114 protein-coding genes (2 of these 114 running past the window's edge) are annotated in these 115,343 nt (G+C 45.0%); 56 read left to right on the top strand and 58 right to left on the bottom strand.

The window, feature by feature from the left end:
* Positions 1-15, bottom strand: partial view of a 2,4'-dihydroxyacetophenone dioxygenase family protein gene (locus R7Z78_RS07840; protein WP_104976255.1) — the 5' portion only. 498 nt of this gene lie to the left of the window's left edge; only the first 15 of its 513 coding nucleotides appear in the window; its start codon is at positions 13-15; the stop codon falls past the left edge of the window.
* Positions 16-55: 40 nt separating this feature from the next.
* The gene (locus tag R7Z78_RS07835; protein WP_115386514.1) at positions 56-817 is read right to left on the bottom strand and encodes an SDR family NAD(P)-dependent oxidoreductase; all 762 of its coding nucleotides are present in this window, start codon (positions 815-817) and stop codon (positions 56-58) included.
* Between the two features lie 131 nt (positions 818-948).
* Here R7Z78_RS07835 and R7Z78_RS07830 point away from each other — a divergent pair, with 131 nt between their 5' ends.
* Complete coding sequence (locus R7Z78_RS07830) at positions 949-1,971, top strand: helix-turn-helix domain-containing protein (protein ID WP_169644393.1); 1,023 nt, start codon at positions 949-951, stop codon at positions 1,969-1,971.
* Between the two features lie 20 nt (positions 1,972-1,991).
* Here the strand turns inward: R7Z78_RS07830 and R7Z78_RS07825 are convergent, their stop codons facing one another.
* A complete protein-coding gene (locus R7Z78_RS07825) occupies positions 1,992-3,425 on the bottom strand; it encodes a PLP-dependent aminotransferase family protein (protein ID WP_169644391.1) in 1,434 nt (477 codons plus the stop codon).
* 271 nt (positions 3,426-3,696) lie between these two features.
* On the opposite strand from R7Z78_RS07825, the gene doeA reads away from it, so the two are divergent.
* From doeA to R7Z78_RS07795, 6 genes are all read left to right on the top strand, one after another.
* The gene (gene doeA / locus R7Z78_RS07820; protein WP_005373780.1) at positions 3,697-4,884 is read left to right on the top strand and encodes an ectoine hydrolase DoeA; all 1,188 of its coding nucleotides are present in this window, start codon (positions 3,697-3,699) and stop codon (positions 4,882-4,884) included.
* 54 nt (positions 4,885-4,938) lie between these two features.
* Positions 4,939-5,946, top strand: a complete 1,008-nt coding sequence (gene doeB / locus R7Z78_RS07815; protein WP_005373782.1) for a N(2)-acetyl-L-2,4-diaminobutanoate deacetylase DoeB — start codon at positions 4,939-4,941, stop codon at positions 5,944-5,946.
* Between the two features lie 124 nt (positions 5,947-6,070).
* The gene (locus R7Z78_RS07810; protein ID WP_005373784.1) at positions 6,071-6,550 is read left to right on the top strand and encodes an Lrp/AsnC family transcriptional regulator; all 480 of its coding nucleotides are present in this window, start codon (positions 6,071-6,073) and stop codon (positions 6,548-6,550) included.
* A gap of 154 nt (positions 6,551-6,704) precedes the next feature.
* Positions 6,705-8,225, top strand: coding sequence for an NAD-dependent succinate-semialdehyde dehydrogenase (locus R7Z78_RS07805; protein ID WP_104976256.1), 1,521 nt, complete (start codon positions 6,705-6,707; stop codon positions 8,223-8,225).
* A 41-nt stretch (positions 8,226-8,266) separates the two neighbouring features.
* A complete protein-coding gene (locus tag R7Z78_RS07800) occupies positions 8,267-9,670 on the top strand; it encodes an aspartate aminotransferase family protein (RefSeq protein WP_104976257.1) in 1,404 nt (467 codons plus the stop codon).
* 172 nt (positions 9,671-9,842) lie between these two features.
* On the top strand, positions 9,843-10,364 hold the full coding sequence (locus R7Z78_RS07795) for a DUF2058 domain-containing protein (protein WP_053307193.1): 522 nt from the start codon (positions 9,843-9,845) through the stop codon (positions 10,362-10,364).
* A 92-nt stretch (positions 10,365-10,456) separates the two neighbouring features.
* On the opposite strand, the gene R7Z78_RS07790 is transcribed toward R7Z78_RS07795, so the two are convergent.
* The 3 genes from R7Z78_RS07790 to R7Z78_RS07780 all read right to left on the bottom strand — a co-directional run bounded on the left by R7Z78_RS07790 (position 10,457) and on the right by R7Z78_RS07780 (position 12,430).
* Positions 10,457-11,071 (bottom strand): LysE family translocator, encoded by a 615-nt coding sequence (locus R7Z78_RS07790; RefSeq protein ID WP_104976258.1) that lies wholly within the window; start codon positions 11,069-11,071, stop codon positions 10,457-10,459.
* A 77-nt stretch (positions 11,072-11,148) separates the two neighbouring features.
* The gene (locus R7Z78_RS07785; protein WP_104976259.1) at positions 11,149-11,541 is read right to left on the bottom strand and encodes a ribosome recycling factor family protein; all 393 of its coding nucleotides are present in this window, start codon (positions 11,539-11,541) and stop codon (positions 11,149-11,151) included.
* A 19-nt stretch (positions 11,542-11,560) separates the two neighbouring features.
* Positions 11,561-12,430, bottom strand: coding sequence for a LysR family transcriptional regulator (locus tag R7Z78_RS07780; protein ID WP_005373812.1), 870 nt, complete (start codon positions 12,428-12,430; stop codon positions 11,561-11,563).
* Between the two features lie 105 nt (positions 12,431-12,535).
* On the opposite strand from R7Z78_RS07780, the gene R7Z78_RS07775 reads away from it, so the two are divergent.
* Both R7Z78_RS07775 and ansB read left to right on the top strand, forming a co-directional pair.
* Positions 12,536-13,792 carry an adenylosuccinate synthase gene (locus R7Z78_RS07775; protein ID WP_005373814.1) on the top strand — a complete coding sequence of 419 codons (1,257 nt, stop codon included), beginning with the start codon at positions 12,536-12,538 and terminating at the stop codon, positions 13,790-13,792.
* Between the two features lie 370 nt (positions 13,793-14,162).
* Complete coding sequence (gene ansB, locus R7Z78_RS07770) at positions 14,163-15,227, top strand: L-asparaginase 2 (RefSeq protein WP_104976260.1); 1,065 nt, start codon at positions 14,163-14,165, stop codon at positions 15,225-15,227.
* Positions 15,228-15,303: 76 nt separating this feature from the next.
* Here ansB and R7Z78_RS07765 read toward each other — a convergent pair whose 3' ends face one another.
* Positions 15,304-16,140 carry a pyruvate, water dikinase regulatory protein gene (locus R7Z78_RS07765; protein WP_005373820.1) on the bottom strand — a complete coding sequence of 279 codons (837 nt, stop codon included), beginning with the start codon at positions 16,138-16,140 and terminating at the stop codon, positions 15,304-15,306.
* Positions 16,141-16,391: 251 nt separating this feature from the next.
* Here R7Z78_RS07765 and ppsA point away from each other — a divergent pair, with 251 nt between their 5' ends.
* From ppsA to tyrS, 4 genes are all read left to right on the top strand, one after another.
* Positions 16,392-18,764: a phosphoenolpyruvate synthase gene (gene ppsA / locus R7Z78_RS07760; protein WP_005373822.1), complete on the top strand. Its 2,373-nt coding sequence runs from the start codon at positions 16,392-16,394 to the stop codon at positions 18,762-18,764.
* A 170-nt stretch (positions 18,765-18,934) separates the two neighbouring features.
* Entirely contained in the window at positions 18,935-19,714 is a 780-nt protein-coding gene (locus R7Z78_RS07755) for a hypothetical protein (protein WP_104976261.1), read from the top strand.
* 193 nt (positions 19,715-19,907) lie between these two features.
* The gene (locus R7Z78_RS07750) at positions 19,908-20,714 is read left to right on the top strand and encodes a response regulator transcription factor (RefSeq protein ID WP_021707696.1); all 807 of its coding nucleotides are present in this window, start codon (positions 19,908-19,910) and stop codon (positions 20,712-20,714) included.
* Positions 20,715-20,796: 82 nt separating this feature from the next.
* On the top strand, positions 20,797-22,056 hold the full coding sequence (tyrS, locus tag R7Z78_RS07745; protein ID WP_053304596.1) for a tyrosine--tRNA ligase: 1,260 nt from the start codon (positions 20,797-20,799) through the stop codon (positions 22,054-22,056).
* 107 nt (positions 22,057-22,163) lie between these two features.
* Here tyrS and R7Z78_RS07740 read toward each other — a convergent pair whose 3' ends face one another.
* Positions 22,164-23,198, bottom strand: a complete 1,035-nt coding sequence (locus R7Z78_RS07740; RefSeq protein WP_104976262.1) for an ABC transporter substrate-binding protein — start codon at positions 23,196-23,198, stop codon at positions 22,164-22,166.
* 137 nt (positions 23,199-23,335) lie between these two features.
* On the bottom strand, positions 23,336-23,701 hold the full coding sequence (locus tag R7Z78_RS07735; protein ID WP_104976263.1) for a DUF6559 family protein: 366 nt from the start codon (positions 23,699-23,701) through the stop codon (positions 23,336-23,338).
* Between the two features lie 166 nt (positions 23,702-23,867).
* On the opposite strand from R7Z78_RS07735, the gene R7Z78_RS07730 reads away from it, so the two are divergent.
* Positions 23,868-24,122, top strand: coding sequence for a hypothetical protein (locus R7Z78_RS07730; RefSeq protein WP_104976264.1), 255 nt, complete (start codon positions 23,868-23,870; stop codon positions 24,120-24,122).
* Between the two features lie 101 nt (positions 24,123-24,223).
* On the opposite strand, the gene R7Z78_RS07725 is transcribed toward R7Z78_RS07730, so the two are convergent.
* Complete coding sequence (locus R7Z78_RS07725) at positions 24,224-26,632, bottom strand: beta-mannosidase (protein ID WP_104976265.1); 2,409 nt, start codon at positions 26,630-26,632, stop codon at positions 24,224-24,226.
* Positions 26,633-26,935: 303 nt separating this feature from the next.
* Between R7Z78_RS07725 and R7Z78_RS07720 the strand changes: the two genes are divergently transcribed.
* Positions 26,936-28,522, top strand: coding sequence for a BCCT family transporter (locus tag R7Z78_RS07720; RefSeq protein WP_005373846.1), 1,587 nt, complete (start codon positions 26,936-26,938; stop codon positions 28,520-28,522).
* 62 nt (positions 28,523-28,584) lie between these two features.
* Here R7Z78_RS07720 and R7Z78_RS07715 read toward each other — a convergent pair whose 3' ends face one another.
* The gene (locus R7Z78_RS07715) at positions 28,585-29,313 is read right to left on the bottom strand and encodes a UTRA domain-containing protein (protein WP_104976266.1); all 729 of its coding nucleotides are present in this window, start codon (positions 29,311-29,313) and stop codon (positions 28,585-28,587) included.
* A gap of 210 nt (positions 29,314-29,523) precedes the next feature.
* Between R7Z78_RS07715 and R7Z78_RS07710 the strand changes: the two genes are divergently transcribed.
* From R7Z78_RS07710 to R7Z78_RS07670, 9 genes are all read left to right on the top strand, one after another.
* Positions 29,524-30,591 (top strand): ABC transporter substrate-binding protein, encoded by a 1,068-nt coding sequence (locus tag R7Z78_RS07710; protein WP_104976267.1) that lies wholly within the window; start codon positions 29,524-29,526, stop codon positions 30,589-30,591.
* 12 nt (positions 30,592-30,603) lie between these two features.
* Positions 30,604-31,428 carry an alkaline phosphatase family protein gene (locus tag R7Z78_RS07705; protein WP_104976268.1) on the top strand — a complete coding sequence of 275 codons (825 nt, stop codon included), beginning with the start codon at positions 30,604-30,606 and terminating at the stop codon, positions 31,426-31,428.
* Positions 31,425-32,315 carry an ABC transporter permease gene (locus R7Z78_RS07700; RefSeq protein ID WP_104976269.1) on the top strand — a complete coding sequence of 297 codons (891 nt, stop codon included), beginning with the start codon at positions 31,425-31,427 and terminating at the stop codon, positions 32,313-32,315. Before R7Z78_RS07705 ends, R7Z78_RS07700 begins: the two co-directional genes overlap by 4 nt.
* A 2-nt stretch (positions 32,316-32,317) precedes the next feature.
* The gene (locus R7Z78_RS07695) at positions 32,318-33,106 is read left to right on the top strand and encodes an ABC transporter permease (RefSeq protein WP_104976270.1); all 789 of its coding nucleotides are present in this window, start codon (positions 32,318-32,320) and stop codon (positions 33,104-33,106) included.
* Complete coding sequence (locus tag R7Z78_RS07690; protein WP_005373862.1) at positions 33,103-34,122, top strand: ABC transporter ATP-binding protein; 1,020 nt, start codon at positions 33,103-33,105, stop codon at positions 34,120-34,122. The genes R7Z78_RS07695 and R7Z78_RS07690 overlap by 4 nt, the downstream gene beginning before the upstream one ends.
* Before the next feature lie 2 nt (positions 34,123-34,124).
* On the top strand, positions 34,125-34,784 hold the full coding sequence (locus R7Z78_RS07685) for an HAD family hydrolase (RefSeq protein ID WP_104976271.1): 660 nt from the start codon (positions 34,125-34,127) through the stop codon (positions 34,782-34,784).
* Between the two features lie 192 nt (positions 34,785-34,976).
* Positions 34,977-35,633, top strand: a complete 657-nt coding sequence (locus R7Z78_RS07680) for a TetR/AcrR family transcriptional regulator (RefSeq protein ID WP_025767986.1) — start codon at positions 34,977-34,979, stop codon at positions 35,631-35,633.
* A complete protein-coding gene (locus R7Z78_RS07675) occupies positions 35,620-36,948 on the top strand; it encodes an efflux RND transporter periplasmic adaptor subunit (RefSeq protein WP_025767987.1) in 1,329 nt (442 codons plus the stop codon). Before R7Z78_RS07680 ends, R7Z78_RS07675 begins: the two co-directional genes overlap by 14 nt.
* Positions 36,945-40,046 (top strand): efflux RND transporter permease subunit, encoded by a 3,102-nt coding sequence (locus tag R7Z78_RS07670; protein ID WP_104976272.1) that lies wholly within the window; start codon positions 36,945-36,947, stop codon positions 40,044-40,046. The genes R7Z78_RS07675 and R7Z78_RS07670 overlap by 4 nt, the downstream gene beginning before the upstream one ends.
* Before the next feature lie 510 nt (positions 40,047-40,556).
* On the opposite strand, the gene R7Z78_RS07665 is transcribed toward R7Z78_RS07670, so the two are convergent.
* From R7Z78_RS07665 to R7Z78_RS07645, 5 genes are all read right to left on the bottom strand, one after another.
* Entirely contained in the window at positions 40,557-41,396 is an 840-nt protein-coding gene (locus tag R7Z78_RS07665) for a DNAase (RefSeq protein WP_104976273.1), read from the bottom strand.
* Positions 41,397-41,566: 170 nt separating this feature from the next.
* Positions 41,567-42,415, bottom strand: coding sequence for a DNAase (locus R7Z78_RS07660; protein WP_104976274.1), 849 nt, complete (start codon positions 42,413-42,415; stop codon positions 41,567-41,569).
* A 395-nt stretch (positions 42,416-42,810) separates the two neighbouring features.
* Positions 42,811-43,077, bottom strand: a complete 267-nt coding sequence (locus R7Z78_RS07655; protein ID WP_005373876.1) for a hypothetical protein — start codon at positions 43,075-43,077, stop codon at positions 42,811-42,813.
* A 324-nt stretch (positions 43,078-43,401) separates the two neighbouring features.
* Entirely contained in the window at positions 43,402-46,560 is a 3,159-nt protein-coding gene (locus R7Z78_RS07650) for an efflux RND transporter permease subunit (protein ID WP_104976276.1), read from the bottom strand.
* 13 nt (positions 46,561-46,573) lie between these two features.
* Positions 46,574-47,731, bottom strand: a complete 1,158-nt coding sequence (locus R7Z78_RS07645) for an efflux RND transporter periplasmic adaptor subunit (protein ID WP_025767993.1) — start codon at positions 47,729-47,731, stop codon at positions 46,574-46,576.
* A 518-nt stretch (positions 47,732-48,249) separates the two neighbouring features.
* Here R7Z78_RS07645 and R7Z78_RS07640 point away from each other — a divergent pair.
* On the top strand, positions 48,250-49,767 hold the full coding sequence (locus tag R7Z78_RS07640) for a phospholipase D family protein (RefSeq protein WP_104976277.1): 1,518 nt from the start codon (positions 48,250-48,252) through the stop codon (positions 49,765-49,767).
* A gap of 90 nt (positions 49,768-49,857) precedes the next feature.
* A complete protein-coding gene (locus R7Z78_RS07635) occupies positions 49,858-50,445 on the top strand; it encodes a class I SAM-dependent methyltransferase (RefSeq protein ID WP_017819795.1) in 588 nt (195 codons plus the stop codon).
* Positions 50,446-50,499: 54 nt separating this feature from the next.
* Here R7Z78_RS07635 and R7Z78_RS07630 read toward each other — a convergent pair whose 3' ends face one another.
* Positions 50,500-50,970, bottom strand: coding sequence for an ASCH domain-containing protein (locus R7Z78_RS07630; RefSeq protein WP_005373887.1), 471 nt, complete (start codon positions 50,968-50,970; stop codon positions 50,500-50,502).
* A gap of 200 nt (positions 50,971-51,170) precedes the next feature.
* Between R7Z78_RS07630 and R7Z78_RS07625 the strand changes: the two genes are divergently transcribed.
* The gene (locus tag R7Z78_RS07625) at positions 51,171-52,016 is read left to right on the top strand and encodes a tetratricopeptide repeat protein (RefSeq protein ID WP_005373890.1); all 846 of its coding nucleotides are present in this window, start codon (positions 51,171-51,173) and stop codon (positions 52,014-52,016) included.
* A 13-nt stretch (positions 52,017-52,029) separates the two neighbouring features.
* On the top strand, positions 52,030-52,425 hold the full coding sequence (locus R7Z78_RS07620; RefSeq protein ID WP_005373896.1) for a DUF2391 family protein: 396 nt from the start codon (positions 52,030-52,032) through the stop codon (positions 52,423-52,425).
* A gap of 9 nt (positions 52,426-52,434) precedes the next feature.
* Here the strand turns inward: R7Z78_RS07620 and soxR are convergent, their stop codons facing one another.
* A complete protein-coding gene (soxR, locus tag R7Z78_RS07615; protein ID WP_047102776.1) occupies positions 52,435-52,869 on the bottom strand; it encodes a redox-sensitive transcriptional activator SoxR in 435 nt (144 codons plus the stop codon).
* Between the two features lie 201 nt (positions 52,870-53,070).
* On the opposite strand from soxR, the gene R7Z78_RS07610 reads away from it, so the two are divergent.
* The 5 genes from R7Z78_RS07610 to fusA all read left to right on the top strand — a co-directional run bounded on the left by R7Z78_RS07610 (position 53,071) and on the right by fusA (position 59,781).
* A complete protein-coding gene (locus tag R7Z78_RS07610; protein ID WP_017635140.1) occupies positions 53,071-54,279 on the top strand; it encodes an MFS transporter in 1,209 nt (402 codons plus the stop codon).
* A gap of 153 nt (positions 54,280-54,432) precedes the next feature.
* Positions 54,433-55,314 (top strand): LysR family transcriptional regulator, encoded by an 882-nt coding sequence (locus R7Z78_RS07605; protein WP_047102778.1) that lies wholly within the window; start codon positions 54,433-54,435, stop codon positions 55,312-55,314.
* A gap of 101 nt (positions 55,315-55,415) precedes the next feature.
* Entirely contained in the window at positions 55,416-56,420 is a 1,005-nt protein-coding gene (gene dgcN, locus R7Z78_RS07600; RefSeq protein ID WP_065275615.1) for an N-acetyltransferase DgcN, read from the top strand.
* Positions 56,421-56,470: 50 nt separating this feature from the next.
* The gene (dgcA, locus tag R7Z78_RS07595) at positions 56,471-57,463 is read left to right on the top strand and encodes an N-acetyl-D-Glu racemase DgcA (protein ID WP_104976278.1); all 993 of its coding nucleotides are present in this window, start codon (positions 56,471-56,473) and stop codon (positions 57,461-57,463) included.
* A gap of 293 nt (positions 57,464-57,756) precedes the next feature.
* Positions 57,757-59,781, top strand: a complete 2,025-nt coding sequence (gene fusA / locus R7Z78_RS07590; RefSeq protein ID WP_104976279.1) for an elongation factor G — start codon at positions 57,757-57,759, stop codon at positions 59,779-59,781.
* Positions 59,782-59,856: 75 nt separating this feature from the next.
* On the opposite strand, the gene R7Z78_RS07585 is transcribed toward fusA, so the two are convergent.
* Positions 59,857-60,051, bottom strand: coding sequence for a hypothetical protein (locus tag R7Z78_RS07585; protein WP_005373920.1), 195 nt, complete (start codon positions 60,049-60,051; stop codon positions 59,857-59,859).
* A gap of 187 nt (positions 60,052-60,238) precedes the next feature.
* Between R7Z78_RS07585 and R7Z78_RS07580 the strand changes: the two genes are divergently transcribed.
* Positions 60,239-61,051 carry a phosphotransferase gene (locus R7Z78_RS07580; protein ID WP_169644389.1) on the top strand — a complete coding sequence of 271 codons (813 nt, stop codon included), beginning with the start codon at positions 60,239-60,241 and terminating at the stop codon, positions 61,049-61,051.
* Here R7Z78_RS07580 and nqrM read toward each other — a convergent pair.
* The 3 genes from nqrM to R7Z78_RS07565 are packed head-to-tail and all read right to left on the bottom strand — an operon-like array spanning position 61,029 to position 62,027.
* On the bottom strand, positions 61,029-61,238 hold the full coding sequence (nqrM, locus tag R7Z78_RS07575) for a (Na+)-NQR maturation NqrM (protein ID WP_025768002.1): 210 nt from the start codon (positions 61,236-61,238) through the stop codon (positions 61,029-61,031). The genes R7Z78_RS07580 and nqrM overlap by 23 nt on opposite strands.
* A 1-nt stretch (position 61,239) precedes the next feature.
* Positions 61,240-61,740, bottom strand: a complete 501-nt coding sequence (locus tag R7Z78_RS07570) for a NifB/NifX family molybdenum-iron cluster-binding protein (RefSeq protein WP_025577643.1) — start codon at positions 61,738-61,740, stop codon at positions 61,240-61,242.
* Positions 61,737-62,027, bottom strand: a complete 291-nt coding sequence (locus R7Z78_RS07565) for a DUF134 domain-containing protein (RefSeq protein WP_005373924.1) — start codon at positions 62,025-62,027, stop codon at positions 61,737-61,739. Before R7Z78_RS07565 ends, R7Z78_RS07570 begins: the two co-directional genes overlap by 4 nt.
* A gap of 500 nt (positions 62,028-62,527) precedes the next feature.
* Between R7Z78_RS07565 and R7Z78_RS07560 the strand changes: the two genes are divergently transcribed.
* From R7Z78_RS07560 to ompV, 4 genes are all read left to right on the top strand, one after another.
* Positions 62,528-63,427 (top strand): ABC transporter permease, encoded by a 900-nt coding sequence (locus R7Z78_RS07560; RefSeq protein ID WP_005373926.1) that lies wholly within the window; start codon positions 62,528-62,530, stop codon positions 63,425-63,427.
* The gene (locus R7Z78_RS07555; RefSeq protein WP_025768003.1) at positions 63,420-64,649 is read left to right on the top strand and encodes a quaternary amine ABC transporter ATP-binding protein; all 1,230 of its coding nucleotides are present in this window, start codon (positions 63,420-63,422) and stop codon (positions 64,647-64,649) included. The genes R7Z78_RS07560 and R7Z78_RS07555 overlap by 8 nt, the downstream gene beginning before the upstream one ends.
* 267 nt (positions 64,650-64,916) lie before the next feature.
* On the top strand, positions 64,917-65,450 hold the full coding sequence (locus R7Z78_RS07550) for a copper resistance protein NlpE (RefSeq protein WP_005373930.1): 534 nt from the start codon (positions 64,917-64,919) through the stop codon (positions 65,448-65,450).
* Positions 65,451-65,671: 221 nt separating this feature from the next.
* Positions 65,672-66,448, top strand: a complete 777-nt coding sequence (gene ompV, locus R7Z78_RS07545; protein ID WP_017635134.1) for an outer membrane protein OmpV — start codon at positions 65,672-65,674, stop codon at positions 66,446-66,448.
* A 75-nt stretch (positions 66,449-66,523) separates the two neighbouring features.
* On the opposite strand, the gene R7Z78_RS07540 is transcribed toward ompV, so the two are convergent.
* From R7Z78_RS07540 to R7Z78_RS07530, 3 genes are all read right to left on the bottom strand, one after another.
* Complete coding sequence (locus tag R7Z78_RS07540; protein WP_169644387.1) at positions 66,524-68,191, bottom strand: ABC transporter substrate-binding protein; 1,668 nt, start codon at positions 68,189-68,191, stop codon at positions 66,524-66,526.
* Positions 68,192-68,351: 160 nt separating this feature from the next.
* Positions 68,352-68,966 carry an outer membrane beta-barrel protein gene (locus tag R7Z78_RS07535; protein ID WP_005373936.1) on the bottom strand — a complete coding sequence of 205 codons (615 nt, stop codon included), beginning with the start codon at positions 68,964-68,966 and terminating at the stop codon, positions 68,352-68,354.
* A gap of 180 nt (positions 68,967-69,146) precedes the next feature.
* Positions 69,147-70,031, bottom strand: coding sequence for a LysR family transcriptional regulator (locus R7Z78_RS07530; RefSeq protein WP_005387224.1), 885 nt, complete (start codon positions 70,029-70,031; stop codon positions 69,147-69,149).
* A 93-nt stretch (positions 70,032-70,124) separates the two neighbouring features.
* Between R7Z78_RS07530 and R7Z78_RS07525 the strand changes: the two genes are divergently transcribed.
* The gene (locus R7Z78_RS07525) at positions 70,125-71,006 is read left to right on the top strand and encodes a DMT family transporter (protein ID WP_005373940.1); all 882 of its coding nucleotides are present in this window, start codon (positions 70,125-70,127) and stop codon (positions 71,004-71,006) included.
* A gap of 63 nt (positions 71,007-71,069) precedes the next feature.
* On the opposite strand, the gene R7Z78_RS07520 is transcribed toward R7Z78_RS07525, so the two are convergent.
* From R7Z78_RS07520 to pncB, 4 genes are all read right to left on the bottom strand, one after another.
* On the bottom strand, positions 71,070-71,849 hold the full coding sequence (locus tag R7Z78_RS07520) for a methyltransferase domain-containing protein (protein ID WP_054730619.1): 780 nt from the start codon (positions 71,847-71,849) through the stop codon (positions 71,070-71,072).
* A gap of 170 nt (positions 71,850-72,019) precedes the next feature.
* Positions 72,020-72,538: a glycine zipper 2TM domain-containing protein gene (locus R7Z78_RS07515; RefSeq protein ID WP_005373945.1), complete on the bottom strand. Its 519-nt coding sequence runs from the start codon at positions 72,536-72,538 to the stop codon at positions 72,020-72,022.
* A 214-nt stretch (positions 72,539-72,752) separates the two neighbouring features.
* Positions 72,753-73,112 (bottom strand): hypothetical protein, encoded by a 360-nt coding sequence (locus tag R7Z78_RS07510; RefSeq protein ID WP_005373947.1) that lies wholly within the window; start codon positions 73,110-73,112, stop codon positions 72,753-72,755.
* A gap of 320 nt (positions 73,113-73,432) precedes the next feature.
* Positions 73,433-74,743, bottom strand: coding sequence for a nicotinate phosphoribosyltransferase (gene pncB / locus R7Z78_RS07505; RefSeq protein ID WP_104976600.1), 1,311 nt, complete (start codon positions 74,741-74,743; stop codon positions 73,433-73,435).
* 298 nt (positions 74,744-75,041) lie between these two features.
* On the opposite strand from pncB, the gene R7Z78_RS07500 reads away from it, so the two are divergent.
* From R7Z78_RS07500 to R7Z78_RS07485, 4 genes are all read left to right on the top strand, one after another.
* Entirely contained in the window at positions 75,042-75,767 is a 726-nt protein-coding gene (locus R7Z78_RS07500; RefSeq protein ID WP_005373953.1) for an NUDIX domain-containing protein, read from the top strand.
* A gap of 32 nt (positions 75,768-75,799) precedes the next feature.
* A complete protein-coding gene (locus R7Z78_RS07495) occupies positions 75,800-76,453 on the top strand; it encodes an isochorismatase family protein (RefSeq protein WP_005389657.1) in 654 nt (217 codons plus the stop codon).
* A 29-nt stretch (positions 76,454-76,482) separates the two neighbouring features.
* Positions 76,483-76,839: a VOC family protein gene (locus R7Z78_RS07490; protein WP_042523322.1), complete on the top strand. Its 357-nt coding sequence runs from the start codon at positions 76,483-76,485 to the stop codon at positions 76,837-76,839.
* Between the two features lie 154 nt (positions 76,840-76,993).
* Complete coding sequence (locus R7Z78_RS07485) at positions 76,994-77,887, top strand: DMT family transporter (protein WP_005373960.1); 894 nt, start codon at positions 76,994-76,996, stop codon at positions 77,885-77,887.
* Here R7Z78_RS07485 and R7Z78_RS07480 read toward each other — a convergent pair whose 3' ends face one another.
* Positions 77,888-78,628, bottom strand: coding sequence for a DNA-binding transcriptional regulator YciT (locus R7Z78_RS07480; RefSeq protein ID WP_169644385.1), 741 nt, complete (start codon positions 78,626-78,628; stop codon positions 77,888-77,890).
* Positions 78,629-78,845: 217 nt separating this feature from the next.
* Between R7Z78_RS07480 and R7Z78_RS07475 the strand changes: the two genes are divergently transcribed.
* Entirely contained in the window at positions 78,846-79,325 is a 480-nt protein-coding gene (locus R7Z78_RS07475) for a peptide-methionine (S)-S-oxide reductase (RefSeq protein WP_054701515.1), read from the top strand.
* Between the two features lie 38 nt (positions 79,326-79,363).
* On the opposite strand, the gene R7Z78_RS07470 is transcribed toward R7Z78_RS07475, so the two are convergent.
* The 4 genes from R7Z78_RS07470 to R7Z78_RS07455 form a co-directional block, all read right to left on the bottom strand.
* Positions 79,364-80,419, bottom strand: coding sequence for an NAD(P)H-dependent flavin oxidoreductase (locus R7Z78_RS07470; protein WP_104976283.1), 1,056 nt, complete (start codon positions 80,417-80,419; stop codon positions 79,364-79,366).
* A 187-nt stretch (positions 80,420-80,606) separates the two neighbouring features.
* The gene (gene eat, locus R7Z78_RS07465) at positions 80,607-82,010 is read right to left on the bottom strand and encodes an ethanolamine permease (protein ID WP_104976284.1); all 1,404 of its coding nucleotides are present in this window, start codon (positions 82,008-82,010) and stop codon (positions 80,607-80,609) included.
* Between the two features lie 11 nt (positions 82,011-82,021).
* The gene (gene eutC, locus R7Z78_RS07460; RefSeq protein ID WP_104976285.1) at positions 82,022-82,906 is read right to left on the bottom strand and encodes an ethanolamine ammonia-lyase subunit EutC; all 885 of its coding nucleotides are present in this window, start codon (positions 82,904-82,906) and stop codon (positions 82,022-82,024) included.
* Positions 82,899-84,311, bottom strand: a complete 1,413-nt coding sequence (locus R7Z78_RS07455) for an ethanolamine ammonia-lyase subunit EutB (protein ID WP_025768012.1) — start codon at positions 84,309-84,311, stop codon at positions 82,899-82,901. The genes eutC and R7Z78_RS07455 overlap by 8 nt, the downstream gene beginning before the upstream one ends.
* Positions 84,312-84,495: 184 nt before the next feature.
* On the opposite strand from R7Z78_RS07455, the gene R7Z78_RS07450 reads away from it, so the two are divergent.
* Entirely contained in the window at positions 84,496-85,446 is a 951-nt protein-coding gene (locus tag R7Z78_RS07450) for a helix-turn-helix domain-containing protein (protein ID WP_104976286.1), read from the top strand.
* A gap of 44 nt (positions 85,447-85,490) precedes the next feature.
* Here the strand turns inward: R7Z78_RS07450 and R7Z78_RS07445 are convergent, their stop codons facing one another.
* Positions 85,491-86,018, bottom strand: coding sequence for a TetR/AcrR family transcriptional regulator (locus tag R7Z78_RS07445; protein ID WP_005373975.1), 528 nt, complete (start codon positions 86,016-86,018; stop codon positions 85,491-85,493).
* A 122-nt stretch (positions 86,019-86,140) separates the two neighbouring features.
* Between R7Z78_RS07445 and R7Z78_RS07440 the strand changes: the two genes are divergently transcribed.
* A complete protein-coding gene (locus R7Z78_RS07440; protein ID WP_017635120.1) occupies positions 86,141-86,362 on the top strand; it encodes a hypothetical protein in 222 nt (73 codons plus the stop codon).
* Positions 86,363-86,460: 98 nt separating this feature from the next.
* On the opposite strand, the gene R7Z78_RS07435 is transcribed toward R7Z78_RS07440, so the two are convergent.
* Positions 86,461-86,832: a VOC family protein gene (locus R7Z78_RS07435; RefSeq protein WP_005373979.1), complete on the bottom strand. Its 372-nt coding sequence runs from the start codon at positions 86,830-86,832 to the stop codon at positions 86,461-86,463.
* A 59-nt stretch (positions 86,833-86,891) separates the two neighbouring features.
* On the bottom strand, positions 86,892-87,782 hold the full coding sequence (locus tag R7Z78_RS07430) for a LysR family transcriptional regulator (protein ID WP_104976287.1): 891 nt from the start codon (positions 87,780-87,782) through the stop codon (positions 86,892-86,894).
* Positions 87,783-87,891: 109 nt separating this feature from the next.
* Between R7Z78_RS07430 and R7Z78_RS07425 the strand changes: the two genes are divergently transcribed.
* Positions 87,892-88,503 carry a LysE family translocator gene (locus tag R7Z78_RS07425; protein ID WP_104976288.1) on the top strand — a complete coding sequence of 204 codons (612 nt, stop codon included), beginning with the start codon at positions 87,892-87,894 and terminating at the stop codon, positions 88,501-88,503.
* Between the two features lie 130 nt (positions 88,504-88,633).
* On the opposite strand, the gene R7Z78_RS07420 is transcribed toward R7Z78_RS07425, so the two are convergent.
* The 3 genes from R7Z78_RS07420 to R7Z78_RS07410 form a co-directional block, all read right to left on the bottom strand.
* Positions 88,634-88,843 carry a hypothetical protein gene (locus R7Z78_RS07420; protein WP_005373984.1) on the bottom strand — a complete coding sequence of 70 codons (210 nt, stop codon included), beginning with the start codon at positions 88,841-88,843 and terminating at the stop codon, positions 88,634-88,636.
* A 105-nt stretch (positions 88,844-88,948) separates the two neighbouring features.
* Positions 88,949-90,547 (bottom strand): chaperonin GroEL, encoded by a 1,599-nt coding sequence (gene groL / locus R7Z78_RS07415; protein WP_005388702.1) that lies wholly within the window; start codon positions 90,545-90,547, stop codon positions 88,949-88,951.
* Between the two features lie 33 nt (positions 90,548-90,580).
* Entirely contained in the window at positions 90,581-90,871 is a 291-nt protein-coding gene (locus R7Z78_RS07410; RefSeq protein WP_005373989.1) for a co-chaperone GroES, read from the bottom strand.
* 267 nt (positions 90,872-91,138) lie between these two features.
* Here R7Z78_RS07410 and R7Z78_RS07405 point away from each other — a divergent pair, with 267 nt between their 5' ends.
* Complete coding sequence (locus R7Z78_RS07405) at positions 91,139-91,489, top strand: rhodanese-like domain-containing protein (RefSeq protein WP_054728660.1); 351 nt, start codon at positions 91,139-91,141, stop codon at positions 91,487-91,489.
* A gap of 93 nt (positions 91,490-91,582) precedes the next feature.
* On the opposite strand, the gene R7Z78_RS07400 is transcribed toward R7Z78_RS07405, so the two are convergent.
* The 4 genes from R7Z78_RS07400 to R7Z78_RS07385 all read right to left on the bottom strand — a co-directional run bounded on the left by R7Z78_RS07400 (position 91,583) and on the right by R7Z78_RS07385 (position 95,749).
* Positions 91,583-91,981, bottom strand: a complete 399-nt coding sequence (locus R7Z78_RS07400; RefSeq protein WP_005388696.1) for a GFA family protein — start codon at positions 91,979-91,981, stop codon at positions 91,583-91,585.
* Between the two features lie 252 nt (positions 91,982-92,233).
* Entirely contained in the window at positions 92,234-92,497 is a 264-nt protein-coding gene (locus tag R7Z78_RS07395) for a DUF3012 domain-containing protein (RefSeq protein ID WP_104976289.1), read from the bottom strand.
* A gap of 194 nt (positions 92,498-92,691) precedes the next feature.
* Complete coding sequence (gene fni / locus R7Z78_RS07390; RefSeq protein WP_005388695.1) at positions 92,692-93,711, bottom strand: type 2 isopentenyl-diphosphate Delta-isomerase; 1,020 nt, start codon at positions 93,709-93,711, stop codon at positions 92,692-92,694.
* 238 nt (positions 93,712-93,949) lie between these two features.
* Positions 93,950-95,749, bottom strand: a complete 1,800-nt coding sequence (locus tag R7Z78_RS07385; protein WP_104976290.1) for a cation:proton antiporter — start codon at positions 95,747-95,749, stop codon at positions 93,950-93,952.
* 440 nt (positions 95,750-96,189) lie between these two features.
* On the opposite strand from R7Z78_RS07385, the gene R7Z78_RS07380 reads away from it, so the two are divergent.
* On the top strand, positions 96,190-98,853 hold the full coding sequence (locus R7Z78_RS07380; protein WP_392392182.1) for a DUF2339 domain-containing protein: 2,664 nt from the start codon (positions 96,190-96,192) through the stop codon (positions 98,851-98,853).
* Between the two features lie 88 nt (positions 98,854-98,941).
* On the opposite strand, the gene R7Z78_RS07375 is transcribed toward R7Z78_RS07380, so the two are convergent.
* From R7Z78_RS07375 to flgB, 12 genes are read right to left on the bottom strand one after another with little or no spacing between them, the layout of a single operon-like run.
* The gene (locus tag R7Z78_RS07375; protein WP_005373996.1) at positions 98,942-99,982 is read right to left on the bottom strand and encodes a flagellin; all 1,041 of its coding nucleotides are present in this window, start codon (positions 99,980-99,982) and stop codon (positions 98,942-98,944) included.
* Positions 99,983-100,000: 18 nt separating this feature from the next.
* Positions 100,001-100,900, bottom strand: coding sequence for a flagellar hook-associated protein FlgL (gene flgL / locus R7Z78_RS07370; RefSeq protein WP_005373998.1), 900 nt, complete (start codon positions 100,898-100,900; stop codon positions 100,001-100,003).
* A 13-nt stretch (positions 100,901-100,913) separates the two neighbouring features.
* On the bottom strand, positions 100,914-102,287 hold the full coding sequence (gene flgK, locus R7Z78_RS07365) for a flagellar hook-associated protein FlgK (RefSeq protein WP_005374000.1): 1,374 nt from the start codon (positions 102,285-102,287) through the stop codon (positions 100,914-100,916).
* The gene (locus R7Z78_RS07360) at positions 102,288-102,836 is read right to left on the bottom strand and encodes a rod-binding protein (protein ID WP_005384422.1); all 549 of its coding nucleotides are present in this window, start codon (positions 102,834-102,836) and stop codon (positions 102,288-102,290) included. It lies immediately after the preceding gene.
* 10 nt (positions 102,837-102,846) lie between these two features.
* Positions 102,847-103,983, bottom strand: coding sequence for a flagellar basal body P-ring protein FlgI (locus R7Z78_RS07355; RefSeq protein ID WP_086026720.1), 1,137 nt, complete (start codon positions 103,981-103,983; stop codon positions 102,847-102,849).
* Complete coding sequence (gene flgH, locus R7Z78_RS07350) at positions 103,968-104,639, bottom strand: flagellar basal body L-ring protein FlgH (RefSeq protein ID WP_104976292.1); 672 nt, start codon at positions 104,637-104,639, stop codon at positions 103,968-103,970. Before flgH ends, R7Z78_RS07355 begins: the two co-directional genes overlap by 16 nt.
* 32 nt (positions 104,640-104,671) lie before the next feature.
* A complete protein-coding gene (flgG, locus tag R7Z78_RS07345; protein ID WP_005374008.1) occupies positions 104,672-105,457 on the bottom strand; it encodes a flagellar basal-body rod protein FlgG in 786 nt (261 codons plus the stop codon).
* 24 nt (positions 105,458-105,481) lie between these two features.
* Positions 105,482-106,213 (bottom strand): flagellar basal-body rod protein FlgF, encoded by a 732-nt coding sequence (gene flgF, locus R7Z78_RS07340; protein WP_005374009.1) that lies wholly within the window; start codon positions 106,211-106,213, stop codon positions 105,482-105,484.
* Between the two features lie 12 nt (positions 106,214-106,225).
* Positions 106,226-107,422, bottom strand: a complete 1,197-nt coding sequence (gene flgE / locus R7Z78_RS07335) for a flagellar hook protein FlgE (RefSeq protein ID WP_017635110.1) — start codon at positions 107,420-107,422, stop codon at positions 106,226-106,228.
* Positions 107,423-107,449: 27 nt separating this feature from the next.
* A complete protein-coding gene (gene flgD / locus R7Z78_RS07330; RefSeq protein WP_005384410.1) occupies positions 107,450-108,133 on the bottom strand; it encodes a flagellar hook assembly protein FlgD in 684 nt (227 codons plus the stop codon).
* Positions 108,133-108,567 (bottom strand): flagellar basal body rod protein FlgC, encoded by a 435-nt coding sequence (gene flgC / locus R7Z78_RS07325; protein ID WP_005374012.1) that lies wholly within the window; start codon positions 108,565-108,567, stop codon positions 108,133-108,135. The genes flgD and flgC overlap by 1 nt, the downstream gene beginning before the upstream one ends.
* Before the next feature lie 2 nt (positions 108,568-108,569).
* Complete coding sequence (gene flgB, locus R7Z78_RS07320; RefSeq protein ID WP_005374013.1) at positions 108,570-108,932, bottom strand: flagellar basal body rod protein FlgB; 363 nt, start codon at positions 108,930-108,932, stop codon at positions 108,570-108,572.
* 77 nt (positions 108,933-109,009) lie between these two features.
* Here flgB and flgA point away from each other — a divergent pair, with 77 nt between their 5' ends.
* The 4 genes from flgA to R7Z78_RS07300 all read left to right on the top strand — a co-directional run bounded on the left by flgA (position 109,010) and on the right by R7Z78_RS07300 (position 111,410).
* A complete protein-coding gene (gene flgA / locus R7Z78_RS07315; protein ID WP_005384406.1) occupies positions 109,010-109,807 on the top strand; it encodes a flagellar basal body P-ring formation chaperone FlgA in 798 nt (265 codons plus the stop codon).
* 136 nt (positions 109,808-109,943) lie between these two features.
* The gene (gene flgM, locus R7Z78_RS07310) at positions 109,944-110,225 is read left to right on the top strand and encodes a flagellar biosynthesis anti-sigma factor FlgM (RefSeq protein WP_005374016.1); all 282 of its coding nucleotides are present in this window, start codon (positions 109,944-109,946) and stop codon (positions 110,223-110,225) included.
* 20 nt (positions 110,226-110,245) lie between these two features.
* The gene (gene flgN / locus R7Z78_RS07305) at positions 110,246-110,683 is read left to right on the top strand and encodes a flagellar export chaperone FlgN (protein WP_005374018.1); all 438 of its coding nucleotides are present in this window, start codon (positions 110,246-110,248) and stop codon (positions 110,681-110,683) included.
* Positions 110,664-111,410, top strand: a complete 747-nt coding sequence (locus R7Z78_RS07300) for a lytic transglycosylase domain-containing protein (protein WP_042523341.1) — start codon at positions 110,664-110,666, stop codon at positions 111,408-111,410. The genes flgN and R7Z78_RS07300 overlap by 20 nt, the downstream gene beginning before the upstream one ends.
* Positions 111,411-111,845: 435 nt before the next feature.
* Here the strand turns inward: R7Z78_RS07300 and R7Z78_RS07295 are convergent, their stop codons facing one another.
* A complete protein-coding gene (locus tag R7Z78_RS07295) occupies positions 111,846-112,364 on the bottom strand; it encodes an NUDIX hydrolase (RefSeq protein WP_005374021.1) in 519 nt (172 codons plus the stop codon).
* Between the two features lie 277 nt (positions 112,365-112,641).
* Between R7Z78_RS07295 and R7Z78_RS07290 the strand changes: the two genes are divergently transcribed.
* Together R7Z78_RS07290 and R7Z78_RS07285 are read left to right on the top strand one after the other, a co-directional pair.
* Positions 112,642-112,908: a DUF333 domain-containing protein gene (locus R7Z78_RS07290; protein ID WP_005374023.1), complete on the top strand. Its 267-nt coding sequence runs from the start codon at positions 112,642-112,644 to the stop codon at positions 112,906-112,908.
* A 249-nt stretch (positions 112,909-113,157) separates the two neighbouring features.
* The gene (locus tag R7Z78_RS07285) at positions 113,158-113,814 is read left to right on the top strand and encodes a hypothetical protein (protein ID WP_005374025.1); all 657 of its coding nucleotides are present in this window, start codon (positions 113,158-113,160) and stop codon (positions 113,812-113,814) included.
* On the opposite strand, the gene R7Z78_RS07280 is transcribed toward R7Z78_RS07285, so the two are convergent.
* A complete protein-coding gene (locus R7Z78_RS07280; RefSeq protein ID WP_005374027.1) occupies positions 113,804-114,646 on the bottom strand; it encodes a YdcF family protein in 843 nt (280 codons plus the stop codon). The two genes, R7Z78_RS07285 and R7Z78_RS07280, sit on opposite strands and share 11 nt — an antisense overlap.
* A 131-nt stretch (positions 114,647-114,777) precedes the next feature.
* Here R7Z78_RS07280 and R7Z78_RS07275 point away from each other — a divergent pair, with 131 nt between their 5' ends.
* A protein-coding gene (locus R7Z78_RS07275) for an L-serine ammonia-lyase (RefSeq protein ID WP_005374028.1) crosses the window boundary here: on the top strand, positions 114,778-115,343 show its start. It continues 805 nt past the right edge of the window; only the first 566 of its 1,371 coding nucleotides appear in the window; it begins with the start codon at positions 114,778-114,780; the stop codon falls past the right edge of the window.

Genomic DNA, 115,343 nt, shown 5'->3' with positions numbered 1-115,343 from the left:
TTCTGGTAATGACATAACTTACATCCTCGCTATTGCTGTAATGTGGCGTACTCGCCTATCCCATAAGTGGGTACTTAAAATTCTCGAAACCGTCAGATGCGCAGATGGTACAACCGTTGATACAGTTGGCTTTCTCGCTGACCAGAAACGCCACCACATCAGCAATCTCTTCTGGTTGTGTGAAGTTTTGACGCATCTGTTCTTTGCGGATGTGGTCCCACAGGCCAATCTCTTCGTATTGCCTTAACATCGGAGTATCAACGCGTCCCGGAGCGACAGCGCAAACACGAATACCCAATGGTGCGAGTTCTAATGCGGCGCATTTGGTCATCATATCGACTGCGGCTTTACTGACGTTGTAGGTAAAGGTCATCTCAGACGCCATTCGTGCGTAAACAGAAGAAGTATTGAGGATCACGCCCGGCGTGCCTTGCGCTTGGAATTGTCTTCCAGAGGCAAGAATGCCGTAGTAAACGCCATTTTGGTTGACCTTAGAGATCGGCTCAAAATCGGCAATTGGGTCGTGGTCAAGCAGAGGTTTCGGTGCACCGATGCCCGCGTTGTTAACCATGATGTCAAGCGAGCCAAACTGTTCAACCGCGTACTTCACCATAGCTTCAACTTGTTGGTAATCGGTGACGTCCGCGACAAAGGTTCCCAACTGCTTTGGGTCAAAACTTGTGTACATTTGCAGTGATTGTTCTGAAATATCGACAGCAAGCACTTTGGCTCCTTGCTCTCTCAGCTTTGCAATGATGGCTTGGCCAATTCCACCAGCTGCCCCAGTCACAATGGCCGTTTTATTGATAAGTTCCATACACCTTCTCATCCATGCGTTGTTGTTATCAAAATGTAACCTAGATCAACTCACTGACACTCACTTGACCTTTTGCGAAGTAAATTTGATACATTTCGATTTACAACCTGTTAACATTTAAAAATCGAGACATGCATATCGTACGCAGTGGCGCTGCCGATAAATTTGATAGCTTGGTTTCCGAACTGGGGCAGAATCCGGTTGAGATTATGGCTGCCGTCGGGCTGTCTGCGGCGCAGTTTCGCAATCCCGATACGTATCTCGCCTACCCTAGGCTGGCTGAATTGCTGGAGGAAGCGGCTGCTCGTTGTCAGCAACCGCTGTTTGGCGTGTTGCTCGCCGAGCGTCAAAACCTACAGAGCTTGGGAGACTTGCCAATGCTGGTTTCCCGGGCGCAAACGGTCGGTGAAGCCTTGGCGCGGGTGAATGATTTTCTCTATCTGCATTCGTCAGGGGTCACTCTCAACATGACGCCACAAGATGATTGGGTACGGTTGTCGCTCAATATTGATGTGCACAGCGAACGAGGTATCGCACAGCTGATGCAGCTCAGTGTGTCGCATCTGGCGATGTTTATTGCCAGTCTGCTTGATATTGAAGCAAGTCACTTCTCTTTACACCTCACCCAACACGCGAGCTTCGAGACAGAGCAGAGCGAATTTGCCCAGCAGAGCAAACTGCGTTTCGGCGATAAGTTTGACGGTATCCTACTTAAAGCGACTCTGCTTAACGCTAGGAACCACCAAGATGAAGACGCACTAGAGCGCCATTTTCAACAGCACCTCAAAGAGCTGCAAACCCGTTACCCCAACAATCTCAGTGACCAAGCAGCAAACATGATTGGCCGTCTGCTCTCAACCGGAGAATGCAGCGTTGAGCGCGTTGCAAGAGCATTGGACCTGCATCCGAGAATGCTGCAAAACAAGCTGAAACAACAGGGCACAAATTATCGGCAGCTTTTACAACAAGTGCGTCAGGATTTCGCCGAACAGCGATTGCATGAGAATACTCAGAGTATTACCGATATCGCGTTGCAACTGGGCTATGCAGAAACTGCGGTCTTCAGCCGCCACTTTCGCCGTTGGACGGGGAAATCGCCGAGACAATGGCGACAAGAAAAAACTCAGTTACAAACGTTTAAGCCCATCAGTTAAAAGCATAAATAACCTATCGTTCAAACCAAAAAGTGTGAGGTGGGAGGGTTGGTATCGAGAATTTCAGCAATCACAGATAACCCGTGTTTGATGTAGCCTCGGTTTGTTTCTGCTCCCAAGCTGATTCGCACGTAAGGCATTGGTTGATTAGTATCGAGAACAAACGGTTTATATCCCGTGATCTGCACCCCTGAACGCTTTGCCGAAGCAACCAGGTCATCGCTATTCCACTGCTCGGGTAGTCTCAACCAAATGTGCTGTCCATTCGGGTGCGAGCTATAAACATGCCCTTCTAAAGCGGCTTTTGCTATTCGCTGTCGCTTGGCAAACTCATTGACTTGAAAGCGAATAAGTCGATTTAACATACCGTTCTCGATCCACAAATGAGCAACTTCAAATGGTAATGGAGTCGCAGACCAACTCGTTGCGGCTAAACGACCAATCGCGTGCTGCAAAAAATGACGTGGGACCGTCAGATAGCCAGTGCGCATGCCTGGCGCTACAACTTTGGTTAAACTGGTTACATAGAAAGCTTGTTCGGGTAACAATGTGGCAAGGGGTGGGACACGGTTAGGTTCTAGTGCTCCATACACGTCATCTTCAATGACATAGATGTCGTATTGCTGCGCAATATTCGCTATCGCCTCTCGGCGTGCAAGATCCATATGCGCACTAGTCGGGTTAGCCATGCTAGGTGTGCAACACAATACCTTGATTGGTTTGTGTTTACATGCCCATTCAAATGCATCCGGCGTTATACCAAACTCATCCATTTCAAGTGGTTGCAACTTAAATCCAAGCATTCTCGAGCGAGAGATCAAGCCATGATCAACCAAGTGACCACAAGCAACTAAATCACCGTGTTCAACAACTGTGCTTAAAGCCAACGTTAAACCATGGCATGCACCATTTGTGAGTAATATCTGATCGGCACCCACATCCAGCCCTTGGCTACTTAGAAATCGTGCTCCTGACTCAATATGATGAGGCTGACCTGTTACCGGCTTTGCTTTACTGATCAAACCACGATTGTTTGTTTGCCCAGCAATCTCCATTAACGCCTGATTAAAAAGCGTAATGTGGCGATCGGTCACCACCGGATGTGCAATCGACATATCAATTTCATCCGGCGTTTCTTTCATCTCTTGTGTCAGCATGAACTCCGTGTCCGTACTTTCATCCACAAAACCTGATTTGACAAAAGTACCATTCCCAACCCAAGACTCGATCGCCCCTTTTTTCTCTGCATAACCATATGCATGGCTCACCGTTTGTACGCTGACGCCAACTTGTTCTGCAAACTCACGATGTGTGGGTAATCGAGTCCCCGGTTTTAGATAACCACTGCGGACACATTCGACAAGATAGTTACCAATGGAGATGTATTTAGCGGTGCCTGGCCGAATGATCGGGTTCAAAGAAATTGTCATGACACAATATTTTAATTGATTCATTTTTAATGCTCATTGTAACTTCCATTTAACAAATGGCGAACTTTAACTCACAAAACGAGGTGAAATGCACAAAAATAAACCACAATTGTAATGATTGACATGAAATGTATGGGTTAAACAAACATGTTAAACAGCATCGTTTAATCCAAATACAACCCCAGAGGTAAATTGCAATCATTTTTAACGCAGATCTGGCTAGCTGGTAGAAGGTAGAAATACCTCAGCGTCTCCGAAGGCCCATAAGGCGTCGGATTTCTAACAAGGAGAAAATATGAGAGGCGTTGCTTTGCATTTTACACTGGATGAGTTCCAGGATCGGTTAACGAAAGTTCGGCAATCGATGGAAGAAAGAGAATTGGATGTCCTTATCATTCATGACCCTTCTAACATGGCGTGGCTGACAGGCTATGATGGGTGGTCTTTTTACGTGCCACAATGTGTCGTTGTTGGTCCATCTGATGAACCCGTTTGGTTTGGACGCTGCCAAGATGCCAACGGAGCATACAGGACTGCGTATATGTCGGCAGAAAACATCACCTACTATCCAGACCATTATGTAATGAATCCGCCGTTACACCCGATGGATTTCCTGGTCGAAGCCGTACTGGCTCCGCGCCTTTGGGATCGTGGTCGCATCGGCGTAGAAAAAGATAACTATTACTTTAGCGCCACCGCTTACGAATCACTCACTACGCACCTACCGAATGCTCAACTTCTCGATGCAACTGGACTAGTCAACTGGTGCCGCGCCGTTAAATCCGATCAAGAACTGGCGTACATGTACCGTGCCGCTCGCATTGTTGAAAATATGCACCGTGTCGCGTTCGACATGATTGAACCAGGATTACCGAAACACCACCTTGTTGCCGAGATTAACCGCCAAGCCGTGCTCGGGCATGAAGACCACTTTGGCGATTACACCGCGATTGTGCCGCTTTTGCCATCAGGTTCTGATGCTTCCGCACCTCACCTGACTTGGGATGACAGACCCTTCAAGAAAGGCGAAGGGACGTTTTTTGAAATCGCAGGGGCGCACCGCCGTTACCATTGCCCACTCTCACGCACTATTTTTCTTGGCGAGCCTGACGACAAGTTTAAACGAGCCGACGAAGCCCTAACTCTAGGACTTGAAGCGGGCTTGAAAGTGGCAAAGCCCGGAAATACCTGCGCCGACATCGCCAATGCACTAAACCAGGTTCTCGATAAAGCGGGATTCTCACGCGAAGGCGCCCGTTGTGGCTATCCAATAGGTTTGAGCTACCCGCCAGATTGGGGGGAACGAACCATGAGTTTGCGAGACACCGATAAAACCATCTTGAGAGAAGGTATGACATTCCATTTTATGCCGGGGCTGTGGTTCAAAGATTGGGGGTTAGAAACAACGGAAAGTATCGTCATTACCCATGATGGAGCAAAAACGCTGTGTGACTTTCCACGCCACTTATTTGTTAAACACTAATTTTTCAAACCTTAAGCTCTGTTGAGCCAGGTCTGAGAACTAAAAGGACTTGATATGCAAAAAAGCTCGATCACAGCCACCATAGACTTTGACCGAGAAGGTGTACAGCACGGCTTCTTAACGCTGCCCTATTCACATGACGACTCCGCTTGGGGCAGTATTATGATACCTATCACCGTGATCAAAAATGGTCACGGACCAACCGCACTGCTTACTGGCGGTAATCACGGAGACGAATACGAAGGCATCACCAGCCTGCTAAAATTGACGAACTCGCTTCAGGCAGATCAAATCCAAGGTCGTGTCATTATTGTACCCATGATGAACTTACCTGCGGTACAAAATGCCTCACGTACGTCGTTTATCGATAAAGGGAATTTAAATCGCAGCTTTCCCGGCAACCCCATAGGCACAGTGACCGAGAAAATTGCGGATTATTTTACTCGTTACCTAGTTCCTAAGTGCGATTTTGCGTTAGACATTCACTCAGGTGGTAAAACGTTAGATATCGTGCCGTTCGCCGCTGCCCATCGTCTCGACAATCTCGATCAAGAAGAAGCCTGCATATTAGGTGCAAAACTGTTTGGCGCACCTTACACCATGATCTTGCTCGAAATGGACGCCACCAGCCTGTATGACACTGCCGTGGAGTCTCAGGGAAAAATCTTTGTTACCACCGAACTAAGAGGAGGCGGAACCAGCACTCCAGAAACCATCGCTTATTCCGACCGTGGCATTCGCAACTTCTTGCGCTTCTCAGGCAACTTGCCCGGTGACTACGAACAACCAACCCAACCAACTAAGTTATTAGATATGCCTGATGCAAGTTGTTATGTGCAAAGCCAACACCACGGCATCACAGAATACTTATTTGATCTTGGTGATACCGTCAAAAAGGGCGATGTATTAGTGAGAATCTTCTCGACCGAGCGCACAGGTACCGCCCCCGTTGAGTACAAGTCACAGCGCAATGGTATTTTCGCGGCGCGTCGTTTTCCTGCTATGGTGAATATCGGTGACACTATCGCAGTTATAGCCGAAGACTGCGGCGAGATAGGCTGATTGAAAAACCAACTAAAGAAATCAAAACAAATGGCATACCAGAAGCAAACTGGAAAGCAACTTATAACAGCGACCAGTCATCAGCCTTTCATGAAATGATTAGTATTCTACAGGGAGACTCATTATGCGCCTCGATCGCTACGACGTAAAAATTCTACAAATACTTCATGATAATGGTCGTATCACCAAATCTCACCTTGCCGAGGCCATCAACCTATCCGTGAGCCCTTGTTGGGAGCGTGTCAAAAAACTGGAAGAAGCAGGCATCATTGAAGGCTACGGAGCAAAAGTAAATACCGATATTTTGTTCAAACGAACGTCAGTTATGGTTGAAGTTACGCTCAAAGAACACAACGCCCAAGCGTTCAAACGCTTCGAGCAACTGGTACAACATTCACCAGAAGTCACTGATTGCTATGCCACGGGCGGTGGTGTCGATTACATCCTTAAAATTCAGTCAGAAGATATCGACCAATATCAGCGGCTTATCGACAACTGGTTAGACTCAGATGTGGGCATTGAGCGCTACTTTACTTACATTGTGACAAAAACAATCAAACGTGATGCGGGCACATTCGAAGTAAACCAAAACGCTTTGTTATAAAGGGAAAATGCGCATCAGACGTGAACAGAAAAAACACCATATTTAACGGCACTAAAAAGAAAGTTCTGACGTTTTAAACCTCGGTATCAGAAATTATTTCGGTCACTTCTCCATTACAGTTTCATTATGGACAACGATGCTGGGAGAAGGACTCATGACAGCACTGCACAGCTTACACGCTGAAGAATTAAAAGCCTCGCACGACATGATGGCGATAATGAAAGACGTACGTTTGGTGAGAGGTTTAGCGTACGTGAATGGCAAATGGGTAAGCGGTGATCAATTTCATCCGGTGGATAATCCAGCAGATGGCACGGTCATCGGTTACATCACTAAGCTATCTCAGCAACAACTCTATCAAGCGATTGATGAAGCCGACCAAGCCTTTCGTCAATGGCGAAAAATGCAAGCAGAAGAACGCGCTGAAATTCTCATGCGTTGGTACGACCTGATTCTAGAATCAAAGCAAGATCTTGCTCATTTGATGGTAATGGAGCAAGGAAAAACACTAGGTGATGCTGTAGGTGAGATTGACTACGGCGCATCCTTTGTTCGTTGGTTTGCCGAAGAAGCACGCCGCTGTTATGGCGAAACCATCCCAAGTCATATTCCGAATGCGCAGCTATCAACGGTGCGCGAGCCAATTGGTGTCGCAGCACTGATTACGCCATGGAACTTTCCTAATGCCATGATCACACGCAAAGCCGCAGCCGCACTAGCAATAGGCTGTCCGGTGCTCATTAAGCCCGCCAGTGAAACGCCTTTTTCTGCGTTAGCGTTGGCAGAGTTAGCAGACCGAGCTGGCTTTCCACCTGGTGTATTTAACGTGATCACTGGCGATGCGGTGATGGTGTCACAAACCTTGTGTCACTCCGATAAAGTCAAAGCGCTCTCGTTCACAGGCTCAACTCGAGTAGGCAAACTGTTGCTACGCGACGCGGCACAAACCGTGAAGAAGTGCAGTATGGAGCTAGGTGGTAACGCCCCTTTCATCGTGCTGCCAGATATGGATGTCGAGCAAGCAGCCAAAGCCGCCGTGGATGCGAAGTTTCAAACCGCAGGACAAGACTGCTTGGCCGCAAACCGTATTTTCGTCCCTGACGATAAGTACGAAGCGTTTTTGGAAGCGTTTGCCAAGGAAATGAGCCACATCGTTTTAGGCAATGGCTTAGACGAAAAAACCACCATGGGACCGCTTATTAATCGCACTGCGGTGGATAAAGCGCATGATTTGGTGCGTGACGCGCTCGACAAAGGCGCGCGATTGGTAGCGGGATACCACCAGCCCGTACCAGGCGAAAACTTCTTCGCGCCGACATTGCTAGCCGATGTAACCCCTGAAATGGCGGTGTATCGCGAAGAGAATTTTTGTCCTGTGGCAGGCGTATTACCTTACCAAGACTTAGATACCGTGATTGAAATGAGCAACGACACTGAGTATGGCTTAGCTGCTTATGTTTATGGCCACGATATTCACCAAATTTGGCGCTGCATGCGTGGTTTGGAATTTGGCATGGTGAGCGTGAACTCCGTCAAGATGACTGGACACCCTATCCCATTCGGCGGTGTGAAACAGTCTGGACTTGGACGAGAAGGCAGTCGCCACGGCTTTGAAGAATACAGTGAAATCAAATACTGCTGCTTAGGCGCTTTACCAACCGTCAGTGGCAGTTAAGGCACGAAATATGGATATCCAATTATTCGAGGAGAAGGATCATGAGTAACAAAACCCAACAACTTTTAGAGATCGATCGTCAGAGAGTATTTCATGCCTCAACCCACCTGAAGCAGTATGCGGCCGGGGAGCTTCCGGGAAGAATTATCTCGAGCGGAAGCGGAATACGCATCACCGATTCAGAAGGCATCGAGCTGATAGACGGCTTTGCCGGGTTGTATTGTGTGAACATTGGCTATGGCAGGACTGAAATGGCCGATGCGATTTATGAGCAAGCCAAAGAACTGGCGTACTACCACACGTACGTCGGTCATACGAACGAAGCGCTCGTGACACTGTCAGATCGCATCATCAAAATGGCGCCTGAAGGCATGAGCAAAGTTTACTACGGCATGTCAGGCAGCGACGCGAACGAAACTCAACTTAAGTTGGTGTGGTATTACAACAATGCTCGTGGTCTACCAGAGAAGAAAAAAATCATTTCGCGTGAACGCGGCTACCATGGTTCAAGTATCGCGTCCGGTTCAATGACAGGTTTACCGTTGTTCCACGCCCATTTTGATTTACCACTTGAGCGTATCAAACACACCATCGCGCCATATTATTATCGCCGTGAAGACGAAAGTATGTCTGAGCTTGAATTCTCTCAATATTGCGCAGATCAACTCGAAGCGATGATCTTGGAAGAAGGCCCAGAAACGGTAGCAGCAATGATTGCAGAACCAGTGCTCGGTACTGGCGGTATTGTGCCACCACCAGCAGGGTACTGGCAGGCGATTCGCAAAGTACTCGACAAATACGATGTACTCTTGATTGCGGATGAAGTGGTGTGTGGCTTTGGTCGCCTCGGCTCCGATTTTGGCTCACTGCACTACGACATGAAACCAGATCTCATCACGGTAGCGAAAGGGTTAACCTCAGCGTATCAACCGCTGTCTGGCGTGATCGTCGGTGAACGAGTTTGGAGTGTGCTAGAAAACGGCACCGACCAATGGGGCGCTATCGGACACGGTTATACCTACTCTGGTCACCCAATGGGAGCGGCAGCCGCGAACTGCAACCTCGATATCATTGAACGTGAAGGCCTGGTGCAAAACGCAGCCGAAGTCGGCGCTTACTTGCAGCAACGTATGGCAGAGACGTTTAACGATCATCCATTAGTCGGTGATACTCGTGGCGTTGGCTTGTTGCATGCGTTGGAGTTTTCTTCAGACAAGCTTCGCCGAGCACACTTTGATCCAAACTTGAAAGTAGGCCCGCAAATCGCGGCGGCCTGTTTAGAGCAAGGCTTAATCGCTCGCGCCATGCCACATGGTGACATCCTCGGATTTGCTCCACCGCTTATCGCGAACCGTAACGATATAGACACCATTGTCGACAAAGCGCATCAAGCGGTAAACAAAGTGATGGATAACCTCGTCACATCTAAACAGTGGCAGCCATAACCCACCTAGATTTCAGTAATGCTCGCGGGCTTTGGAGAAGGCCCGCTTTGCACTTTCCATTAAAGAGACAACAAGCCAACCAAACATTTTAGACCCATAGAAAGCACTATTATTTACTACAAGTGGCAATAGTGGGTAAAATGCCCAAAATTGCGCACTAACTGGATGAAACATGGCAAAACTTACCCTTCAAGAACAAATGCTGAAAGCTGGCTTAGTTAATGAAAAGAAACTAAAGAAAGCGAAGAAAGGCTCAAAAAAATCACGCGTTCAAGCACGCGAAGTAAAAGCGGCGGTTGAAGAGAATAAACGCCAACAGTTAGAGCGTGATAAACAATTGAGCGAGCAACAAAATGCTGAGCGATTAAATAAAGAGATCAAAGCGCAGATCAATCAATTGATTGAGATGAACAAGATCGACTTAAAAGATGGCGACATCAAATACAACTTCACTCACGGTACGCTAGTGAAATCACTTTATGTAGATTCACTTATCCGCGAGCAGTTGATCAAAGGTATTTTGGCAATCGCAATTGTTGGTGAAAGCTATGTTGTCATTCCACGTGGAGTAGCGAATAAAATTGCTCAACGTGATGAGTCCGTCATCATCGAACAGAAAGAAGCAGAATCTGACATTCCAGCAGAAGACGATCCATACGCAGATTTCGTCGTGCCTGACGATTTGATGTGGTAACAATAAATAATCGATGCATCAACTAAAAGAGCCGCTGATGTAACATCAGCGGCTCTTTTTATAGAAAAATAATCTACGGAGATGATGTGTTGTTATTGCTTACTTAGTAGCAAATTCGCACCTGATGTGGCTAAAAACAACGAACATCCGCGATTGAAACGTTTCGCCATTTTGGGGTTTGAAAACCAGTGTCTCAAGTACAAACCAAAGATGGCATAGATTGAAATGGCGACCATTTCTAATATCAAAAACGTGGAGCCAAGGGCAAAAAACTGCTCTTGAACGTTGGCATTGGCATCAACAAATTGCGGCAAGAATGCAGTAAAAATAAGAATCGCTTTCGGGTTGCCAGCAGCGAGCGTAAATTCTTGTTTCGCCAGTCCTGCGTAGTTGCGCGAATTGTCCAAGTCAGAGATCGGGCTGGACTCTGAGCGCCAAAGGTTGAACGCAATCCATAGTAGATACAGCGCCCCTACCAACTTTATTGCCAAAAATAGCATTTCTGACGTATACAAAATCACAGCCAGACCTGATGCAGACAACGCAATCATCGCTGAAAAAGCAGCAATTCTGCCTAAACTGGCCGTAAACGCGGCCCTAAAGCCGTAACAACGCGCATTATTCATTGCCAATAAATTGTTTGGGCCTGGAGCCATATTTAGAGCAAAGCAAGCAGGAATAAAAAGGAGAAGCTGCCAAATATCCATAATAAAATGGTCTTAGTGAGTGATTTTGATCGGTACCCTAACATCTGTTAATAAAGTGAGTAAACCACAAACCGATCTTAAAGCAACTCAGCATCAAATCGTGCCGTGCGAGCTTGAACTAACGTGCAGTTCGTTTCAGCCATCAGCTCCGCTAAGGTGATGTTTGGGTTTTGTCTCACCAAACGTACCAACTTCACGTCCAAAGGTTCCAATTTGTCTTGGTGAGCAAGTAGAGCTTGTTCGATTTTGTTGATCGCAAATCGCATCGTCTCTGCTTCTTCGTTTTTGAGATACTCTAAAAACGCTTTTACATCCAAAGCCTCGCCTGAGATTTGCCAGTGACGAGATCGTCTAATTCGCTTAAGATCGCACTGTTTTTCTGCTGCGAGTGTTTTCGCTCGCCTGGCATGGTCGCCCCCAATACGGTGAATCAAGGATGGGAGCGAAATCGTAATCTTCGTCTCTTTCATGGCCTTTTCTTTCATCGTCTTAGCCCTCAACCACCGACACATTCTCGCCAACCCAAGCCAACAACTGTTTTGCCGCTTTAGATAACACCTGATTTTGACGCACGATGTAGCCGAAATCAGTGTTTGGAAAACTTGGCAAAGGCGTAACTTCTCGAGAAAGCTTTAATCTCGGATCGAGCGAAAAATCCGGCACAATAGCAGTCCCAAACCCCGCTTCCGCCCAGTCGATTTGTGCTTCCACACTGCCCACTTCCATCACGCGATGCTTAGGCAGATTTAGCTCAGGTAAAGACGCATCAATCAGCTCTCGGGTTCGAGTATCGTGCCCTAGCAGAATCAGCGTCTGGCTCTCTTTTCGATTGTCCTGCCACTCAAAAATGTTATCGCCAAACGCACACCAGTGAATCTGCGTGAGAGGCGTAAAATGCAGCGGTTGACTCTCTTTTTGTGCGATAACAAAGCCGATATCGGCACGCGCACTTTTCACCAAATCCACCGCTTGAGAAGATGTGGTATTGAACAATGCCAAGTCGATCCCCGGATATTCACTTTTGAATTGCTGAAATGGTTTGATAAGCAGTAAACGTGAAACAATATCGCTCGCCGCAATAGAAAGCGTCCCCTGCGTAAGATCGTTGATGGCATTGAGATCCGACTGACAAATTTGCAGCTCATTGAGCATCCGCTGCGCCGTAGCTAACAAACGCTTCCCCGCTTGCGTCAACTGCACAGGATTTCGCTCAATCAATTTCGTGCGCGTGGCTTGCTCCAGCTGCTTGATATGCAAACTTACGTTCGGCTGTGTCATGTGGAGTTCCGTCGCTGTTTTACCAAAGTGTTTTACCTCTGCAAGAGTTACGAAGGTTCGCAGCCAGTTCAAATCTAACATTGCCAATTCCGATATGAGATTCTTATCAAGTTAATGAGTATAATTAATTTCTCTTATTAAGGCGAACACCTTAAGATTTTTGCATCTGTTTTTGGAGATTAAATTATGTCGTCTATCGTTGTTGTGGGTGCAAACTGGGGTGATGAAGGCAAAGGCCGCATCGTTGACTTTTTGGCAGAGCAAGCTTCTGCGAGCATTCGTTTCCAAGGTGGTAACAACGCGGGTCACACCGTGGTTAACGATCTAGGTACGTTTAAGCTGCACCAGCTACCAAGTGGCGTATTCAACCCAGACTGTTTGGCAGTGTTAGGTCCGGGTATGGTTATCAGCCCTGCGTTGCTGTCTCAGGAGATTGCGGAAGTTGAAGAAGCAGGCGTAAAAGTGAATATGTGCATCTCAGATCGCGCAACACTGTGTCTACCTCTACACGCACTAGAAGATACGCTAGAAGAACAACGTTTAGGCGACAAAGCATACGGTTCAACTCGTCAAGGTATTGCACCTGCTTACGGTGACCGCGTAATGAAGAAAGGCATCCTAGTTGGTTGGTTGAAGCAACCAGAAGTATTGGTTGAACGCCTTCAATTCATGATGGATTGGAAACTGCCGCAACTGCGTGCACTTTACCCGACGTTCGAGTTTGAACAAACCGCTGAAGAACTGGCGAACTGGCTGCTAGAAGTCTCTGCACCTTGGCGCGATTCAATTTGCAACGTAACGCTTCCTCTAAAAGAACTACAAGCGAAAGACAAAACTCTATTGTTCGAAGCGCAGCTTGGCGCGGGTCGTGACCTTGTTTACGGTGAGTACCCTTGGACAACATCTTCTAACGTTGTATCAATGTACGCGGGTATCGGTAGTGGCCTTCCGGCACTTCGTCCTGAACGCGTTATTGCGGTTGCAAAAGCCTTCAGCTCATCAGTGGGTACTGGTACGTTGATCACTGCAATGGAAGAGCAAGACGCTTTCCGCGAACTTGCTGGCGAGTTCGGTGCAACTACGGGTCGTCCACGCGACATGGGCTACTTCGACGCAGTCGCTACGAAGAATGGCGTTGAACTGCAAGCCGCAACTGAAATTGCACTAACGAAAGTAGACTGTTTGACTGGCCTTAACGATCTGAAAATCTGTGTTGGCTACGAAGGCGACCACAGCGAAAACCCAATCTGGCCTCAAACTGCCTCTCTTGCGCCAATCTACGAGAAGATGGAAAGCTGGAGCGAGGACATCACAGGTTGTCGTAAGTTTGAAGAGCTTCCAGTAGCAGCACAGAAATACGTTCTACGCATTGAGGAACTCATGGGCGTACCAGTAAAAATGGTGTCTGTGGGTCCTGGTCGTGAACAAATGATTATGCGATAAGATGTGAATTAACACATCATTGGCAAGCGGCTTTTATCTGTTCCGGGGTAAAGCCGCTTTTTTTTACACTGTAAACTTTGGAAAATTACACGGCTAAATTCATATTTAGTAACCTCATCACGAGACTCCTACCGCCTTTATTTATAAATCAATAAATTATAGGGCTTAACACGTTGTGCACGTTACTAGCACATCTCACTTGTTAAAGAAGCACGTCAATTAGGTTAACTGGTTGATTTGATATTCTTTAAGTGATTAGTTGATCACGATCTTCATCTGCAATTTGTTGAACTAGTACTCAAAAAATCTAACCCGCTGTTTTTAGGATAGATGAGTTCCCCAACATCCAACCTAACAGCAGGTGATTCCCATGACGAAAAATCTTTTCCGCCTCAGTACGATAACTCTCGGTTTATGCATCAGTTCGTTCTCTTTTGCGCAATCCGATCTTCCGAACATTAAAATTCTTGCCACTGGCGGCACCATAGCAGGCGCAGGTCAATCTGCAACAGAGTCAAACTACACAGCAGGTAAAGTCGGCGTTGAATCATTGATTTCTGCGGTGCCGAGTATGACCAAGATTGCCGATATTTCTGGAGAGCAAGTGGTCAGTATCGGTTCACAAGATATGAATGATGAAGTGTGGCTAAAATTATCGAAAAGAGTTAATGAGCTACTCGCTCAAGATGATGTTGACGGCATCGTCATTACTCATGGTACGGATACGTTAGAGGAAACCGCTTACTTCCTTGATCTGACCGTCAAGAGCAAAAAGCCTGTCGTGATCGTTGGTGCAATGCGTCCTTCCACCGCAATGAGTGCTGATGGACCAGTCAACTTATACAATGCAGTCGTAACAGCCACCGATGAAGATTCAGAAGGACGTGGCGTGCTAGTCGCAATGAATGACACGATTTTCGATGCGCGAGATGTGACAAAAACCAATACAACCTCCGTCAGCACTTTCCAGTCACCCAACTTTGGTGCTATCGGCTACATTCATAATAGCGATGCCAAATATCAACGAAGCCCAGAGCGTAAACATACGACAGAAACCCCATTCGATGTATCAAAGCTTACTAAGTTGCCTAAGGTCGGTATTGTTTATAACTATGCAAATGCCTCCAATTTGCCAGTGAAAGCCTTTGTGGATGCGAAGTTTGACGGCATCGTAAGTGCTGGTGTCGGTAATGGTAACTTGTACCACACTGTGTTTGATGAGCTAGAGAAAGCGAGTAAAGATGGCGTTGTTGTTGTAAGAAGCTCCCGAACGCCTAGCGGCTCAACCACTTTGGATGCTGAAATTGATGACGAAAAATACGGCTTTGTTGCCGCTGGTACATTGAACCCACAAAAAGCACGTATCTTACTGATGCTGTCACTGACTCAGACCAAAAACTATCAAGACATCCAAAAGATGTTCCAATACTATTAATTCTGTCTAAGGTTCATTCGATAGAGGAGGTACACACCTTACCTCCTCTTACACATAGCGACATGAGCGTCTCTTGTTAGCCAAACAAGCGACGCTTCATTCCTGCTTTTTCCAGAATACGCGTAGTAATTTCCTCAACAGACAGAGAGGACGTATTGATATATGGGATCGCCTCTCTTCTAAACAACGCCTCAACAGTGTCTAGCTCCAGCTTGCACTGCTCTGTGCTAGCGTAATCACTTCCAGACAAACGATTTTCACGGATTTCAGTCAAGCGCTCGGGATCGATAGTCAGCCCAAACAACTTATGACGATGGATCTCAAACTCAGGCAACAAACGCATCATCTTCACATCTTCCGCAATGAACGGATAGTTCACAACACGTAAACCAAATTGCATCGCCATGTACAAGCTAGTCGGCGTTTTTCCGCTGCGCGATACTCCCAGCAGGATAATATCGGCTTGTTCCAACCCTTTTAGCGTGATGCCATCATCATGCGCCAATGTGTATTCAATAGCCGCAATACGGTCAAAATAGGTGTCGGAATCTTTCCCCACACTGCGAGAACGCTGCAACTTAGGCTTTGGTGCCATCTGAATGTCGTCTTGCACTTTCTGCACAATACTCTCCAAAACATCGTAACTGTATGCCGGCGCTTCAAGCAGCATTTCACGTACTTCTGGAACGACAATTGAGAAAAAGACCAGAGGTTTGACGCCATTGCGCTGGTAGGAAGTTTCAATTTCTTTGACTACGTCAGTAGCTTTGTCCTGGCTTTCTACAAACGGAAAGGTTTTTTCGTTAGGAATGAACGGAAATTGACCGAGAACAACATGCCCTAATGTCTCACATGTTATCGCCGTACCGTCAGAAACATAGAATACATCACGACTTTGGTTATTTATTTGCATTTCTGTTTAATTTTTCAAAATCTTTTGAGTAGGATGGTACACATAATATTAATAAATCAGTTTGGCTTTCAGTTAGGTTCACCACAGCTTTAAAAATTCTTTTGAATTTTTTTCAGCCAGAACGTAATCGTTTGCCTTTGATATCAATCTAAATGAAGCAATGTATGGTCAACGTGTAATAACAGCCAACATGCGATTGTTTAGATCGATTTAAGTCCCCCTACTAAGCTGCAATGTTTCTGGAGAAAGACATGCAAAAGAACACCCTCTGGTTCAATGGCCTATCCATGGATGATGTCGACAAAGTCGGCGGTAAGAATGCTTCACTTGGCGAAATGGTTTCTAACCTAGCAAACGCAGGCGTTTCTGTACCAAATGGTTTTGCGACAACCTCATACGCGTTTAACCAATTCCTTGACCACGAAGGTTTGGATGAGCGTATTCACCAATTACTCGATGAACTAGACGTTGAAGATGTAGAAGCTCTGCGTAAGACAGGTGCAAACATTCGTCAATGGGTATTAGAGGCCCCTTTCCCTGCGGACCTTGAACAAGAAATTCGTGAAAACTACCAAGAACTGATCGAAGGCAATCCTGAGCTTTCAGTCGCAGTTCGTTCATCTGCTACGGCAGAAGACCTACCTGATGCTTCTTTTGCTGGTCAGCAAGAAACGTTTTTGAACGTGAAAGGCATCGACGCAGTACTAGAAGCAACTAAGCACGTTTACGCTTCTCTATTTAACGACCGTGCGATTTCTTACCGCGTTCACCAAGGGTTCGACCACCGTGGCATCTCGCTATCTGCGGGTATCCAACGTATGGTGCGTTCAGATAAAGCCTCGTCGGGTGTTATGTTTACACTAGACACTGAATCGGGTTTCGACCAAGTTGTCTTCATCACCTCTTCATGGGGTCTAGGCGAGATGGTCGTTCAAGGTGCAGTAAACCCTGACGAGTTCTACGTTCACAAGCCAATGCTTGAAGCAGGCGAACACCCAATCGTTAAGAAAACATTTGGTTCTAAGTTGATCAAAATGATCTACTCAGATAACCAAGAAATCGGCAAACAAGTTGATATCGTTGATACTTCTGATGAAGAGCGCAACACGTTCTCATTGAACGACGACGAGATCAAAGAGCTCGCAAAACAAGCAATGATCATCGAAAAGCACTATCAGCGTCCAATGGACATTGAATGGGCAAAAGATGGCATTGATGGCAAGCTGTACATTGTTCAAGCGCGTCCTGAAACCGTATGTTCACAAACGGAACAAAACGTGATTGAGCGCTACGAGCTACAAAACAAAGCGGATGTTTTGGTTGAAGGTCGTGCAATCGGTCAGCGCATCGGTAAAGGCGTGGTTCGCTTGGTTGACTCTCTGGACCAAATGTCTTTAGTCCAAGAAGGTGACGTGCTAGTTACAGACATGACTGACCCAGATTGGGAACCAGTGATGAAAAAAGCATCTGCAATCGTAACCAACCGTGGTGGCCGTACTTGCCACGCTGCCATCATCGCTCGTGAGCTTGGTATTCCTGCAATCGTTGGCTGTGGCGATGCGACAAGCAAGTTAACCGATGGCGCAACCGTGACCGTATCTTGTTCAGAAGGTGAAACGGGCTACGTTTACCAAGGTGAACTTGAGTTTGACGTAAAACGCTCTTCTGTTGATGAACTGCCACTGCTACCAACAAAAGTGATGATGAACGTGGGTAACCCTGATCGCGCGTTTGACTTCGCACAAATTCCAAATGAAGGTGTTGGTCTTGCTCGTCTTGAATTCATCATCAATAAGATGATTGGTATCCACCCGAAAGCATTACTTAACTTTGATGCACAAAGCGATGAGCTAAAAGCAGAAATCACTCAGCGTATTCGTGGTTACAAAGATCCTATCGATTTCTACGTAAGCAAGCTGACAGAAGGTATCGCAACCATTGCTGCGGCATTTTGGCCGAAACGCGTTATTGTTCGTATGTCTGACTTTAAGTCTAACGAATACAGCAACTTGGTTGGCGGTAAAGCATACGAACCGCATGAAGAAAACCCAATGCTTGGCTTCCGTGGCGCGTCTCGTTACATTTCTCCAGTGTTTGAAGACTGCTTCGAGCTAGAAACTCAAGCAATCAAACGCGTTCGTAACGAAATGGGTCTGAAAAACGTTGAAATCATGATCCCATTTGTTCGTACACCAAGCGAAGCAGCATCAGTGATTGATTTGCTAGCGAAGTTTGATCTGCGCCGTGGCGATCAGGGTCTTAAAGTCATCATGATGTGCGAACTGCCATCCAACGCGGTCCTTGCCGATGAGTTCTTAAAGTACTTTGATGGCTTCTCGATTGGCTCAAACGACATGACTCAGCTAACGCTTGGACTTGATCGTGACTCTGGCGATGTTGCACATCTATTTGATGAGCGTAACCCAGCGGTTAAGGTGATGCTTCAGATGGCGATTGATGCAGCAACAAAAGCAGGCAAATACGTTGGTATTTGTGGTCAAGGCCCATCAGACCACGACGACTTAGCGGAATGGCTAATGGATCAAGGTATTAGCTCTGTATCACTAAACCCAGATACGGTTATCGATACTTGGTTAAAACTCGGTAAAGTTAGCAGCAAGTAACACACGATAAACTCTAGCCCTCACACACCCCTTGTGAGGGCTTTGTTATTCACACGTCATTTCACAATCAGTTCGTGATTCCTCTCTCAAGTTCGTCATTTAGTCAATTTCATTATCAAAGTCTGATGACCTAAAATGAATGGTATATCGATAACTCCAGAGAGAATTTGATGAAAAAGCCTATCGCACTCCTTACTACATTTATGCTCCTGGCATCCCCTGCTTATGCCGATTGGGATGAAATTTCCAATAAAATGTCTGAGCTTGGCGACGCAGTTTCTGATACTGCACAAGATGCTTGGGACGATACCAAAGCGTTTTCAAAACAAGCGTGGCAAGATTTCACGAACTGGTCCGAGGAAGCGATCAATACCGCAGGCGAATGGACAGAAGCCAGCATCGAGAAGAGCAAAGAATGGATAGATGCTGCCGACAAAAAAATTGATGAGCTGATGGAAGGCGATACGCCAGAAGAAGCTCGCCAAGCCGTGGACTTAATGGCAGATAGCGCTTTGCTCAAGTTATTTAATGAAAAGCCGGAGGCAAAAGCTATTTACGACAACGCGTACGGCTACGCGGTCTTTGATTCTCGTAAATTATCTTTGCTGTTTCACACCAACTCAGGGTCAGGAGTCGCAGTGAATAAGGAAACAGAAGAACGCACTTATATGAATATGTTTGGTTTGGGCGTTGCACTTGGGGCTGGCGGCAAATTTTACCAACAAGTGGTTCTGTTTGAGAGCAAAGAAGACTTTGATACGTTCGTCAACGAAGGATGGGAGGCCACAAGTGAAGCCTCTGCTGTTGCGGGCGAAGATTCAGAGCAACTTTCAAAACAATTTAACAGCGGCGTCGCCGTCTATCAGTTGAACGCTAAAGGTTTGCTCATCGATGCTAACGTGTCTGGTTCTAAATATTGGGTTAACGAAGAGCTCACTAACTCGCAGTAATGCATAGCAACTAATCGCTTAAATAAAACCGTTGTTATGCACCCTTATCAATAAGTTAACGGGGATATGATTCCTCAAAACTGAGCACTTACGCAACTTTCTCTATGGAAGTCACCAGAAGATGGCGACTTCCCTTTCTCGTTGGATTGCTTTTGGTTATGCTTGCGCAAAACCACCTGCAATTCGGTATCCCATGCCTGACAATAACTTTAATAATCTGCTAGCAGAAGCAATTTCTGCTCTTAACACGCCTAACTTTACTCCTAAACTTATGCGTGTCATTCGCACTCTTTTTCATTTTGATTGCGCAGTTATTTTAGGTTACCGAGAAGGTAAACATCCTATTTATCTCTACGACTCAATTGAGAACGAGCGAGAGTTACTTTTTCAACGCTACCTTACTGACTCATTTCAAAATGACCCTTTTTTTCTCAAACTAAACGAGACAAAGCAACAAGGCGTATTTACGCTCAAAGACGTGGCGCGTAAAGGCGTTGACTTCACCTCATACTGCGAGCAGTTCTATCATCAAACAGGGTGGAAAGACGAGCTTAGCATGCTAGTCGAAGTTGAATCTGGCCGTTGGGTCATGCTGTACTTCGGATATATGACTGATGGAAAATACTTTTCTCAGCAACAAATCAATAAGCTAAAGCCCTATTTCCCGATAATTCAGTCGCTTTGTCAGCAGCATTGGAAACAAACGGAATTTACCTTTTCTGAGCCTGTTTTTGCACAGAGTGCTTATTCTGGCAGTATGCGATTAGCCATTGAGCAAGCTTTAGCAACGTTTGGCGTAGAATCACTCACCCGTCGCGAACAAGAGGTGGCTTCGCTTCTCGCTCAAGGGTTTGACACCAAAGAAATTGCCGCGCGGTTACACTTAGTTCAAGGCACGGTCAAAAATCATCGAAAGCGAATTTACTCGCAATTAAATGTGTCTTCATTGAGTGAGTTATTCCAGCTTTTCCTCAATCACCTCATTCTCCATTCAAGATAAAAAACCGTCCCTTAAGGGATATATCGAGAATAGGTGTCGCGTTTTAGTCTGAATGTAACAACCACTAAGACAGACAAAAAGAATGACGACACCATTACTGCAAGATTTACAAGATCGTGGCTTGATTGCACAAGCCAGCGATTTGGAAGAAATTCAGACACTTCTCTCACAGCCACAAACCGTTTACTGCGGCTTCGATCCTACAGCTGGCAGTTTGCATATCGGCCACCTCGTGCCTTTGATTATGCTTAAGCGCTTTCAAGATGCCGGACACCAAGCTGTTGCCTTGATTGGCGGTGCAACGGGCATGATTGGCGACCCAAGCTTTAAAGCAACTGAGCGCAGTCTGAACTCAGAGGAAATCGTCTCAGGCTGGGTTAACGATCTTTCTAATCAAATTCAGCAGTTGATGAACCACCAACTGACCAAGCCGATGATCATGGTGAACAACGCTGACTGGATGAAAGCGATCAATGTGATAGACTTCTTCCGCGATGTGGGTAAGCACTTCTCGATCAATACTATGGTCAACCGAGAATCGGTAAAACAACGCCTGCAACGACCTGACCAAGGTATCTCCTTCACCGAATTTAGCTACGCCTTACTGCAATCGTACGATTTTGCCGAGCTAAACCGTCGATACGGTTGCCGTTTGCAAATCGGTGGCAATGACCAATGGGGAAACATCGTCAGCGGGATCGATTTAACTCGCCGTCAAAATGGTGAGCAAGTATTTGGCTTAACTCTGCCGCTGATCACCAAATCCGATGGTACCAAATTTGGCAAAACCGAAGGCGGTGCAGTATGGCTAGATCCTAGCAAAACCTCTCCTTACGCGTTCTACCAGTTCTGGCTTGGCGCAGAAGACGCCGACGTTTACCACTTCTTGCGTTACTACACATTCTTGAGCTGCGAAGAAATTGCCAGCATTGAAGCGCAAGACCAAGCAAGCCAAGGTAAGCCACAAGCACAACGTATTCTCGCTGAAGAAATGACGCGATTTGTTCATGGCGAAGAAGGCCTAGCCAGTGCCGAGCGTATCACTCAAGCTTTATTCAGCGGTAATGTGCAACAACTGAGTTTGGGTGAATTAAAACAGTTGGAGTTGGATGGTTTACCAAGCATTGAGAGCACACAACAAGATTTGGTTGAGCTGTTGATTGAGTCGGGCTTAGCAAGTTCGAAGCGTGTTGCACGCGAACACATCAGCAACAACGCCATCAGTGTAAACGGTGAAAAAGTGGCGGCTGATAACCCGAGTTTAAGCTTCCCACTGTTTGATCAATATTGGTTACTGCAACGCGGTAAAAAGCACTTCTGCCTCGTAAAGCGTGCCGCGTAGCAACACTCGCAGTACAAAACCTATAAAAAAATTCCCCTCACCACTTTCGTGATGAGGGGAATCCAAATTTGAACGATTTTAAGCCTAACAATAGGCAAAGACGTTGCTTATTGCGTTCTTAAACGTTGCCAGTACTTTTCGTAAATCGCTAACGTTTCTGCGCCAACATCATTAATAAACTCGCCTTTTTTCAAGTCTTCTGATGAAGGGAAAATAGTACGGTTGTTTTTCAACTCTTCTGGCAATTTGTCACGCCCAGCGTTCGTTGCCGACGCATAACCCAAACTGGTCACGATTTCCGCTTGGTTCTCTGATTGGTACATGAAGTTAATAAATTTATGCGCCAATGCTTTGTTTTTACTGCCAGACGGAATAGTGAAGTTGTCCATCCACAATACCGCGCCCTCTTCCGGCATCACGAACTTCAGCTCAGGCATTTCAACCTGTCCTTGGAATGCGTTGCCGTTCCATTGCATGCCGACCGATGTTTCACCGGACACGTAAGGGACTTGCGGCGCATCTGAGTTGTACAGTAATACGTTGTTTTTCAGCGCGACTAGAGAATCAAAAGCCTGCTCGATTTCAGCTTCGTCTTTTGTATTCACGCTATGGCCATTTTTCTTCAGCGCCATACCGAACACGTCGCGGACGTCATCAATCAACATGACTTGTTGTTCGTATTGAGACTTCCATAAGTCTGCCCATTTGGTCACTGGTTGCTCAACCATGGATTCGTTGTAGCTGATCCCGGTAATGCCCCAAATATAAGGCAGCGAGTAATCATTTTTAGGATCGTGCGCTTGGCCAAGTAAACCGTCCATTGTGTCTTGCATGTTTGGCACTTGAGCGTGATCTATTTTCGAAAGCAGCCCTTCTCGCCCCATTTTTTCAATGAAGTACGCAGAAGCAAAAACCACATCGTAACCAGAACCTTTTAGCAATTTTAGCTTGGTATACATTGATTCATTATTCTCAAAGGTCGAATAATTAATCGTAACGCCTTCTTGTTTTTCAAACGCTTTTAACGATGATTCCGGCAAATAGCCACCCCATGCATAAACGTTCAACGTTTTGCTATCTGCATGAGCAAACATGCTGAGCACAAGAGCACTCAGCCCCAATCCTTTGATGATTAATTTCATGGTATGCAATCCAACCAGTCCAGCGACGCGCTGGGATTCGGGTGCATAATTAGGTAATTGTTACCCAATTGAAAGAAAATTTAATTAATCTTTAACAGCAAAAATATTTATCGAATTTATAAAATTAACGCATGTTTTTAATAGCGACTGTGCATACCAAAATGATGAGACATTCCATCTTCCATTCGACCGCCTTTCCAGCCACCAGAGCCGAGTAAATTAAGCACATCTTGAGCGGTATAATCGGCACCAGAAAAGAAATCATGCGCCACGTCTGAGCGTATTGCTTGCAATTCTGGTTGGTTTTCCAAATCAAGATCTTGCGGATCCGCATACAACGCCAACGCAATTTTTTGTTGGCACGCGCTTAAGCTTAACTCGCTGGTGCTCGTCTTTACCTGACCAACCGAAAAGTACTCACGACTGCCGTATCCCACTATCAATCTGGTACTCATTAGCTTAATCACTTTCTTAATGCGGCGACGTTGTATAAATCTCAACATGTTTTGTTATTCCTGTATTAAGTTGGCGATGTCGTATTCTTTTGTTCGAATTAAAACACTCTGTTTTATCCGCGAAATTTCTCTAGCGCTTTTCGCGATGATCGGTTGTATAATACGATCCTGAAATATTTTGTTACGTTACCTCGGTAACCCCTGAGACTGCAACATGAACAACAGCAGATGGGTCGGCTTTATAGGCGGCACGATTGTCTTACTTAGTACCTTTATCCTCTTCGGATCTTCCGTCCACGCTGCTTGGTACCGAATCCCTGCGGAAGCCATTCATGGTATCGCCTTCACTTTGGCTTTTGGTTTAGGGTTAAACAGCCTGCTGGCGTACGCGACGGCAGTGATTACTCTTGCTGCAATATTCTACATTGGCTTTGTCGTTAGCTATCGGGTCCATCAGAAACTTAAATAAACTTCTGTCTCAACCTGAGCTTAATAACGGATACTTGGTAACTAAAAAGGGAGCAAACGCTCCCTTTTTAGTTACCAGCATGTAGATGTTCTATGCCCGCTTTAATCATTAAGGTGGCATACCCTCAACGACTGCTGCATACCTGAAACATCATCACCTAAATACTCAACCGTCATTGGAACCTTGACCAACAGAGTAAAGCTAGAGTCACTGAACCTTCCATCAGCATCACTCTCCAAATGAACAAAAAACGCAGGCTTATCCGCAATCAATGTAATTCGCCTCCCTTCAATAGAGACATCTATATTGGCTTTCGCTATCGGCAAGGTTTTTAGCTCGTGAGTACTAAACCATGTGTTGCTTATTCTGTCTTCACCGATTTGCGCTTCAACATAGAAGAAGCCTGACGTAAGTTCATCCTTCTCGATCAATTCATCCAACTGCCACAAAATCGTATTGCTGTCTGCTATGACTGTTTGTTCTAAGCTCCAACATTGCTTTTCTTCCCCTTGCCAATCTACCCACTTAAGCAGTGCGTTGACGCTTGCGGACTCTTTGGCATCATTGAGCAAATGTAGGCTCAACTTGCCTGTATGCTCGGAAAATACCAAATACTGCGGCGCAAAAAATCGCTTCGCATGGTAGTGCAACTGCTTCCATCGACCACTGTATTCCAAACTAGACCAAGAACTGACAGGCCAATTGTCGTTGAGTTGCCAGTACAGCATGCCGCGACAAACTGGAGAAATGGCACGCCAATGATCGCATGCAGTTTTGATCGCGATTGCCTGCTGAACTTGACTTAAATACAGCATGCTCTCGAATCCAGAGGGAAAACGAAAATAGCGCGTGAACATCTCTGTGATAATACTATTACCTCGAGGGTTCTTCTGATGTTGTTCGAAAGTTGGGGACGTAATATTCCAGTCTTGCTCAGGGACAAACCGCTTAACTTCAGCAAAAGATGGCCAAGATTGAAAACCAAACTCAGAGCAAAAACGAGGATTCACGTCAAGGTAGGCACTGAATGATTTTCCTGAATGCCAAACGTCCCAAAAGTGCATATCGCCTTTACTATCATCATGCCACGCATCACCGAAATCCAGTTCACCATTACATGGGGAACTTGGCCAGAAACGGCGAGTGCTATCTTGCTCGGTAATCTCCTTCTCAATCATGCGGTTGAGGCGATCGTAGTTAACCGTGTATTTGACTTTACTGCGCTTAGATTCGTCATACCAACCAATAGCTCCAATCACTTCATTGTCACCACACCAAAGTGCGATTGATGGGTGCTCCTTGAGCCTAGGGATTTGGAATCTAAGTTCTTCTTCTACCTCTTTTAAAAACTCGTCGTTTGATGGGTACAACGAGCAGGCGAACATCATGTCTTGCCACACCAACAAGCCAAGTTCATCACAAAGGTTATAAAAGATTTCACTCTCGTACTGACCACCGCCCCATACGCGAATCATGTTCATGTTGGCGTCAACCGCACTTTGCAAAAGGTTGCGATAACGTGTTTCGCACTCTCGCCCCGGCATTGCGTCAATAGGGATCCAGTTGGCACCTTTAGCATTAATCGGTACGCCATTGACAATAAATTCCATTGCAGAGCCGTGCTCATCAGCTTGATTATTTAGAGTTAGCTGACGCAAACCAATGTTGTGCGTTAACTTTTGCTCTCTGCAAGAAATGGTAATGGGATAGAGATACGCTTCGCCATAACCCGATGGCCACCAGCGTTGAGGCTCCAAAATGTGGAACTGGCAATGATAGTGACCACTTCCTTTTGTTTGAATACATTGACGCTCACCATTAAATTCAACCATCATTTCATGGCGTTGACTGTCCGTTTCCACTTCAACTACTACATCAAGAAACACACTCCCATCGGCTTGCCATTGCTGCTCTGTCGAGAAGCCTTTGAGCCAAAGCTCATTCACAATGTCGATTTGAATGGGGTCGTAAATACCCGATACCATCAAGCAAATGCCCCAGTCCCATCCGGAATGGCATTGTGTTTTGCGGATCAAGTTCATGTGTGGAATTTGGTTGTTGCCCATTGCCGACGGAATAGGAAATGGCAGTTTTTTTGCTCTTGCGATACCTTCTAAATCCGCCCGAGCAAACTCAACCCGAATCGTGTTAGTACCTTGCTTTAAATGCGGTTTAATATCCACACGTTGCTGGGTAAACATGTTGCTGCAAGTTAGTGCTAGCTCACCATTAACATAGAAGGTTGCCAATGTATCGACACGAGTTAGCGTCATCCAAATTTGCTTGGCAGACAACGTAAACGCGTCGACTTCAAACTCACGTGAGATATGCCACTCACACTCTTCAATCCATCGAACTTTGTTTTCATTATCGGCAAAATAAGGATCTGGAATCTGCTCTGCTTGTAAAAGCGCCGACACATTATCGCCCGGAATAAACATTGGAATTTCAAGATCGGGACGCTGTGGCGAGGTAAGCATCCACTGCCCGTTAAGTTCGAAGTGAGCCATTGAGTTAAACCTTAGCTTGGGAAAAACATGTTTTCTCAATGTAATCCTGATAATTCCATGCAAAAACAAGGGAAATGTTAATTACATACGAAATGCGGTGCATTTCACGTAAAAACTCTTTCTTTTGATCTCTACCCAAAAATCAGCAACTTGGCTAACCTGTTAAAAATTAATCGAAATCTAAGGTTATATTTGCAACTTCGACATGTTAACATCATCGGCTTTTTGAACATCCTCACACTTTTCGTTGAAACGATGTGAGGGGAAATGCACGGCTTCATAGCCCTAAAAAGCGAAGTAATTATGTCAAATATGACGAATGCCGCCTCCCACACAGCGCCTATTCAGGATGCTGACTATTCTGCTATTCATCCCCCATCTTTACTCAAGCGCCTCGAACTCACCAATCCTGTCTTTTGGTTAAGTGGTAGCTTCCTCACTCTATTCGTTTTACTTGCTCTAACGAATACCGACTCTCTAACCGCAATGGTTAACACCGGCTTCGGCTTTGCTACTAAATATTTCGGAGCTTACTGGCAAGTACTGCTTCTTCTGAATTTCCTAATTGGTTTGGCTCTTGCGTTTGGTCGCACTGGTTATGTGCGCCTAGGTGGTCTAGCGAAACCTGATATTGATAACTTTAAGTGGTTGTCAATCGTACTCTGTACTCTACTTGCAGGTGGTGGTGTGTTCTGGGCCGCTGCTGAGCCTATCGCGCACTTTGTGACTGCTCCGCCTCTATACGGGGAAGCCTCACCGAAAACTGCCGCAATCAATGCCCTATCTCAGTCTTTTATGCACTGGGGCTTCTTAGCTTGGGCGATCCTTGGTGGTCTATCTTCCATTGTCTTAATGCACTTGCATTACGATAAAGGCCTGCCTCTTAAGCCGCGTACTCTGCTTTACCCTGTTTTTGGTGATAAAGCCATTAAAGGCTGGATTGGTGATGTTGCTGACGCATGTAGCATCATTGCAGTAGCAGCAGGAACCATCGGTCCTATCGGCTTCTTAGGTTTACAAATTAGCTACGCGCTAAACTCATTGTTTGGCCTGCCAGATACGTTCGTAACGCAAAGCATGGTTATCATGGCGGCGATCCTGATGTATACCCTTTCCGCACTGAGCGGTTTGAGCAAGGGTATTCAAATCGTCAGTCGTTACAACATCATTTTGTCTGTACTATTAATTGGTTACATCCTGTTCTTCGGGCCGACAAGCTTTATCGTTGATGGCTACGTGCAAGGCGTTGGTCGTATGGTGGATAACTTCTTCCCTATGGCACTTTACCGTGGTGATACAGGCTGGCTAAGTTGGTGGACAGTATTCTTCTGGGGTTGGTTTATCGGTTATGGCCCAATGATGGCGATCTTTATTGCTCGTATCTCTCGTGGTCGTACAATTCGCCAATTAATCATGTCTATTAGCATCGCGGCACCGCTGATTACTTGCTTCTGGTTTAGTATCGTTGGTGGCAGTGGCCTTGCGTTTGAACTTGATAACCCTGGTTTGATTTCATCTGCGTTTGAAGGCTTTAACTTGCCTGCAGCACTGCTAGCGATTACTGGTGAATTACCGTACCCAATGATCATTTCGGTTCTGTTCCTGATCTTAACGACAACATTTATCGTGACGACGGGTGACTCGATGACTTACACAATCAGTGTAGTGATGACGGGCTCAACAGAACCAAACGCAGTGATTCGCTCGTTCTGGGGGCTGATTATGGGTATTGTCGCTATTGCGCTTATCTCAATGGGCTCTGGTGGTATTTCTGCATTGCAGTCTTTCATTGTAATTACTGCCGTGCCTGTGTCTTTCATTTTGCTGCCAAGCATTTGGAAAGCACCCGGCATTGCAAGCAGAATGGCGAAAGAGCAAGGCCTCGTTTAAACCGCCTCTCTAACCAATATGCGAAAAAGAGCCCTTCATTGGGCTCTTTTTAATTCTGCGCTTTATCCTACGCTATCAATGCGAATCATCACTGCGTCTGGACGCCAATACTCGAATTCGCAGTCCATTAAATGCCCATCTTGTTTGTAGTTTACCCGCCGAATTTTCAGAACGGGTTGTCCTTCAGCCAAGTTCAACGCTTTAGCGACATGAGCAGGTGCTGACGTTGGAATCACATCAAAACGAGAGCGCTTTGTTTCGTAACCATACTTCTCACGATAAATACCCGTCAGGGACATGGTGAGGTTCTCAGACAATATACCCTCAAACAGTGCCGCTTTGAGCACGTTCTCAACAAACAATACCGCTCGCCCATCAATAAAACGTAACCGTTCAATCACATAAATTGGGGTAATTCGCTCAACCTCTAACGATTTGGCATACTCACCTGCGGCCATTTCACTTCGTACGTTGAATAACTTGGTTTCTGCAATACGATGCTGCTCTCGAATCATCTGATGGAAGTGAGAACGAGACAACGGGTTGTAACAGATACGCTCAGGAGATACATACCAACCCCGGCGCTCTTCTCGATAAATAAGACCTTCCGTTTCTAAAGACACCAACGCATCTTTGATAGTGATTCGAGTCGTAGAAAACAGCTCACTGAGCTCTCTCTCTGACGGCAGTTTTTGTCCTTCCGACATGATGCCGGAAAGAATCTGCTGTTTTAAGCTGCTTCTAATTTTTCCTAATTGGGTACCAAATTGTCCGGTGCCTGTCGCTCTCATTCTGATCTAGTCCAACGATAATTTGACGAATAACATAAGGCGTTTACGTAACAAAAATATGACATTAATCAACAGAACACATACTGAACGTATGAAATATAAGTGCCATATAAAATCAGCAAAACTGTCAAATTACTTGCGCTAAATCGTCACATTCCATCCATAGCATACAAAGCGAACTTACTGACCTAGTCCAGAAGGATGGAGACAATGAAAACTTTGCTAAGTCGTTCAATTACCGCACCAGCGGCAATCATTGCGGTAACACTCGCTACGCCAACAGTAGCGAAAGAAGCCGATATTGAATCTTTGGTAGCAGCAGCACAAAAAGAAGGGGCGGTTTACAGTGTGGGTATGCCTGACAGTTGGGCAAACTGGAAAGACACTTGGGCTGATTTAAAGTCAAATTACAACCTTAAGCACCAAGACACGGATATGAGCTCGGCTCAAGAAATCGCAAAATTCGAAGCTGAGAAGAAAAACGCGACCGCAGACATTGGTGACGTAGGCTTTGCCTTCGCACGTGTAGCGGTTAAGAAAGGCGTCACTCAGCCATATAAACCAACAACTTGGAATGACATCCCAGATTGGGCAAAAGACGAAGATGGTCATTGGGCACTTGCTTACACTGGCACTATTTCTTTTATCTCCAACAATAACCTCGTAAAAGACGCGCCAAAAACGTGGGATGACCTATTAAAAGGCGACTACAAAGTGACCATAGGTGACGTAGGCGTAGCAGCACAGGCAAACAACGCGGTTCTCGCCGCAGCGTTCGCCAACGGTGGGGACGAATCCAACCTCAAGCCTGCGCTCAAATTCTTTTCTGAACTCGCGAAGCAAGGTCGTCTTTCATTTACCGATCCGAACATCGCCAACTTAGAAAAAGGCGAAGTTGAAGTGGCGATCATGTGGGACTTCAATGCGTTGAACTACCGCGACAAAATTGACCGCGACCGCTTTACAGTAAGCATTCCTCAAGATGGCTCTGTGATATCTGGTTATACAACCATAATCAATAAATACGCGAAGAACCCTAATGCAGCAAAGCTTGCTCGTGAGTACATCTTCAGCGATCAAGGACAAATCAACTTAGCAGAAGGTTATGCGCGTCCAATTCGAACTAACGTCACACTGCCTCAAGCAGTGCAAGACAAGCTAATTGCTAATGACCAATACAGCAATGTTCACCCAGTGACTGACTTCTCAGCTTGGGAAAAGTCCGCACGTAAGCTGCCACGTCAATGGCAAGAAAGTGTCTTAATCCACCAGCAATAAGAGTAAGTCGTTATGAGCAATAAGGTCATCCTTGTTGTTCTAGATGGACTGAACTATCAGGTAGCCCGTGATTGCATGGGCTACCTCAATGGTCTTCTAGAACAAAGTCGTTCCCAACAAGAAACTCGCGCAACGCTTTATCCTGTGCAGTGTGAGCTGCCCTCTATGTCTCGCCCACTTTATGAGTGCATTTTAACGGGCGTTCGCCCTGTAGAAAGCGGCATCGTAAACAACAGTATCGTTCGTCTATCCAAACACGATTCCATTTTCAGTTTGGCAAAAGCCCAAGGAAAAGTGACCGCTGCGGCTGCCTACCACTGGGTAAGTGAGCTTTATAATCGCGCGCCATTTGAACCTGTTCGCGATCGTTTCACGCATGATGAAACCCTGAATATCCAGCACGGCTGCTTTTACCATTGGGATCATTATCCTGATGAAGCCTTGTTCCTGGACGCAGAGTATTTACGCCGCAACTATCAACCTGATTTCTTACTGATCCATCCGATGAATATCGACGATACAGGACATAAGTTTGGCCTAGACTCTCGCCAATACCGCAATTGTGCGCGAGGTGCAGACATTATTCTTTCCAACTACATCGATCAATGGCTTGCTGATGGGTATCAAATCATTGTGACTAGCGATCATGGCATGAACAACGATCTTTCTCACGGTGGGATTTTACCTGAAGAGCGAGAAGTTCCCCTGTTTGTGATTGGTGATAAGTTTACCCATCAAGATTGTCATATTAAGCAAACTGATATTTGTGGCACCGTTTGTCAATTGCTAAACCTTGACCACACGAAGCCATACACTCAGGAATTGTTAGCACTATGAGCAGTTCAGTCCTCTCCCCAAGCTCCAGCGAATCACGCTCAAATTTGGCAAGTACTTGGTTAAAGCGCTTTAAGCCAGCCATTTGGTTGGTGCCTTTCGCACTGTTTTTCTATCTATTTCAACTCGCACCGATGATTTGGGTACTGTTAAACAGCTTTATCTACGATGGCGAGTTTGCCTTCGATAACTACATTGAAGTGCTCGACTCCACCTTTATGATGCAGGCGTTTGGCAACAGCTTGTGGCTAGCTGTGTGGTCGAGCATTTTTGGCTTAGCCATTGCGACTCTGTTGGTCTCTTCTCTACGCAGAGTCGATTCTAAAGTCCGCGACGGTGTGATTGCGTTTACGAACATGAGCAGCAACTTTGCAGGCGTACCTCTGTCATTCGCTTTTATCATTATTTTGGGCACCAATGGGGCGATTACCCTTTTGCTCAAGCAGTATGGCTTACTCGGTGATTTCGACCTTTATGGTAAATGGGGTCTGCTGGCCATTTACATCTACTTCCAAATCCCGCTGGCGGTGTTGTTGCTCTACCCTGCGTTCGATGCGTTGAGTGATGATTGGCAAACAGCTGCTGCGCTACTGGGAGCCAAAACATCACAGTATTGGGCGAAAATCGCGCTGCCAGTGCTCTCACCAGCCTTATTCGGTACCTTTATTATCTTAATAGCCAACGCAATCGGCGCATATGCGAGTGTTTATGCGTTGACCTCCGGTAACTATAACGTCATCACAATTCGAATTGCGAGTCTGGTATCGGGAGACCTGTTCCTTGAACCTAATCTCGCCGCTGCAATTTCGGTGATTCTAATGGTGTTACTTGCCTTTATCACATTGATTAACCAATGGCTCATTTCGAAAAGCTATGCAGGTAGGAAGTAGTCATGCACAACGTTAATACTCGATTCCATAAAACAGTGGTTTATTCCATTGTTGGGATCATGCTCATCCCGATTTTAGCGACCTTTGTCTATTCGCTTTCATCACGCTGGGGCGCCACGGTGCTTCCAGATGGTTTCACTTTTGATTGGTACGTTAAATTGCTGACCGACCCACGCTTTTTGCAAGCGTTTGGGCGTTCGCTGTTTATTTGTATTGCTTCGCTAACCCTCAGTGTGATTCTGGTTCTGCCAGCGATATTCGTGGTGTTTTACTACTTTCCGAAGCTCGATAAGCTCATGAACGTATTGATTTTGCTACCATTCGCTGTACCACCAGTGGTGTCCTCCGTCGGCTTGCTTCAACTTTATGCTGACAGTGAAATCTCCCTTATCGGTACTCCTTGGATTCTAGTAGGTACTTACTTCACCATAGCGTTACCGTTCATGTATCGTGCGATTTCTAATAGCTTCGAAGCAATTAACCTTAACGATTTAATGGACGCTGCACACTTGCTAGGAGCAAGCACAACCAAAGCGTTTTTGATGGTCATTTTACCTAACCTCCAAAAAGGACTGATGGCATCGCTTTTCCTTTCATTTTCATTTCTATTGGGAGAGTTTGTGTTCGCCAATATTTTAGTCGGCACACGTTATGAAACCCTGCAAATCTACTTGTATAACATGCGTCAGACGAGCGGCCACTTTACGTCTGCCTTAGTGATGACCTACTTCCTATTTATTTTTTTACTGACTTGGTTGGCAAGTCGTTTCAGCCGAGGAGTCAAACAATGAGCTACGTAACAGCGAAAAATCTGACTAAACGTTTTGGTGATAACACCGTATTTGAGGACATTCACTTTAACATCGAGCAAGGTGAATTCATTACGCTTTTGGGCCCTAGCGGTTGTGGTAAATCGACACTACTTCGCAGCCTTGCTGGGCTTAACCCTGTCGATGGAGGCGAGATTTGGGTAAACGGAGAAGATATCACGCATCAAGTCCCGCAAGAGCGTGGTATTGGGATGGTCTTTCAATCGTATGCGCTGTTTCCCAATATGACCGTCGAAGGCAACATTGCATTTGGCTTAAAAATGAAAAAGCTTGCGAATGATGATATTCGACGTGAAGTGGCTAAAGTCATCAAACTGGTGGATCTGGCAGGTAAAGAAAAACACTATCCGCATCAACTTTCTGGCGGTCAGCGCCAGCGTGTCGCACTCGCTCGAGCGTTGGTGGTGAAACCTCGCATATTATTGCTTGATGAGCCACTTTCTGCGCTTGATGCCAAAATCCGCAAACACCTTCGTCAGCAAATCCGAGACATTCAGAAAGAGATGAATCTCACCACTATCTTCGTAACTCATGATCAAGAAGAGGCGATGATTATGTCTGATCGTATCTTCCTAATGAGTAAAGGGGAAATTGTTCAAGCAGGAACACCTGAAGAAATTTATACTCATCCTGCTAACGAGTTTGTGGCCGGTTTCATGGGGCACTACAACCTTGTAGAGGCCAATAAAGCCAAGCAACTCTTCAACATTGATACCGAATGGAAAGTAGCGATTCGCCCAGAGTCTATATATGTAAAAGAGCAAGGTCGTCAATATGATAGCCACATCTCAGCGCCACAAGTAGGTACGATCACCAACCACCAGCTTCTAGGTAATGTTATTCGCTATCAAGTGAACGTTGAAGAGTGTGAGCTCACTGTTGACTTACTTAACCGCTCTTCAGAACGCTTACTAGCGAATGGCAGCCAACTAGAGCTACTCTTTAACCTAAACGAAATTCAACCAGTGAGAGCCTAAACATGTCCAAACCTTTGTATGTTTTTGATATGGATGAAACCCTAATAAACGCTGACTGCGCAATGATTTGGAACGAGTTTATGGTTGAGAGAGGCATCGCGACTGATCCTTTATTTATTAAGGAAGATCAGCGTCTAATGGCCTTGTACTCTGAAGGCAAAATGGACATGGAAGATTACCTAGCGTTCTCCATGAAGCCACTAGAAAACATGCCGATTGAAGAAGTAAACGCCTTGGTTGAAGAATGTGTTGAAAGCCATATTTTGCCTAAACAGTTCCCTCAAGCCAAAACCCTGATTGAGCAACTGTCTCGTGATGGTATAGATATGGTTATCATCTCTGCCAGCGTCACTTTTTTGGTGGAAGCCGTTGGTCGCCGTCTTAATATTCCAACCGCACTCGGAATTGATTTAATCGAGAAAAATAACCGTTATACTGCTGAAATCGACGGTATCCCGAGTTATCGTGAAGGCAAAGTCACGCGATTAAAACAGTGGCTAGAAAATCAGCCTGAGCCTTATTCAGAAATCCATTTCTATACTGATTCAATCAACGATTTACCGCTTTGTGAATACGCGAACTACGCTTATCTGGTAAATCCATGCCCACAACTAAAAGAACACGCCAACAGACCGAATTGGAGTGTGTTAAGTTGGGGGTGATCTAGCCTCAAAAGGCCGTTCTTCCTAAGTAAATACTTTTCTATTTGTTCAAAGAGCAGTTCTTTCTGCTCTTTTTTACTTCTCTTCATCAAAAATTAATCGCTTGATTAAATACTGATTAATTTTTCACATGTCGCATGAGAAATCAGCGCCTTATAATTAATCAAATGTTTAATATTTTGAGAGAAGATTGTGACGGAAGCGCATCGAAGGGCGGGAAGACCCACAGATAATATCGACGCACGGGAAAAACTGATTTTCCACGCGCGCGAACTCTTCACCATTATGGCTTATGACAAGGTGTCTACTCGCCTAGTCGCGCAGAAAGCAGGCGTGAACGTTGCGATGATTCGCTACTACTTTGGCAACAAAGAAGGCCTGTTCGAGACCATGTTGCGCGAAACACTGTCACCGATGCAAAAGCAGATGCAGACGTTGGTATCCAACAGTAACGAGCAAAACTTTCTCGATCTAATGCGTACCTACTACCGCGAAATGATCAAGGTACCACAGTTCCCACGCTTAGTTGCCCAAGTTATGCATATGCCCCCATCGGAAACCCAACGCAAACTGCTCGAAAAAGTCTTCGCAGATATCAGCAAGCCAATGCAAGGCGTGATCTTTGATAAGTTGATTGACAGTGGCGTTTTACGAAAAGACGCCGACCCTCAACTTTGTCGCGTCTCTTACATCAGCTTGATGGTGTTTCCTTTTATGGCACCACCAGCACTGCTCGCCATTCATGGCATTGAACTTTCTGAAGCCTTCTTGAACCGATTATTCGAACACAACATACAACTGATGAAACATGGATTTTTAGACTCGGGCGACCAATATGAAGATAAATAAAAAGCTGCTGTTCTTTCCTGCTCTTGCGGTGGGGGTCGTCATTCTGTTTTTGGCGATTAGCCTCAAACCAGATTTGCCCGTAAAACCCGCTGGAGATCGTGCACGGTTGGTCGAGACGATTCCACTTGAGCTGAAAGCGATTGCACCTGTTGCTATTGGCTTTGGTAAAATCGCACCGAAAGTTGAATGGAAAGCGATAGCCGAAGTGACCGGTAAAGTGGTTTACCGTCATCCGCAACTGGAAAAAGGACAAGTGCTGCAAGCAGGAACGGAAATCTTGCGAATCGACCCACTCGATTACGAGTTGAAACTGGTTCAAGCTCAAGCCGATCTCAAATCTGCTCAAACCTCTCTGGCTAAGCTGAACCAAGAAGAAGCGAATCTCAAAAGCACACTCAAGATAGAAGCCAACCGTCTGGTTATCGCCAACAAAGAGTTAGACCGTAAACAAAACCTACGTAAGAAAGGCTTAACCTCGCAATCGGATGTAGATCAGCAAGAGCAAAGCGCGCTCTCTCAACGTAAGTTAGTACTGGATATTGAAAATCAAATTGGTTTGATGCCGGATGAGAAACGAGTCGCGGAAGCCCTAGTTAAAGTTAATGCATCAAAAGTGGATGAGGCCGAACGCTCGCTTGATAAAACCATCATCACGCTTCCTTACGATTTGCGTATTGCTGACGTAGAAATTGAGAAAAAGCAAGTGGTTAACCTCCAACAAACCATGGTGACAGGACATGGTATTGATGTCATGGAAGTGGAAGCTCAACTATCCATTCATGACATGCAAACTTTGGCGGCGAGCATCGGTGAGTTTGTCCGTGATGAATCTGGTATTCCACAACCTGATATGAATGCGATTCATGCCAACATTGAACTCAGCAGCGGTAACCTCTCTGCAAGCTGGCCTGCGAAAGTTGCACGCATCAGTGAAACGGTTGATCCAAGCCAAGCGACTGCCGGTGTGATTCTGGAAATTGAACAAGACTACCGTGCATTAAACCCAACGTCTGCGCCTCCATTGGTGAACGGCATGTTTGTGCGTGCCTTGATTGAGGGACAAGAGAACCCGAGTTGGGTAATCCCAGAGCGTGCGCTTCATGGCAATAAGATTTACCTGATGGGCGATGACAATCGTCTTCAAGTCGTCACGGTTGAAGTGTTATATCGTCGCAATAACCAAGTGGTGATCGATGGTGAACTAGAGCAAGGTCAGAAGCTGATCATCAACGATTTGCTGCCTGCGATTAACGGCATGCTATTGAAAGAGTCACCTGAACAGTCAGAAACGGCTATTGAGGAGTCTGATTCATGATCCGATTCTTCGCCAAGCATCCAACAGCAGCCAACTTGCTGATGCTAACGCTGCTGATATTGGGGATTTCTTCACTTTCCACGATTAAGCGTGAAACTTTTCCTGAGTTTGATCCGCCCTACATCCTAGCTGGTGTGGTTTACCCCGGCGCTTCCCCTCAAGAGGTAGAAGAGAGCATCTGTATCCGAATGGAAGATGCTGTCGATGGCCTTGCCAACATTAAAGAAACTCAGTGTGAAGCGATTGAGGGTTCTGCGCGTCTTATCTTAAAACTGAATGAAGAAGCCGACATTGGGCGCATGTTGGTTGATGTTCAAACCCAGATCAACTCGATAAACGACTTCCCACAAGAGATTGAATCTCCTGTGGTCCAAGAGCTCGATTGGAACGAGCCAGTTGTGGATGTCGCGATCACCGCAGATACCACATGGCCAGAGCTAAAAGCGTATGCCGAACAGCTTAAACGCACGTTAAAAATCGATTACGATGTCTCTTTGGTTGAAGTTGCTGGCTTCTCTGACCACCAATACCGAGTAGAGTTAGACACTCAAGCTATCCGACAACTTGGTTTGAGTGTTGGTGATATTGCGGACCAGATTGGTCGTCAAAACGTCAAGTTGCCAAGTGGTAATGTCGAAACGCCAGATAAGAACTTTCTGATCCGCTTTGACGAACGACGCGTGACGCCGGAAGAGCTTGAGACTATCGTCGTGGGCTCTGGTACAAATGGCTCAATCATCCGTCTAAGAGATATTGCGACGATTACCGACCGGTTTGAATTGGACGAACAGAAAGTCCTCTTCGATGGTCACCCTTCTGCCCTACTAAAAGTCAGCAAAAACAAAGAAGATGACGCACTGCGTATCAAGGAACGGGTTGCTCAATTTGTCGAAGAACAACAAGCTATCGCGCCAGACGGTGTGATGCTACAAATGACCAATGACCTTTCATCCGTGCTTTGGGATCGCCTGACCATGATGGTCAAAAACGGTTGGCAAGGTATCATTCTGGTCTTCGCCACCATGTGGTTGTTCTTTAGTTTTCGCTATTCCTTTTGGGTCGCAGCTGGTTTACCCGTAGCCTTCTTAGGTGGGTTATTTTTGATGGCTCAACTTGGCCTGTCCATCAACATCATGTCTTTGGTTGGGTTACTCATGGCCATCGGTATCATGATGGATGACGCCATCGTTATTGCTGAATCGATTGCCGCTCACCTCGACCGAGGAGAAGAGATCGATGATGCCGTAATTAAAGGCGTGAAAAAGGTACTGCCGGGGGTTATCTCTTCCTTTTTAACTACGGTGTGTATTTTCGGTAGCTTGTTATTCCTGCAAGGTGAAATGGGTGCTGTACTTAAAGCAGTTCCTCAAGTTCTGATCCTCGTACTGAGTTTAAGTTTGGTGGAAGCCTTCTTGATCCTACCTAACCACCTTTCTCATTCACTGCATAAACAAAAACAAGAGCGAAAGACACCGAAGTTCAAACAAAAGCTGCTGGCTTCTTTTGAAAACTTCCGCAACACCACCTTGGTCAACGCAGTGGATAAAGTGGTCGATTATCGCTATGCCTTTATGGGTGGCGTGGTCGCCTTGCTTCTTATCTCCGCAGCCACGTTAGTAGGTGGTTTACTCAAGTTCCAACCCTTCCCTGAACTGGATGGCGACATTGCAGAAGCGCGCATTATTCTCCCTCCGGGTTCTTCTCTGTCTCAAACTGAAGCCGTCGTCGATAAAATCGTCGCTTCCGCTCAAAAGCTAGATAAAGAATGGACAGAAAAAGTGGAAGACGGCAATCCATTGGTTCTGCACATCACCAGTCAATTCAACGCCAATGCCGATGCGAATGAATCTGGCCCTCATATAGCCACGGTACGTCTGGATTTGCTGGGAGCCGAGAGTCGTAACACACTCATCGATGAATTTATCGATGCATGGCGCGAAGACATTGGTGAACTTGCCGATCCTATCTCGTTGGTATTTAAACAACCGACCATGGGACCGGGTGGCCGGGCGATTGAGATTCGAGCGAAGCATGATGATCTGGATGCGCTTAAAGCAGCCTCTATCGACATTCAGCAATACTTGAATGAGTTTGACGGTGTCCATGGCGTGTTGGATGACATGCGTATGGGTAAAGAAGAAGTCTTGGTTAAACTGCGTCCGGGCGCAGAAGCTTACGGGATTAACGGCCAGCTCATCGCCAATCAATTGCGTGCGGCTTTCTTTGGCCAAACCGCAGACGAAATCCAAGTTGGAGTAGAAAACATTTCCATCGAAGTTCGCCTTGATAAAGCGCAAGCTGGTGACTTACAGCAATTGGCAAACTTCCCAATTATCTTGTCCGATGGAAGTCAAATTCCGCTCGCGACCATTGCTACTTTGGATTTCCAACGTAATTACGTAAGAATCCAGCGCATTGATGGCTTGCGCACCGTGAGCGTATTCGGCGATATCGACAATACGAAAGCCAACTCAACCGCCATTATTCGTCAGTTTCAACAAGATGAAGCGCCAAAACTTATGCAAAAGTATCCTGGTCTTCGCTTTGATTTTGAAGGCGAAGCCAAAGATACCGCTGAAACTGGCGCATCAATGGGTAAAGGCTTCTTGCTTGGTTTGTTTGGCGTGTTTGCGATTCTGAGTTACCAATTCCGCAGTTATTTGGAACCATTCGTCGTCATGCTTGCGATTCCCCTCGCCTTTATTGGCGTGGTATGGGGACACATCCTACTCGGTCACTCATTAAGTATGCCAAGTATGATGGGCTTCGTCTCACTGGCGGGGATTGTGGTGAATGACTCGATTCTGTTAGTTCAGTACATACGCCATCATGTCGATGAAGGGGATAATGTGCATGACTCGGTAGTCAAAGCCAGTCGAGAACGCTTTAGAGCAGTATTCCTGACATCAATGACCACTGCAGCAGGTTTGCTTCCGTTACTGACTGAAACCAGCCTGCAAGCACAGGTTATCCAACCACTGGTGATCTCCATCGTGTTTGGTATTTTCGCATCCACTCTGCTGGTGTTGTTTATGATCCCTGCCGCGTATGCCATTTTAGCTGACTTCGGCCTAGTTCATAAACACGAAGAAATCTAAAACGACTGATAAGAAAACTTATCAAAATAAACAAGAGCGGCTTAGGTCGCTCTTTTTGTTTTCAGTGAAAAGCGTTAAAAACAACACAAATACTTAACAAATACAGGGTTATTATGTGGCATTAAGTGTGAATATGAACAGTTAAGAATTAAGTATGTTGAGTTTTATATAACCGAATCAAATAACCAACACAAGATTTATAATATGTTTTATTGTCAAAAACGGCATTTCACAGAGTAAAAATACACGTAGGCAACACATTCACAATTTAAACTCACGATAATGAAAACATTGATTGAAGAATTAACATTTTAACAATCATTACAACAATGTTAACTTTAGCCTCGTTGGTCGCGCTGGTGGTAAGCCTCTCACCAAGCCTATTGTCAGTTTTATATGGACGTTCGACCACCTCCAAAATGAATAGACACCCAATTTGGTGCCCTTTTTTCGCCCGTGAAGGTATTCTTCGCGGGCTTTTTTCTTTAAGTTAAGTATGAACGCTCTGGATCAACTTTTTTTTGCCAACCTTTCGGATTTGGAGGTAGTATGCGAATCAATAAGCGGAGACAGTGCTAGCAACTCTAAAACATTTTTTTCAAAGATTTCATCCGCGTGTCTTACCCAATCTAAAAACTTTTTTTGAGCAAACATAGGCTCGATTTCATATAAAAATTCAATACTAAAGTAAAACTCATTTTTGATAGGCAAATTGTACACTCTTCGATAGTCTTTTTTATACTCCAAATTTCCTTCTACATATTTTGAAAATGTATTTTCACCAATCTTGATATCTTGGCATTTGATTGGAGGATAACCACGAAGAAACTCTCCTACAAGGAACTCTTCTTTCGCTCTCTTTTTTTCTTCGTTTATCGGGTCCATTCCCCAACGATGATTTGCATACGCAATGGCATCATTCATCAACTCTGTATGATCACCTTTTTGAGAACCGTCAGGTGACTCTACAGCATGATAAAAATCCACGTACTCTTTCTCTATAAATGAAGATAGTTGATTAACACTAGTAATATATTTATCTGAAGATTTAATCCTTAACCGAATATATAAGCTACCTTGTTTATTGATTGGTAATAGTGGATTTATTATTTTATTTTGAAAATAGAAATAAATCGTGGCCAAGTTTATAAACTTTTCATGCCGCTCTACTTTTGAATCAATATTGAATCGTTGTAATTCAATAAAATCTTGGTATACATGACCTTCATATATATTGTTCGGACATTCAAATGATAGTACTAAGTCATCTATCTGGAATACATTATGTAACAAGTGTGCAAAATCTGGTTTCCCTCTAAACCCATCTTTAAAGATTTTGATAAAATTCATATTTATATCTCTTGTTATTTAAATATGTATTGATATTTGTGATAAGCTCTATACTAAATCCATTGGCTTTATATGCGCCATGGCGTACAAAGGTAAATAGACATCCAATTTGATTCATTTTTCTCTCATGGCTACATACTTTGCTAGCTTTTCTTGACACTGACGCTGTGTTACTCAGCCTTAGTTTTTTCGTTCAACCCCTTTACTGCTTTGGCTGTATACGAGTCGATGAGCGGAGACAAATCCAGTAATTCCAATACTTTTTTTTCAAAGGTTTCATCCGCACTTCTCACCCAATCTAAAAACTTCTGCTTAGCAAACATCGATTCGTACTTATACCAAAACTCGATGCTCAGGTAGAATTCATTTTTTATGGGTAAATTGTATACTCTTCGTAATTCACTCTGATACTTAAGATTACCTTCTGAGTATTTTGAGTATTTGTTTTTTCCAACTTCAACTATCTCACACTTTATTGGTGGATAACCACTTAAGAAACCTCTAATTAAATATTCTTCTTTTTCTCTTTTTCGGTCTTCACTTTCTGGAATTTCTCCCCATTGTTTATTCGCACGCTTAGTCAATTCTTTCATCAAGTCTGTATGATACCCCCTCATAGAGCCTTCACTTTGCTCCGGGGCATGATAAAAATCATAATATTCTCTCTCTAAAAATGAGGACAATTGACTAATATTATCAATATCTTCTCCAGTAGATTTAACCCGTAGCCTAATATATAATCCACCTTGTTTGTTAATAGGAAGCAAAGGGTTTAATATTTTCTTCTGAAACAAAAAATATACCGTAGCTAACTTTACAAACCTTTCATGCCTCTCTATTTTTGATTCAACATCGAACTGTTCTAAATTAACAAGATCCTGGTATACATGTCCTTCATATATGTTGTTCGGACACTCAAATGACAGCACTAAGTCATCTATCTGGAACGCATTATGTAATAAGTCAGAGAAATCCGGCTTTCCTCTAAAACCATCTTTACACATTTTAATAAAACTCATATGTCTATCTCTTACTCTTCAAATATGCATCAATACCTTTAAACGAACGCCTGAAATATGAGTTCTAATTCAAGTAAAGGTAAGCCACATACTAAGGTATTATGAAGGTCAAAAAGGAGATCGGATCTTTTCAAAATTTTAAATATCTAACATCACCTCCACTTTACTGAAATCTACACTTTTAAAAGTTACATCCGCTCCATCCAGCAATAGCTCATCAAACACGCCAACTATTGATAATGAGCTTGAGGATCTGATCCCTACCCATGAAATGAGAAACAAAAAAGCCAGCCTTAAAAGGCTGGCAAGTAGAGCAACAAGGTCAGTGCTTACTGCTAACTAACACCGAACTCGTATTGGATTCATTTTCGTCTGTTAGTCTCTTTTATCGGCGTTTATGACTTGCTTGCTTTCTCTTTGTGACACGTTACCTTTACTAACTGTTCTTGCTCATCTTTAATGTTTTTCACGATACGCTCATCACGTGCGTGAATGGCATCCATGTTCATTTGCTGAATATCTGCTATAGCTTCATGTTTCATTTCAGAAAAGTCCTGACGTAAATCTGAGCTCCACTCCTCTTTGTCTAAAGTGTTAGCAGCAGCGATTGGTGATGACATTACAGCAATAAGACTTAGAGTAGATAGAAATACGCTTTTCATAATAAGCTCCTTGAGGATTAGCAGTTAATTTTAATTACAATTTATATATTGCACATACGATGCCAACTTTTATTTTGTTATTTTTCAATAAGTTAAATAAAACCTCATATTCAACGTTATCTTCGTCTGGTAAATTTCGCTAACCAAGTGTCAAATTAACCATGCGAATTTAAAACATTAGAAACATACATATTAGAAATGCTTTGTCAGGCAGTTTTCTCATCAGATAATTACGTAACTGCCCACTAAAAAATCGCTTTGAATCAAAATACGGAAACAAAAAAGCAGCCCGAAGGCTGCTCCTAATCGTTAACATCAAGCTTGTTAACTCGATACGCTTGCTTCAACGCTCGACGTCACTGGCGACTTTCTGAAACGATTAATCAAACGATGGATAAACCTCTTAATCGATCTGAAAATATTTTTAATATCTTCAAGCATTAAATACAAACAAGGCACCAACACTAAAGTCAGAACCGTTGCGTACAACACCGCAAAGCCCAAAGCGACAGCCATCGGTATGACAAAACGCGCCTGCAAACTCGTTTCAAACATTATCGGCAATACACCCGCAAACGTCGTTATTGAGGTGAGCGTGATAGCTCGAAAACGAGCACAACCCGCCTCAACAACCGCTTGTTTGATGTTCATACCCCTTTCTCTCACTTGGTTTACGTAATCTGTCATAACCAGAGAGTCGTTGATAACCACGCCAGCAGCAGCGATCAAACCAAATGTCGACATCATACTGATGTCTAAACCTAGCCAGAAATGGCCCCAAATCGCCCCCGTCAGACTAAACGGAATGACGGACATTACAATCAAAGGTTGGGTATAACTTTTTAACGGTACAGCTAACAAGATGTAGACGATGATCATACCTGCAATAAAGAACAAAATCTGTTCATTACGCTGCGCAGCCTGCTCTTCAATATCACCACCCAATTCTGTTTTCACACTCGAGAACGCTTGCTTCATATCCGGTAAGATATTGTCGTCAATGACCTTCACGATTTCTTGAGGTTCAACCAATTCTTCGTCTATCGAACCATAGACATAAACGGTTTGATACCCGCCTTCACGTCGAATGCTACTCACGCCCGGCTGCTCGTTGATCTTCACCACATCACCTAGCATGACCTTCTTACCTGCTGGTGTTGTAATCACGGCGTAACGCAATGATGAGAATGCTTCACGCGTCAGTTGCGGGTAACGCACCATAACTTTAATTTCTTCACCATCACGAATAATGCGCTGTGCTTCGCCACCATAAAAGCTGCCACCAACTTGCTCTGCGATCATGGTGAGATCCAGACCGAGATCGTACGCTACAGGCGCAAGAGACAGGAGTACTTCTTTGCTTCCAGAATCAATAGAAGATGAAATATCATATAACCCTTCTTCCAGCTGTAAACGCTCTATCAAGTAACGCCCAGCCTCGTTGAGCTCATTGATGTTAGAACCAAACAACAAGTAGCCAAACTCATCTCTGTCACCACCACCCGCACTCTGCTCGCGGATTTTGATGCTCTTCATACCTGGAATAACAGGCATAGCTTCACGCCAACGTCGAGCCAGTTCAAATGTATTGAACGGGCGTAACTCTTCATCAACCAGAGGTACTAATACACGACCTTCGGTGCGGCTTCTGTTGTACGACAGCACATCACGAATCATTCCTTGACCATGTTCTGCAATGGTCTCAGATTCGATCTTTTGCATGACACGTTCAATAGTCTTGAGTGCACTGATTGTCTGCTCACTTGAAACGGTATCATTCATTTCAATAGTGATCGCAGGATAGTCAGTCGGCACTTTAGGGTTGGGGATCACCCGAACATAATTCGCGTTGATCAAAGCCGCGCTGATCAGCAGTAAACCACAGAACACCGCAAACACTGTCCAGCGCCAATGGGTGCATGTTGTTACAAAGTTCCGATATGGACCATTTACAAAACCAAAAAAACGTTGGTTAAATCGGTCACGCCAACCACCTGGTTTAACTGGCTTAAAATGAGTATGCGCAAGGTGTGCAGGAAGGATCAGCTTCGATTCAATCAAACTGAAGATCAAACACAGAATCACGACCCCCGCGATACCATAAAAGAAGGCACTATCAATACCACTAGACAACAAGAATGGTGCGAATACAGCAATCGTTGTCAGAACACCAAATGTCGCTGGCGTAGCAACACGTTTGACACCGCGTACCACGTTCTCGACACCGCCGCCCTTTTCTTCGATTTCACTGTACGCACTTTCTCCCATGACGATGGCGTCATCCACCACAATTCCGAGCACCATGATGAAAGCAAACAGCGAGACGATGTTCACTGTAATACCCAAAGCTGGCATCATCATTACAGCACCGAGGAAACAGACAGGTAGCCCAATCATTACCCACATAGCCAAGCGGAAACGTAGGAAAATGGTCAGCATAATCGCGACTAATGCAGCACCTTGCAGCAAGTTTTTCAACATCATGTCGAGACGCCCATTTAAATAATAAGTCGTATCAACTAAGACTTTGAGCTTAACATCCTGCGGCAATGTCTTGTTTTTTGCTTCAATATAATTACGAACGGACTGTGCAACAGGGATAATGTTCTGATCACGAGTTGCTTCAACAGACATGTAGATCGCATTTTGCCCTGAGTATTCAAAATAGCGCTCTTCTTCCGTAAAGCCATCTTTGATCGTGGCGATATCTTGCAGTAAAACCTTCGCACCATTTGCGCCAAGCTTTACAGGAATATTTCTAAACTCATCACCACGGTAGTATTGGTTTTCAATCCTTACTGCAATCATCCCTGAGTTTGTTTTTACTTCGCCCGCAGAAAAGTTGGCTGAGTAACGGCTGATCGCGCTGCTGATATCGCTCAACGTCAGGTCGTATTTACGAAGAACAAGTGGGTCAACTTCAATCGCTATTTCTTCTTCTGGCGCACTCAGATACACCAGCATGACGTTTTCTAACTGAAGTAATTCATCTTCGATTTGCTTAGCAAGCGGTTTAAGCTCCTCGAGCGGTCGGTCCCCAACTAACCCCATTTCGATTACATCTTGGCGCCATTCAACTTGGTAAACATTGATTGGTTCCATACCCGCTGGTAAATTAGACAATGTATCAATACGTTGGTTTACATCATCTAAGACACGCTTGATATCGGCATTAACGTCTACCTCGATAGAAACATACGCGCTACCTCTAGAGGCCGTTGAGACTGCTTTTTTAATCCCGGTGACGTCTTTAATCGATTCCTCGACCTTAACGAGAATACTCTCTTCTATCTCTTGAGGAGCAGCGCCAGGATAAGTCGCACGAACATCAATGTAGTTCACCTCAATATTCGGAAACATCTGCCTTTGAATAAAGAGAAAACTCACCACACCCATGATAATGATGAACACCATCAAAAGGTTGGCAGCGACGGGGTTATTCGCAAAATAGGCAATCAAGCCCTTTTGTTTAGTATCTTCCATGACAAACTCCTACTTACTGTACGACGGTTTCGGAGTCGTCACTCTTTTTTGCGATTTGTACCGCCATACCTTTTTGAGGGTACTCTGGTAAGGTCAGTACCAACTTATCACTTTGCTCTAAACCTTCGCCCACCAGCAAAAACTCACCTTCTGCTCTCAAAACCGTGACGGTTCTGGGTTGAAGTTGATTATCGCCATTCACCACCCACACGGTACGGTTTTTAACTAATTCCTGTGGTAAGCGATAGATATGCTTAAGTTCCTTACCAGTGAAGCTCACTTCAACGTAGGAGCCGAATTTAATTGGAGGCTGCTGGTTATCGACACCGTATGGGTCCGCGATTTGAATGACCATGTTAATCATTCGGGTAGCACTATCAATCATGCCTAAATCACGAACTACTCGACCTTCTCTAGTGGTAGAAAACACACCTTGCTGCGTCACTGTCGCAGTGAGTTCACCAATGGATTCGGGTAAAAATGCACTATCAAAACCGGCAATGGGTACGTGCACCTCTGCCACTTCGATGTTGTTTAACGTGGCAACTCGAGAACCAGATGTAACAAATTGACCAACACCAATATCACGCTCAACAACCAGCGCATCGTAAGGTGCAACGACTTTGCAATTTTCTAACTCTCTTTTTGCTCGTTTGAGTGCCGCTTGAGCCGACTTCACTTGCGCTTGTGCGCTCAAAACGTGAGGCTTGCGTAAATACAGATCCGTCACTTGCTTATCGCTCAGTCTCTTTGCCTGACGCTTTGCCACTTCGGCTTTCGCTTGTTCCTCAATCAAGTTTGCGCGTGCACTAGCTAAATCGGCTTCAGCTTGTAAAACCGACGCTTCATAGTTGTCGCTTTCAATTGTGAAAAGAACCTCTCCTCGTTTCACGATGCCACCCGTTACAAAATTCGGGTGCCAACTTATCACTTCACCACTGACTTGCGCGGAAAGGTGTGTTTTTTCAAAAGGAACTAATTCACCGTGACTGGTAATCACCACTTTGTGATCAGTAGGAAAAAGAGAAGAAGCCTGAACAGTAGGTTCTGTAATTGCATCTTTGGTTGACTCTTTTTCCGGCGCAGTTGCGGCAATTGCAGCATATCCTGCATAAGAGCCTCCAACGACGACGAAGGGTAAAAGCCAACGTAATATGGGTTTTGCTAACATCGAAAATCCTTTTTTATTGTTGTTTTCAACACCACACTTTTATTCAGTCCATTGCTCCCGGTAAGCATGGTGGTGAGAGAATTGAATTTGAATAAACATCAAAGCGGCGCTTGCCTAGTCTTTTAAGCAGCGAACTAGATAGTTATTGCCAATTCAAAGTTAATAAAATTAACAAAAAATTAACCAACTGCGCAAGTTGCTCTGACTTAACTTTTATTCTAAACAGCAAATGACATGCCAAGCATTTATTTATTAAAAATCATATGGTTATATAAAAATCATTATTTTATCCAGTGCGCTATTGGTCATAATCACCAGATATTAGTGATTATGACCAATACGGCCATAATGATAATTAAAATAAATGATTATCTGCGCTTTAAAAGTTGAACTTAGTTCAGGCTCTATGGCAATTCATCGATTAATCGCTCGTTATCAAACGGTTCTGGGTGCATGTGGCGTCAGCTTAAGTCTATAATTTGGAGTAGGTAACACTCTGTAAGACAAGGAAATGTGCTTTGTTACAAACGCTCGCCAAGTTGCTCTTCCCCTCGCTGCTCACTATTTTATCGGCATGCTCATCCGTATCGTTGAATGACGCCAGTGAAAAGTCCACCAGCTTTCAGCTCGGTTATCAAAAGGATTCTGTTCTTGCGCAGTACTTTGAAGCTTACGGGAGAGACCCTAAGTCCATAACTGGCTTTGCACCGTTAAATCAGGGACACGATGCCCTTCTTGCTCGAACCTCTTTGATCGAGTCCGCCCAGAAAAGCCTTGTTCTTCAATACTATATTTACCGTGGTGACGAAACGAGTCAGCTAATAACGTGGCGCTTGTATGAAGCGGCAAAGCGTGGTGTTCGAGTAAGGCTGTTGCTTGACGATATGCAAAAGCGAAACGACGATGTGATGGCTGCCCTCAATGCACATCCTAATATAGAAATCCGCTTATTTAACCCGCATCAGTATCGCGACTCCCGTTGGTTCGCTCTTGCTAGCGATTTTGAACGCCTTAATCGTCGTATGCACAATAAGTCTCTGATTGCAGACAGTGTTTCCGCCATTGTCGGAGGTAGAAATATCGGCAATGAATACTTCTCTTTTGAATCGCAAGTTGAGTTTGGTGATTTTGATCTTCTGCTCTATGGTGAGGCGGTACAACAAACTGCCGATCAGTTCGACCTCTACTGGAATAGCGCCTATTCGATACCAATGGAATGGATTACACCGAATTCACAGCAAATTACCGACCAAGCGATTCAAAAGCAGGTCAATAAACTCCGGTTAGAGGAAAAGTTTTCAACCGGCCGCTATGACTTCACTCAACTGGATATGTACCAAGATCTAAAACAAGGCAAACTCAAGCTCTACTGGGGAGAAGCGAAAGTATGGTTTGATCTGCCCGATAAAGTCGCGACCCGAGAGAGCCAACTTATTGATAATTTGTCGGAACTGGTTAAAAGTGTTGAGGATTCATTTGTGCTCATTTCTCCCTATTTCGTTCCAACTGAAGCAGGTACTCAAGCATTAAGTAACGCGGCCAAGCGAGGCGTTGATATCACGATTGTGACCAATAGCCTCGCGTCTAACGATGTGTTTGCCGTGCATGGTTGGTACGCAAAATATCGAAAAGATCTACTCGAAGCTGGAATCAAGCTTTGGGAAGTAAAAGCGAGCGCGAAACTCAAAAGTAAGTGGAGCCTCACGGGGAGTAGCAGAGCAAGTTTACACGCTAAAGCAATGACGATTGATAACAAAACACTTTTCGTTGGTTCGATGAACTGGGACCCACGTTCGGCCGCTTTGAATACCGAAATGGCCGTTGTTATCGAACAGCCAGAATATGTGCAAATGTTTCTAGAACAACTGCCGAATCAACTGTCGAGTAACGCCTACGCCTTAACTCTGCGCGACGGGGACATTGTCTGGACCGACGTAAAAACAGGCGAAGAATACGACTCCGAACCAGAAGCAGGAGTATGGCGAAAAATGGGCGCTTGGTTCTCCGGAATATTACCGATTGAAGATCAGCTATAACAGCTGCCAATACTGCAAACCTCCCCAGTAAAGCAAAACAAAATGGACGCTAGTTTTGGGCAGGGGACACAACCAACATAAGGAAGTTCAATGCCAGCGCAATGGAATGAATACTATCAGAAAATTTTAAGCCAACCTCACCGCCCAAACGTGGAAAATGCCGTAAACCAACTTAAGATAGAAGGCAAAGTCGCTCTTGATATTGGCTGCGGAATAGGTCGAGACAGCCACTTTCTACTCGAACAGGGATTTAAGGTTCACGCATGTGATAGCAATGAAGATGCAGTAAAAACTTGTTTAACACGCTTTGAAGGTAACAAACGATTTTCGGTTTCGCAGTGCTGTTTTACTGAATTTAATTACCCTCAGTGCAGCTTGGTTATCGCAAATGCCAGTTTGTTCTTTTGCCCTGACACAGGCTTCAAACAAGTCTGGACAAAAATAGACAGCGCATTACAACCGGGCGGTATCTTCTGCGGCGATTTCTTGGGAGTGAAAGACTCCTGGGTTACCTCCGAAATGCACCCAAACATTACCGCATTAACAAAAAAGGAAGTGGAAAGCTTATTCGAGGGTTACGACCTCATTTCATTGCATGAAAGAGATGAAGACGGGACCACTGTAGTAGGAAGCCAAAAACATTGGCACATGTTTAGTGTGACCGCTCGAAAGCGCTAAAAATGGTCTCTCAGTAAAGAAAGCAGCACTTCAAATCAGTGCTGCTATCAGAGATTAATTGACGGGATACACCACTTCAAAACGCTCTAAAACCAGCGTACGTTTCTCATGCCAATCGATGTTCAACTCATCGCATTCAGCTTTAAAAAATGCAGTATGAGCATCACGCCACCAGTTTAAGGTTCTATCACCTTCGCCTTCTGCGAAGGCAAACTCTGCGGTTACATCCTCATATTTGCATGTACTTACGTCAGTAATTCGTATCACGCAAACCGGGTCCCCATCCCAATTCGTCACTACTTGTAAATGACCGACTTGGGGCATGGTTTCACCATGTTCTCGATACCAAAGCTCCAAACTGCACGATGCAGTTTTCTGTCCAATACGAACCAAATCTGCGCATACATTCGCGTTGTATTCATCGGCACAATAATAGTCAGCACTGACTGATGGTACAGCTTCCCTTTGTTCTGGTGATAATAATTCTAGGAATTGTTCTAAGTAATCCTTAGCTCGCGCGTCCATGCTCACTCCATTAATCATAAATTCGCAAGGAGGATAAAAGATATCACAACAAATAACCACCAGGAACAAACTGAAAAACAACAAGAATATGACTTCTACGAAGACGACTGTTATTTCTTTTGTAATAACTTTGCTAAACGTTTGTGCTATTTGCTATTGTTGCATGGTCTATCTGTACTCTTCTCGTGAAAGGACGTTATATGCGCTTATTTATTGGTATTTTTTTCTCGCTGATACTTGCCTTGCCAACAATGGCATCGGAGGAAAAGTATTCAGAATCGGATCTGTTAGATAGACCATTAATGGAACGCTATATTTTAGATGAACTAAAAGCGCTGCGTCAGGACTATCAAAGCCTAGAAAAGCGAATGATCACAGAGATCACCGATCGCGAGCTAACGGTCGCAGATAAATCGTTGAACTATGCCAACGTGACCGTTACATACTTCTTCTACATCATTGCTGGTGTCGCATCGCTGATTGCCTTTGTCGGATGGCAATCTCTGCGCGAGTTTAAACACAACACCAAAGAGATGGCTGATAAACGATTGGAGAAGATCGCCCAAGAATATGAGAAAAAGTTTGTCGCCCTTGAGCGAGATTTAAAACGCAAAACTCGCATTATCAGCGAAAACAACAAAGAGATTGAGAAAATCAACGAGATCCATAACTTATGGCTACGTGCACAAAGCTCTCAAACTCCAGAACAACGTATTGAAATCTATGATGAAATCTTATTAATTCGTCCAGGTGATTTAGAAGCGTTGACTTACAAAGCCGACGCAGCGATGGAAATCAACGAATACCATTGGGCACTTAGCATTTGTAACCGCGTACTTGAAGTCGATTACACCAACGGCCCTGCACTGTATCAACGCGCGTGTGCATACTCTCGCCTTGGTATCGAAGAGCAAGCTATTGAAGACTTGGAACGCGCAATTGAATACAGCCCATCCATTCGTGACTTACTTGCCGAAGAACGAGACCTCGAATTGCTGCACGGTAATGAGCGTTTTGAAAAGCTCTTACATCTAGCAAGCGAATAATGGAATAAACAGCATGAGCAGCCACTTTAATCTAGAAGACGCTAGCCAAGTATTGGTTGGCGCTTTTGCCCTAGCAGTCCCGATCTCATTTTCGGAGGAAGCGTGGCGATTGGGTGAGAGCCTACCAATGGCAAACTTGCTCATGCTGTTAAGTCTTTCTGTCATTTTCCTCAGTTTTTTCGCGTATCAAAGCGTGTTTCAAAGCCACATCAAGAATCGCGTATCCATCTTTATTTTTCGTGTGGTTATCGCGTACCTCATTGCGGCCGTTGTGGTAGCGTTAGTTCTTTTCTGTCTTGATAAGCTGCCACTCATGAATGAGCCTTTGGTTGCGATAAAGCGCGTTATCGTCATCACAATGCCTGCTTCGATGGGCGCGATCGTAGTCGACAGTTTCGACAAAGAATAGAGATAATCGCTACTCTTCTTCTAACGTTAAGTTCGACCCCGAGTGGTCTTTCCCTAATACATCTTCTGGGTTTCGCAGTGCGCAGGTTTCTAACGACAAGCACCCGCAGCCAATGCATCCTCCTAAATCGTTTTGCAACGCTTTAAGTTTTTGAATCTTTTGTTCTAACTGTTCATGCCAATGGCTTGCCATTTTTTCCCATTGCGCTTTGTTAGGGGCTTGGTGTTTCGGCAGTTCATCTAACGCATGTTTAATTTCTTCTAACGACAACCCAACTTGCTGCGCTGCTTTGATCACCGCAACACGGCGCAACACACTACGATGGTAGCGACGCTGATTACCTTGATTTCTCCAACTCGAAATCAGTCCTTTTTGCTCGTAAAAATGTAGGGCAGATACTTTCACTCCAGAACGTTTTGCCACTTCTCCTACGCTGATTTCCATCCTTGACTCCCTGTGTATCAATTTTGTTAAAAAAATGCTTTACCTCAAGTTTACTTGAGGTTTTAAAGTTGCACCATCTTAATTAACGCTAAACCCCGGCGATCTCAAGATAATGTGTTCAGCGCGAACGACTTGGTTGTTAAACACAAGACAGTTGGACATCAACCTTTTGAAAGCCATCGGGAGTTAGAGGCAAACATAATGAAAAATAAAACTCAGCCGTACTTAGCTGGCCGCTTCTTCGACAGCATTTCCTCTGGCTTATTCATGATGGCGCTGCCATGGGTCATGCTTTCCGAACCTAACATGGGCACTTTCGTCGCTTTAGTTTCTCTGAGCTGCACCGCGATTTCTTTTCTAGCAACGCCTTTCTTTTCCACTTTAATTGACCGACATTCACGCAAAGTACTACTCGTGCTCAATCAATGGATTCAATCGGGTATGGCTTTGGTGGTGTTCATTGCTTATTGGTTAGGGTTTGAGTCACACTGGTTGCTGGCTTTTGCGCAATTGGTGTATTGGGTTTCGAGTAATTTTGCATGGACGACCAACAACGCCTTCACCCAAGAAAATTATCAGCACCATGAGTATGCGAAAATTTCGGGTCAGCAAGAAATTGTAATGCAATCCACAACCCTCGGAGCTGGCGCGTTGGGTATTGTTTTGCTTGAAATGTGGGGTATGAAAGAGTTTGCTTTGTTTGCGGCCAGCGCCTCTGCGTTAGCAGCGATGTTCTATATTCTGACGCCTTATACCCAACAATTAAGGGCATCAAAATCCGTTGCTTTCATCGCGCAACTCAAAGAGAGCAAACAAATATTCCGTCTCGAACCCCGATTTTATGGCTTTATTCTGCTCTCTTGCCTCTCTTATCCTGCATTGACGTATTTGAGCAAACTGGTGCCGATTTGGTTTTCTGAACAAGGCATCTCTGGCGATTGGTTTGCAGGGTTCAACATCAGTTTTGGCCTCGGCTCGTTGCTAACCGGCTTTATTGTCACCAAAGTGCTAAGCCGTGCCTCCCATAGCCACATTATGTTCGCTTCGATGGTTATGGTCTCTTTTGCGCTTATCGGGATGAGTTTTGCGATGAGCCCGCTGACCATCTTATTGTTTACGGCGCTGTTTGGCGTATTTAACGCGCTAAATCGCATTGCGAGAGTCAACTGGATGCATCACACCGTAGCGGTTCATCAACGAGGTCGCGTCGATGGCGGCATCAGCATGTTTGCCACCACCATTCAATCTCTCAGTTACGTCCTGATTGCAATGTTGAGTCATTACGAACTAACACAATACGGTTTTGCAATCGCAGCTGCTGTCATGGTGTTAGCAGTGATTTTGATGGGATTACTCAGTCGAGACGTAGAGCCGTTTAACGACCTGCCCCTTCATGCAGCAGCAAAGTGAAGCATAGAAATTGAGAAGTTGAGAAATTGAAAAAGCGAGATAGGAAGGCACCAACATCGTCTTCCTATTTTTTACGCCAGCACTTTTACCTCTATCGCTCATCAGCAAGGTTGGGTATTCTGAGGTGAGCAACATGAGCAGAGGGAAATCGCAGTGAACTTAAGGCAATTAGAAGTCTTTTACGCCATTATGCAAGCAGGAACGGTGTCAGGCGCGGCTCGCTTACTGCACGTTTCCCAACCTAATGTCACTCGAGTTCTCGCCCATACAGAACAACAACTGAGCTTCGCTTTATTTGAGCGTGTAAAGGGCCGTCTCGTTCCCACTCAAGAAGCCAAAGCCTTATTGCCAGAGGCTGAAAAAGTCTATCAACAACTCGGACAATTTCGCTCTCTGACCAACAAAGTCAAACAGGGAACTCAACATTTACGAGTCGGTGCTCCGCCTGTTTTGGCCGCACACTTGTTAGCGCCGACTGTCGCGTTGCTGTCGAAAGAGCACGGCATCTCCTTTGAGCTCTCAACGGCTAATCGCGATGAGCTGTGCTCAGGTTTACTGAAACATGAATTGGATGTCGCCATTGCGTTCGGTGAAGAAACGCCACCAGCGATCATGGGACACATGTTATTAAAAGAAAACTTGGCGCTAATTGCCCCTAAAAGCGCAGCGATACCCACAGAAAAAACCGTCACTTTAGAAGAACTCATCAGTCACGATTTACCCATTATCGGTTTAGATAGCCGAGACCCTCTGGGCTTATTGCTGCATCAAACCTTATCGGCGCGTGACGAGCATTATCAACATGCCATCACCGTCCGCAGCTACTCCGCGGCGGCTGAACTGGTGAAAAACGAAGCAGGATTCGCGATTGTAGACCCTTGGACTGCAAAACAATATCGCCAAGATAATGCCGTTTCCGTGCATGCTTTGGAGCCAAATATGTCCTTCTCTGTCTCTATTTTATTCGCAGAGCACACACCTCAATCCATTGCGACAAAGCAATTTATCACCGCCCTAAAACAACAGATGGTTTAAAGGTATAACCTGAAGTTATACCCGCCTAACAAATAAGCATTCGGTTTCCTAAATCAGTCTGGCTACATTAATGAGCAATAACGATGACGAAAGGAACCATCATGCAAATTGCTCAACCTTACCTACTCTTTCTTGGCGATGTAACCGATCCACTCGCAGCAAAAACCGCGCGTGGCATATATCAATGGCGACCTGAGATTTGTCTTGGCCAAATCCGCCTGACGCCAGAAACCGTATCGCTTGGTTTAACCGACATGACACTGCAACAAGCGCAGCAGCAAGGAGCAAAAACGCTGGTGCTCGGCACGGCAAATCCAGGAGGCGTCATTCCCGAAGCTTGGCAAGCAACCTTACTTGAAGCGGCAGAGATGGGGTTTGAAATTGCATCGGGCATGCACCAACGTTTGGCGGAATTTTCTCCTCTTGCCGATCTAGAACAACGCGGATTAACCAAACTGTATGATGTTCGCCATTATGATGCCCCGCTCAAGGTCGGCAATGGCAAAGCTCGCGCAGGCAAGCGAGTACTTACTGTAGGGACAGATTGCTCCGTTGGCAAAATGTACTCTGCCCTTGCCATTGAGCATGCATTGAAGCGTAAAAACTGTCGTGCAGAGTTCAAAGCAACGGGTCAAACCGGAATTCTCATCGCAGGCAGTGGCATTTCGATTGATGCCGTAGTTGCCGATTTTATCTCCGGCGCAGTAGAAACGATCAGCCCTGAGTTCACCGATCACGATTGGGACATCATCGAAGGGCAAGGTTCGTTATTTAACCCTTCGTTTGCTGGCGTAAGTTTGGGCTTACTTCACGGCGCACAAGCTGACGCTCTGATACTGTGCCATGAGATTGGTCGCCCGCACATCCGCAACTTACCACATGCGAGCTTGCCAACCATTGAACAAACGATAGAAGCGAATCTGGCCGCTGCTCGCCTAACAAATCCAAACGCTCAATTAGTGGGTATTTGCTTAAACACTTCGGCGCTCAGCGAAGAAGATGCTGCCCAGTTATGCCAGGATTGGAGCGACAAATACCAAGTGCCCGTCACCGACCCTGTACGTTTTGGCGTTGATGCGGTTGCAGATAGGCTCCTTACGATTTAAGAAACATTTACGGTTTAGAAAATAACTGTGGTTTAGGGAAAGCTAGTGAGATGAAAATTCATGTAGAACCTGTCACGCTTGCCATGGCGACACCATTTCGCATCTCTCGCGGCAGTCGGACAGAGTGCCACGTAGTCCGAGTGACAATTGAACATCGAGGCATGACCGCCCAAGGTGAATGCACGCCATACCCTCGTTATGGTGAATCGGTTGAATCGGTGATTAAGGCGATTTCTCACGCCGCACATGAACTGCAAAGTTTGTATGCCAAAGGCGAAGCTGATGTCATGGTTCTCAAAAGCCAGCTTCAATCGTTATTGCCCGCGGGGGCGGCAAGAAATGCATTGGATTGCGCCCTTTGGCATCTTCACGCGCTTTTGAGCCACAAGCAGCAGGTTAACGACCTCTTTACGTTACCAGAGGCGATTGTGACGGCGATGACGGTTTCTATCGACACGCCGCAAGCGATGGCAAAACAGGCGCAAGCTTACCTTAGCCAAGGCGCAAAACTGCTTAAGGTAAAACTGGATGGTGAAAACGTGATTGAGCGCGTTGCAGCAGTACGCGATGCCGCGCCGCACGCGCAAATTGTTTTAGATGCGAATGAAGCATGGCAAAGCCTCGATCTCGCGACGGTATTTGCTCAACTCGAACCGCTAGACATCACCATGATCGAACAACCGTTGCCACAAGACTGCGATGACGTACTCGCCAGCATTCCGCACCCCATTCCACTTTGCGCCGATGAAAGTTGTCACACCAGAGAGCAATTACATCAGCTGGTTGGCAAATATGAAATGGTGAACATTAAGCTAGATAAAACTGGCGGACTCACTGAAGCACTATTATTATCCGACGACGCCCAAAAACTCGGTTTTAGCCTCATGTCCGGTTGTATGTTGGGGACGTCGCTGGCGATGCGAGCCGCGTTACCTATTGCAGCTCAGGCGAGCGTTGTCGATCTTGATGGCCCGGTGTTACTAGGACAAGATGTAACGCCAAGCTTGGTTTATCGCGACGGCGAAATCGTTCTTTCCAAATAGCCTAAACAATCCAGAGGTTTTGCTCCAAAAGTCAGAACCTCTGAGTTTATGATCTCGATTAAAAAACAATCAGCCCCATCATGAAATAAGTCACATAAATTATATGGTTATTGAGGCATGCTAAGATTCCAGTAGTCCAAGAAGGTGGTCTTATGCATCGAGTCATCCGGAAAATGACGTGGAAAACGAATAGGCGGTAATCCCGCCCTACTCCAATGCAGTGCGTGGGTTTCTATAACAACCCACTTCCTAGCAATTCGTAGGTTTTTCACGCCATCTTGCAAGGAGGCTTTATGCCTATCAATAAAATACGCAATATCGCTTTTGTCGGTCAAACCGGGACCGGTAAAACCACACTGATAGAAAAACTGCTCTTCACCTGCGATGCCACCCACCATTTAGGCAGCGTAGAAAAAGGCGATACTGTTACCGACTTCGACCCTCAATCCATCCAATATCAACACAGTATTGAAGCAACGCCAGTCGCACTGCGCTGGAATAAACACCGGCTCAATATCATCGACACTCCGGGACAAAACGAGTTACTTGGCCGTACTATCAGCGTTTTTCCTGCCGTTGAAACATCCGCCCTTGTCATCGACCCTCAAACACCACTTAACCAAACTTCCGATCGCTTATTCACCTTTGCAAAAGAGCAGCAAAAATGTCAGATGATCATCATCAATAAGCTCGATAACCACGGTAGTCAGTTAGAAAGATTGATGGAGAACATCGTTGAGCATTTTGGTGACCACTGCTTGCCGATCAACTTACCTTCGGCTGACGGGGAATCTGTAGTTGACTGCTATTTCGAACCAGAATTGGGACGAGAAACCTTACTTGCAACGGTAGATGAAGCTCATGAGACCTTAATTGACCAAGTCATCGAAGTCGATGAAGAACTGATGGAACTGTATCTGGAACAAGGCTCCGAACTCACCGCAGAGCAACTGCATGATCCGTTTGAAGAAGCACTGAGAACTGGACATGTGATTCCGGTCTGTTTTGTCTCAGCACAAACCGGCACGGGCGTCGAGTTGCTGCTGCGCACCTTGGCGGAGATCATGCCCATGCCAAACGAGGGTAACCCTCCTCAACTGGAAAAGAACGGCAAAAAAATCAAAGTAAATTGCGAAACCTTAGAGCACACCGTCGCACACGTGTACAAAGTCAGCGTCGACCCATATATGGGAAAACTTGCCTACTTACGTGTGTATCAGGGGGAAATCAATGCGGGCAGCCAGCTTTATATTGGCGAAAGCAACAAGGCATTTAAAGTTGGGCACTTATATCAACTGCAGGGCAAAGATAGAACCGAGATCCCTCGCGCGCTTGCGGGCGACTTCTGCGTTTTAGCCAAAGTGGATGATCTCGAATTCGATTCAATCGTTCATGACTCTCACGAAGAAGATGGAGTTCAACTCAAAACGTTGGATCTTCCTGACTCCATGTATTCTTTGTGCTTGAAGCCTCTTAAGCGTGGAGATGAGCAAAAATTAGGAGATGTGCTGAATAAAATTGCCAGTGAAGACCCTTCTCTGCGCATCGAACATCGCGCTCGCACCAACGAAACCATCATCAGCGGCCAAGGGGAGTTTCACCTCAAAGTCGCATTAGAAAAGATGGCGAACGTGTACAAACTGGACGTCGAAACCTGCCAACCAAGCGTCGAATACTTTGAAACCATCACCAAACCTGCCGAAGGGCATTATCGACACAAAAAACAAAGTGGCGGTGCAGGCCAGTTTGGTGAAGTGCAATTGAACGTTCGTCCACTCGAACGTGGTGCCGGATTTAAGTTCATCAACAAAGTGGTGGGTGGCGCCATCCCAACCGCGCTCATTCCTGCTGTTGAAAAAGGTATTTTGCAAGCGTTAGAGGAAGGCGCGATTTCTGGCAACCCAATTAAGGATGTGGAAGTCACCGTTTATGACGGTAAATATCACTCCGTCGATTCGAAAGAAATTGCGTTTGTCATCGCAGGTAAGAAAGCCTTTTTAGATGCGATTAACAACGCCGATCCTATTGTGCTGGAGCCAATTGTCCAAATGGAGTTACACGTCCCAACCACAAACGTCGGTGACGTGTCTGGGGATTTGTCAGGTAATCGAGGATTAATAGAAGGCACCGAACCGATTGATAGCCAATTCACGTTGTTGAAAGCCAAGTCACCAGTAAACGAGCTGCAAGATTACGCTCGTCGATTACGCTCCATCACCGGTGGCGAAGGCAGCTTTAGTATGACCTTAAGCCATTACGAGCCCGCGCCACCAGCAGTGCAGAAGCAAGTCTGCCAAGGCAGTGCACAACAAGGTTAATTCCCTACGATTCAAATCAATCATACAAATAAAAAAGCGCCCTCATTTTGAGGGCGCTTTTAGGTAAAAGAAAAATTATTTATCGAGAGACAAACCTATCTGACTGATTTTGCTTTCAAACTCTTCGATGCTGTTCGCTTTGTAAGTCGGAGCACCGTTAAAGTAGCGCGGTTTCTCTGGCAGCATCGCATTTTTCAGCTCTTGTTCTTGGTCGATATTGTCATGGTAAACCGTTACACGATTTGGAATATCCTGCTTCATTACAGCCATTGTGGTTCTCCTTTATTAAGACGAATAGTAAGCGTAGAACGAATTTATCGGAGTACAGGCGTAACTGTGTAAAATTTAGACACCAACGACAAAATCATATTTAAACAGTTGCATTTAATATTTTTGAGGCACTTTGTCGTGGCTATTGGCAAACGTGAGTGCAGCGATTAAGGTGAGCTCTCTCTACATGAAGACAGGAAGTCCGGTGTCGCAGCAAGAACTCAACCAAATGGGCAGTGCCAAAGTTTTTCTCATCGAAAAAGATGGCGTCCAAGTAATAGAAAAACGTAACCCTACTCAAATAGAAGTGACGTTTTATCAACGCTATGCCGAACAGTTTAACGCGCTTGGAATACACGTACCGCGCTTGATTCAATTCGACGACCAGAAAAACGTTCTGCACATTGAATACGTTCCCCACGCAGTCGAGCAAGCATTCTTACTTGAAGATGGTCGAGTCATTGAACAACTCGTCAAACTGCACCAACTTCCACCAACATCAGATGGTATTTATCACCGCCACCAGTGGACACCACAAGCGACTCAACAAGCACTCGCTACACTTGAACTGGGCTCAGAGACAGAACAGTTCTTCCACAACCTCCAACAACGATCGGCGCACCTTTTCGATGGGCAGAACTTGATCTCCGGAGACTCGAATGCTGGAAACTGGGGACAGCGCGAAAATGGCGAACTAGTGCTGTTCGACTGGGAACGCTTTTCTACAGGGCATGTCGCGATAGATTTAGCGCCGCTCATCGAAGGCATGGGCACATTTGATGATTACTTGAAGGTGGCAGGCAGATATATAAAGTGCGCCGAGAAAGGTGAAACAACAGAATTGGCGCGCGATATCGGACTAGCAAAAGCGTGGATCGTTGTCGAGGTAGTCAACATACTGGTCTCCAGAGAGAATCCGCAGACCAGCAAGTATTTGGACTGGTTTCGGCAAACCTTGCCGCAATGGGCCAAAAGCCTTAGTGCTCAGGTGATGAGTTAGGCTCTGAGATTTGATGTAAACGCCTTTCAGGTTCTGCGCATGAGGTTTCGCAGTTGCATACTTTATCAACACCGACGTTGTTTAAACCGCCGCAACTTCCTTGAATGCGCTTGTTGTGAAAAATGACGCCAAGTGACATCAACAAAATGATTGCGAGAAAACCAAGAAAGGTAAATAACCAAACCATATTAACCTGCCTTATTAGCCATCGACTCTAGCTTAAGTATAGCAGGGCTAGATGTTGCTTTGAGTAGCGCTTTAGGTCTTGCCAACAAGGAGGGTTTTGATTTTGGGCCACCACAGGAGCCGCAGCCACCTTTTTGTTTGTGAACACTTTTCTTATGATTGTTTGATGGGCGTCCTTGAGAGGGCTCAATCAAAGGCTCTCTTGGAACCGCAAGCACATCTTCCAATGAACTACGAGTAGACAGCCTAAATACTGGCGTGCCACTGCTAAGTAGCTTTGCCAATACACGTTCACCAATATTTCGCACAAGAACAGCATCCACATTGTACCCTTGTAGAGACTGAATCAACTGAGACTTCGCATTACAACCCGCTTGTGGCATAGAAGCAATGTTCGCTAAGTTTTTTAGCATACCGTCAGTATCAGAATAAATAGCGATGTATGGTGCTTTTACAAAGTGGTTTGCCACCCGCTCACCATCATTAGGAATAGCATAAATCATAAGTTTGACTCCTCATTCGGAAAAACTAATGCATGACCTTCAACTAAACTTTTTGCGACTTTCAATCTTGCACTTTTTACTGTGTTACCAAAAGTTTGTCTAGAAACGCCCATCTGCTCCGCAGCTTGCTGCTGGCTAAGCCCCTCTAAGTCGGCTAAACGTAGCGCTTCTAACTCTTCTGGTAATATGGCGACTTGCTCCAACTGATTAAATGGAATGCCATTGGGCTTAAAGCAATGGTGAGCCGCACGTCCGCATATTCGTCTTTCTATCTTTGGTCTTGCCATCATTGTCCCTCAAAAACACAGAGTCAAATTACGCCTTAAACTGGCATATGCCAATAACATTTTTAGCATATGCCAATAAACTAAGTTTGCAAAAATCAACACGACAAATACGTAATACATCAGCATTAATTAGACATCTAATAATTTAGGAATTTTGATGACAAACGAACAAAAAGATCAATTCTAATTAACCGGATAATAAAAACGTTAGTTTGCGCAGATTTTTCATACAAATACACGCTAATGTGTTCATTTTATTGAAGAAGAAAAACTATAATCCAAGCAAATCATTAGTTTGAACACTAATGATTGTTTTATTTAAAAGGATGTATACCTAAGAAACGAAAAAGAGAAGTTTGACGACATTGGCCTGAGCTTAAAGGGTAATACTTTCGATACAGAACCTGTCGAACGAACATTACTTGGCCTAGGTGCCCTACTCTTCTTGCCAAATTAAGTTTCTTGAGAGCGCTTAGGTATATCAGAAAAAGGAAGTACATATGTCTGACTCAAATTGGCTCAGCGAATTCCCGGAAATGGATGCCTCTGATCTCAGGGCGATTCGCAAAACACTCGACGGCGCCTATAGAGATTTCTCTCGCGAGTATGGTGAACTCATTGAGTCTCTGTTTGATCCGCTCCTTGCGTTTCTTGTCTGGTTTGAAAAACTTCTGATTTCTACACCTTGGTTCATTATTTTAGGTGTCTGCACCACTCTCGTTTATGCCGCCAGCCGCTCTTGGAAACTGGCCGCTGCATGTTTTGGTTCGCTGATTCTGATTGGCTATTTTGGAATGTGGGAAGACACTATGCGCACGCTCAGTATCATCACTGTATGTACTATGCTTGCCATCGCACTTGGTATCCCTATCGGCATCGCTATGGCGCGCTCTAATCGCATTCAGTCGGTGGTAACACCATTACTCGACGTCATGCAAACCATGCCGGCATTTGTGTATCTCATTCCAGTTGTGATGTTATTGGGCATCGGGAAAATTCCTGGCCTTATCGCAGTAGTGATCTACGCGATTCCACCGGTTATTCGTTTAACCAATTTGGGCATTCGTCTAGTTGATAAAGAAGTATTGGAAGCCGCAACCGCATTTGGTGCCAGCACTCGGCAACGGCTTTTTGGGGTTCAGCTTCCGCTTGCAATGCCAACCATCATGGCGGGAATTAACCAAACGATCATGATGGCACTGTCAATGGTGGTCATCGCATCAATGATTGGGGTAAAAGGTTTAGGTCAGCCTGTTCTAAAGTCTATTACCAATCAATATTTCACTCTTGGTCTTCTCAATGGTTTAGCAATTGTCGCCCTAGCAATCCTTTTTGATCGTGCTTCACAAGCGTATGCGAAACGCACTCAAGCTCATTTAGGAGACTCAAAACATGACTAGTCCACTTATCGAAATCAGCGGTCTGTATAAAATCTTCGGCCCCAAGCCCAATAGCGTGATTGAGCGCGTTAAGTTGGGACATAGTAAAGAGCAGGTTTTAGCGGAAACGGGCCATACGGTCGGACTAAAAGACATCAACCTGCAAATTCAAAAGGGTGAAATTTTTGTCATTATGGGATTATCCGGTTCTGGAAAATCCACCATGATTCGCCACTTCAACCGATTAATCGATCCAACCATGGGGCAGATTTTGGTAGAAGGGGTGGATGTCATGCAACTTTCTAACAAAGAGCTTGAACAGTTTCGCCGTCACAAGATGTCTATGGTGTTCCAACGCTTTGGCTTGCTGCCTCATCGCACTGTTATCGACAACATCGCATATGGTTTAGAAGTTCAGGGAATAAATAAAGAGGCGCGCTTAGAAAAAGCAAATGAATGGTTAGAAACCGTTGGACTGACGGGTTATGAGCACCAGTATCCTGCTCAACTATCGGGTGGACAGCAACAGCGTGTGGGCCTTGCACGGGCACTGGCTACCGACGCCGAAATACTGTTGATGGACGAGGCTTTCTCAGCATTGGACCCTCTGATTCGGAGCGAAATGCAAGATCAGTTGGTAGAGCTGCAACAGAAGCTGCACAAAACCATTATTTTCATTACTCATGATTTAGATGAAGCGCTTCGACTTGGCGATCGCATCGCGATACTTAAAGACGGTGAACTTGTCCAACAAGGTTCACCGGACGAAATCTTACTGCATCCTGCCGATGAGTACGTTGAAGCCTTTGTAAAAGACGTCAATAGAGCGCGAGCACTGACGGTCGAAACGCTGATGCAGCCACCTTCGTACTGTGTTCGCGCTGAAACCATTGAAGATGCGCTGAGTGAAATGAAACGTGTTAAACGTGATTATGCCTACCATGAGACCAATGCAGGCTATCAAGGCGTGATAACACAGCAAGGATTGCTAAACGCAGCGAAGTTAACTCACCTATCAGATTGGCGTGATGATATCTATGAAGAGGTGCCTATCATCTCTCCACATTTAGCCATTGAGCAAGTGCTGACTGAAGTCATGTCGTGTGAATATTCACTGCCCGTCATCGATAAGCACGGCAATTTGAAAGGCGAATTAAATCGTCAGGTTATTGCGGAGCTGTTTTCTGATCAACGAAGCACAAAACGAGGCACTTCACGCTCAAGCTTCAATAACGTTTCTTAGATGATGTTGATAATACAGCTCACAACAATGTGGGCTGTTATCAATTAACTCACTCCCACTCCCACTCCCCTTTTTAGATATTTATCTGTGGGCTCAAGCTTGATATCCCAAGCAACATTTACATTGTTCTGATTTTCCTGACAATTTCATGCTCATATCCGGTTTTATTGACATAGTTAGATCATTCTATTGCTTTTTGATGACGCAAATCCTCGATAAATGTCTACTATTACTCTCATACAAAATCTTGATTTAAAGAGGGATAAAATGAAAAAGACAATGTTGGCACTAACAGGCGCGGTAATCATTCTTGCAGGCTGTCAAGATGAGAAACCTGCCGAAACAAGCGCAGTTGAAGTACCTCAGGCAACGGAAACTGAAGTCACCACCAGTGCAGACGTTACGACTGAGACAATTGACACGTTACCAGTAGAAGAAGAACAGGTAATTACTGAAGAGACATTTGTAGACTCTGAACACAACGCACAAAGTGCTCTGGACTGGAACGGCACCTACAAAGGAACACTACCTTGCGCGGATTGTGCTGGTATCGATATGACCATCACACTAAATCAAGATGGCACTTACGTACTTGAAGAAAGCTACCAAGACAAAGAAGACGGTCAATCAAAATCTGAAGGTCAATTCACTTGGGACGCAAATGGCAGCATCGTAACGTTGACAAATGAAGATGCACCAAACCAATACTTTGTTGGTGAAAACGTACTTATGAAGCTAGACATGAATGGCGAAAAAGTAACGGGTGACCTAGCACCACTATACAACTTAACGAAACAGTAAGAAGTTAGTATCAATACCTGATAAATACCCCAAATCCGAGCCACCCCAGCTCGGATTTTTCGTTATTTTAACGAAAGCTATTCCAGCAACCTTTCTATTCTGAAGCAACATTCTGCTTCTTACCCTGATTGTTCATTACATTTCCATACGCTTTGCCGATAGATGCTTACAACATCATTTTGTACAGTGTTCAAAACAAAACAGAACAACTCGGAAAAATGATGAAAAAAACATTAATTGCACTACTTACTTTGACAGCTGCTGGCTCAGCTTTCGCTGGCGATACTTACATTCGTAACGGTAACATCTACAACAACGAAGGCGGTTGGAACGTAGAAGCTGGTGTGGCTCAAGGCAGCGATCTTTTCAAAGATCAAAAGCATAATACAGCACCAATTCTCAACGGTGGTTACCATGGTGACGACTTTAATGCCGACCTAAGTGGCATTAACTACCGCTTCTTCGGTAACACCAATGAGTTAATCAACATGAGTGCCTACCTTGTAGGTAGCGGTGTAATGCGCGACGGTGATACAGCGAAAAGCCTAAAAGGCACAGATAAACGCCGTTTCGCCGTCGATCTAGGTTTAAACGCAGACTTTACACTGGATCAAAACAACGTCATTTCTACGTACCTTCAGCACGATATCAGTGGTGCTTACAAAGGTTACTTAGCGGGCGCGACTTACTTCCACATCATGAAATTCGGTAGTGTTGATTTTGTTCCTTTTGCTAACCTAACTTATCAAAGTGAAGACTACGTAGATTATTACTTTGGTGTAAAACAACGCGAAGCAAACGCAAACCGCAAAGCATACAAAGGTGATTCAACGGTAAGCTATGGTGTGGGCTACAAACTTGTTATGCCAATCAACGACAACTGGCAAGTAAGCCAAATGACACAATACACGCGCCTAGGCAGCGGTATCAGCGACTCTTCTATCGTTGATAGCGCAAACCAATGGGTTGTTGGCGCAAGTGTGTCGTACAACTTCTAATCCGATACGCCCTTATAAAGCCATCATTTCGATGGCTTTATGCGTTGGACATTTGCATAATCTTGAACACCGACTCTAGTGTGAATGAGCAATCCATAACCTATGTAAATCGCTATAGTCTGTATTCTTCACCTGCACACCTCGCACTTGCTGTGTTTTTGTCACTTCTTCGTAGCCAACAAACAAAGGCAAATATAGGTACTGATCGCGCAGCGCTTTCTCTAGGTTTAATAAAGACTGTAGCGAGTGATCATCTGCCATCGCCCTGCGAACCTTTTCTCTATGGCTTAACATCTGGCTTTGATCAAAACTAAAACGCAGTCCAGTTGCTATCGACAGCCATTCGAAGATGCCATATTCAAATGGTGCTTCCATGACTTCCTCAATGAAGAGCAAATCTGCTTGGTGAGACACTACCTCAGGAAAACTAATGTCATCAATAACAATGATCTCTAACTCTAATCCCGTTGCACGAATCACACTGTGCAACCATTCGGAATGACGAATTAAACTCGGAATCGTCCAGACAGGTTCAGCTAATACCACTTTACCTTTCATTTTAGGTATCACAACACCATCTGTTATTGATAAATCTTGCTCGTGAGTCTCTAACTGAATGCTGTCAACGGCACTTGGCGCATCATAAATTCGCTTTTGCACATGGATGTAATCAGCGAGTTGATACCAAGTCTCTTTTGTGAGTTGGGATTCCACGCGTTCGCGGTAGGTCAAATATGAAAATGCGCTAATTTTTTCCACTTCAACGTGATCGGAGCTTTGGTTAAAGCTCAACATATTTAAGGTTTTAACATCACCATGAGACAGCGTTATTTGATCTAACAATGCGCGTGCTGAAAAATACTCTTTGTGCGCTTCAAGAGTCATACTCTCCTGGTTCCAGCCGCTGATTTTAAATGGTCCAGTCCCTATGTGGTAGGAATAACTAGAACCGAAAGAGACGACATCTCGACACAGAATAGACGCATGAGGAGTTGCTAGCATGTATGGAAACAACTTGTTCGGATACTTCAATATAATTTTTAAGCAGTTAGATGTTTCTGCAACCACGCTATCAATACACTGCCAGAGCTCGTGAACTGGTCCTTTTATCTCCCTAAGTCTTTCTATACTCCAAACCACATCCTGTATGTTAAGGGGCTCGCCATCATGGCGATATATGCCTGGCCGCAACCATAACGTCATTACCTTGCCTTCCATTTTCCATTCGTGTGCTAACGATGGCTCGATACCACCATTGGAATTTTGGGTCAGCAATACGTCATAAACGCTTTTCGCGACGTGTAATTCAGTGTGACGGTAAGTATTCGCAGGGTCGATTTTGGATACCCAAGGGTAAGAAGAAATCAAAATAGCGTTATTTGATTCATTCAATCGATTCACTTTTTCAGAAGCGATAGTTAGTGCTCTAACCGCGGTTTGACCGAACCAATCAATAAGTTTCGTTATTGAGTTCATTCTTCCTCTGCCAAGCTCCTCAACCAAAAACTCGGTCATCGCTTGTTGGAGGGAAATATTAATACTGAGACGGCTAGCGTTACTTCGGCCAATCGCAGGTTGCCAATCGACCCAATCGTAAGTGGCAAGCTTTTTCATCACAATAGAAACATTGCGCCTCGACGTGCAAATCACCGCTTCTAGCTCAGAAAGCGTAACAAGGTGATACTGGTGAGGTTCAAAGTGCTTTAACAGTAGATCCAGATACCTAAGATTGACATCGTTCACAAAGATTCCTAAGAGTTATTCCAAAGCAAAAAAATAGCACAGGACGCTTAGCAACTAAACTTCCTGTGCTATATCTAAACAAATTCAAAGCTTGGACTCAGCTCGACCAACAGAAGTCAAAAACGTTTACTAAGCCAAGAGGTAACTTGAATAAGTATTCTTAGAAACGGTAGCTCATACCTACAGAGAACACATTGATGTCTGCATCAACCGTTACTTTTTCATTGCCAAATTTCGCAATGTCTAGCTCAGGCATCATGTATTCCCATTCAACTTGTAGAGCAAAGTTTTCAGTAATAGCGAACTCTGCGCCTAAACCGTACATGCCTGTTACAGTGCTGTCAGAAATGGTGGTATGGCCTGCGCTACCGTCAATCACAGAGTTGCTAATTTTGAATTCAGCATTGAAGTAAGAAAGACCAGCTTTAGCAAAAAGGTTGAAACGATCGCCAATCGGTAGAGTCGCTTTTGGCTGAATCGATAGATACTTCATATCACCAACAGTAACAACTTTGCCGTCTAAAGCATCGTAGCCACCAATGGCTGCTTCTAGAGAAATGTATTCGTTGAATTTGTAACCACCGAATACTTTGCCTGAAAGGCTTGAGTCATCTTCAAGTTTAAGTTTAGTGCTAGCGTTAGTACCACCACCATTGATAGAGCCATTAACATCACCAAACGATGCTTGACCTACAGATGCACCAACGTAAGGAGCTGCGTTTGCAACAGAACATGTTGCTAGAAGGGCTGTCATTAGCCATGTTTTTTTAAACATTGTATTTCACTGCCTGTTAATTATTGAGGTTGTGTTTTGCCCATCCTTAAGCATGCCATGCTATCCATTTCACTTGGTTTCAAAACCAAGTGGATGTTAATGAATAAAAACTCAATAAAACATGAAATATTTAGACACAACTTTGCCACTTTCTTTCTTAATTTTGACAATTTAGTCATTTCACAAGCATTGCTGCTTCAACCAGTTAGTGAGTTTGATGATTTCCGCTTGCTTGGCTCGACTCTTTTTATGAATAAAATAAAAGCTGTCGCCGGTTTCCAATCCATGAGAAGGGATGTACACCAAATCGTGCGCTTTATCTCTTTCATTGAGCATAAAATCATTCGCAAATGCGATGCCTTGGTCATAACGCGCCGCCTCTATTGCCAACAACATATGACTAAAATGTTGAACATCGACATCTTTCGGCAAGGTGTAACCGCCCGCTCTGCACCACTCAGCCCAGTCTTTTCCTCTCTCACGATAAATTGAGTCTGTCGACAAAATAGGGTATCGCCAAAGCGCTTCTGGAATCGGTTGATCTTGCAACTCTTTCCAAATTTTATGGCTGCAGACCGGATACAGCGTCTCCGCGTATAACTTTACCGACATGTAGTTTCGCTTTGGCTTTTCTACCGTGATAAAACAATCGCCAACGCTGTCTGTCTGTTCAGGATCACCAACGACCATATTGAGTGTCAGATCGATTTCTGGATGTAAGCGCTTAAAATCAGACAAACGAGGAATAAGCCACTTTACGGCAAGCGAGCTATAAATCGCCAACCGTATGCTGCCTTTGTCCCCTTCTCGCACCTTTTGGCTGGCCATCGCAATTGAGCTAATTGCTGGGCTAATATCCTCTAAATAGCGGGTGCCCGTATCGGACAAAGAGAGCTTTCTGCCTTGACGGATAAATAATGATTCACCCAAATAATCTTCTAATAGTCGTATCTGGTGACTAACGGCACTTTGCGTCACATTGAGTTCTTCAGCAGCAAGCGAAAAGCTAGAGTTTCTGGCAACAGATTCAAAACAGTGAACCGCTCTGAGTGGTGGCAATTTCATTATCTAAAAATCTCATACTTAAACTAATAAATATCACTTCACTTCATCCTATGACATCACCTACTCTTTGGCAAAGAAAGAGGAGAGGAAAAAGTGAAAGTTACATCGGTCGGAGCAGCGATGCTGCTATTAATTGTTGGAAATCTCATTGCGGTGCTTTCGGACTCTTTAATTAAAAGTGTCGGAAATGAAGTGCCTATTTTTCAATTTGTCTTTTTCCGACAAATTTCAGCGGTGCTTTTCCTGCTGCCAGTCTACTTGCTAACAAAAAATGCGCCTTTTCTTGAAGGGTTTAAGTGGCATGCTGTTCGCGCTCACGTATGGTTACTTGGCGCAATATTCATGGTTTTGGCGATCTCATCTTTACCGCTCGCAACTGCGAACGCGATCTTTTACGCCGCGCCATTGATCATGTTGCCGCTTGCAGCTATCTTTTTTGGCGAACAGCTATCTAAACAATCGGTCGCCGCAGCGATAATGGGCTTTGCCGGTGTATTGGTCATCATTCGTCCAGACCAAATCGATTGGGCAGCGATTTCAGCTTTAGTTGTTGCAATTACTTTAGCAATCAATAACTTGCTCATTCGAAAACTGCCAAAAAATCAGTCTGTGATGCAAACATTATTGATGACAAACTTGGCAGGTATTCCAGTAGCCTTCTTGCTTGTTCTGATCGAAGCAGAACCTTGGGACTGGAGTGCTTTCCCTGTTGCTGCTGGCTCAAGTCTGTTCATCATGATTTATGCAGCAACATGTGTCATCGCTTACCGCTCGATCGATAGCAACAAAATTGCCAGCGCTGAATACAGTGGCTTAATTGGTGCCGTGTTTGTGGGATTGATTTGGTTTGGAGAAGTGCCAGATATATTTATGGCAATAGGAACCATTATGATTGTTGTGCCTCTGGTTTGGCTTTCTAAACGAGAACGTCGTAAGAAAAAGTTGCAAGAGCAACAAGAAGCGCACGTTACTTAAAGTTGTGCTCTAACCCAAAGACTAAAAAACCGAGCCGTAAGTGCTCGGTTTTTTTATGTGGCTCTAATCGGTTTTTACGTAAGCGACTACGTGAGATAAAAACTGCCTTGCAAAGCGATCATTAAACCGGATGCGATATTCATGCTCGGCTTCCGACACTAGACGCCAGCCTTCAGCAAAGTATTCTTTGATATCATCAACCGCCTCTTCTTTATTTTTGATGTGTTTCGCGTTCCACTGATAAGTGCAAGAGACAACGATCAGCCCACCCACCTTGGTGGTTTTTTTTAGAGCATTGATCACGCTAAGTGGCGACTCACATTGATCAATCACATTTAAACATACGACTAAATCAAAGCGAGATTGGAGAGTATCGAGCTCAAAAGGCTGGTTAATTAGCGTCAAATCAACATGAGCACATTTCTGTACGATATCTCTATTCTCTACCTCTAAAGTGTTTAAGGTGTTCACATCGTGAAGGTAAGTAAGCTCGACGCGTTGTTCTTCTATTAATAGTTGCTTCAAGCCATCCATTAACCTATTTGAAGGCTCCACAAGCGTCGCTTCTTTAAGGTTAGGTAAGCGTTGCACTAACTCATAATAATTTCTTCCCAGCGCCGCCCCAACCTCAAGTAGGGAATACGGCTGAACGCTGCTTTCGATTACCGCCTGCGCAATAAAATCAGCAACTTGGGAGCAGTGAGGTGATGACAAAAAAGAAAGTGGGACTTGTTTTGAGCGACTGGTTATCATCTCAATCTGTTGATCCTCAATGAACTTGTCGAACCATTGCGCTTCGAAATAACCAGCCAGACCGTGCTCGGTCAGGTAAAAATCTTCCATGTTTTTTCCGTTCGTACTTTAAGAAAAGTGATTGTATCGAACGCGGAAATTAACGGGTATTTCTGGCCGCACATTCCAATGGGAAAACAGATGAAAACGCCGCTTATGTGAAAAAGCCCTTTCATCTCAAAGATAAAAGGGCTTGTTAATCGCTTCGGTTAAGTCGCTAACTATTGTGGTAGAACAACGTTACCATCTTGAATTGGGAACGTTTTTGTCGCTGGCTTGCTCGCCAAACGAACCGTCGTTGGTGCACCTGAAACTTCGTAAGTGACGTCGTAACCCACTACTTTATCAGATGTCGTATATTCTGTATGACACTGTTTTTTCGTCGTTGTTACTACATCACCTTTTTGCACATTCTCCTGGATCTTACGACCTGTCAGTGCACCAGCAATCGTACCAGCTGCAGTTGCAATCACTTTACCTGAGCCACCACCGATTTGGTTGCCCAGCGCTGCTCCAGCTGCTGCGCCACCAACCGTACCAATAATTTTATTGTCATCCGCAGGGGCAACTTGCTCGGTTACTACCACGTCTTTACATACTTGGTGCGGCTTTTTCACCGTTTCAGTCACCGCTTCAACCAAAGTAATGTTTGCTTGAGTTGGAGCTGGTGGCGTTTTGTCTTTACAGCCTGCTAGTACAGCAACAACTGCCGTTGCAATTGCGATAGATTTCATATTCATGATTTACATCCCAGTATGGTTTGCTTTGATGAGCGTTATGGTAAATCGCAAAAGGGAAATCACATCAGACGAAAACAAACCCTCTGTTATTAACAAGTAAAGAAACACTGTTTTATAAGAGGTACGTCAAGAAACACTCAGCAGAATGTCAACAGAGCTAAAACTGTATCACTACTGATTATGATTGGGCTGGACTAGTCTATGAGATTTATTTTTAAGCCAAGCTCAAAAATAGTTCGTCATCCGTTAAATACTTATGACGGTGGCTTAGATTACGCACGTGCATAAACATAAAATCAGGGAAACCAGGCGCTATAATGTTATTTGGTTCCCAGCATACACCGCCAACAAACACATATCGCCCCTGCTTGTCATCTTCGTGAAGGGGGTTATTAAGAGGAGAAGAAAACTCTGCTCGGCAACCTTCAACCACACAAACAATTTGTCCTTTAAAAAGGCCGATCACGCGCTTAACAAGATTTGCCTTGATGCCACATTTCCATGCTTGACGAGTGGCCATCTCATAGCCATATTTTCGGATCGCTTTCTTTTGCAAATGTACTACTAGGTTCATTTTGACTCCTGATTCAAGCAACTACGTGAAGCCCAAAGTCATAAAAGCAGATAGACGTCTATACCCGAGTGAGCTCATGGTACGTGGGAATAAACGACGTGATTAGACTGAGTTTAGTGTCGGATGAGATACACCGTCCACGATGCTGTAACGTATCGATTTACACCAATCAAAGGCAGATAACACATCAACTTTTGAGTGCTTTCCTGCGCTGTATCTGGTTACTTCTGTATATTACTATAACGAAATCACCCTCCACGTTTACCTATATAAATTTGTCGTAACGATAGAGGGTGCTTATCATGGAGAGAGGATAACGCCTACGCGTCAATGAGATAATTTTGACCTTCAGTTTCTAAACGATCAATCATTTTACGACACTCATTTAAATCAAGAGGTTGTTCAAAGCGGCGCTTGAGATTCATCAAAAAGAAGATATCTTCACACATGGCTTTCTCAGGTTCGTCACTGATTTTGGCGACCGGTGAACCATTGCACGTGACCATTTTTATCACGATAGAAAGTGGCTGGTAGGCTTCACCATCTTTATTGACATAATCACCCATATCATTGGCAAGAAAAGTACCGATACCAAAACTCACCTGAATACGTCCTTGGAAATACTCGCAAATATCTAACGCTTGTTCGAAGTTAAGTCCGTCGGTAAACACCAGTGTTTTTGTTAATGGGTCTATATTCAGCGACTGGTAGTGTGCAATCATTTTTTCACCCCAGCTATAAGGGCAACCACTATCGTGACGTACACCGAAGTATGCGTTACTTAGTTCTTCATCAAAGTCTTTAAGGAAAGCATCGATACCAATCGTATCGGTTAACGCAATACCTAGTGCACCATCAAACATTTTTTGCCAACGTTGCAACGCCACTTTTTGCGAATCTCGCACATTCACCAGAGCTTGGTGTCCCATAAACCATTCATGAGCAACGGTGCCGATAGGCGTCAAGTTTAGCTCTTTTGCTAAGTGATAGTTGCTTGTTCCTGTCAAACATTCCGGCACTTCCTGGCACAAATATTCCAGCATAGTGCGCTGAGCTTGGAAGGAAAAACGTCGACGCGTCGACATGTCAGAAAATTTAAAGTTAGTGATGTTACGACGTTTTAGTTCCGACTTTAGGTGCCGAACTTTCTCTTCTAAAACAGTGGTAAATTGCACAACAGGGATATCTGACCAACGCTGACGGCTACGAACTTCAGACACGATGCTCATGATGATCGTTTCGTACAAGATGGTATCTCGCCACAAACCGTTAATAGTAATTCTTAACTGGCTTGAGCCATCAGCCATGGCTTTGTTATGGAAAGAGACATCGCTTTGTGGGTTGAAACGGAAATGGCGCAGTGCATCAACAAAGTCAGGATTCAGGTAAGGCGCGACACGCTTAATATATTCAATTTCTTCTTGCGTAAATTGAATATCTTGCAGTTTAAGGACTTCGGCTTTTACCTCAGGCAAAAGCTCAGAAAGGTCTTCCTCACTGCGCACGATAAACTTATATGACACCATCGCATCAGGGTAAAGCGCTGTTACAGCACTCATCATATTGACTTTGTAGACATCGAAATCCAAAGCGCTTTGAATGATGCGGGAAGAAAATAGTTTGGTGGTCATTAGGTGCCCTTCTACATGCCCTTCCTGGGTATATAACTTTTTGTTACTAACTAATTTGCGTAAACAATAAACACCCATCTATAGTTTGTCAACTTTTGTTACTAACCACTCATTTTTATAAGGTTTTTTTGTCTAGAATTCGAACAAGCATTGTGAATAAGTCAGAGTCATCCGTAAATTTATGCTCAAACCGTATTAAGAACACTACCGAAAACGTTTCTAACAACTCGTTACTTACCCATTGATTGACCACTTGTTATGCGCTAGATTACTTACAAATCAATATTAGGACCCAACCATGATCGTATCTGTCGACATTATTCCATTCAGGCTATCTGGCTGTGCCGATAAGGGATTGGAAGTGTTGTTGATTAAACGTTCAAATCCAAATCGGCCATACCATGGAGTCTGGGCACTACCGGGCGGATTTGTCTTTGATAAAGACTTAACCAGTGAAGGCGGACGCCCGGCCGATGAAAACTTTGAAGCGGCGCGTCGCCGAATTTGCCGTGAGAAAATCCATACCTACCCTCGCCATTTTAGCGAAGCATTTATCGACGGTGATCCAAAGCGCGATCCAGAAGACTGGAGCTTAAACATTACGCACTACGCCTTAGTTGATCGTAACAATGTAGAGCAAATAAATAATGCAGGTGTACCGGAATGCCAACTTAAATGGTTTTCGCTACAGGCTATTCTCAATGGAGAAGAAACCCTCGCATTTGATCATCAAAAAACCATTGAAAAAGCGTGGCAAAAGCTTCGTGCATCCATTGAATACACATCGGTTCTTTTGTTTGCATTAGACAAAGAGTTTTTGGTTGCGGACATCATTTCTGCTTATCAAGAGTTTGGTATTGATATCAGCCGAATGACGATTAAGCGCCGCTTGATAGATTCAGGCGTACTAAAACCCACTAATAAAGTCGCTTCAACCAACAAAGGCAAAGGTGGAAAACCCGCAATGGTATATACGCTGACTAGCGACGAAGTAACCTTTTTTCAAAACTGTTTGCGTGGATAAACGCAGACAATCAGACAGACAAGGAGTCTGCCATGACTGTTCGAGTAAACTATCAAACTACAGCAGTGATCGACGTTGATCCAGAGAAAGGCTTTAGTGAGTTATGTCCAGATGAACTGCCCGTTGCAGGTGCGTTGGAAATCGTACCGGAGCTTTTGAACAATCATGCCAAAGGCCGATTAAAACTGGTCAGTCGTGACTTGCACCCACCGAAAGCAAAATGGGATGCAGAATCGCCAGCCAATATGCTTGAGCCCGTTGGTTTACCGAATGTGGATATAAAGTGGAACCGTCACTGTGTGCTTGGCACAACAGGTTCTGAGCTGCTAGATGGCTTACCACCCGTGTTGGACTATGATTTTCAAGTTAATAAAGGTATGGATCCTGACGCGCACCCTTACGGTATTTTTTTCCATGATATTGCCGACACCAAAACGACAGGCGCGCATGAATTTCTAAAGTTCAACGGGATTGATACCTTAGTTATCGGTGGCCTTGCCTTAGACTTTTGTGTGAAAAAATCCGTCATGCAAGCGCTGGAACTTGGCTACAATGTGGTAGTTAATCTTGCTTCAACTCGTGCGGTGCTGCCTGATAATGTAGAGAATGTGCTGACAGAACTCAGAGATAATGGCGCATTATTTGTCGAAAAAGCGGACGACATCATCGTAGAAAAGTTCGCTTAGAAACGATAGTAACCGAGAAGGATTTCACCATGCATCAACATGAAAAATTGAATTACGTTGAATTTGGTTCCACTAATGTCAGTGCGACCAAACAATTTTTTGAGCGTGCTTTTGACTGGAGCTTTACCGATTATGGTCCAGAATATTCTGCATTTTCAGGACAAGGGTTGGATGGCGGATTCTTCAAATCTGAGTTTATAAACCAAACCGCAAATGGTGGCGCACTTTTAGTATTTTATAGCTCAGACATTCAGGCCACTCAGACAAAAGTAGAGCAGCATGGTGGAAAAATTATCCGCCCTATTTTCGAATTCCCCGGCGGCTGTCGATTCCACTTCACTGAACCGAGTGGAAATGAATTCGCAGTATGGTCAGAGAGCCATTAAGTGATCACAAATCAACAACACACCATCAACGTGAGCCCAAGCTAGCCAGATCCGGAACTGGCATTACATTTCTGGTTGACCTCATCCTTGGTTTAATTCACTGTTAGCGCAACAATTAATCGATGAGGCGCTAGACCTCGACCAAGGATGTCAAATGACTGCCGTCAGTTTTTTTCGCTTACTCTGCCTCGCTGCTATTTGGGGTGGCTCGTTTCTGTTTATGCGAGTCGCCGCCAACACATTCGGGCCGGCTTACTTAATCGAATTTCGAGTTACATTTGCCGCCGTCGCTTTGTTATTGATCGCCGTATATTTGAAGAAGAAACTCACGTTAACTGCGCATACTAAACACTTCTTTATTATTGGCTTATTCAATAGCGCAGTTCCATTTTTACTCTTTGCGTACGCAGCCCAGACACTGAATGCATCAACTTTAGCAATATTGAACTCAACCGCCCCAATATGGGGAGCACTAGTTGGCTTTGTTTGGTACCGCAGCCCACTCACAGCGAAATCTGTTCTCGGTATGCTAATAGGCATTGGAGGCGTTGCAGTCTTGGTCGGCTTAGATACTTCAACCATAGGTGAAGAAGCCATGCTCCCTATTGCCGCCAGTTTGATGGCTTCTTTCAGCTATGGCATTGCTACCAACTACACTAAAAATGCGCCACAAGTACCAGCTTTTGACAATGCTCACGGCAGCATGTGGGCGGCGGTTATTTGGGTACTGCCGCTGCTACCATTCTTACCAATGCGTGCAGAACCAAGTCATTTCGAATGGAGCTCTGTTGTCACGCTCGGCGTTGTATGTACAGGGTTCGCTTATTTGCTCTATTTCCGCTTAGTTTCTGATATCGGCCCAGCGTCAGCACTGACTGTCACTTTTCTTGTTCCTGTTTTTGGTATCTTATGGGGCTACTTGGTGCTAGATGAGCCCGTCGGCTCTAACACCATCATAGGAACAATTCTAGTGCTTAGCGGCACTATGCTAGTCACCGGTTTCTCCCCAACAGCAATGCTCGCGAAGCGAAAACGAAGCGTGGCTTAATCAGCCTAATATAACTTCCACACCTCGCTTTTTGATTTTCTCAAGGTCGCTTTTCGGAGCGGCTTTGTCAGTCAGCAGCACTGATATTTCGTCAGTCTTACCAATTGATGAGGGATAAATTTGCCCAAATTTACTAGAATCCGTTAGAACAATATTGCGCCTTTTTTTCGCAATGATGGTTTCTGCGATCTCAGCGCGCATCATGTCGCGGCTAGTAAAGCCAGTGTCTTGATGGAAGCCGTCAATACCCAAGAAGGCCGTGCTGAAATGAATGTTCTCAATACACAACTTAGTCAGCGGTCCGACCAAGCTCTCGCCTTGGTGCTGATACACGCCACCAAGCAAGATAATGTTGGCAGAAGTGTTACGGATGAGATGGGCGATATACGCCGATGGCGTAATGATGGTCACATCGCCGCGCTCAGCCAATGTCCGAGCCAACAACGCATTGGCACTGCCTCCTTCAATCAGCACTGTCTCATTCGGTGCGACCAAATCCGCAGCTTGGTTTGCGAGCGATTGTTTAATATCGATACGTACTTCTAGGCGGGCATCAATGTCATCACTTTGCAACGCGGTAGCTGCGCCGTGAACGCGCTTTAGGTAGCCCTGTTGCTCCAGAAAGTTCAAATCCTGTCTGATGGTCACACCCGACACGCCAATGATGTCAGAAAGCTCTGTGACTTGAACGCGTTTACGGTCGTTCACTAATTGCAGGATTTCATTTTGTCTTGGGTTCACAGGTTCGCTCCTTATTGATGAGCTTACAGTATACTCACCTGATGTTTCATATGAAAAGAACTTGAAAGTAAAAAGGAAAAAACGCGTGGTCTGATTAGCCAAGCTGTACCTTGCGAATATCGCTCCCATCAACAGATAATAGGGCAACGAAAATGGGATGGAAGAAGAGGGGTTAACTCCCTACATCCCAACAACGATAGAGACTAGGATAAAAGTAATGGAAGAAATTTACTTCGCAGGCGGCTGCCTTTGGGGCGTGCAAGAATTTATGCGCCACCTTCCGGGCGTAATCAACACAGAAGCCGGGCGAGCAAATGGCACAACGGATAACACTCAATCCGAATACGATGGCTACGCAGAGTGCGTGAAAACCCAGTTCGACCCTGAGCAAGTTTCGGTTGAAACTTTAATGGGGTATTTGTTTGAGATAATCGACCCTTACAGCGTTAACAAGCAAGGTGAAGACGTAGGTGAGAAGTACCGTACTGGTGTTTATAGCCAAAACGAACAGCATCTCACCATCGCGAAAGCGTTTATCGCAGCACGACCGGACGCCGACAAGATCGCCGTAGAAGTACTGCCACTCACAAATTATGTGCCAAGTGATGATGAGCACCAAGACAGACTCACAAACTTTCCGAATGATTACTGTCACATCCCATTAGATTTACTACATAAATACAGGGATAACTCGTAACCGTTCAGTCGGCATCGCTTTAAAAGGCAAGATGCATATCAGTTTAAATCGATGCCTTCCACTAATGACAATGTCATTTCTGCCGCCGATATTTCCTTACAACCCGACGAGTTTTGTCCGCACCACAACGGTGTGAATTCATCTCGGTTTTGCTTTTCCATAAGCGCTCTTAGTTGAGCCATTTCAATGGAGGCGTATGGGAATTTCGGCGCAAACTCACTGATGTAGCCTAGCTCCGACATCGCGCGATTCACAATGCCTCTCGCTGGTCGGCCCGAGAAAACATTGGTCACAGCGGTATGTTGCGCGCGTTCACTGGCAATGGCATATCGATGTAAAGACGATGTTTTCGCCTCATCACACAACAAATAGGCGCTGCCAACTTGAACGGCACTCGCTCCTAATCTCAACGCGGCTTCCACCCCACTTCTATCAGCGATTCCGCCTGCAGCAATAACAGGCAAATTCACCCGTTTGGCGATTTGTGGTAATAACGCCATCAAACTTAATTGAGTAGTTAAATCATCCGATAAAAACATACCTCTGTGTCCACCAGCCTCCAAGCCTTGGGCGATAATGCCGTCAACGCCTTTTGCTTCTAGCCAAAGTGCCTCGTCCACCGTAGTCGCTGACGAAAGGATCTTCCCTCCCCACCCTCTAATTCGAGCTAACAGATCATCATCTGGCAAACCAAAGTGGAAACTGATCACTGGCGGTGCAAATGGTTCAATCGCGTCAGCAATATCATGATTGAAAGGCATCCTTGTCAGAGCGTTTGGCTGAGCCTGAACGGTTGCATCAACCTCGGAAAAATACGGTTGCAGCGTTTTTTGCCACTTTTCGTGCTTGTTGGCGTCATACTCCGGCATTTCATGGCAAAAGAAATTGAGGTTAAACGGTCGGTTAGTTGCCTGCTTGATAAGTTGAAGTTCTTTTACGATGGCGTCTTTGTTCAGCATTCCACAAGGTAACGAGCCAAGCCCGCCAACATTAATGACGGCGATGGTCATTTGGCTGTCTTGCACACCGGCCATTGGCGCTTGAATAATCGGTAACTCTGTTCCCAAAAGTGTATTAAATACCTTGTTTATCATGATCTTTCCTTGAAAACTTAACCTTTACCTGTGATGGATCTGCGCCATCGTTATCCAGACTAGACTTTCACATGATTAAACACTTATAAAGTTAAAGTGATGCATTTGTGCGCTATGCACTTTTGATAGAAATGACAAAGGGAGCCTATGGCTCCCTTAATATGCTGAATAAAAAGAATCAAAGTGACTATCGTACGACATCTGATTCAAGCTCTAGCTCTGCTACAGACAGCATGGCAAACTCTTCCTCGGCGGTTGCTGCCACCAATTTGTTGCGGCTGTATAACCCATAATAAACACCACCGATCAGAAACAATCCCATTGTCATGAAAAAGGCCGAGGGATCAAAAGCATAAACACCTGTCATTGCGATCAAAGAAAGCACCAGAGAAATACTCGACGTAATTATCCCACCAGGCGTTTTATATGGACGAGTTAATTCAGGCTGTTTAATTCGCAATAAAATATGGCTCAAGGACATTAATGCGTACGATACAGTCGCACCGACAACAGCCATCGCCAAGATTAAGTCCCCCTCACCCGTAAGTGAAACCAAGAACCCAAAAACGCCCGGAACCAAAAGCGCACGAGAAGGCACTTTTTTGTCACTGGTTAATGACAAAGTTTGCGGTAAATAACCCGCGCGGGAAAGCGCAAACACCAAGCGACTGTAACCATAAATGATTGAAAAGAAAGAAGCGATAAGGCCAGCCAATCCAAGTAAGTTCACGGCCATTGCTACCGTTGAGTTGCCCGTAAGCTTTAGGGCGTCAACTAATGGCACCGCGCTATCGCCTATGACCTTTGAGCCAACCGCACCAGCCAAAAGGACGACTACGAGAGTTGCGGTTAGCAATAAAAACAGCATCGCACCAATGATGCCTTTGGGAACATCTTTTGCCGGATTTTTTGCCTCCTCTGCCGCTAAAGGCACACCTTCAACCGCAAGAAACAACCACATTGCAAATGGCAACGCAGCCCATACGCCATACCACCCAAACGGCAAGATTTCTGTTGCCTGAGCCGTCGCCGGAGCAATATCGAATAAGTTATTAACGTCAAAGTGACCAATAAGCACAGCAGCAGTAATGAGAATAGCTAGCACAGCCAAACCGCTGATGACCATCATTACTTTGAGAGCTTCGCCAACCCCTGCCATATGAACAGCGATAAAGACGGCGTAGAAAAGTGCGTAAACAACAGGGCCATCGATACCAACCAATTCATTCACTGCTGAGCCAATAAAAATCACTATCGCAGCAGGCGCGAGCGCATATTCAATCAAAACTGATAAGCCAGTGAAAAAGCCGCCTGTCGGCCCCATCGCCTGTCTTGCGAAGCTGTAACCACCACCCGCAGCAGGAATAGCCGCAGACATTTCAGCTAAAGACAATACTAGCGTGAAATACATTACTGCCATCGCGATAGCAGCAATAAGAAAGCCTCCCCATCCTGCTTGAGCGATGCCAAAGTTCCAACCGGCGAAGTCACCAGATATAACATACGAGACACCTAAGCCCGCAAGTAAAATCCAACCTGCGGTGCCTCTTTTTAGCTGCCTTTTGGCCAAGTACTCCTGATGTTTAGACATAGTAAATCCTTCTACTTTGATGAAATTAAAAAGTTGTCGCTGTGTTTATCTTCAACGCTTGCGCCACTTGGCTCATTGATATCTGAGCGATCTTTCAGATTCACTCCTGACAGTTGTAATTTTCGAGCCTCCTTGAGCAAGTAAAATGCGCGTTCACAGGCATCGTCATAGTTGAGCCCCTGGGGACGCACATTGGAAATACAGTTTCTTTGGGAATCTTTAGAGCCTCGTTTAGCCCCCCAAGTGAGATACATACCCATGCTATCCGGAGAAGTTAGACCGGGTCTCTCTCCAATTAAAACCAGCACGGCCTTGGCGTTAAAACATTCACCAACATCATCCCCTACCGCTACTCTTCCTTGCTTTACGACTGTGATAGGTGCGAATTTCCATTGATGTCCATCATCAGCGCTTAAAAGAGAAATCAATCGAGTAACAACAGGCACGGCATGGTTTTGAATTGCGACGGAAGAAAGTCCATCAGCAATAACAATCGCAAGATCAATGTCAGTGTTATGCTCATTTGCTATCAAGTTGAGCGTTTGCCAAGAAGATTCATCGAGTTGCCTTCCTAAATCGGGCCTTTGCAGGTACATAAGCCGATCACTCACTTGGCTGCTCACTACCACTGGAGGCTCTAAGGTATTTTCAAGAATCGAGTAAGAGTCCGACAAACCAGCAACGAGAGACTCAATATTCAAACTACAATGCACTGCATCCATAGCTTGGGCATGATCCAGCTGAAATGAGAGTAACTCGTTGGTTGGTACACTGTTTCCGCTGCGACCCAGAGCGATCCGAGCAGAGGTGAAGTCGCGTAACTTGCCCCACGGGTTGTGTGTGACAACTCCAGACTCATCTTGTGGGGACTGAGCAATGGTGATTACTTTACCCATGAGAATACCCCTTATTCAGTTGGTTAATTGCTCCCGAAAACGAGCGAGAGATTTGCTCACTTAACCGAACGTCTTGCACGCTCTCGAAAATCTGCATCTCCATTAACCATTTTTCAAACTCTGGTGCTGGCTTCAAACCGAGTACTTTTCTTGCGTAAAGGGCATCGTGAAATGAGGTAGTTTGATAGTTGAGCATGATGTCATCAGACCCTGGAATACCCATGATGAACGAGCACTCGGCCACACCTAATAGTGTCAGCAAGTTATCCATGTCATTCTGATCGGCATAGGCATGATTGGTGTAACAGATATCGCAACCCATAGGTAAACCAAGCAACTTCCCACAGAAATGATCTTCAAGCCCAGCACGAATGATCTGTTTGCCATCAAACAGATACTCAGGGCCAATAAACCCAACGACAGTATTAACCAACAAAGGATCGAACTGTTTCGCGACAGCATAAGCGCGGGCTTCACAAGTCTGCTGATCGACCCCATGAAATGCATTCGCAGACAGCGCTGTACCTTGTCCGGTTTCAAAATACATCACATTGTTTCCTACGCTACCTCGATTCAAAGACAACGCGGCTTCATGGGCCTCTTTCAAAATCGACAAGTCGATTCCGAAGGTATCATTCGTCCCTTGCGTGCCGCCTATCGACTGAAAAACGAGATCGACTGGTGCACCCATTTCAATGGCTTCGATCGTGTTCGTGACATGAGTTAACACACAAGACTGAGTCGGTATTTGATAGTGTTGAATCACCTCATCCATTAAGTTCATTAACTTAATAGCTTGAGGTACATTATCTGTTGCCGGATTGATACCGATAACCGCATCGCCATTTCCGTACATCAGACCATCAAAAATGGTCGCTGCGATACCGTTGAGAGAATCAGTGGGATGATTCGGCTGTAAGCGAGTAGACAGGCGACTCGGCAAACCAATCGTATTCCGAAAAGCCGTGACAACTTGGCATTTTTTAGCAACGAGAATCAAATCCTGGTTGCGCATAATCTTACTGACTGCGGCCACCATTTCTGGTGTTAAACCTTGACGAATTTTAGCCAACGTTTCACCATCGGCTTCTTCACTCAGCAGCCAATTTCGAAAATCTCCGACCGTCAAGTGCTCAATCGGCTTAAAGGCTTCAAGGTCATGCGTATCGATAATTAGGCGAGTGATATCGTCGCTTTCGTATGGAATAACCGCCTCGTTAAGAAACGTTTTAAGTGGTAACTCAGACAGCGCCATTTGTGCGACTACACGTTCTGCCGCTGACTGAGCACAAACCCCGGCTAACGCATCGCCTGAGCGCTCCGGTGTCGCTTTCGCCATCAAGTCAGCTAATGACTTAAAGGTATAGACTTTACTTCCTTGTTGCCGACGATAAGTTGCCGTCATTGCTCTTCCTCTTCACTATTTGGTTCGCTTTTTGCTGAACTATCAATAAGCTTTAAGAAAGTATTGCCAAATGTGTTCCGTAGCGTTATCAAAAACTGGCAACATTTATAAACCAATAATAAACAATGAGTTATGTAAATACTGCTCCAACATGACTCACAAAAAAGGAATGAGCATCACAAGGATGAGTAACCAAATGCCCCAAACTGCACCAATGCTGTGCATCCATCACACTAAGGATGCAAACCAACAAGCTGCGAGTCTGATAAACTGGCAACAGGAATATGACCAACTCAGCGATGGTCGATTTTTAGGTCAAATTCGAGAACGACGATTTCCCAATTTCCATGTATTTCGTGAAGACAGTAACCGCTCGCTAAGACAGCAATGCAGGGTTGAAGAGGGAGGTATTTGGTTGGGTTTGAGTGCGGAAAATAAGCCGCTACACCTAAATCACAGTCAGTTTAATTCAAGCCAACTTTTGCTTAGGCAAGGTGGCGCTGATTTTGAGTTAATGACACCGGAGCAGTTTTCTATCTATGGAATAGTGCTCGACAAAAACTTCGTTCACATCATAGAAAATCAACTTGAGCTTGGGAGTATCCAAAACAACACATTACACTTAACGGGTTTGACGGAAAAACACATTCAACAACTTAAATACTACTTAGGCATGTTACTTGGTTCCGCCGAACCAAGATGGTCTGAAACCACACATCAAGCAATCTTAAAAGATATTGTGCTGGAGCTGTTCTCACTCAGTTCACTGCACACGAGCCATCCGATATCAATCTCTCATCGTCAACACGTGATGCACCGTATAAAACAACAGCTACAGGATCTAGACTACCGTACACCGATAACCGTCAGTGAACTGTGTGATGCAGTACACGTCAGTCGTCGCACACTACAGTACACCTTTGAACATTGCTGTAATACTTCCCCAAAGCAGTTCATACATCGAATGCGCCTGAATCAAGTACGTAGAGTGCTACAAAGCCCTGAAGATAATCGAACAATTGCAGAAATCGCTTTTGACTTTGGTTTTTTCCATCTCGGGCAGTTCAGTCAAAGCTACAAGCGGCTATTTGGTGAGACACCAACTGAAACGAGAAAATGGGAGTCCAGCAAATAAGATGACAGGCAGTATATTCTTTCAGATCCTGCGTTGGGGCCATGTTATGCAGTCGCAATGATTTGCTGAAACTTAGCATGAAGCTCTTCAAGTGCCGCTTCAACATCCGGTTCTGCACGGCTCAAGTGCGAGATTAACGTCATAAAATAGCAGTCAAAAATCAGCGGTATTTTTCCCTCAAGGACGGAGCTTCCGTTTACAGATTGAAACAAAGCTTGGTTAAACGACTGATAATAATCCAAATCCCAAATCACTTCTTTCAACAAAGCTCGGCTCAGCTCAACGTTCGCAAAATAGTAGCGATAGTATTTCTCCGTCAGCGCCAAACCAATGTCGATATCGGTTTTACCTTCCACACTGACTAGCGTTTCTTGGCTGATCTGTTGCAGTTGCGCCAACATCCCTTCGCGCAAAATCGACAGTTTAGTCGGGAAATGGCTAAACACTGTGCCATCGGCTACTCCTGCTTCTCTCGCTATCTGCCTTGTGGTCGTCATGTCATAGCCATTTTGAGCAAAAGATGCCCATGCGGCTTTTAGAATTTTATCTCTGGTTTGTTGTCGCTTCGTCATTGATGTGTCTGCTTAATGAGCCTGAAAGGATCATACCTTGCGTGGTTGAGATTGACAAATTGAGCGCGCTCATTTATAAAATTGAGCATGCTCATTTTATATAAAAACAAAAGGAATCGCTCATGTACGTATTAAACAAACTAGGCCAAGGATTGATTTTCTTCCCGACCATCTTCTGCTTTTCGTATATTTTAAGACCGATATTAATGGTCATCCTTATTCCAGGAGGACTCGCACTTTTGGCGTTAATCGGTGGCGCAGAAGTCAGAGCAGAACTCAAAGCCATGCTGCTTGAGGAGTTTTTTGGCGTTAGCCCATCGCACACCACCTCGAAAAAGGCGTGAGTGCGCTACAAACGTTGGCAAGGCTAAGTAAAAAAGAAAACGCGCAGATATCGAGATCTCAATACCTGCGCGTAGATGTGGTGAAAATAAGACTGGCGTTAGTCAGTATTCATGTTCTGGCCAATTCGCCATAAAACGCCACTAGGGTCAAACAAACAACATTCGCGCATGCCCCAAGGTTGCTCGACCAGCTCAGTCAAACGCGAACCAAATTCTTCATGACCCACTTTGGATAAGTGCTGATGCCAGCTTTCTGCGTCTTCTACGAGCAAGTGCATCATGAAGTTATTGCCGTGTTCTGGCTCATAAAAATTCTGTAAAAGAAACGCGCAGCTACCTTGAGAGAAGTATGCTACATCACCGAAGTCCGATGCCATTTCAAAGCCAATCGCCTCATAAAAGCGTTTTGATAGCGCGTAATCTTTCGCCGGAACAAATGATTTGATTTCAACAATATTGAGGTTTTCCATTTCCAATTTCCTAAGCCTTTTTCCATAAAACTGACTGACGTAATCTCGCTCTATGCCTTCTATTCGCCTTGCGTAATCTGCTGTGATGACAGTGGCACACACTCTGCCATTTGCGTTTGTAACCACGTGATAAATTTATGTTCGAGTTCTGTACGCTTTTTATCTTGACTCAATAAAACGTAATTGCAACTTGATGGAGAAAACCCAAATGGTGCGACCAAATTACCACGCTTAATATCGTCCATGACAAAAGGATACGATCCCATTGCGACGCCTAAGCCATCCACTGCGGCTTGTATGCAAAAATAAAAATGCGCGAATGATTGCTGAGTGTTGCCGTTGAAAGTTTCACAACGTGTTGATTGCTGCCAATCCGCCCAAGCATTCGGTCTGGTTTGGCTATTCAACAATCGAGCTGCTTTCAAATTGTCTTTAATGAATTGCCAATACTCAGGAGAAAATACCGGCCCCACCCACTCTTCCACAAGAATGGTTTTGTCGTAATCGTGATGCTGCGCAAAATCGTCTCGACGAATCGCCATCGAAAGCCCAGTTGATCCTAATGTTACCGGGCCACCAGCCGTCGACAAACGAACATCAGCACGGTGTTCATCATTAAACGCGGCCAACCTTGGCATCAACCAGCGCATGGTTAATGTCGGTTCACAAGACACTTCAAGATGCTGATGCTTCTCTTGAATAAGCGTATTCACGCCTGTTTCTAGCGTTTGGAATGCCGTTTCTGTGTATGTCTTGAGTAATTCGCCTTCCGCCGTCAACACGACTTTCCTGCCCTCTTTGAAGAACAAAGGTTGAGACAGATATTGCTCAAGTTGCTTGATCTGCTTACTCACGGCTCCGTGGGTAATGTTCAGTTTGTCAGCCGCTTCAGTGTAGCTTGAAGAACTCGCCGCAACGTGGAAGACATAAAAAGATTTCAGGTGACGCATCTGTGAGTTTTTCTCACCAATATGGGAATGTTTTTCGATTATAGTCAGTAATAAAGACGCCTACAATTTCGCTACATCCCAGACTTCATCATTCAAACAGGAAATCGATATGGAATTTGTAACTCTTGCGTTATTAGGTGTGCTTATTGTCATTAGCCCTGGCGCAGACTTTGTTTTGGTATTAAGAAATAGCTTAAATCAAGGACGAAAAGCAGGCGTGTATAGTGCGATTGGTATCAGCATGGCGATCAGCATCCACATCGCTTACTCCATGCTGGGGATCAGTTACTTAATTTCACAAAATGAATGGTTGTTTAATCTCGTGCGCTATCTTGGGGCCGCTTATCTTGTCTACCTTGGGATTAAAGGAATATTCTCCTCGCAACCTGCATCAAACTCAGAAACCATTCAACAGAGCGAGTATTCAATGTGGCGATTTTTCATGCAGGGATTTCTGTGTAATTCACTCAATCCCAAGACGATGCTGTTTTTTCTGAGTATTTTTAGCCAAGTGATTTCTCCCGACTCTAGTCAGCAACACATCGCCTTGTTCTACGGGATTTATATGATTGCGCTGCATGGTATTTGGTTTTCTATCGTTGCTGTTTTATTCACGTCACCCCAGCTACAAGCTTTCTTGTTGAAGATTAAGCATCGACTCAATCAAGCATGTGGGGCGGGATTGATCATTTTCGGCGCAATGCTGGGCTTAAAGGTGTAGTACGCTTGCGGTCCGATTACCCCAGTTCAAATTGATCATTGAACAAGTGGCAGTAATCAAATAAAAATCAACATTATCAATACTTTAAATTAGAAAAAACAGCCAACGTGCGCTGGCTGTTTCGATACAGTTAATGGATGACCCGAGCGTCCCCTTTAAATAACTGAGACAGATCGATAGTGAATATCGTCACTGTCGGACGTTTAGGCAGAGCATTTTCGATTGAAAACTCTGGCCCAGCTGGAACGAGGGGGAAGTGAATAGCAGTCGGCCACGTTGACGAAGCTTCATTACCGCCCGGCTCAGATATTGAGAAAGAAAACGCAGGTAAACGGGTCATAACACTTACCTCAAATGACTGATTAGCGGGCTCAAGCGAGCCCGCTTAGGTTTTGCAATGTTATTGTTATTTTAACGCTTACTTAATCACTAACGATTGATGACGTTAGATATCAAGTTCTTTGTCTTCAACGTGGTTGGTGATCATCGCTTCAGTGGTGATCATCAAGCCAGCAACAGACGCTGCGAATTGAAGCGCTGAACGTGTTACTTTCGCAGGGTCCAAGATGCCCATTTCGATCATGTTGCCGTATTCACCTGTTGCAGCGTTGTAACCGTAATCGGCATCACCCGCTTTAACAGCGTTCGCCACAACAGAAGCTTCGTCACCTGCGTTAGTTGCAATTTGACGAAGAGGCTCTTCCATTGCACGTAGGGCAACTCGGATACCCACGTTTTGGTCATCGTTGTCGCCTTTTAGATCCGCCAATTCTTTCGCGATCTTAGTTAAAGCTACACCACCACCAGCAACAATACCTTCTTCAACCGCTGCGCGAGTAGCGTGTAGCGCATCGTCCACGCGGTCTTTCTTCTCTTTCATCTCAACTTCGGTTGCAGCGCCGATCTTGATCACCGCTACGCCGCCAGATAGCTTCGCAACACGTTGTTGAAGCTTATCTTTGTCGTATTGAGAAGTGGTTGTTTCGATTTGTTTTTCAATCGAAGCCACACGATCAGCAATCGCGCTTGCTTCTGCTGCGCCACCCACAATGGTTGTTGTGTCTTTGGTGATGGTCACTTTCTTCGCACTACCTAGTTGCTCTAACGTTGCTTTTTCGAGCTCTAGGCCGATTTCTTCAGAGATGACCGTACCAGCAGTTAGTACCGCAATGTCTTCCATCATCGCTTTACGGTTGTCACCAAAGCCAGGCGCTTTCACCGCGGTCGCACGCACGATGCCGCGCATGTTGTTCACAACCAATGTCGCTAGCGCTTCACCTTCGATGTCTTCAGCAATGATCAATAGCGAGCGAGAAGATTTCGCCACTTCTTCTAATACAGGCAATAGCTCGCGGATGCTGCTGACTTTTTTGTCCACCAATAGGATGTAAGGGTTGTCTAGCTCGACGCTGCCATTTTCTTGGTTAGTGATGAAGTATGGCGACAAGTAACCGCGGTCAAATTGCATACCTTCAACCACAGACAATTCGTTGTTTAGACCTTGGCCTTCTTCAACCGTAATCACGCCATTGCGACCCACTTTTTCCATCGCTTCTGCAATGATTTCACCGATCGCGCGATCGCTGTTTGCAGAAATGCTACCCACTTGGGTGATAGATTCTTTGTCGCTGCATGGCTTAGACATTTCACGTAGTTTCTCAACCGCCGCTTCAGTGGCTTTGTCGATACCACGTTTTAGGTCCATTGGGTTCATGCCAGAGGCTACCGCTTTAAGACCTTCATTGATGAAAGATTGCGCCAGTACGGTAGCGGTCGTTGTACCGTCCCCCGCTTCATCATTCGCTTTGGACGCCACTTGTTTCACCATTTGTGCGCCCATGTTTTCGAACTTATCTTTCAGTTCGATTTCTTTCGCTACAGACACGCCATCTTTGGTGATGGTTGGCGCGCCGTAAGATTTATCAAGCACAACGTTGCGGCCTTTCGGGCCTAGTGTCACTTTTACTGCGTCCGCCAGTAAGTTCACACCTTTCAGCATTTTTTGACGTGCGTCATTAGCAAATAATACGTCTTTTGCAGCCATGGTTATCTCCTCAAAAAACTACTACAAAAATAATTACTCAACGATTGCTAACACATCAGATTCGGACAGAATTAAGTATTCTGCGCCGTCAATTTTCTCGGTTTTCACGCCGTAACCGTCATTGAAAATGATTTGGTCGCCCACTTTGACTTCCATCGCAGCGCGTTCGCCATTTTCAAGACGTTTACCTAAACCAACAGCAATGACTTTCCCGCGGTTTGATTTTTTCACCGATTGAGAAGTTAAAACGATTCCCCCTTCAGATTTATTTTCCACCTCTTGTCTTTCAACAATTAGCTTGTCATTTAAAGGACGAATTTTCATTTTTAAGTGCCTCCTACTTGGAACCAAAAATAAAAGACAAAATAAACATCAAGATGGATTTGCGAGTCGACAGCTCGCTTTCGATGAAAATAATAAGGTCGAAAAATTAGAGTTCAAGAGGTGAATTTGATAAAAATTTTTTATTAAATTAAATAAAATTTTCTATCGAATTATCGCATTCACAACTACTTAGCATCTCTTTATGATGGAAAATATGCTCAATCAAATCTAGAGTGGTTACGTACTCTTAAAAAGGATAATCAAACAATGAAAAAGGCCGTATCTCTATTTCTTGCAACGTTGTGCGTGAGCTTCCTCTCCCCCAACGTGTCAGCTTCTGAACGCGCTGAACAAGGTTGGCAATTGATTGACGAGGGCGCGATGATTGTCGATGTGCGCACGCCGCAAGAGTTTTCTGAAGGGCATTTGGATAATGCCGTCAACTTCCCTTTATCTGAACTTGATAAACATTTTCAAGACGTCGATAAAGATCAAGCTATCGTGTTGTACTGTCGCAGTGGTAACCGCTCTGGCAAAGCGTATCAATACTTACAATCGCAAGGCTTTACGAATCTGCACAATGCCGGTGGCTTAGAAGAACTACAAGACGCCAAATAGTCGTCTCCGTTCTAATATACAAAGTAAAAGCACAGAGCGTGTCGCAAGCGTATTGTAACGCGCTCTGTTTCTAAATACTTATCTACAACAACTCTATTTTGGCCCTGCATCAAATTGAGTCAGGTTATCCGATATCTCGAGCCACGGCGCTTTCGACGCGACAAAAATATGGAAATCAGGCTTGTGAGAAGGTGTGTCATCCAAGATACCAAGGCGAATATTGACGATCCCATTGTTCTTTTTCGAATACAGGCTCGATCCGCAGTGGCGACAAAAGCATAGCATGGTATTTTCGCTTTTCTGATAAGTTTGAATATCTTCTTTCCCTTGGATAATAAGCAGTTTATCCAACGCAATACCACCGGCAGATGAATAGTCAGAACCTGTGAACTTGCGGCATTCAGAGCAATGGCAATTTCCCATGTACTTAAATTCATCTGCCACTTCCAACTTTACCTTGCCGCACAGACATGAGCCTTTTAGTACTTCCATTTGAATTCCTTTTTGTTATGAATCTAATTGAATTAGATGGCTATCTCGACACCATGCCATTGCAATACGAAAAATTAAAGACAGGCAATACAGGTTTTCAAAAATGAAACGAAAATGTAAAACATTCCATTCAGAGGGAAGTGCGCTCGACACGTGAAAAATCGAGCTATTTTAGATACAAAAACACCAAGCAATAACGCTTGGTGTTTACCTCACAGAATGTCGCCTCAGAAAAGGCGCTTTCCGCTGTGCTTAAAAAATGCAGTGTTTAGTATAGCTGGTCGCTTCGTTTGCAGTCCAGTCACCTTTCGGCTTATCTTTCAGGTTTTCACACCATTGCTCGCTGCCGACACCATCTTGCAGAACACAATGCTTTGCAAAGTCTACCGCGTTGTCTGCTGTCCATTCTGTTTTTGGCTTATCGCGCATGTCGTTACACCAGCCTTCAGTGCCCACTTCATCACTACAAGCGGTCAAAGCAGAAGCCGCCAACATCAGCATGACTAGTTTTTTCATAAATTTAAGGTTCCAGTTGCAAACAATAGTAAAATTAAACTCAATCTCTTCAACACATGCCCATTCAAGTGTCTGAATAAAGGCGTCACTAGCTGAAGTGACTTTTGTATCAACTATAACGAAATTATCAGTCTACGTGTTAAGACACCGAAAAATTATTGAGCGACTCTGTGTAAAGCGCGCCATTCTAAAAGCTATAGGCAGCGCGCTTTTGTTAGCTCACCAACCTTAAAAGAGCCAGTACCAAAGCACGCTAAACGCAGCTCTAATGCCATTTGTTCAAAGTGATCGACGACAGACTGCGTGCTGATCGTCGCAGCTTTTAATACCGCACCAGCTTGCCCAATGAGATTAGCACCCAAATGAATGGCTTTCGCCGCTTCAAGTCCGTTATGAACACCTCCCGAGGCGATCAAGGGTAATGTAGGATGCAGTGCGCGGATTTGAGCCAAACATGTTGCTGTAGGGACACCCCAATCGCGGAAAAGCTCGGCTGCACGCTGCATTTTCGGATTATCTTGGCAATACCCTTCAACCGCACTCCAGCTTGTGCCACCCGCGCCCGCAACGTCAATTGCATCCACACCAGCATCAATTAATCGCTGCGCAACGTGTCCGCTAATACCAAAACCGACTTCTTTGATAATGATAGGAACCTTCACGCGAGATTTAAGCATCTCAATTGCCTGGAAAACACCAACCCAATTGTGGTCGCCATTTTTCTGAAACGCTTCCTGCATTGGATTAACGTGCACAAACAAGGCATCGGCTTGAATCGCCTCAACCGCACGTTGCGCATTATCGAGTTTACCTTTATCGAGCAATTGAGCGGCTCCAAGATTGGAATACAATGGTACTTCTTTCGCCAACTCACGAATGGTTTTACCCAAGCCCGAATGCTGACTTTCTTCTAAGCTAATCCGTTGCGAGCCCACACCCATGGCAATACCTAATTCACTTGCTGCTTCAGCTAGACGACAATTGATCGTTTCTGCGTCTTTTGCTCCGCCAGTCATCGAGCTAATCAAAAACGGTAGCGCTAATTGATGACCAAGAAACTCTGTCGATAAATCGATCGCGTGAAAGTCACATTCTGGCAGCGCACAGTGTTCAAACTCGACAGACTCAAAACCCGCCGTTTTATGCTTCATGCTCATATCATGATGTAAAACAGCATCTAGGTGTAAATCTTTTCGGTTAGTTTGCGGAGCCATAATGTCACCCTAAAGTAAAACAGTCGCGCAGTATTGCGATCCTTATCAGTAACGTCAATGCGAATTTTGTGAATTTGCCGGATTACTTTTCCGAAACGAGTAATGAATCTCGACTGCCCCTGACATTATAAGAAAAGAAACTCGCTTTCCGTTTTCAACAAGCCGGCAAGTTTCTCTTCAAATTGAGATAATCAGCGTACGATACCCATGATGCAAATGGATCACATTGCTCTGTAGTTTACTTTACGCTGTCCGACAGAATTAGCGACACAACAGTGCTTGTCGTCGTTGGTTCAAACTGTTCGGGATCATCACAGAATTGAATTTTTCCTTTTTCTTCTACATGGAACAGCGGTACAACTGAACTACCTTTGTGATGCGCTAAATAATCTTGATACGTGAAGTTATCGCTCAATTTCGTGTGTTTAACCTCTGCACCACGACTTAACATACTGGCTAGCTGGGTATAGCTTACATTGCCGCCCATCAGCAATTTACCATGGTACTCCTGAGCCACGGAGTGCTTCTCGCTGTCATTGCTGTTGGTTTTCACTTTTTGTAAGCAGTGAACTTTATCTTCCCCAAACTCGTCGACGAATTGCATGCAAGCCATAATGTTGAAATGCTGATCGGGCGTTAATGCAACCACTTGACCTATTCCTATCAAGTTCAAGTTGTCGTCCGCGTGACTAGAAATAGGGTTGCCGTAATAGTAATCCAGTCCCAACATACGAACCTGACTGATGTACTCCCAGTTTGAGTCAGTCATTAATACGCGACGGTCATAACGCGACAACGCCTGCCCTATTTCTCTTGCTACTCGGTTAGCACCAATCAACAAGAAGCCGCGTGGTGCTGGCTCTGCGACGCCCAATGTCAGCGCTACAGGACGTGCCGTCGCACTTTGTAACACGACCGTTCCTATAATCACCATGAAGGTCATAGGGACCAGTAAAATCGCTTCATCAATGCCGTATTCGGTCAATTTGATCGCGAAAAGAGACGAAATCGAAGCAGCAACAATACCGCGCGGTGCAACCCAAGACAAAAACAGCTTATCTTTGAGACGCAAGTTGCTGCGGAAGGTTGAAAGAAAAATCGATAACGGACGCGACACTAACTGCATAAATACAAATAACAATAACGCACCGCTACCTAGCGCAGCAAAATCATCCAGACTGATTCGAGCCGCAAGGAAGATGAACAATCCGGTGATCAGTAAAATGGTTAAATGCTCTTTAAAGTGCAGAATTTGCTGAATATTGATGTCTTTAGCGTTTGCGAGCCACATACCCATTACGGTGACGGTTAGTAACCCAGCTTCAGACTCAATGTGGTTAGAGACCGAAAATACACCTAGAACCACCATCAAAACCGCAAATGGCTGCAAATATTCCGGTAGCCAAGAGCGACGCATGATCGTCGCAACTGCATAGCCTGAGGCCGCACCTAGCATGACACCGACAGCAATGATCGTCCCAAACACTTCGACGCTATTTATCGCGCTGTGAGATACGATAAACTCGTAAACCATCACAACAAAAAGCGCACCGAGCGGGTCAATCAAAATCCCTTCCCATCGCAAAATGTTAGCAAGCGTACTGTTAGGTCTTACGGTTCGTAGAAGTGGCACGATGACCGTCGGCCCTGTTACTACGGTTAAGCTGCCGAACAACATGGCAAGCTCCCAAGTAAAGCCGAGGAAATAGTGTGTTGCAATACTGGTCGCCGCCCACGAAATGATCGCCCCGATGGAAACAATGCTCCATACCGAACCACTCACGCCACGAATTTCTTTAAAATTTAAGGTCAAACTGCCTTCAAATAAAATCACTGCCACCGCTAAAGAGACCAACGGAAAGAGCAAATTACCTAATATCTCATCAGGGTTTAACCACTGCATAAATGGCCCAACGATCAGCCCTGCCAACAACAAAAATAAAATCGCTGGCAAACGCAATCGCCAAGCTAACCATTGGCAACCTAAACCAATAACCCCAACCGCTGACAGCACCAGCGCTTCATTACCCACTTGCATCAATAATTACCTGTTTTTGTCTTTTTTCGCGTGAATGCGCTATACCCGAATACATTCAGCCTTACGGTCAAATAGAAACAACCGAACGTGCAAATCAAACGACTGACCTTCGATGACATCGCTACGAAACGCACATGTTTGAAGTCATTTGGCGATCGCATCAGAATTATGAATATAGTTGACCCCCAATGACTTAACGACTCATTTTTGTTCATCAGGTCTTAAAGTGGCACACAAGTGTGCGACTTTGTCGAATTCATCATTACGCATTGAGTTTCATTATGTAGAATGATTTCTAAAGAAAGCGCGGAACCTAGCACTATATGAGGCTAAGGCATAGAGCATGAACTAAGCTTTAGCGTAAGTGCTCAAAGTTAAGAATCGTGGGTCACGCGACGTACGCAAGGAGAAATGGATTGTACGTAATACTAGCACTGTTCATGGCGTGTCTCGCCATCCTCATCGGAGTGAAAGCCGCCAACCGAGCTGCACTTTTAGAAAAAGAACTAGCCAAACTTCGTGAGGAAGTCACATCACTACGAGCCAGTGTCCATGGGGGCTCAAACCCACAAGTGCACCAACAATCCAGCATCGAAAAAGACACACCATCTGTAGCGACGTCACCTCACATAGAATCACAACAGAAAAATGTCTCATCCTCTGGGGAACATGATCCAGCTGCCAACTTAGACTTGGACCAGAGCGCTGCGAATCAAGGGCACGCCCAGACAAGAGAAATGCAACTGGATGTTTTTAGTCAAGAAAATGAGTCATTCCTTCAGAGTAAAGTTCAGAGCCTGCTTAGCAACATCCAAGAAAATTGGTTGGTTTGGGTAGGCGCATTGGCCATGCTGATCGGTGGAGGTTATCTCGTACAGGTGATTGGTAGCCACATCCAGTTTTCGCCATTTATGCGAGTGTACTTTGCCTTTGTGCTCTCATTACTTATGGTGCTTGTTGGCGAGTGGTTTCACCGTAAAGAACAACAGAATCCGCAACGGGCAGCACGAGCCCAAGGCTTTACGTATGTTCCTGCTGCCGTTACCGGTACGGGATTAACGGGCATTTACTGCACCGTCATTTTTGCCTTTGTGGTTTATCAAATGCTAACGCCAAGTATCTCGTTGATCATTTTGGCTTCAGCGGCATTTTTCAGTTTAGCATTATCATTGCGACAAGGGCCGTTAATGGCCGTGCTTGGCTTAATTGGTGGCTACACAGCACCACTGTGGATTGGAGGTAGTGAACCCAACTACTTTTTGTTAGCCGGATACATCTGCGCGATTTCGTTCGCGGCGACCTTATTGATGCAAAAAGTGCGTAGGGCATGGATTACGCCAAGTATCGCGATTCCACATGTCATTTGGATGTTGCTGTTGATTGAGAGTGTACCAACAGAACTGTTGTTCTCGTGGCTCGCGATTTATCTCTCCATCACTTTGTATCTCATTTTCGCGGTTCCGAGAATGGGTTGGATGCTCAATCCTCGCTTTCGTCACTATCAAAGCAAGTGGACAAACTCGCCGACCGCTACCGCTCTCGCAATTGTATTATTGACCTTTTCTGCCGTCACCAGAATGCCGGAGCTGAACACTCTACAAATAGCGTACTGTTATACGCTGCTTGTTGCGATCATCTGGCTACCAGCACTTCGTACAGGCTGGTCATTACGTGTATTTTTGCCATCCATTCTCGTCTCGGCAACCGCGCAGATTGTTCTTACTATCGCTTTTGATGCGCTGTATATGTTAGAGCGAGAAGCTAGCATCCTATTCGCATTGGCGGTGAGTATTGCGCTGATCTGCTATCGAACATATTGCCAATCACTTAGTGACCGTTCGCAACTCAGTGGGCTGCTTCTGCTGGTACTGGCTCCCGCGATGAGCTTAATTACGTTGTTTTATATTGACGAATTTATGCAAGGCTACCTGTGGTATTGGACTGCATTCTGCGCATTGATGGCCACTTACTACGTTGTGCTTGGTCAGCGTGCACGTTCGTTGGCATTAGAATGCTCTGCCGTTATGCATGCTTTAATCGTAGGTATCGCTTTTGTTTGGTTGAGCGATACTTGGTTAACAACAGCAATCTCAATACAAGTTGCGATAATGGCCTTACAGGCTCAAGTCGGGTTATTTCGACCTGCGAGTTGGGCGATTAAAGTGGCAATGGGAATACTGGTTATCCGACTCACGCTGCTACCTTTCATCCCCGAATGGCAACCGGTAGAAGCTGGGCATTGGGCTTGGGTTCTGGTGAGTTATCTGCCTTCTCTCTTCATCTTGTCTTATGCTCGTTCAACACTAAAACAAGTGGACCGAGAACTGACCAACTGGTTTGAAGGGGCGTTTTTACATGTATTCTTAATGGCATTGTTCACCCAAACTAACTACTGGTTAACGGGGCAATATGGTTACTTGGGGCACATCGACTTCACAAGTGCGGCAGTCTTTGCCAATCAAGCATTAGTTATGGGTTTGGTATACAGCTACCGCAGCCAATTTGCGCAACGCTTAAGCCGTATCTACGAAATCTATAGTTACTTGCTTTGGTGCGCGTTCGCTATATTGATTATTTTGCTTAATACGGCAGAATCGCCGTTGGTGACTGATAACGTCTCGGCACAAGCACTTCCCATCTTTAACATGCTGAGTATCGGCTGGCTGTTACCAGCTTGCATCCTGCTTATCGCAACCTTTAAGCGCTGGAATACGTTGCAAGTTCATCGATTTGCGATTGCTAGTCTAGGCTTTTTACTTGCAGCCATTTGGTTGGGGATGTCTATCCGTCAATTCTGGCAAACCACATCGATGATGCTGTATCAGCCAACCAGCATGGCAGAGTTGTTCAGTTATTCAGTGGCTGGCTTGCTCGTAGGTGGATTGCTTACTTGGCGCGGCGTGACCCAACAGGGGCTGATGATGCAGCGTGTCGGTCTAGTGGTCCTTGCCTGTGTCGCACTGAAAGTATTCTTATGGGATGTGAGCTCTCTGGATGGGTTCTGGCGAGCGATAAGCTTCTTAGGCTTAGGTGCGTCTTTGATAGCACTTGGATGGCTATTCCAGAAATTGAATCGTTCGGTGGCAAAAGCACTCGAGCCCTAGACGAGTCAAAGAGAGATTCCCGACAGTGCGCTGTTTTCGTTATTGGGGGACGATAACAGTGTAAAGCCGGGAATCATTGGAGTGTTCGTTACTTCAGTAAAGCGACCACAGTATGACGACGCACGTTTGCTTGCGCATTCAATGCCTGAAAAGTCGAAGTAAACTCGCCAGACTTTTGCATGAATCCATCCAGTTTTGCATTCACCTCATTGACTGAAAGCTGTGCGGTTTTGGTTTGGATAGAACGCATTTGAGTATTCAGTTCACCATGAAAAGCTTTCGCTTCTTGCAAACTCGTTTGAACTTGTTTCAGATGCTGATTTACTTTGGCAATCGTCTGCTTGATGCCGTCGCGTGAGCCTAGATCAAACCCGAGCTCCGCAATACCATCTGGCTCAGACTTTAAGTTCAAAACGTTAGGCTGTCCCGCAGGGAATCGGTGCCCTTCCCCCGTTACCATCACCTTTTGCTGCATTTGTTGATAAGCGTTGTCTCTGGCTTCAAATAAAATGCTGCCATCATCGGCTAATGAGGCTCGCATTCCTAACGCAATCAAGCTGCGATCCAGCATTTTGACCGTTCGCTCACCGTCTGATTGTCCATCAAACTGAATCATCACCGCTTGACCTTGAGGAAAATCCAAACGGATTTGCTCGGCCTTGTCGCTTAAGCGATGAACATTCAAACCTGGAATAGAAAAGCGACGAATGTCCGCTTTATCCAGTTTTAAGTGCAGTTCGTTATTTAGGACTTTCTGGCCATCGAAACGTGCTTGCTCAACGACTTTTTGGATGGTGGCTTTAGAACGAACCAATGTATCCTGCAAACCAGGAACATTTTGTACGCCTTGATTAATAGCTTGCGTCAAACCACGTTTAATTTGCGTGAGCTCTTTGCCAATCACCTGCAGCGATTTGGACGCGATCTGAACCGCCGTGGCTTGCTGCTGACCCTGCGTAAGCTGAATACCAGATACAGAGTAGGCTGACGCAGTGTCAGCCTGAATTTGCGCCGGGCGCGGTTTAATTGCCGTACTTGAGTCTGCAGAACGGGTCGGCATGATAGAGGCTTGTTCTTGTCCACCTAAGCGTATGCTATGGGGTCTAACCTCTACTGTACTCATTACCATAAAAAGAACTTCCTAACCTTATAAACGGTCAAACAGCGACAAACCATCGATCTTCACATAGCTTGCTTGCGTTGCTTGCAAAGCGGCCATGTAATTACTCAATCGTACCGACGCTTCACCATAGTCCAGAGCAGAGAGGTCTCCAGATACTTTGTCAACGAACAGCTTGTTTTCACTGTGCGCGCCACCAACAAGATCTAAGTTGTTGTGTCGACCACCAATCTCAGTCATGGTCCCTAGTACGTTTGAAAAAGTATCGTCGATAGCGCTGATACTCGCCTCAACTTCAGCTCTGAAGTTGGCGGTAGGGCTCTCAAACTCTTTGATCAGCGCATCAATTTGGTTAAGCACGTTATGGCCTCCCCCAAGGTCCAATATTTCTTTTGCAGTCATATTGGAATCCATCGTGACACCTTTAGCAATTGTTACTACGCGCTTGTCACTATTACCTTCAATTACGTAGCTGCCGCTCGCTTTACTTACAGCCGCAGTATCCGTTTTAGTACCAGAGAAAAGGTAGTGCCCTTCTTCATCCTGCGCGTTAAAAGACGACTCAATAGAGTCACGGTAACTCTTAAGCTCTGTAATCATACCGCCACGACTTTCGTCAGTAAGAGAGCCGTTCGCACCCCAAAGCGCGATGTCTCGCATGCTTTTTAAGCTTTCTTTGATCGAATCTAAATGGGTTTCTTGACTCGATAGCGTCGTTTTTACGTTTTCAATGTTGTTTTTGTACTGAGCAATCGCACTGGTTTCTCGGTCTAAGTTAAGCAACTTGATCGAAGCCATTGGATCGTCAGACAGCTTGGTCAAGCGCTTGCCAGTAGACATCTGTTGCAGAGCTTCGCCTAATCCCGCGCTATTGCTCTGCAAGCTGTGCAACATCATTTGACTAAATTGATTGTCACTAATTCGCATCTAAACTTTCCTCTTAGAATAACTGCAGAATAGAATCGAGCAGTTGATTTGCTGTGCTGATCACTTTCATGTTGGCATTGTGCGCATTAGCAAACATCATTAGGTTAGCCGCTTCTTCATCGCTGTTTACGGAACTAACATTATCGCGAGCTGCGTGCGCTTGCTTGTTCATGGCTAACTTCGCTTGATAATCAGCGTTAGCTTGGCGTGCTTTAATTGCGGTTTGACCCACCATTGAACTAAAGGCATCGTTCAAGCTTACTGAGCCGTAACCTGATACCGCCACTGGCTTGTTGCTTAACTCGATCAATGATTGCAACGCATCTGCGTTACCAGGTGTTCCATCACTTGAGAACGCAAGCTCATCTGGAGTTAGCTTGGTAATATCCAAACTGGCTGCAGGGTTTGCTGGGTCATAGCTGAACAAAGGTTTACCTGGGTTGCCATTTAAGTCTTTGCCAGTTGCAAGCACGGCGTTGTATTCATCCGCGAGAGCTTTCGCCATGTCATTCAGAGCCAATTGGTTTGGTTTCAACACTTCGGTTTGATAGTCATTAATCGCACCTAATTTGCCACCAAGCGAGTCACCAATCGCAAAACTTTGATTCGAGAACGTGACGTGTAAGTCCGCCAAGTAAGGATCACTCGGGTCAGGAATGGCTTCCAGTTTGCCATGGTCCGTACCCATCACAAGCGGTTGACCAGAGGTTAGTGTGACCTGAACACTGCCGTCATGCTGCTGTGTTGTTTTGATTTCAATGGTTTGAGATAACTCACCGATTAACCTATCTCGTTCATCCATTAACTGTGATGGGTTACCACCTGTACCTTGCATCTCTACCAGTTGCTTGTTCACCTTCGCGATATTTTCCATAAGGCTATTCGCGTGGTTAAGCGCTGCATTACGTTGGTCGCTCATGTCTTTATGTTGATTGTATAAAGATTCGGTAAGCGTATTAAAACGGCGGGCCAAAGCTTCAGATTCGTTAATGATCTGCTGGCGGTAAGGTATGGATTCCGGCTTAACGGTCGCATCGTTAAGCGCAGCGTTTAGCGAGTCCAAGCCAGCCGATATACTGAAACCATCGGCACCAAGCGTATTCTCCAGCTGACTCATGTTACTGGTGTATCCAGATGCGTATGCCGCCATACTGTTAGTCGACCACGTTTGCTTAATCAGAAATTGATCAGTAACGCGGCGAATGCTAGTGACTTCTACCCCTAAACCTGGACTTAAGCGATTGGCTTTACCATCATCGACAGACGCCATCAACGCTTGTTGACGACTGTAACCCACGGTATTCACGTTTGCCACGTTTTGCGCGGTTACGTCTAGGGCCACACGGTTCGCGCCTAAACCTGAAAGGGCAATATTAACTAGGTTCATTTACAGCTCCATTTTTCTGATCAACGGCTGAGAAAACGCGGTAGTCATACCGGCCTCACCGAATACCTGTTTAACAGAGGCGACGGCTTGAGAAGCGGTATTAAATAGGCTTGAATTCTTCTCCACCTCTTTAGAATCTACTTGTGAGATAGATTCAGAATTCGAACCTTTACCATCGTTAGCGGATGAGATGTTGCGCGCAGCATCGAAAGCAACCTCACGCATAGACGGGCTCAGCTGCTGGATGAGCATATTGGCAATGCCTGAGCTCTGTTTCTTTGCTAGTTCCATCGCCAGCTGTCCGTCATACATATCACGGAATACCCCTTGTTGCTGACTGGCAAACGGGCTGTCTTTATCAGCAAGAGCGTCACTACTGCTGCGCATTTGGCGTAACACCATTTGTAGGAACATTGCCTCAAATTGACCTGCGACGACTTCAAGTGCGCCTTCTTGATCACGACTATGCTTGATGTTAGCCAATGCACTATTGTCGTGATAAAGCATCGAATTTAACTGAGTTTGTTCATTGGTACTGTCTAGCTTCATCCTTAACTCCTTATATCACGACCAATTCAGCGTTCAATGCACCCGCTTCACTCAAAGCTTGCAGGATAGACATCAAGTCTGTAGGCGTGGCACCTAAACTATTTACCGCATTAACTATGGTGTTAAGTTCCGTGCCTGGAGGCCAAATCACCATCTGAGCGAGATCTTCATTCACATCAAGGTCCGTTTGGTTAACGACTTTCGTATCGCCATTTGCAAACGCATTAGGCTGACTAACTTGTTGTGATTCAGAAATTCGCACGGTCAAGTTACCGTGACTTACTGCTGCTTCACTCACTTTGACACTCTTACCGATCACTACGGTGCCAGTGCGAGAGTTAAAGACAATACGAGCAGGTTTACGGCCTTCAACGACGCTCATTTCTTCAAGCATCGACATCATGACGACACGCTGCTGTGTATCTTTTGGTGCACGCATATCAATGCGCGCTTTATTGATCGCAACTGCAACGTTAGGCCCAAAAGTGTTGTTAATTTCACGCGCAATATTTTTTGCTGTAGTGAAGCTAGGCTTGCGCAGGTTTAGGGTGATTTCATCACGTTGGTTGAAATCGGTTTTGATTTCTCTCTCTAAAGTCGCACCATTCGGAACGCGACCCGCCGTTGGTGTGTTTACTTCTACTTTGGAGCCACTTCGCCCCTCTGCAGATAAGCCGCCCACAACCACGTTACCTTGCGCAATCGCGTACACTTCGCCATCAATACCACGTAAAGGCGTTAGCAATAACGTACCACCGCGAAGGCTCTTTGCATCACCGATTGAAGACACAACCACATCCAACGTTTGTCCTGGGCCTGCCATTGGGTCAACGGACGCTGTCACACTCACAGAAGCCACATTTCGTAGCTTAGGGTTCATACTGTCATCAATTTGAACCCCAAACTGACGTAGCATGTTGGTAATAGATTGAGAGGTAAATTTCACTTGGTTTCGGTCACCTTGGCCGGCTAAGCCAACTACCAAACCATAACCAACCAGTTGGTTTTCTCGAATGCCGCGAACATCGACCAAGTCCATGATCGGAATTTCCGCTTCAGCACGTGAAGTGCCTGGTAGTCCCAAGGTCAACACCAATAGGAGAGACATAAAGAAAGATTGCATTGTCTTCATTAGAAAGGTACCCATGGGCTGTTGAAGAACTGAGTTAGCCACCCGGCTGCGTTGCTGTCAGCTAGCGCTCCGCGACCTGCGTAGGTAATTCTTGCATCAGCAATTCGTTGAGAAGAAACTTGGTTACTGCGGTTAATATCATCCACACGGACGATACCGGTTAGACGAATAAACTCGTCGCCTTGATTCAGACGAAGCCATTTTTCACCGCTGATACGCAATACGCCATTAGGTAATACTTCGTGTACCGTTACCGTAATGGCACCTTGAAGCTTGTTGCCTTGTGAACTTGATGCACTGCCATCGAAGTTACGTTTGCCATCCACGCTAACCCCTAACTCATCGATAGTTTTCGTGCCTATGGTCGGCGCCAAAAAGTTAATTGCTGAACTTTTACCGAACTTAGTACCCGCATTTTTACTCGATGAGGTTTCTTCTGATAATTGAACCGTTAATACATCGCCAACTCGGTAAGCACGACGATCCTGGAACAGAGTCATCGTGTATTGGTGACGATAAAGGCTACCAGATTGGGTTTCCGGCAGCGTGTAATCGAGCGTTGGTGGTGCATATTCCTCAGCATTCGGCTCAGGCGGAATAAATTCCTGACGGCCAGCACATCCCACCAGCAACACGGCGGCTACTGCCCAACTCTTAGAAAGCCATTTCATTGCTTTTTCCTTCATCATCACCAATTTCATACTTACATTGATTGCGAAACAAACTTCAGCATGTCATCTGCAGCAGAGACCACTTTCGCATTCATCTCATACGCACGTTGAGTGGTGATCATGTCGACCATCTCTTCTACTACTTGTACGTTTGACCCTTCCAGTGCACCTTGCTTGATAATGCCGGCACCATCAGCTCCTGCAATCAGCTCATCAGCTGGACCGCTGGCTTCCGTTTCACGGAATAAGTTGCCACCCATGGCCTCTAAGCCTGCTGGATTGATGAATTTTGCAAGTGTAATTTGACCAAGCTGCTGAGGTGTTGGATCGTCTGCTGTTGTTGTTGTCACGGTGCCATCAACACCCACAGAGAAAGAGACCGCATTGTCAGGGATCTGGATTTGAGGCTCTAAAGGCAGGCCCTGACTGTTCACCATTAAGCCTTCTGAGTTTCGATGGAACTGACCATTACGTGTATACATGATCTGTCCGTCCGAGTTTTCTATTTGGAAGAAACCCTGACCCATTACAGCAAGATCCAACTCTTGCGTTGTGTTTTGGGTATTACCTTGAGTGAATACTTTTTGTGTGCCAACAACGCGAACACCGCTACCTAGCTGAATACCACTTGGTAGTTCGTTAACTTGATCTACTTGAGCGCCTGGTTGACGCTGAATGCTGTAGAAAAGATCTTCAAATACAACTCGGTCACGCTTAAAGCCAACCGTGTTTACGTTTGCTAGGTTGTTAGAAATGGCAGTCATCTTCGTGTCTTGCGCTGCCATGCCTGTCTTACTTACCCATAATGCTGAATGCATTTTTTACTCCTTGCGGGGCGAGACTTAGCTCGCCGCCATTAATTTGTTACCAGCTTTTGCTAGAGTTTCCGCCGTTTTCATCATGCGAACTTGCATTTCAAAGTTGCGCGTCAGCGACATCACACTAACCAATTCATCAATAGCAGATACGTTACTGCCCTCAATGTGCTCAGGAGAGAGTTGCACGGTTTCATCTGCCGCGAATGGCACGCCATCTACGCTGTGCAGCAAGCTATCGCTCTCTTTTTGCAGTTGATTAATTTCCGGTTTAACCAACTTCAAAGTGCCTGCCACAATTTCTGCGCCGCCACCTGGTGGGATCACTGAGACTTGACCACGCTCGCTGATTTCAATCTTTTGGTAATCCGGCACAACCAAAGGACCATTGTCACCGAGGACAGGGAACCCATTGATTGTTAGAGCGCCAAAAGTATCGACCTGAATATTGCCTGCACGGGTGTAAGCTTCGTTACCCGCTGGGGTTTCTACAGAGAGATACCCCTCACCCATAACCGCAACGTCCAACGGACGTCCTGTTTTCACAATATCGCCAGCGTCGAAACGTGTTGAAGCAGAGTTGGTCACAACCATAGTGCGACCATCAAAACCTGGGCCTTGCATCTCTACACTACGCACACGCTCCATATCCGCTCGAAAACCCGCAGTATCAGCATTTGATAAGTTGTTTGAACGAACGTGCTGCGCTTTAAGGACTCGGCTGGCACCCGACGTTGCCGTAAATAACAAACTATCCATGCAAAACTCCCATTACACCGCGTTAAACAAAGCTTGAGTAAGCTTGTCGCTGGTAGAAATTGTCTTTGCGTTTGCTTGGTAGTTGCGTTGTGCAGTCATTAGAGCAACAAGCTCGCTGGTTAAGTCAACGTTAGAACCTTCTAATGCACCCGGAGTTAGGTCACCCATCGTACCTGAACCCGGAACACCCATAATTGGAGCACCTGAGCTAAAGCTTTGAGTCCATGATGTTCCACTCACTTTCGCTAAGCCTTGTGTGTTTGCAAAATCAGCAAGAACAACCTGACCTTGTAGCTGTGATTGGCCGTTAGTGTAAGTCGCGTAAACCATGCCGTTACCTTCAACGCGTACACCTGCAAGCTCACCTGATGTGTAACCGTTAGGACTATTAGTACTTACGCCAAAAGCTGCACCAAATTGCGTGCTGCCTTTCAGGTTAATGTCTACACTCATCGCGTTCGCGCCTGCAGCAGGGAATGAAACATTAAACGGTGCAGTCGGTGTTGAAAGCGAGCCATCTTTACCAAACGTTACAGGCACAGTTGCTACTGGCGTCGTACCGCCATCTACTTGAACGTTCACTTCCCACGAGTTAGAAGCAGTCTTAGTAAAGTACTGAGTTACCGTGTGCGAGTTACCCAATGAGTCGTAGACTTTTGTTGTGTAAGACGAGTTAAATGAGCTTGGATCTTTTGGATTGAATGGCGTTACGGCTTTATCAATAACAGACGCGCTTGCGTCGAAGTTCGCAACAAAATCTAAGCTGTCTGTTGCTTTAGCATTCAGTGAGGAAGTCGATACCTGAATATTACCCACAGAACCTGTCATCAGGTTGTTGTTGCTATCGACACTGTAACCTTGAAGCTTTGCACCGCTGTTAGCCGTAACAAAGTTGTTCTTATCCGTTGAGAACACACCTGAACGTGTGTACAACATTTGACCCATATTATCTTTAGTAACAAAAAAGCCACCGCCATTAATAGCTAGGTCCATCGCACGGCCAGTTCCTGTGATACTGCCGTCTTTGTCGAAGTTCTGTGAAATTGACGCGACTTCCACACCACCAGGTTGCATGCCGTTATATACAGCGGAGAATTCTGTGCGGCCACCTTTAAAACCATACGTTGATGCGTTGGCAATGTTGTGACTGATTGTGTTTAGCTCTGTGTTGGTCGCGTCCAGACCACTTAGTGCGATGTTAAAACTCATAAATAGACCTCTGATTTCCGTATTTGGTTAAGCACCAAACTGAGTGATTTGATAGAAAGGAACGTTGCCAACGCCATGGACATTGACTAATGCTGCGCCACCGGTATTAGGAATGCGCACTTGCTCAACAGTGCCTGCCATCAGCACATTTGGACTTGCTTGCCCTTCTTGCACTTCTACGGCCACTGAGTATTTGCCTGGTTTAAGACCAAGTTCTTCAGGATTAATTGAAAAGTCGACGTCACCTTTACCGTGAGCACCTAGTGGCACTTTAGTTGATTGTCCAAATTCATCTTTAACAACTAACGTGACTTGGTTTGAGCTATGAGCGAGTTCGATTTTTCCGTTTTGTACGTCTTCACCAAGCTGAAATTCATCCGCGTTGACGTAAACCGTTTGCCCAACAAGGCCCGCTGTTGACAGCACTTGCATGTTGTCCAGTAACACCATGCTCTGTTGCATTGTCTTAGACATATTCTCGGTACTTTGTACCTGCGAGAACTGAGCCAATTGACCAACGTATTCCGTACCATCAAGGGGATTAAGTGGGTCTTGGTTTTGAATTTGAGCCACCATCAAAGAAATAAACTCATTCTCCAATGAAGAAGCACTGTTCATGTCTTTAGGGTTTGGTGAGATACCGTTGCTGTCTTTTGCTTTTGTATTTACTGGAGCGTCAGACGATAAAGGGGTGTATTGTGCAATACTCATTAGCTACCCTGCCCTAATCTAAGCAGACCTTGCTGCATACTTTTTACATTGGCTAATACTTCAACATTCGTTTCGAAGCTGCGTGTTGCGGACATCATGTCTGCCATTTCAGCAACTACATCAATATCTGGGTAAAACACATAGCCTTCATCATTAGCCAGTGGGTTGTTCGGCTCAAAACGCTTCTCTGCATCTCCAGCATTTTTAACAACGTCAACAATGCGAACTTCTGCATTGGGATAAGCTCCATTTTCTGTTGTCATTTGCGTTTTTTGGTACACAGTCGCAAATACTGGCTTAAGCGCTTTATAAGCATCTTCTGGATTTGCAGATACTGCATCTGCGTTTGCTAAGTTACTGGCTACCGTATTAAGACGCACAGTTTGTGCTGTCATCGCGGAACCAGTGATCGAGTAAATATCAGTGAATGACATAATTAACGTCCCTCAATCGCTTTCGCTAAGCCATTAAATTTCATGTTGAGAAACGTCAGGCTAGTTTGAAAGTCCATGTTGTTTTGTGTGAATTTTGCTTGTTCAACACCAAGCTCTACGGTGTTGCCATTTTTGCTATTCTGGTAAGGCACCGAGTATTGGGCCTGAACCTGGAACTTTGGCACCGGTTTGTTCACACCACCTGCCGTTACTTGGTTCATTACGGTGGTGAAACTTAGGTCTTTCGCCAAATACCCAGGGGTGTCAACATTTGCTAGGTTACTGGCGAGGACTTTGGTACGCTGAACGCGAAAATTAAGTGCCTCTGGATGTACTCCTAAAGCATTTTCAAATGTGATCGCCATGCATCTTCCTTACAGTTGGCTCGAATACGCCAACATACAAACAAGATACGTGCCATAAAAAATAGCCATATATATCAATGATTTACAAACAAGGATGGAAGCCAAACTTCCGGTTCTCGGAAAGCATTAAAAACAAGAGGAAAGTGTCCACTTCCTCAACAATAATGCTGACGTTACTCGCTTTGACATCAGAACAAGCATTCGCCAACACCAATGACAAAACCCTAAGCGTTGAAGAGATAAGGTCCGTTGTAGCAACGGATTTCGAACAAGAGGTGGATCGCGTAGCGCTCTCCAATCAGTGGGGGAAGTACAAACTGGACTTCGACATGTGGGTACCCGGTTCAGCCAATCACTTGCCAGAATGTGAATCTCCTTTAGTTATCACAGGTCGTGACAACAACACGTTGCCAGTCGGTAACCTCAAGCGCTCAGTCAGCTGCGACAATATCGCATCACCATGGCGAATTAACGTTACGATAAAGTCTTCGCTGACTCTGCCTGTTTTGGTCGCGACAACCACGGTTGGCCGAAATGAAGTCGTAACGGCTAAACACATAAAGCTTGAAACCCGAACCATCTCTCGCCAAGACGATTTTTATACTCGCCCCGAGCAAGCAGTAGGCTTAGAAACCTCTCGTCGTTTGCGGGCTGGACAAGTGGTTAATCCATCCAATTTGTCGGCCCCACCTCTAATCGAGAAAGGCAATGAAGTCATAGTCATTGCGAGCAAAAATGGATTTAGTGCCAGCACAAAAGGAGTCGCCTTAGAAGATGGAGCGAAAGGGCAACAAATTGACGTGGAAAACCCAAGTTCGGGCAAGGTCATAAGAGCAGTCGTAACTGGATTAAACCAGGTTCATACTCAATTTTGATTTTTTGACTCGGGGTAACATTTTTTAATTTTGGCTCTCGTCAGTAACACTGAACTTCGAGTACAAAAAAAATATTTAATGTTTATCACATTCTAACCGCCTACTTAATTTAGAACATGATGATGAGGACCACAGCATGAAAATCGACAAAGTCGCGGGCGGTCATGTCCCACAAACAAAATTACAGCAAGCAAGCAAACAGCCTGTCGACGTCGTCGAACAGAGCAAAGTACACGAGCCTGCATTTCAAGCGAATACCGTAGCGATAGATCGCGCTCAAGCTGAAATGGCATCACTACCTGATGTTGATATGGAAAAAGTAGAACAAGTACGCAACGCATTAGCGCGTGGTGAACTTAGCCTAGATACAAAAGTGCTATCCAAGGCAATCATGCAGTTCCATACAGGTCACGAGTAATAAAACGCTAGGAAGACATCATGGCAAGCGCAGTATCGCAGCGAATTCAACAATTTGTTCGCTCTATATCTGAGGATATTAAGCTTTATCAACAACTGCTTCCTTTGCTTCAGCAGCAAAAGGTATTGTACTTAAAGTTTGATGGAGAGGCACTGAACGACAATGTTCAGAAACAAATGCCGATACTCAATAAACTCAGCCGCTCCGCCAATGACAGAAGCCAGTGTATGCGAGCGCTGGGGTTAGCGTGTAATGACGCCAGCGTAAAACGAATTTTCAATGCTTTGCCTGCCCAAATAGGTATGCAAGCTAGAAAACAATGGGCGCTATTGGAAACGTTGGTAAGTCAGTGCCAACAATACAATCAGAGCAATGGCCACAGCTCTGCGGCGTTCCATGAGTTGGTCAGTCAACTCAAACAACCTGTGCAACACACTTATGAAGATAAATCGTTCTAAACGATGTTCGTCTTGCCTACAGATTCAGTCGCCATCTCGGCTGAGTACTGTAGGCCTTTTTATTTTTATTGCCTTTCTGTCCTACCTTCCATTCACATGCCAGGCAAAACCAAATGCTGTCGATATTCAAACGCAGTATCAAGTATTAGCCCCATACAAACCACAAATTGCCAAGCGTCTCGATTCATCCAAACCGGTAATTAACCACATTTTCAAACAGCTTCAAAACCACTCATTACCAAATAGCCTAGCCTTAGTGCCAATGTTAGAATCTTCTTACAACCCCAAAGCCGTTTCTCACGCTAACGCCGCCGGACTTTGGCAACTGATACCAGCCACAGCGAAACGTTTCGGATTAACGATAAATACAAAACAAGACGATCGCTTTGACACAGAAGCTAGCACAACGGCCGCGCTCAAGTACCTGGCGTTTTTATACAACAAATTCGATCAAAATATGGCTCTCACTTTAGCTGCATACAATGCCGGAGAAGGACGTGTTGCACGTGCTATTCAGCGAGCAGGAAGTCGAGATTTCCAACAACTCACGCTGCCTAACGAGACTCGCCAATATGTCAGCCGCTTCTATGCATTGGAAAAGTTGATAGATATCGGTCAGTTACAATCCTCATCATTTCAACCTTTACTCTTATTTGCTCCAGACGCTCCTATGATTTCACAACCGCTGGTCGACTTTAGCCGACTGCCTCCGCTAGTTAATTTGTGATAAAAGCTACGACAGAGCTCAATGTCAGAGAAACGTAAAATCACAAGATCCTGTTCGGCGGATTTGAAAACTCGTGATCTCTATGCAAACGTGTGCAAAAAAGTTGAGGTAAGGTATCTCAAAGATAAGAAAGAGTAGTGGTTTACTAAAAAGCGCCCCAATTGCGCTTGGCAATTGGGTAGATATGCGTCACATTGCGTTTGCAAAAAAACATGAAAACCAATGGTCAGACCTAATAATTATTTACACACTAAATGTAAAACAGCTATTGTTTTCATAGTTCGAAACAAATCTAACATATCAAGATGACGCTTCGCTTGCGCGTCTGGAATAAGTCCGGGTTCCGGGGGGGAGTCCGGACTTTTTTATTGCTCTAAAATCTTTGCCCACAATAGAGCCAACAGAAGCTAAGTCGTAATGATGCAAACTAGCTGTTTATAGTAATTCTTTAGAAATCAACTGAAGTAAAAACGTTTCGCGCTCAATGCTCATGCCTTTTTTCGGGCTTTCTGCCATCGTTTTTTCATTGTGTGCAATTGCTTCGTGTATGTTCATCCATACCGGGCGCATTCCATTTTTAACTTCGTAATCTTCATACGCCGTTTCGCCTAGCTCACGTTCGATTTTACATGTATAACAATACGACACCATGTGCATCACGTCAGCGTCATCCTTGTACCACGGACGAAACTCCTCAAAGATTCCGAAAGGCTTAATACCATGTATATTTTGGGCGCCCGTTTCTTCCTCTAATTCACGGACTAATCCAGCAATGACATCTTCACCATCATCAATACCACCGCCTGGTAGCGTGTAGTCATGGTAACGTTCTGTATAGAGCAACAGCACATCTTCACCATCAAGTACAATGGCTCGCGCTGCATTGCGCTGAAAAACAATTTTGTCATCCAAATGCTCTATGTCTGGATGAACGGTCGATTTTAAATGTCTCATCGAAAATACCACGGTCAATGTTTTGTGCGCATATTACCGAATTTCACACTTTAAATCATTGTTGTAGACCAGGTACGTTCGAGCGCTTGTCAGGAAGTGATTGATATGACCTTCACAACAATACGCCTAGAACAGAAGTGTGACGTGCTAATCAGCAATAAATGAGAATATCTAAATTCTTATACGTCCCTCTTACTTTTAACATCGATAAGACAATAATCTCTTAAAGTTGCCTATAATCAATACAATACTCGCCCACCCCATGCGGAGATAAAGAATGAAAAAGACAAATTTAATGATGGCTATGGCTGCAACATTGGTACTGGCTGGTTGTTCAACTTACGAGGGAGCGACCCGATCAACTGAGTATACCTCCGTTGCAAATCCCGCAGCCGTATACTGTGTTCAGCAAGGTGGTGAGCTGGATACCGTGTCGGAAAACGGCGAACGTGTCACTTACTGTGTGCTGTCGGACAATGAACGCGTCGAGCAATGGGAATACTATCGCGAGAATCACAAAGAAAATGAGGGTGACAACTACTAATTATTTTTATCGATACGTCACCTTCCCTCTATCACTTAGGAGCCTTTGGGCTCCTTTTTTATTTGATTTATCAAAGTGTTCTTACGTTGTTTTTACATATCTCTGACTTTACCGCACATCGACCCTATATCGAACAGTGTTCTATTCTTGACATTCCCCTGACATAACTTTCCACTTGGACAATAAAATTCCAAACACAGATCACACTAATTCACATTTCTTCCACATTTTCTGGGACAGGTGAGCAAGATGAAAACACAAATAGTAAAAGAAGCCGAGTCAGCCCCAAGCAACGTTGTTACTGAAAAATCAAAGCGCATTATTTATAAATCGAGTTTAAACGCCTTGATGATTGTCGCTATAAGTATTCTCGTTAACCTTAGTCTTCGTCTTGATTATGTCGTGTTGGGATCAAGCCTTGGCGAGCTTTCCGTTACAGAAACGCTCCAGCTTGTGATGCTTGCTATTGCATCATGGTCGTTTTTCAGCTTATCGAAACAACAGCCTCAGCTAAAGCATGCGGCTATTTTGATTGCAGGATTTTTTGCAGTACTGATTATTCGCGAAACGGACTATTGGACAGACATGATTCATCATGGCTCTTGGGTTTTCCCAGCACTTGCTGTCACCGCACTGGCTTGCGCCAAAGCTTACCAAGGTGGTAAAGGTACCATGAACGAAATGGCGACCATTTTAACGGTGCCACATATGAAGCTATTAGTTGGTGCTGTAATGCTATTATTAGTCTTCTCTCGTTTGTATGGTATGGGTAGTTTTTGGCAACAAGTGATGGACGAAAATTACATCCGTGATGTTAAAAATATCTCAGAAGAAGGTATAGAACTGCTTTGCTACTGTTTGATCGCATTAAGCGCCGTCCGCACAAAACGCGAGCTTAATGAATAGACTCTGGGTCAAAGCGACGGTTCAATGCAGTCAGTATCGGATGGAAGATACTTAATGCCTTTTCCGCAGCACCTATAGATTCATCCAAGGCCGTCATTTCGACGGCCTTTTTCATTTCTCCAATATGTTGCAAAGCCTCTTTATCGAGCGGGAAAGAGAGCAATTTGTGAATAGCATCTCTTGCGATCATAAGTGGCTTTTTTCGGACAATTGATAAATCTCGGAAAAATACGCCATGCTTGACCCCTTCTAAATAAACTCGGTAGGTTGTGAGTTCATCGAGTAGCAAGAATGTCTCCGCCATAAGCCCTTTATGTGGGTATGGCACGCTAATATGTTTGCTGATATCCAGTGGAATATTGAGAGTCACCCCCATGGATTCGCAATCGGATTTAAGTACTCGTAATAAGCCTTGCTCATCCATCAAATTCTGGATATCAATGATTCGTTCGAGGTGGTAGTCATTAGACAGCAAGATAACCTCAACCGGATGCCCCGACCATAACTCGAACAACCCACTTTTGCACAAAACTTGGGAAACATAACGCATGTTTTGAAACGTGTTCAACGACTCCGTTTCTAAGAGTATATGACGTTCAGGGAACGGATTCACGGAGTCTGCGTTTAGGGTTCTAAAATACGCGTACATCGCCTCTGCTTCAGAAACACTTTGTCCTTGCGTTACTCCGCCACAAAAAATAATCGCCGTTCGCTCTGTCGGTAGTGATGCAGTCCTACAAGACAAAGCTTCGACTCTTGTTATGCCCTCAGAGGTCAACCTGTTATTGACGAGGCGTTTACCTAAAACGATGACGATGTTGTCTAACTTCATTTTAAAATCTCGCGCTTAGTTGGCAGTGTTACAAAAATCTTCTTTCACTCCCGACCCACAAGCTTTAACATCTAGTTAACAACACTGTTCTAGAGACCTTTATAAAGGTTCACTGCTAAAGGAAGTCAATTATGCTGTCGATTTTCGATATATTTAAAATTGGTGTCGGGCCATCCAGCTCCCACACTAATGGTCCTATGCTTGCCGGATTCCATTTCACTCAGCTAGTTAGCGACTCTATGGCGAAAGTGCATCGGGTGCAAGTGGACCTTTATGGCTCATTGTCACTGACAGGTCGAGGGCACCATACAGACCGAGCCACGGTCCTTGGTTTGATGGGAAATAAACCTGATACCATCAAAATGAGCAGTGCCAAAAGTGCGCTACAAAATACCATAGACAATAATACGCTCATGCTCGCCGGTACACACCAGATTGAGTTTAGCTACGACCATGACATCGTCTTTCATAGCGACAACCTTCCCCTGCATGAAAATGGTATGACGATTACGGCATTAGACGCAGCTGGAGATCAAGTAGCGTTTGAAATTTATTACTCCATTGGGGGCGGATTCATCGCCACCGCCGACGAACTAGAGAACGGCACGCAACAAAATGAGGTCGCAGTACCATTTCCGTTTACATCCGCAGATGAGATGCTGGAAAAAGCCGAGACGAACGGTTTCAGCTTGGGAGG

The sequence above is a fragment of the Vibrio sp. 1167 genome (assembly GCF_033340375.1).
In the GTDB taxonomy this organism is placed as follows: Bacteria; Pseudomonadota; Gammaproteobacteria; order Enterobacterales; family Vibrionaceae; genus Vibrio; species Vibrio alginolyticus.
This window is presented reverse-complemented; position numbering and strand designations above follow the sequence as displayed.

Excerpts from the sequence above, each read along its gene's own strand:
- R7Z78_RS07835 (WP_115386514.1), bottom strand. The coding sequence starts at position 817 with ATGGAACTTATCAATAAAACGGCCATTGTGACTGGGGCAGCTGGTGGA.
- R7Z78_RS07830 (WP_169644393.1), top strand. The coding sequence starts at position 949 with ATGCATATCGTACGCAGTGGCGCTGCCGATAAATTTGATAGCTTGGTT.
- R7Z78_RS07825 (WP_169644391.1), bottom strand. The coding sequence starts at position 3,425 with ATGAATCAATTAAAATATTGTGTCATGACAATTTCTTTGAACCCGATC.
- doeA (WP_005373780.1), top strand. The coding sequence starts at position 3,697 with ATGAGAGGCGTTGCTTTGCATTTTACACTGGATGAGTTCCAGGATCGG.
- doeB (WP_005373782.1), top strand. The coding sequence starts at position 4,939 with ATGCAAAAAAGCTCGATCACAGCCACCATAGACTTTGACCGAGAAGGT.
- R7Z78_RS07810 (WP_005373784.1), top strand. The coding sequence starts at position 6,071 with ATGCGCCTCGATCGCTACGACGTAAAAATTCTACAAATACTTCATGAT.
- R7Z78_RS07805 (WP_104976256.1), top strand. The coding sequence starts at position 6,705 with ATGACAGCACTGCACAGCTTACACGCTGAAGAATTAAAAGCCTCGCAC.
- R7Z78_RS07800 (WP_104976257.1), top strand. The coding sequence starts at position 8,267 with ATGAGTAACAAAACCCAACAACTTTTAGAGATCGATCGTCAGAGAGTA.
- R7Z78_RS07795 (WP_053307193.1), top strand. The coding sequence starts at position 9,843 with ATGGCAAAACTTACCCTTCAAGAACAAATGCTGAAAGCTGGCTTAGTT.
- R7Z78_RS07790 (WP_104976258.1), bottom strand. The coding sequence starts at position 11,071 with ATGGATATTTGGCAGCTTCTCCTTTTTATTCCTGCTTGCTTTGCTCTA.
- R7Z78_RS07785 (WP_104976259.1), bottom strand. The coding sequence starts at position 11,541 with ATGAAAGAGACGAAGATTACGATTTCGCTCCCATCCTTGATTCACCGT.
- R7Z78_RS07780 (WP_005373812.1), bottom strand. The coding sequence starts at position 12,430 with ATGTTAGATTTGAACTGGCTGCGAACCTTCGTAACTCTTGCAGAGGTA.
- R7Z78_RS07775 (WP_005373814.1), top strand. The coding sequence starts at position 12,536 with ATGTCGTCTATCGTTGTTGTGGGTGCAAACTGGGGTGATGAAGGCAAA.
- ansB (WP_104976260.1), top strand. The coding sequence starts at position 14,163 with ATGACGAAAAATCTTTTCCGCCTCAGTACGATAACTCTCGGTTTATGC.
- R7Z78_RS07765 (WP_005373820.1), bottom strand. The coding sequence starts at position 16,140 with ATGCAAATAAATAACCAAAGTCGTGATGTATTCTATGTTTCTGACGGT.
- ppsA (WP_005373822.1), top strand. The coding sequence starts at position 16,392 with ATGCAAAAGAACACCCTCTGGTTCAATGGCCTATCCATGGATGATGTC.
- R7Z78_RS07755 (WP_104976261.1), top strand. The coding sequence starts at position 18,935 with ATGAAAAAGCCTATCGCACTCCTTACTACATTTATGCTCCTGGCATCC.
- R7Z78_RS07750 (WP_021707696.1), top strand. The coding sequence starts at position 19,908 with ATGCCTGACAATAACTTTAATAATCTGCTAGCAGAAGCAATTTCTGCT.
- tyrS (WP_053304596.1), top strand. The coding sequence starts at position 20,797 with ATGACGACACCATTACTGCAAGATTTACAAGATCGTGGCTTGATTGCA.
- R7Z78_RS07740 (WP_104976262.1), bottom strand. The coding sequence starts at position 23,198 with ATGAAATTAATCATCAAAGGATTGGGGCTGAGTGCTCTTGTGCTCAGC.
- R7Z78_RS07735 (WP_104976263.1), bottom strand. The coding sequence starts at position 23,701 with ATGTTGAGATTTATACAACGTCGCCGCATTAAGAAAGTGATTAAGCTA.
- R7Z78_RS07730 (WP_104976264.1), top strand. The coding sequence starts at position 23,868 with ATGAACAACAGCAGATGGGTCGGCTTTATAGGCGGCACGATTGTCTTA.
- R7Z78_RS07725 (WP_104976265.1), bottom strand. The coding sequence starts at position 26,632 with ATGGCTCACTTCGAACTTAACGGGCAGTGGATGCTTACCTCGCCACAG.
- R7Z78_RS07720 (WP_005373846.1), top strand. The coding sequence starts at position 26,936 with ATGTCAAATATGACGAATGCCGCCTCCCACACAGCGCCTATTCAGGAT.
- R7Z78_RS07715 (WP_104976266.1), bottom strand. The coding sequence starts at position 29,313 with ATGAGAGCGACAGGCACCGGACAATTTGGTACCCAATTAGGAAAAATT.
- R7Z78_RS07710 (WP_104976267.1), top strand. The coding sequence starts at position 29,524 with ATGAAAACTTTGCTAAGTCGTTCAATTACCGCACCAGCGGCAATCATT.
- R7Z78_RS07705 (WP_104976268.1), top strand. The coding sequence starts at position 30,604 with ATGAGCAATAAGGTCATCCTTGTTGTTCTAGATGGACTGAACTATCAG.
- R7Z78_RS07700 (WP_104976269.1), top strand. The coding sequence starts at position 31,425 with ATGAGCAGTTCAGTCCTCTCCCCAAGCTCCAGCGAATCACGCTCAAAT.
- R7Z78_RS07695 (WP_104976270.1), top strand. The coding sequence starts at position 32,318 with ATGCACAACGTTAATACTCGATTCCATAAAACAGTGGTTTATTCCATT.
- R7Z78_RS07690 (WP_005373862.1), top strand. The coding sequence starts at position 33,103 with ATGAGCTACGTAACAGCGAAAAATCTGACTAAACGTTTTGGTGATAAC.
- R7Z78_RS07685 (WP_104976271.1), top strand. The coding sequence starts at position 34,125 with ATGTCCAAACCTTTGTATGTTTTTGATATGGATGAAACCCTAATAAAC.
- R7Z78_RS07675 (WP_025767987.1), top strand. The coding sequence starts at position 35,620 with ATGAAGATAAATAAAAAGCTGCTGTTCTTTCCTGCTCTTGCGGTGGGG.
- R7Z78_RS07670 (WP_104976272.1), top strand. The coding sequence starts at position 36,945 with ATGATCCGATTCTTCGCCAAGCATCCAACAGCAGCCAACTTGCTGATG.
- R7Z78_RS07665 (WP_104976273.1), bottom strand. The coding sequence starts at position 41,396 with ATGAATTTTATCAAAATCTTTAAAGATGGGTTTAGAGGGAAACCAGAT.
- R7Z78_RS07660 (WP_104976274.1), bottom strand. The coding sequence starts at position 42,415 with ATGAGTTTTATTAAAATGTGTAAAGATGGTTTTAGAGGAAAGCCGGAT.
- R7Z78_RS07655 (WP_005373876.1), bottom strand. The coding sequence starts at position 43,077 with ATGAAAAGCGTATTTCTATCTACTCTAAGTCTTATTGCTGTAATGTCA.
- R7Z78_RS07650 (WP_104976276.1), bottom strand. The coding sequence starts at position 46,560 with ATGGAAGATACTAAACAAAAGGGCTTGATTGCCTATTTTGCGAATAAC.
- R7Z78_RS07645 (WP_025767993.1), bottom strand. The coding sequence starts at position 47,731 with ATGTTAGCAAAACCCATATTACGTTGGCTTTTACCCTTCGTCGTCGTT.
- R7Z78_RS07635 (WP_017819795.1), top strand. The coding sequence starts at position 49,858 with ATGCCAGCGCAATGGAATGAATACTATCAGAAAATTTTAAGCCAACCT.
- R7Z78_RS07630 (WP_005373887.1), bottom strand. The coding sequence starts at position 50,970 with ATGGACGCGCGAGCTAAGGATTACTTAGAACAATTCCTAGAATTATTA.
- R7Z78_RS07625 (WP_005373890.1), top strand. The coding sequence starts at position 51,171 with ATGCGCTTATTTATTGGTATTTTTTTCTCGCTGATACTTGCCTTGCCA.
- R7Z78_RS07620 (WP_005373896.1), top strand. The coding sequence starts at position 52,030 with ATGAGCAGCCACTTTAATCTAGAAGACGCTAGCCAAGTATTGGTTGGC.
- soxR (WP_047102776.1), bottom strand. The coding sequence starts at position 52,869 with ATGGAAATCAGCGTAGGAGAAGTGGCAAAACGTTCTGGAGTGAAAGTA.
- R7Z78_RS07610 (WP_017635140.1), top strand. The coding sequence starts at position 53,071 with ATGAAAAATAAAACTCAGCCGTACTTAGCTGGCCGCTTCTTCGACAGC.
- dgcN (WP_065275615.1), top strand. The coding sequence starts at position 55,416 with ATGCAAATTGCTCAACCTTACCTACTCTTTCTTGGCGATGTAACCGAT.
- dgcA (WP_104976278.1), top strand. The coding sequence starts at position 56,471 with ATGAAAATTCATGTAGAACCTGTCACGCTTGCCATGGCGACACCATTT.
- fusA (WP_104976279.1), top strand. The coding sequence starts at position 57,757 with ATGCCTATCAATAAAATACGCAATATCGCTTTTGTCGGTCAAACCGGG.
- R7Z78_RS07585 (WP_005373920.1), bottom strand. The coding sequence starts at position 60,051 with ATGGCTGTAATGAAGCAGGATATTCCAAATCGTGTAACGGTTTACCAT.
- R7Z78_RS07580 (WP_169644389.1), top strand. The coding sequence starts at position 60,239 with ATGAAGACAGGAAGTCCGGTGTCGCAGCAAGAACTCAACCAAATGGGC.
- nqrM (WP_025768002.1), bottom strand. The coding sequence starts at position 61,238 with ATGGTTTGGTTATTTACCTTTCTTGGTTTTCTCGCAATCATTTTGTTG.
- R7Z78_RS07570 (WP_025577643.1), bottom strand. The coding sequence starts at position 61,740 with ATGATTTATGCTATTCCTAATGATGGTGAGCGGGTGGCAAACCACTTT.
- R7Z78_RS07565 (WP_005373924.1), bottom strand. The coding sequence starts at position 62,027 with ATGGCAAGACCAAAGATAGAAAGACGAATATGCGGACGTGCGGCTCAC.
- R7Z78_RS07560 (WP_005373926.1), top strand. The coding sequence starts at position 62,528 with ATGTCTGACTCAAATTGGCTCAGCGAATTCCCGGAAATGGATGCCTCT.
- R7Z78_RS07555 (WP_025768003.1), top strand. The coding sequence starts at position 63,420 with ATGACTAGTCCACTTATCGAAATCAGCGGTCTGTATAAAATCTTCGGC.
- R7Z78_RS07550 (WP_005373930.1), top strand. The coding sequence starts at position 64,917 with ATGAAAAAGACAATGTTGGCACTAACAGGCGCGGTAATCATTCTTGCA.
- ompV (WP_017635134.1), top strand. The coding sequence starts at position 65,672 with ATGAAAAAAACATTAATTGCACTACTTACTTTGACAGCTGCTGGCTCA.
- R7Z78_RS07535 (WP_005373936.1), bottom strand. The coding sequence starts at position 68,966 with ATGTTTAAAAAAACATGGCTAATGACAGCCCTTCTAGCAACATGTTCT.
- R7Z78_RS07530 (WP_005387224.1), bottom strand. The coding sequence starts at position 70,031 with ATGAAATTGCCACCACTCAGAGCGGTTCACTGTTTTGAATCTGTTGCC.
- R7Z78_RS07520 (WP_054730619.1), bottom strand. The coding sequence starts at position 71,849 with ATGGAAGATTTTTACCTGACCGAGCACGGTCTGGCTGGTTATTTCGAA.
- R7Z78_RS07515 (WP_005373945.1), bottom strand. The coding sequence starts at position 72,538 with ATGAATATGAAATCTATCGCAATTGCAACGGCAGTTGTTGCTGTACTA.
- R7Z78_RS07510 (WP_005373947.1), bottom strand. The coding sequence starts at position 73,112 with ATGAACCTAGTAGTACATTTGCAAAAGAAAGCGATCCGAAAATATGGC.
- pncB (WP_104976600.1), bottom strand. The coding sequence starts at position 74,743 with ATGACCACCAAACTATTTTCTTCCCGCATCATTCAAAGCGCTTTGGAT.
- R7Z78_RS07500 (WP_005373953.1), top strand. The coding sequence starts at position 75,042 with ATGATCGTATCTGTCGACATTATTCCATTCAGGCTATCTGGCTGTGCC.
- R7Z78_RS07495 (WP_005389657.1), top strand. The coding sequence starts at position 75,800 with ATGACTGTTCGAGTAAACTATCAAACTACAGCAGTGATCGACGTTGAT.
- R7Z78_RS07490 (WP_042523322.1), top strand. The coding sequence starts at position 76,483 with ATGCATCAACATGAAAAATTGAATTACGTTGAATTTGGTTCCACTAAT.
- R7Z78_RS07485 (WP_005373960.1), top strand. The coding sequence starts at position 76,994 with ATGACTGCCGTCAGTTTTTTTCGCTTACTCTGCCTCGCTGCTATTTGG.
- R7Z78_RS07475 (WP_054701515.1), top strand. The coding sequence starts at position 78,846 with ATGGAAGAAATTTACTTCGCAGGCGGCTGCCTTTGGGGCGTGCAAGAA.
- R7Z78_RS07470 (WP_104976283.1), bottom strand. The coding sequence starts at position 80,419 with ATGATAAACAAGGTATTTAATACACTTTTGGGAACAGAGTTACCGATT.
- eat (WP_104976284.1), bottom strand. The coding sequence starts at position 82,010 with ATGTCTAAACATCAGGAGTACTTGGCCAAAAGGCAGCTAAAAAGAGGC.
- eutC (WP_104976285.1), bottom strand. The coding sequence starts at position 82,906 with ATGGGTAAAGTAATCACCATTGCTCAGTCCCCACAAGATGAGTCTGGA.
- R7Z78_RS07455 (WP_025768012.1), bottom strand. The coding sequence starts at position 84,311 with ATGACGGCAACTTATCGTCGGCAACAAGGAAGTAAAGTCTATACCTTT.
- R7Z78_RS07450 (WP_104976286.1), top strand. The coding sequence starts at position 84,496 with ATGAGTAACCAAATGCCCCAAACTGCACCAATGCTGTGCATCCATCAC.
- R7Z78_RS07445 (WP_005373975.1), bottom strand. The coding sequence starts at position 86,018 with ATGACGAAGCGACAACAAACCAGAGATAAAATTCTAAAAGCCGCATGG.
- R7Z78_RS07440 (WP_017635120.1), top strand. The coding sequence starts at position 86,141 with ATGTACGTATTAAACAAACTAGGCCAAGGATTGATTTTCTTCCCGACC.
- R7Z78_RS07435 (WP_005373979.1), bottom strand. The coding sequence starts at position 86,832 with ATGGAAAACCTCAATATTGTTGAAATCAAATCATTTGTTCCGGCGAAA.
- R7Z78_RS07430 (WP_104976287.1), bottom strand. The coding sequence starts at position 87,782 with ATGCGTCACCTGAAATCTTTTTATGTCTTCCACGTTGCGGCGAGTTCT.
- R7Z78_RS07425 (WP_104976288.1), top strand. The coding sequence starts at position 87,892 with ATGGAATTTGTAACTCTTGCGTTATTAGGTGTGCTTATTGTCATTAGC.
- R7Z78_RS07420 (WP_005373984.1), bottom strand. The coding sequence starts at position 88,843 with ATGACCCGTTTACCTGCGTTTTCTTTCTCAATATCTGAGCCGGGCGGT.
- groL (WP_005388702.1), bottom strand. The coding sequence starts at position 90,547 with ATGGCTGCAAAAGACGTATTATTTGCTAATGACGCACGTCAAAAAATG.
- R7Z78_RS07410 (WP_005373989.1), bottom strand. The coding sequence starts at position 90,871 with ATGAAAATTCGTCCTTTAAATGACAAGCTAATTGTTGAAAGACAAGAG.
- R7Z78_RS07405 (WP_054728660.1), top strand. The coding sequence starts at position 91,139 with ATGAAAAAGGCCGTATCTCTATTTCTTGCAACGTTGTGCGTGAGCTTC.
- R7Z78_RS07400 (WP_005388696.1), bottom strand. The coding sequence starts at position 91,981 with ATGGAAGTACTAAAAGGCTCATGTCTGTGCGGCAAGGTAAAGTTGGAA.
- R7Z78_RS07395 (WP_104976289.1), bottom strand. The coding sequence starts at position 92,497 with ATGAAAAAACTAGTCATGCTGATGTTGGCGGCTTCTGCTTTGACCGCT.
- fni (WP_005388695.1), bottom strand. The coding sequence starts at position 93,711 with ATGGCTCCGCAAACTAACCGAAAAGATTTACACCTAGATGCTGTTTTA.
- R7Z78_RS07385 (WP_104976290.1), bottom strand. The coding sequence starts at position 95,749 with ATGCAAGTGGGTAATGAAGCGCTGGTGCTGTCAGCGGTTGGGGTTATT.
- R7Z78_RS07380 (WP_392392182.1), top strand. The coding sequence starts at position 96,190 with ATGGCGTGTCTCGCCATCCTCATCGGAGTGAAAGCCGCCAACCGAGCT.
- R7Z78_RS07375 (WP_005373996.1), bottom strand. The coding sequence starts at position 99,982 with ATGGTAATGAGTACAGTAGAGGTTAGACCCCATAGCATACGCTTAGGT.
- flgL (WP_005373998.1), bottom strand. The coding sequence starts at position 100,900 with ATGCGAATTAGTGACAATCAATTTAGTCAAATGATGTTGCACAGCTTG.
- flgK (WP_005374000.1), bottom strand. The coding sequence starts at position 102,287 with ATGAACCTAGTTAATATTGCCCTTTCAGGTTTAGGCGCGAACCGTGTG.
- R7Z78_RS07360 (WP_005384422.1), bottom strand. The coding sequence starts at position 102,836 with ATGAAGCTAGACAGTACCAATGAACAAACTCAGTTAAATTCGATGCTT.
- R7Z78_RS07355 (WP_086026720.1), bottom strand. The coding sequence starts at position 103,983 with ATGGGTACCTTTCTAATGAAGACAATGCAATCTTTCTTTATGTCTCTC.
- flgH (WP_104976292.1), bottom strand. The coding sequence starts at position 104,639 with ATGAAATGGCTTTCTAAGAGTTGGGCAGTAGCCGCCGTGTTGCTGGTG.
- flgG (WP_005374008.1), bottom strand. The coding sequence starts at position 105,457 with ATGCATTCAGCATTATGGGTAAGTAAGACAGGCATGGCAGCGCAAGAC.
- flgF (WP_005374009.1), bottom strand. The coding sequence starts at position 106,213 with ATGGATAGTTTGTTATTTACGGCAACGTCGGGTGCCAGCCGAGTCCTT.
- flgE (WP_017635110.1), bottom strand. The coding sequence starts at position 107,422 with ATGAGTTTTAACATCGCACTAAGTGGTCTGGACGCGACCAACACAGAG.
- flgD (WP_005384410.1), bottom strand. The coding sequence starts at position 108,133 with ATGAGTATTGCACAATACACCCCTTTATCGTCTGACGCTCCAGTAAAT.
- flgC (WP_005374012.1), bottom strand. The coding sequence starts at position 108,567 with ATGTCATTCACTGATATTTACTCGATCACTGGTTCCGCGATGACAGCA.
- flgB (WP_005374013.1), bottom strand. The coding sequence starts at position 108,932 with ATGGCGATCACATTTGAAAATGCTTTAGGAGTACATCCAGAGGCACTT.
- flgA (WP_005384406.1), top strand. The coding sequence starts at position 109,010 with ATGATTTACAAACAAGGATGGAAGCCAAACTTCCGGTTCTCGGAAAGC.
- flgM (WP_005374016.1), top strand. The coding sequence starts at position 109,944 with ATGAAAATCGACAAAGTCGCGGGCGGTCATGTCCCACAAACAAAATTA.
- flgN (WP_005374018.1), top strand. The coding sequence starts at position 110,246 with ATGGCAAGCGCAGTATCGCAGCGAATTCAACAATTTGTTCGCTCTATA.
- R7Z78_RS07300 (WP_042523341.1), top strand. The coding sequence starts at position 110,664 with ATGAAGATAAATCGTTCTAAACGATGTTCGTCTTGCCTACAGATTCAG.
- R7Z78_RS07295 (WP_005374021.1), bottom strand. The coding sequence starts at position 112,364 with ATGAGACATTTAAAATCGACCGTTCATCCAGACATAGAGCATTTGGAT.
- R7Z78_RS07290 (WP_005374023.1), top strand. The coding sequence starts at position 112,642 with ATGAAAAAGACAAATTTAATGATGGCTATGGCTGCAACATTGGTACTG.
- R7Z78_RS07285 (WP_005374025.1), top strand. The coding sequence starts at position 113,158 with ATGAAAACACAAATAGTAAAAGAAGCCGAGTCAGCCCCAAGCAACGTT.
- R7Z78_RS07280 (WP_005374027.1), bottom strand. The coding sequence starts at position 114,646 with ATGAAGTTAGACAACATCGTCATCGTTTTAGGTAAACGCCTCGTCAAT.